Source organism: Hyphomicrobium denitrificans 1NES1 (assembly GCF_000230975.2).
Taxonomy (GTDB): Bacteria; Pseudomonadota; Alphaproteobacteria; order Rhizobiales; family Hyphomicrobiaceae; genus Hyphomicrobium_B; species Hyphomicrobium_B denitrificans_A.
In genome coordinates, this window is sequence record NC_021172.1 from 1,370,914 (window position 1) to 1,486,256 (window position 115,343).

Here is a 115,343-nt window from a genome sequence, read left to right on the forward strand (position 1 = left end):
ACTGGGGGTCGGAGGTTCAAATCCTCTCGCTCCGACCATTTAAATTCGAGCACGCAGAGAGCCGTATGCAATTCATCGGCGGGGCTCGTGTCTCGGTGACGTCTCGGGCGGCGCACGTCGCTTATTTTTCGTGCCCGTGACGCGGCGTAGAATATTTGACCGGCAACTCCCGTATTTCAAAATCGCTGTTAGGTTATCCGCCGCGGATAGAGCGCGAAAGCCGTCTTGGCGCCTTCGGCGAGAAAGGCGAAATAGCGGTTCAATTAACCAATCCATTTTTGTTGGATGAAGGAACCTCGAAATGTCGGCGGAGTTTCGTCCCCGTCTAGCAGAGGATATTTCCGATGAAAAAAGCGATCATGTCACTCATTGCATTGAGCTTCGCATTTGGAATCCCGCTGTCACTGACGACTGCTTCGCCGGCCAGCGCCTGCTGGTGGAAAGACAGGCACGGCGAACCCTAGGATCGTTGAGCCTTAAATCTAAACGATTTTGAACCCTCGGATTGTCCCACCGGGGGTTCTTTACGAGTGTTGCTGAAAGCAAATGAAATTCATCGTTCAATGTGCGTCGAGCAGCGCGTGGCAATACTTCGCGATTGTGAGGCTCGACGTGAGACCAGGACTCTCGATGCCATAAAGCGCAACGAGACGCGGGATGCCGTGTTGGCGGGGGCCGTGGATTGCGAAGTCTTGCGCGGGTTGGCCTTGTCGCGAGATTTTGGGGCGAATGCCTGTGTAGCTCGGACTGAGCGCGTTAGCGGGGAGGTCGGGCCAATATCGCCGGATGGAGCGCTCGAATTCCGCCATTCGTGTGCCACCCGGATCGTCGAAGGCATAATCGATCCGTTCGATCCATTGCACGTCGGGTCCAAAGCGAACATTCCCTTCGAGATCGAGCGTCAAGTGGGTGCCGAGACCACCATCGACCGGGACCGGATAGATCAAGTGCCGGAACGCTGATTTGTGCCGAAGAGCGAAATAGTGACCTTTGGCAAAATGGAGCGTGGGTGATGCGTAAGATTCCGCGTGCGGCAGGTGAGCGCCGAGCTCCGCCATTCCGAGTCCGGCGGCGGCGATCAGATTGCGCGCCATAATTTTCGCAGGCTCGCTGCTGCTGGTCATACCGATTTCAAAAAGACCGTCAGTACGGAGCGTGATGCTCTGAACAGCCGTTTGCAGCACGATGGCGCCGCCGTGGTTCGCGAGATCGGTCGCAAGCGCCTGCATCAGGCCATGACTATCGACGATGCCCGTCGAGGGAGAGAACAGTGCTTTAGTGCCGACAATTTCCGGTTCGAGCGCGTGAATGTCGGCGGCGGATAAGATCTGGATGTCTCCGACGCCATTCGCCTTCGCGCGAACGGCGATCGCCTCGAGGGCGGTCTCCTCCGCGGGCGATGTCGCAACGACGAGCTTTCCGAGGCGCCGAACGTCGACGTCCCTATCTCGAGCATAGGCGTAAAGAAGATCTCTGCCTTCGACGCACAGCCGTGCCTTCAGCGACCCATTTGGATAATAGAGCCCGGCGTGGATGACTTCGCTTGATCGCGAGCTGACCTCCTCTCCGATCGCACTGTGGCGTTCGAGGACGTAGGTCTCCTGTCCGGCCTTGGCGCACTCTGCGGCGATTGCGAGTCCAACAACGCCTCCGCCGATGATGATAGTTTCGATGTCGGGAGTGGAGGAGGGGGGCATGTTATCTATGATAATTATTGATGAAGTCGGGAATGCAGCTAGGCGACTTTGTACTTGTGGCGCAAGATACCGCGATAGTTGAGTGCATGCGTGCCAACTCGTTCACGCGTCGCAAAATGACCTTTGTAGTCTTGCCCCCGTGGGGCGTGCGTATTTTCAGCCCCTGAGTGCGGTGGTTGTCGTTTTAGTCCTCGATCCAGCCTCCGATCAATCCGAGAATGGTCTGGGCATCCGGCAGTGGCGTGAAGCATGGTTTTCAGGCCGAGCTGACGACGACGTTCCGATCTTCGTCGAGCTTTCCGCAATTTCGGCAGAGGCGACTCTTGCGCCAGCGGCCGTATGGCTTCAGAAACGGTAGTTGAGGTCGGCGATAGGTGGAGTTGTGCTGGAGTTTGAATTTTCGGTCGGCTTCGCAATAGGCTGATGTCAGGTGGACGCGTAGAACTCGTCGCGCTGACGGAGGTTTTCGTAATGCGGTGGTGGTTGCGAGCGCTAATTGCCTGCGTTTGGGTTGGAGTCGGCAGCGGATTAGCACGCGCTTCAGACGTCCGGTGGGAATTTGCCGGCTGGTATGGCGGGGGTTGCTATCCGAATATCGAATTCGATCCGGTGCGCAGCGGACGATTGTATTTGACGTCCGATGTCGCAGGGTTGTGGCGAAGTGACGACAATGGGGACACATGGTCCTTCATGACGAAGGGCCTCAACAATCTCCTCGTCTCGCAAGTCAAGGTCTCGCCTGCAAATCCAGATATCGTTTACGCAGCAACGGCCGCCGGAGTTTCCGTGTCGCTTGATGCGGGTGAGCACTGGGCATCTCTCGACAATCTGAACGGACGGATTGAATTTCAGCGGCCAAAGAGCTACCGCGCGATCTGGGCCGACGATGCCGACGATCGCTCCTTGTGTGTCGGGACGTCGCGAGGCGAGGTGTTCTGTTCTAACGACCGCGGCCGGACTTGGCGCGATTTGCACCTCCCGCATCTGGCTCAAAGATCTTCTGCCGTGGTCGCGCTGCATCGTTTGCCCGATAAATCGGGCCTGCTGGCCGCAACTGCGAATGGCATCAGTGTCTATAAATACGCGTCCCAGACTTGGACTTCGGCGCCTCAATTGACTGGAATATCTGACGTCATTCCCTATCGCGGCACATTTCTCGCAGCCAGCAACAGTGGCATTTGGCGATCGGATGCTAATGGCACCAGCTGGTCGCGCATGGAAAGCACGCATCCAGATTTCGTTTTCAGGCTGGAGGAGAGCCAGCGCAGCGGGCAAGTCTATATTGCTCGAAACAAAGGGTGGAACGGCGAAGTCTTCACTTCGAACGATGGTCTCAAATCCTGGCAGGCGATACCCTCTCCGGCTCGCGGCGACGTCCGTTCTGATCCGACGCGGGCTTGGGCTCATCCAGGTGGGCCCACTACGGCTCTGAAGACGTCTCCCTTCGACACGAACGTGATTTTTCGCACCGACTGGTGGGGCGTCTGGCGAAGCCTTGACGGTGGAAAGACGTGGCAGGAAAAAATAGTCGGAACACCGAACACCGTGGGGACCGATATCGTTGCCCTCGATCGGCAAACGGTCATGGCCGCGACCATGGATAATGGCTTGCTGGAGAGCGCCGACGGCGGAGTGTCGTTCACTGCTCTTTTCCCATCCGATGGTTATAAGGACGATGAGAATGGGCACGTTTGGCGTGTCATCAGTCCGTCGCCCGGCCGGATCGTTGCGACGTCATCGCCTTGGAATCAGCAGATAAATCAGGTGCTGCTCAGCGACGATGGCGGCAAGACATTCGAAAAAATTCGTGCCGGATTGCCGGCGAAGCGCCCTGTCGTCAATACGCTGTGGGATCAGGGATATCCGCGTGTGCTGGTAATCGATCCGCACAACGACAAACGTCTCTACCTCGGTATAGACGGAGATGACGGCGGCGGTTTGTTCATCACTGAAGACGGCGGCCGCACATGGTCGCGCTCCGCAGGCCAACCGCCGTCGCGAAAGATCTACAGTGCTTTCGCCGTCGACCGCGAAAAGGCCGGGTACCTTTATTGGGGAACGGTGGGCGATAGAGGCGGCATATACCGCTCGACCGATGACGGACGGACCTGGGCGCCGGTGTTTCAGGCAAGCCGGGCGATTTTCGACATGACAACATCGGCCAACGGCACGATATACGCGACAGGCATCGGGAAGGGCGGCGCCATCTTCTTATCGCGAGATCACGGGGAAACCTGGAACACGCTGGTTCAATTCCCCGATGCAGAAACCACGAAAGCGATTGCCGTCAGCCCAGCCGACCCAAACATCCTGGTCACGAGCACAGTCTCGTGGGCGAGCAAGGCGCCGCAAAAGTTTTACGCCAGTAACGATGGCGGGAGAACTTGGATCGATATTACAGGCAATCTTCCTGACGGCGCGGGGGCAGCCGCTTTCGCATTCAATCCAGACGGAAGCCTGCTGTATATGTCGCGCTATGCGGGCAGCATTTACAAACTCAAGATGGATCAACTCACAGGTTTGAAAAAGGCAACACCGCGATAATCGCCATTATTGCCTTCGCGCGTGTGAGCTTACTTCCTGGCCTATGGCCGCGCTGCGTTCGAGAAGATAAACGTCCTGTCCTTTTTGGGCGCATTCCGCAGCGATGGCCAGGTCGATGACACCGTCATCGATGACGGCGGTTTCCATATCCGGCGAGGATGGAAGAGTTATCGACCGCGCTCCGAGCGCGTCCATTGGGATCGATGTCCCATCACGAAATCCTTGGCGATCGACAGTCGGTGCCTTGCGTATCGCGCGACTTCACGAAGCTCGCTGATCCCGATGAGATCTCGCCCGGCTTTAAACCAGGCCGCGATAAGCGTTGCTCCAGTCAGGAGAAGCCCAATAAGCGCAAGTGCAAGCGGCCCACTGTATCCTGTTGCCAGAAGCCAAACGAAACATGCGAACGCCAGCACGATGAGTCCGGCGAGCAGCAGTCCGAGCGGAGGAACTGCGATGTCAGCGGCAAGGGCCAGAAGTTGGATGTCCCGGCGCTGATACGCGGCGACGATGAGTTTTGGTACGAACTCGGTGATCGCCGAGAGATGGCCGTGCATCCAACGTTTCTTTTGCGTGCTTCGTCCTGCTTCGGTTGGGGCAAAGTCGCTGCTGATCGTGGCCTCCGGACACAGCGCAGGAGGATAACCCATGAATGCGCAATTGACGGTTATCAGCGTGTCTTCGGTGATATGGCCAGACGCGAGGTCAATTTTTCTCAAGACATGCGAAGGAATGGCCATGCCGGCTCCTGTCAGCAGGCATGGCATTCCAAGCGCATGAAACCCGAGTAGACGGACCATGTTTTTGACACGCCATGCGAACGCAGCAAGGCGCTGAGCGCTATCTGCGTCAGCTGGCGTGTTCATCAGATAGATGCCTTGAATCGGCCGGTCTTTCGCCGTGCAATTCCATGCAAGTGCGTCTATGGCGCCGGCCGATAACGTGCAGTCCGCATCGACAAAAATTACGACCGAAGGGGCACTTGGCGCATCGAGATACTTGAAGCCGGCGTCGAGGGCGTAGCCTTTCCCGATACGATCGAGATTGTTGCGCTCGACGACTTCAGCGCCGGCGCGTGTCGCGACGCTAGCGGTATCGTCGGTACAATTGTCGGCGATGACGATCAACCGGTCGAATGAACGAAGCTGCTCACGGATGGATGAAAGCGTCTGCTCGATTCCGGCCGCTTCGTTGTGCGCCGGAATGAGGACGGCAACTGCAGGCCGGTCTCCATTTGGTAACGCGATTTGGCGCTGGCGTGAGCGTCCGCATGCGATCTGCGACGCAAGTGTTGCCACAGGGACGAGCATGGCTGCGGTCAACACGAGCAGTACCACATTTGCGAGCATGAGCACGATAGACATGCAGTTTGCCTGTCAGGCGCCTTTCAGTCGATTGTTGCGCGCGTTCGGCGTGCGGACGATTGAAACAGGTTTGCGAGCTTTTCGCATTCGGTTGCGATGTTGTGGTCTTTAAGTGCGGCTTGGCGAGCGTTTCCGCCCATCATCGCTAACACGTCGTCGGAGGCTTCCAAGCATTCCTTAATGGCCTCTGTCAGCGCATTGACGTCGCCAGCAGGGGTCAGCCAGCCGGATACGCGATCTTTTACCAGCTCGGGAATTCCGGCAACGTACGTCGAAATGACGGGACGTTCGAGGGCCATGGCCTCCATCAAAACGACGGGGATACCTTCCGCGAAGCTCGGCAGCACCAATGCGCGTGCCTGCTTGATCTCGCGGATGATCCGATCGCTGTCGATCCATCCGGTGATCGAGATGCGGTCGGCAAGATTAAGTTTGGCAATCCGTTTCTCTATATCGGCCCGCATTTCGCCATCGCCCGCCAGGACGACCTCGACGTCTGATCCTTCCGAAGCGAGGCGTCCGACGGCGTCAACAAGTAATAGTTGCCCTTTCTGCTCGCAGAGCCGGCCAATGCATACGAGGCGGTTTTTCGAAGTTGCAGGCGTTGGCGCGATTGCGAGGAATTGTGCATCAAGGCCGCAATGCACGAGTTTGATCTTCGACCACTCACGATATGGAAGCCAGCGCCAGAGCTGGCTTCGGCCATAAGAGCTTATGGCGCAAACGAAGCTCGCGGCTTTTACTTTCTCCGGTAGTCCAAGCTCGACCGGCCTGTCGAATTCTTCGGGCCCGTGAACCGTGAAGCTGTACGGCAGGCCCGTTAGTTCATGCGCAAGCATCGCGACCTCGGCAGAATTGGTGCCAAAGTGAGCATGGATATGTTCGACACCGGCCTTCAGGGCCCAGTCGGCGATAACCGCAGCTTCGACGAGATATGCCAAATGCACGAGGCGGCGACCCTTCGATCGTCGCATTGCAGAGAACGCGCGGCCCGTTGCGGCGAGAAATGATCGCGGATTTTGAACGACTGCCGAGAGAAGGGCGACCGCAAGCTTGAGAATAGGTTGCTGAAGAATGTAGATCGTCCGGCTTTGCTCTTCGCGATCGGCAGGGTCGACGAGTGTCTTATCGACCCAGCCCCGGATGGCGTATCGCGATATGGCGATGTCGTGCTCCTCAAGTGCTTGAATCTCACGCCGAATGAACGAGTGGCTGACCTTCGGATATTGGTTGATAACATAGGCAACCTTGGTGCGAGGCGTCGGCGCAAATTTGGGAAGCGGCGTGTGCATGTCGTTCAGTCGACGCTCTTGCATATTGGCGTAAATGACGGCGTATACCCGTGCGGATTATCTTTTTCATCATCACGTGAAGCTTTATGCCTGCTTGCAAAGCTTTTGCCAGCTGAGGCTTGGGGCTCGATCTCCCGTCGGGTTGGTCAACACGCCCTCTTCAGTGCAGTCCACGGCCTGGGAGTGGACAGTCATTCGCACGAGTAACGAAGCCGCTATGAGGTGGCCACCGCGCATCAAAAGGCGAGGGCGCAGGGAGCCCTGCTACGTCTAAATGATACCGATGGTGGGCGCTGACCGTTAACGGCGTCTACTCTAAGTTTGATCTTGTGAAGACTGTCGTCCTGGCGCGTGCGGTCGTGACGCCGACCGCAGACATCGGGTCATGAAATCGGCTGCGGCGCCGTCGTTAATACCGAAACATAGTAAATATCGGGCCGTTTGCGCACTTGGCATGCGGCGTGCACACCGTTTCGCGACGGCATTTTGCATTGCAGTCGAGCATCGTGGTTACGCAGCCGGAGCATCTCTCTATGGAGTTTGAGCGACATATCATTGAGGCTGGGCCGCCGACCGATCAAGGGCTCGAGCCTTACCGTCCTGTATCGACTGGTATCGATCTTAAGATGCTATTGGAGATCATTCGCCGTAGCGTCCGCGAGCTTGCCGGCATCGCGGTTTTTGGCGTCTGTCTGATGGTGCTTTTTCTCCTTGTTGCGCCAAAATCGTACACCGCTACTGGCAGTATCATTCTGGATTCCCGTCAACCCAAGCTCTTCAATATCGATGGGGTTCTCGCGAGCGCCGATGCTAACCAGGACAATATCGATACGCAGATCGAGTTGCTGCGCTCTCCGCGCATTGCGGAACGAGTTCTTGACCTGATGGCGGAGCGTGGGATTGCGTTGCCTAAAATCACGAGTTCGGAGTCCGTGTCGCCAGTGCAACCTGTCGACGTCGGCGTGACGGCGCAATCCACTGGAAAAATGCCTGATCCTCGTTTGATCGATGCGCTTGGGCGCCGTCTCAAAATCGAACGTAAAGGTCGGAGTCTCCTCGTCAATGTGATGTATTCCGATACGGATGCCGTGCGCGCTGCCGGGATCGCAAATGCCTTCATGGATGGCTACATCTCCGATCAATTGCGTAGCCGGTCGGCGGCGACGCAAGTGAACGGCCGAGTTCTAAAAGAACGTGTCGATGAACTGCGAAAGGAGCTGGTCGATGCGGAAAACCAGATCCAGAAATACAAATCGGATAACGATATCGTTGAGCTGGGGGCGCTGACGCTTACTCAGCAGGAAATAGCCAATCACGAGCAGGAACTTGCGAAAGTACGTGCCGAAGCCGCGCAGGCTGATGCGCGCGTTGGTCCGGTTGGCTCAATGGCAAACGAACTAGCGCGAGATACAGCGCAGGGTCAGGTCAAGATTCTCGAAGCTCAACTCAATGAACTCAAAGCGAAGCTTCAAAAAAGCTCGGCAAAGCTTTTGAAACTCGATGAGCTTCGTCGTGATGCGGACGCGTTAAAGGCCACCTATGTTGGACTTCTCAACCGCCTTCGCGAAACCCAGGCTCAGGAAAGCGCCATCTCCTCTGATGCGCAGATCGTCAATTATGCCGTCCCTCCCGCCGATCCGAGCTTCCCGAAGCGCACGCTGATGCTAGCGGCGGCATTGATCGCATCGCTGTTGATTGGAGCGACGAAAATCATCATCCGAGAGCTGGTTAGGGGGCGAATTTATTCTGTTGTCGACGTCGAACGCATTTTCGGCATGCAGCCGCTTGCGAAAATTCCTTTGCTCCCCGGATTGCGCTTCAATCCTCTGCGCGCAGGCGAGCAAGGTTTCTTCAATATGGACAGCAGCGGCAAGTTCGAACAGGCGGCATTCAGTATTCGCCGTTGGGCCGAGGCAGTATCGACGCCGCGCAATGCCATCGTCGCGGTCGTGTCGGACAACACTGGCGACGGTCGCAGCACAATCGCTTCTGCGCTGGCTTTCAGTGCCGCTCGCAGCGGGCGGAAAACGCTTCTCGCCGATGCCGATTTCCGTGATCGTGGTCTGACGCGGGCGCTTGCGGACGGGACAGGCGTCAGCTTGGAACAGGCTGGAGCCGACGATGCCTCTCTTATTGTTGCGCGACTCGGCGAACGGCTGCCGGATTTTTGCGGCGCCATCTTGCGGGATACGGATTCGCCACTCGACGTTCTCGACTCCCCAGAAATTGCTGCGTTTCTAAACAAAGCGCGCGAGACTTACCAACTGACCGTCATCGATACAGCGGCGATGGGGCAATACATCGACGCGGGTGCTATCATCGATCTTGTCGACGGCGTTCTCGTGATCTTAAAGTCGGGGATCACCACACAGGCGGCTGCGGAAGATATTATGAAACAGCTTGCAGTTTCGGACTCGAAGCCAATTGCGGTCGTATTGAATGGCGTCCCGGCTCATGAAAACGGCTTGTTCGACTATTCATTAGAAAATTTGTGGGGTGCACTGCGTAGCCGAATAGAGAAGTTGAAAAAGCGCGCGCGCGCTGCAGTGTCATCGGCTTCGTGAGGGATCGAGACGCCGCATCTTGGCGGCCTCTCTGCCAAACTCTGTGGGTGGATCCGAGTGAATGTTTAGTCGCGGCGGCTCTTTAAAGCGTTGCCGTACTGCCGTCGTTGTAGGACCGATAGACGATCTGTGACGGCCGCCCGACGAGATATCGGCTAACATCGCTCTCCAATGCTTGCGCGTATATGTCGAGCGCGGCGTCGATAGCTTCGAGGGTATGGTCGATGTCCGCGTCTGTGTGTGTAAAGCTGACAACAAGCGAGGGCATAAGAATACCTTGCCTTATCGTCTCTTGCAGAAATAAAGATCGGAACGCCTGCGACGGGTTGAGCTCTCGATCGAGGGTTGAGTAGGCCAAGCAACAGGGCTTGCCGAATATTCGGATGTGCTTTGCGAGGCCATGCGAGGCAATCAAGGCATTACCCTCGGTAAGCAAGCGTTGACCGAGGCGATTGATGTGGGCGATGACGGGTTCGCGCCGGTATATGCCCATTGTCGCGATCGCCGCCGCAAGCGCATGAGTTTCTGCGCCGTGGGTCGTAGACAGTAAGAAAACACGCGGTTTATCAGTATGATTGAGCCCGCCAAGGCGCATGAACTCGCGGCGGCCTGCAAGTGCGGAAACGGAAAATCCGTTGGCCAGAGCTTTTCCGAAACACGAAAGGTCCGGGACGATATCGTAATATTTCTGTGCTCCGCCATTGTGCCAGCGGAATCCAGTGATCATCTCATCAAGAACAAAAAGCGCGCCGTGCTCGTGGCACAAGCTCCTGAGTTCGTGCAGATAGCCCGGCTTAGGGTCTTCTGAGCGCGCGGCCTCAAGGATGAACGCTGCGATTTTACCTGGATGCGCTTCGAATAAGCGGCGGGCACTTTCGATATCATTGTAGCGGAAGGTGAGGGTCAAATCGCGGGTTGCTTGCGGTATCCCTGCATTTACCGCGGTTGTGCCGATGAACCAATCATCGGTCGAGAAGAATGGATGGTCGCCACATAGCGCGATCAGGTCGCGCCCGGTATATGCCCGCGCCAGGCGCATGGCTCCCGAGGTCGCGTCGGATCCGTCCTTGCAGAACTTGACCATCTCTGCGCCTTCGATGAGCGACAGAAACTCTTCGGCGCAAGTAATCTCGATCGTAGAGGGGCGGGTGAAATTACTGCCATTGATCAGCTCCTGCCTCGCGGCTTCGACGACCTCGGGATAGGCGTGGCCGAGACCAACGGCGCGATTGCCCATTCCATATTCGATGTAGGAATTCCCATCGGCATCCCAAACATGACATCCAGAGCCGCGCGCAATGAAGCCCGGTGCGAGAATGGGATATTGATCGTCGCCCTTCGCATAGGTATGGCTGCCGCCAGGTATGATCTCATGTGCGCGGCGCTGCAAAGCGCGCGAGGATTCAAAGCGGCGGGTGATACTGTTCACACTTGGCTCCTGTTAAGGAAGGCAGTGACCCGCGAAATCAGAACTTTGTCCGAGCCGACGTCCTGCTGGACGAGCCGCCTAGGGTCCAAAATCCTCCGCGCTAATGCTGTGCCTAATGCCTGATAATAGATCGAGTTTGGTTTCGCATGTGCAAAATATACGCCAAATGTTTAAAGAGCATATCGGCCGACGCTCGTACAATCAACCAAATGACCTTTCTATTAGAGGTAACGATTGAGCAGCACCATTTCTTGGTTTTGCAATTCTTCGCGGAATCTTTTGTTTTGCACCGTTAGACCGTCCCCGTAGGCCTTTCGGTTCGCGACCAACTTCTCAAACTGTTGCGTCAAGAGATCAAAATCGAGTGTTTCAATAGCTTGACAGAAGCCGATCAACCCCATCGATTGAAGCAAAGCATCGTTCTTGGTGGCGTATCCAATCGAGAGGGTCGGTCGTCCGAGTTTCAATGAGCAGACAATGTTGTGAAAGCGGGTCGCGACGACGATATCGGTATCTACCATCTGGCGCATGACGTCATGCAAAGAGTAGGCAAGCTCGGCGATAATGGGGGCAGTGCTGGTTTCTGGCTGTGCGCCGTAGAGCGCTTCCAGCAGTTGCTCGATTGTCGCTTGGTCGGACGTATCACCCATCAATAATCGGACGCGATAACCCTTGGTAATAAGCCAATTTATGAAGCGCGCCATTTTGGCGAGATAGTCTTCATAAATCGCAGAATTATTGGCTTTGTCGCCCCTCCAACCGTTGTAGGTCATGACACCGATCCCTACCGTCAACACGCTTCCCGATGCGCGGGGTGGGCGGAAGGTGGCGGGAGCCGGTAGCGCAAAGGCGATGTCGGGGAAGATTGTATGCTGACTTACGTCACAGCCAATACTCTGCATGAAATTGTACGAGATTTCGTCCCGGTATGACACATAATCTGCCTGTTTCGCCGCCATTTTCATGAGCCACCGGCTTAGTGGGTGTTTGATTGGGCCGGCACCAATACTTACAAAACCGACTTTTGTGCCGAAAAGCCGTGCAAGGACGGTCCACCGGAAAAGCCAGTAAGGCATCCCGAAAGGGCCGGTTAAGTAGTCATCGAGAATACCTGTCCCGGGAATGAGAAGCACGTCGATTTCGCGCAAATGGCGCAGTGCCTGAGTGAGTGATACGATCTCTCCGGGAATATTGAGACAAAGTGTGTTTAGCCACCGCAACAGCCGGTGTTTGGGCCGGAAGTTCATTGCGATACTCTCAACAGAATATCTCCGCGCAATTTTGTCGGGGTCTCCGCAAATGCAGACGATCTCGGTCGTCGGCGCTTGACTGCGCAGAAAGCGCAGCATCGCCTCCAGCGAGCCGTCGTTGCCGTAATTACCGATGCCGAACAATCCGAAGAGCCCGATCCGACGTGCCGGTTTGCGGCCGTCTGTGGGCGATCGAGGCAAGGTAACGCTGTCTGGCCGCGCAGGCTGCAAACTGGCCCGGGCAGTCATCTTATTCATCTTAAATGGCATCCCTGTTTCGAGAGGTGCGGTACATGTTGGCCAAGTATCAGGCTCGAAGCGCGAAGCAATATCCGTTCCAGATTAAAAGCCTAGTCGCGCAACGAAAATCCCTAGTCTAACGAGGTAGGGATTTCAATTAACCTACTTATTTTGAAGCTCGAGATTGTTTTCTGAAGTCATTTTTGCATGGCCAATTAGGGTTTAGATTTCCCTGAGGACCACCAATTCCGACGATTGGCAGGCGCCTTGCATATTGGTTACGGACCATTTCCTGCATTCAAACAACCATAGCGCCGGCCATTTGAGGAACGGTAATGATAGGAATACGACGAGCTCTTCTCATGGCCAGCGGCGAGCGCTATGCCGGCCTTCTGATCAGCTTTGTCACGTTGCCGGTCGTCTCGCGGCTTTTAACCCCCGCCGAGATTGGTGTGTCGGTGGTTGGTTTAGCAATTACGACGCTCATTCTTTCGGTTCGTGAATTTGCTACGACGAGCTTCATCATACAGCATCGCGACCTCCAGCCGACGCATGTCCATGCGTCGTTCACCTTTCTCCTCTTGGTGTCGGTGCTTATCTCCTCAGTTTTGACCCTGCTTTCCGGCAGTATTGCTGAGTTTTACGGTGAGCCGCGGCTTGCACCATACCTGTGCATTGGTGCCGTCTCGATTTCGGTCGAAGTCGTGGGCGCGATGGTGGCTGCGCTGTTGCGCAGAAACATGGCGTTCGGAACCCTTGCAATCATCAACATATCGGGTGCGGCCGTTGGAGCATCTGTAACACTGGCATTGGCGTCGCTCGGTTTCAGTTACATGAGCTTCGCATGGGCGACGCTCGCATCGACAATAACTATTGCAATTATGTCTCTCTTCTTTTGGCGGGACTGGTCGATCTTCCGCCTTTCGCTACATGCGTGGGGAGGCATGGCGGAGTTTGGAGGGTACAACGGCCTCAACGTGATGCTGTACAGGATCTACGAAGCATTGCCATCGATGGCCCTTGGACGTGTCCTTTCTTTTGAACATCTCGCACTCTATACACGCGCAATAACGCTTTGCCAGTTGCCGGATCGCGCGGTCTTACGTGGTCTCGATTCAATCCTCCTGCCGGCATTTTCGATCGAGGTTCGCAACGGCCGTTCGTTGGTCGGCGCCTATGTCCGCTCAATTGAGATCATTACCGCAATCCAGTGGCCAGCCCTCGTTACACTTGCAATTCTCGCCGATCCGTTGGTCCGTTTGATTCTCGGTGCTCAGTGGGAAGGCAGCGTGCCATTGGTGCGTATCATGGCGATCGCATCGATGTTCTCGTTTTCTGCCGAGCTCAATTATCCTGTGCTGATGGCAATGGGGGCAATGCGGGATATTTTCAAACGCAGTCTTATTGCATGGCCGATTTCGGCATTGGTCATCGTCTGCGCCGCCATGTTTGGAGTTATGGCTGCTGCTTCCGCTTGGCTCGTGACGCTACCTTTCCAGGCGTATGTCTCCATCTGGTTTGTGCAGCGCCATGTTGACATTAGCTGGAAACAGCTTGCTAGGGCAGTCATCATATCGGGAATTGTTACGCTCTTTAGCGCTGTGGGTCCCTTGCTTGCTGTCGTTCTGTCAGGAAGCGGACAGATAAGTTATTTAGCAAGCTTCGTCGCAGCCGCTTTGAGCGCGGTCGGCTGGATCGTCGGTCTCAAGTTGACGGGGCATACTATGTTCTCGGAACTCGAAAAAATTCTGGTCCACATTTTGTTGCTTCCATCAACACGAGGGCGAACGCCCGATGAGGCCGTTGGTCGGAAGGCGTGAGTGAAAGTGTGGTTTGGCGCTAACGCATCGATTTTTGGAAGGTGGCGAAAATAAATGACGAGTATCGATGTTGCAGTACCTTGTTACCAATACGGCCGTTATTTGCGGGACTGTGTCAGCAGCATCCTTAGCCAGGACGTCGAGAACTTGCGCGTTCTGATCATCGACAACGGTTCAACTGATGATTCAGTTGACGTCGCCCGACGTCTTGCCGCCGAAGATGATCGTGTTCACGTTGTCCATTTCGAAACCAATCGTGGGCCGCAAGCAGCATATAACTACGGCATCGACTGGGCATCCGCCGACTATTTTCTACTCATTGATGCCGACGATGTTCTTGCGCCAGGTGCGCTTGCGCGAGCAATTGCGTTACTTGAGCGCGATAAGAATGTAGTTTTTGCTCACGGGGTTGAGCTGCTGCAATCGTTCGAGGCAGGAGTTGAACATCACTTACCGGAAAATGCGGAGGAGGGGTCTTGGCGTGTGACGTCCGGGCACAGCTTCATCAAGCGCGCGTTGCGCAGGGGGTGTTGGACGGTTGGAGCGACCACGGTGATCAGACGGACTTCGGCGCAGAAGCAGGCTGGCCACTACTCAGCGCAACTGCCTGACTCGGATGATCTGGAACTCTGGCTGCGGATGGCGCTGCTTGGTGACGTCGCAGAGACGACGGCGGTACAAGCAGTGCGGCGTGTACATGGCAGTCAAATCACTACCAGGCTACGTAACGATGCGCTGTACGAAGTCGAACAGATTCGTAGGGCTTGCTTTTCGTTTCTTGACGGTCCCGGCGCAGCTCTGCCCGATGCAGATGCGCTGCGCACGTTGGCGCTTCGAGGTGTGGCGAAGAGCAGTTTGTGGGCTGCGGTGCTGCACTTTAGAGGTGGCAAAAGCGAGAGTGGGGAACGACTAATGCGCTACGCGGTGGAGGCATCCTTAATGGCTACGCTGCCGCGAATTATGCGTCGTTTCTGGTTGTTTTCTTGGCCGCCATCGCGCATGCGTTCGCTCGTTCGGGCGGTGTGGGGCGTGCTTCGTCACGGCGGTCCTACTGCGTATCATGGTGAGCCTCATATTTCGCCGCGGGTTGCTTATTTGGGCGAGGGCAAAAAGAGATGATGCTCAGTGTGCTCATCGCCACAATGAACCGCCCAGACGATCTCCGGCGGGCACTCTTGTCGCTGGCAGCGCAGCAGCGGCTGCCGGACGAAGTCATCGTCATCGACCAGAGTGAAGACCGTCTCAGTCAGCTCGCTTGTGCGGCAGTCAATGCCGAGGGACCGCTGGTTTCCCGCGTCCGATATTTCCATCAGGATGTTCCAAGTTTGGTTCGCGCCCGAAATCGCGGAGTTTCAATTGCTGCCGGCGAGATCCTGAGCTTCCTCGATGATGATGTTGTCCTCGAGCCGGATTACTACAGCCATGTCCTCGCGGCATTTTCGGTTGATCCTGGCATCGGTGCTATTGGAGGATCGGTACAGAATGTCAGATTTGGCGGAGTGAAATGGCGTGTGCGGCAAGCACTCGCTTGTCTTTTTCTTCTTAATAAGTGGAACGGCCGAATGACCGCATCGGGTTTCGGATATCCTCTGTACCACAGGCCGATCACCCGCAACACGTCCGTCGACATGCTACATGGATGCAACATGTCAGTCCGTCGATCTGCAGTCGACGGAGATTGGTTCGATGACTGGTTTACCGGCTATTCCTTCCGGGAAGACGCAGAGTTCAGCTATCGCGTCTCGCGCCGGTGGAAGGTCATCATGATCCCCGAAGCACGACTCGATCACAACGAATCGCGAGCCAATCGCCTCTCCAACACGGAGCGAAAAAGCATGGAGGTTCACAATTACGCCTACGTTTGGCGGAAGCACCGCGGTGGCGGCTTGGCCAGCCGCATGCTCTTTATGTATTCGCTTGCTGGCCTTCTCCTGATCGAATGGGTCGAGGCAATCGGGAAGACACAGAAGAAAGCGGCGACCTTTCAGTCGGCGCTCGATGCGGTTCGCACATTGAGAATTCGGGCATGAATCTTATGTCTTCTCAGCCCACAGGCGACTCGCGCAGCGTCGCGTCGGATGACTACGGCAACGGCGCGATTGGCGAGACAATTTTTTCCCTGGCTGCGGAAATCTTTCCTATCTGCCGCAGCATCACCGGCGATGGCGTGCGGCAGACGTTAAATATTCTGCGGCGCCACATCGATTTAGACGTACATGAAGTACCGAGCGGCACGCAGGTTTTTGATTGGACGATACCACTCGAGTGGAATATCCGCGATGCATATATCAAAGCGCCTTCAGGTGAGCGCGTAGTCGATTTCAAAACTTCGAGTCTTCACGTGCTCAACTATAGCCAGCCCGTGCACGTGCAGATGCCGCTCAGCCAACTCAAGGAGCACATTTATACACTGCCTCAGCAACCCCATGCGGTGCCTTACCGGACGGCCTATGGTGGTGATCGCTGGGGCTTTTGCATGGCGCACAATCAATTCGCTCAACTTGAGGATGGTATTTACGAGGCCGTGATCGATTCATCGCTCACGAAAGGCAACCTGACGTACGGCGAGGTGTTTCACCGCGGTGCCACCGACCACGAAGTGTTGCTGTCGACACATATTTGTCATCCCTCCCTTGCCAACGATAATTGCTCCGGACTGGCGCTGCTTACAGCTCTCGTTAAATGCATAACGAGACGGAAAACGCGCTATAGCTACCGCTTCCTATTCGGGCCGGGAACGCTCGGAGCCATCAGCTGGCTGGCGCGCAACTCGTCGTCAGTGCGAAACATCAAGCACGGCCTCGTACTCTCATGTGTCGGCGATGGCGGTGGGCCGACGTACAAGAAATCGCGGATCGGAGATGCGTTTATCGATCGTGCTTTCATCCACGTCCTGAAGCACGCGAGCAGCAATCCCAACATTATTGATTTTTTTCCGTATGGCTATGATGAGCGACAATTCTGCTCGCCGGGATTTAATTTGCCGGTCGGCTTGTTTCAGCGGAGCCAATTTGGGACGTTTCCCCAGTACCATTGTTCGGACGACAATCTCGATTTCATAAAGCCCGAGCATCTCGCTACGTCCTTTCAAATGATCACCTCGGTGCTCGATGTGATTGAAGGCGACCGGTATTACGCGCGTACGAATCCATTCTGCGAGCCCCAGCTTGGGCGGCGGGGGCTTTATAGCTCCGTCGGCGGTACGAAGGACGTTGCCGACCGCAACATGGCTATGCTCTGGGTTTTGAATCTCAGCGACGGCGAGCATTCGCTGCTCGATATTGCGGAACGGGCCGGTGTGCCATTTTCGGTCATTGCGGACCTTGCTAGTGAGCTGGTTGTTAACGACCTGCTGACCGAAAGAGATATCGTGACATCCGCATGACGGACGGTGATCGCATATCCGCGACGCTCTTCAAAAGAGGTAGATTTTCAACCTTCGAGTACCACTGATTCAGAGTCCCATCCCGATAGAGATTGAGCAGTAGAATAGGCTGCGTTCAGCATGCTTAACGCGCCGCTCATTGGCATGGCCGTTGCATGATTATTGAACGTTTTGCGCCGCTCTGTCCGGTGGCGATCGGTCAACATGGATTTCAGTCTACAGATGAATATCCGCTTCGCTCACGATCAAACACACGGTCACATTCACGAGTCTGCGCCTTGCCGGCTCTGTGGTTCGACGGTGAATACCTCATTTGTCGATCTCGGGATGTCGCCATTGTGCGAGAGCTTCCTTGCCTCCGACCAACTAGACCGAATGGAGCCGTATTATCCGTTGCGCGTGATGGTGTGCGGAAAGTGCTTTTTGGTGCAGCTCAAGGAATATGTCAGTCCACACGACATCTTCCATGAGTACGCGTATTTTTCGTCTTACTCGACGAGCTGGGTTTCCCACGCCAAGCGATATGTCGAGATGATCACGCAGCGACTTAAGCTTGGACCGCAAAGTCTTGCGGTCGAACTCGCCAGCAACGACGGTTATCTTCTGCAGCATTTTCTGCCGCTCGGCGTTCCGGTGCTCGGTATTGAACCGGCAGCGAACGTTGCCGAGGTTGCTATTGCCAAGGGGATAGACACGCGTGTTGCGTTCTTCGGAACAGCGCTTGCTAATACTCTCGTGGCGGAAGGAAAGAGGGCTGATCTCATCGCCGGCAATAACGTCCTGGCGCAGGTACCCGATCTCAATGACTTCGTCGCCGGCATGAAGACGCTTCTCGCGCAGGAAGGTGTGATTACGCTTGAATTTCCTCATGTGCTGCGGCTCATGGAGGAAAACCAGTTTGATACGATCTACCACGAACACTTCTCTTACTTCTCGTTGCTGACGATCGCGCACATGGCGGAGCGGCACGGGCTTAAGATCATCGATGTCGAGGAGCTGCCGACCCACGGCGGTTCGCTGCGCGTATATCTCGCACACAAGGCATCCGTCAGAGAGCCGACTGGTGCCGTCGGGGCTCTTCTTGCGCGTGAGGAGCAAGCAGGCTTCAATCGGCTTGAAGGCTATGCAGGTTTCCAGGAGCAAGTGCGGCAGACAAAGCACAAGCTGCTGGCATTCCTTACGCAAGTCAAAGCGGAGGGCAAGCGGATCTGCGGATATGGCGCGCCGGGCAAGGGCAACACGCTGCTCAATTATTGCGGTATCGGGCCTGATTTCCTGGATTTCACAGTCGATCGTAATCCTTACAAGCACGGCCGCTTTACGCCAGGTATGCACATCCCGATCTACCCCGTTGAGGCGATTGATGCGGCTCGCCCCGACTACATTCTTATCCTTCCTTGGAATCTCAAAGCCGAGATCGTGAACCAGATGCGACATGTCGCTGAGTGGGGCGGCAAGTTTATTATTCCTGTTCCGGAAGTCAGCGTTCTTGATCCGAAGGACTTCATATCATGAAGGTCGTTCTGTTCTGCGGTGGACTTGGCACGCGGATCCGCGAATATTCCGAGACCATTCCGAAGCCGATGATTCCGATCGGCAATCATCCGATCATGTGGCACGTCATGCACTACTACAGCCAGTACGGGCATCGCGACTTCGTGCTGTGTCTCGGTTACAAGGCCAATACGGTCAAAGATTTCTTTCTGAATTATCGGCCGCAGACCTACGCGGACTGCGTCGTCTCGGGCTTCGGCTCCAAGGTCGAATTTATTGGCGAACCCGAGGCGGACTGGCGCGTGGCCATGATCGACACGGGCATCTGGCGCAATATAGGTGAGCGTCTGTGGGCCGTGCGTCATCTCGTGAAAGACGAGGAGATTTTCCTCGCCAACTATTCCGATGGGCTTACCGATGTAAATCTTGACGAAATGATCGAGCGTTTCAAGGCGAGCGACAAAGTCGGCTGCTTCTTGGCCATCCGGCCGCCCCTCACTTATCATCTCGCCGACATAGATGCGAACGGCAAGGTGCGGGAGTTTCGTTCTTCCGACCGTTCCGAGATGTGGATCAACGGAGGCTACTTCATCTTCCGCCGCGAGATCTTCGATTATATGCGTGACGGGGAAGAACTCGTTTTGGAGCCGTTCCGACGTCTGATCGAGGCGGACAAGCTCATGGCCTATAAACACGAAGGCTTCTGGCGTTCGATGGACACGCTCCGAGACCGTCAAGTCCTTGAGGACATGATCGAGAAGGGCCGCATGCCGTGGCGCTTCGGCGACGGCGGCGTCAGGCGTCACAACGTGACTCTTGCCGGCGAATGAAACCTCTTCGGCTTGCAATTCCCGGCGAGAGCCTTTCCGTGCTCTGTCTTGGCGCTCATTCCGACGATATCGAGATCGGCGCGGGCGGTACGATCATGGCGTTGATCGACGCCGGCGTGCGTCTCGATGTGACGTGGTGCGTCTTCAGTGCGAACGGCGCGCGCAGAGGCGAGGCGGAGAATTCGGCTCGGGCGTTTTGCACCGGTTCGAATCGCGTGACCCTGGAGTTCGGCGGCTTCCGCGACAGCTACTTTCCGTATCAGGCTGTCGACATTAAGCCCTGGCTGGAGGATATCGGAAAACGAATGTCGACCCCCGATTTGATCTTTACGCATCGTCGCGACGACGCACATCAGGATCATCGTGAGGTATCGATGCTCACGTGGAATCTATTTCGTGACCATTTTATCCTGGAATACGAGATCCCCAAGTGGGACGGCGATCTCGGTCGGCCGAATGCATACGTATCGCTTTCGGCCGACGTCATGGACCGAAAGATCAAGTTGCTTCACGAGCACTTTGGTTCGCAGCGGTCAAAGGATTGGTTCGACGACGAAACCTTTCGAGGTCTCGCCCGGTTGAGGGGCATGGAGTGCCGGGCGCCAGAGCTTTATGCCGAGGGCTATTTCTTGCGGAAGCTTAGACTAGGCTAGTTCGGTCTAGCTCCTGCTCAATAGCGCAATTTTCTAAGAAGTATGCGCTACGCCTCGCGTCGTTTTGCGCATTAGCGCGGTGGTCACGATGGCATTGTGCCTAAACAGCATCAACCGGCGTTGTGCGACATTCGCTTAATTAGTTCCGTTTCAATCTCGTCGAACCTGCGGTAGGCCTGATCTTTATCGGAGATCACGCTTGGTTCGAGCGGCCATACTAAGCCAAGTCGAGGATCGTCATATTTGATGCCGGCTTGGAGCGATGGGCTGTACATAGCGCCCATCTGGTAGGTTGTGTCTGTGTTGTCTTGTAGCGTCTGATAGCCGTGGGCAAAGCGCTCGGGCACGTAAAGAGCGCGCATGTTATCCGCGGTCAGCTCGACCGAGAAATGCTGCAGGTAGGTTTTGCTTTCCGGCCGCAGGTCGACAATGGTGTCTACGATCGCTCCACGAGTGCAGCTGACTAGTTTTGTTTCGGCAGCCGGAGGGTACTGGAAATGCATGCCGCGGATAGTTCCCTTGCGAATGTTGTGTGCAATATTTGATTGGGCGATTATGGGCTTCAGGCCATGTTCTGCGAATTCATCCTGGCAGAATGTTCGGGCGAAGAAACCACGTTCGTCAATGTGCTTTTCAAGCTCTATAAGGAACGCACCTTTCAGCTGTGTTTCAATAAATTTCATAAGCCGGGCCTAGTAATCATAATTTTGCTTAATTATGCAGAATTTCTGCGGGCATTCTACGAATAGCTATTCGCGAGTATTGTTGATCCGACGCAGCGTGCAACCTCCGTGGAGGAGAAGACGCGTAACGCCCCATGGATATTCCGAAAAATTGACAGAGTATTGTCACGCACGAGCTTTGGGAGACGTTACCGAATATTTGCGTGCTGGCATCAAGAGATTCGATGCGGCGGCTCATTTCGTCGATCAGGCATCAATAAACATGCAGACCGCTCCACCTCATAGCTATTGGCTCGGATCAGCGTTGTTGCTGCGCCTGCGCACTTTGTGTGCGCAGGCGCCCTGCATTGTCTACTGCTTGAATATTGATGTGAGTCTATCTGAAATTGTCGTGACCTGCGGATCTTTATCAATTCCAAAATTATCAATATTGGTTTTTTCGATTGTTACCTGGACGACGTCACCGGGGAGCAATGTAGAGGAATCGGTTGCGGTTAGAGGAGTGAGACCCCCAACATCGTTCTTACGTAGAATCTTGTAATTGTATTGAAGCGTGCCATCCTTAGATACCAGGTCTTTTGGCAAGCCACCGACCTGATGAATAATTTTTACTGACTGATTAATGTTAGTTTCAAGGTTTGCAAGTTGATCATCTATGCCCTGTAAATCTTTTTCAATTGTCTGACGACGCTCCAATGTGAGCACGGCTAGCTCTCTCTCCAGGCGACCAAGGTTTTGGCGGCTGCGAGCTATGTTGGCAGACGTTTGTCGTTGGTCGCGTTGCACCAGGGCGACTAAAATTTCGGAGTCGGTCAACCGCTGCTGCGTCGTTAAACCTTTCGTGGCGAGGTTTTTAATTGACGCCAGCATATTTTGCCTTGCGGTCAACTGGTCGTGCAGGGCCGATTGCTCGTTGATGTAGGATTCAGTTTCAAGCTTAGCTTGCTGAATAGAGTCCTGAAGCGAGCTCATTTGGGTTTGCAAGCTATCGCGCTGGCTATTGTAATAGCGTTGCTCGTCCGCGATGAGGCGTGTTGCTTCAACTGGGCCGGCGAGGTCAATAAGGACCTTCGGTACGTCGATTTCCGACTTATTTTCCAGGTCAGCGAGCAGACGCGCCTGGCGTGCAACCAAACGCTTATATTCGACGTCGGACATGCGTAGCTTCGCCGTCTCGCGCAGAGCTTCGGTCGGCAGCTGTGCCGACGCCGAATTTATTACGCCACCGGCGAGGGCCAGCGCCTGAATGACTGTCATATCTCGCATAAATGGATATGACCCTGGCTTGGCAACAAGTCCGCTGACAAAGATCGGTCGGCGATCGCTGACTTCGACAGTTACGTCGGTCTTGCGCTGCATGACCTTCTCGACGGCGGTCCCGATCTGCTCTTCAAGCGACAGCGGGCTATGTCCTGCCGCCTCGAATCCGCCCAACGTTGGTATGCGCACTTGGCCCATTTCGTTGACTGAGTAGATGGCGGAAAGGTCCTCTCGGCCATAGATTGAAACTTTGACCCGGTCGCCGATATCGAGATCGTAGGTCTGATCAACATCCGCTACGGCCTTGCTTTCCTGACTTTCACCCAGGAGAGACGGTTGATGCGCTACTTCGGTAACCGGCGCGGCATTCAGCATATCGGCGGCTGCTGGTTCGAAATATCCCGACGCGATTGGCAGGCCGAGAACCATCAGCACTCCCAGAGTCCTCATAAGACCGGCAACCTTTGGCTGCGCGAGCCGGGTGAATCCAATCTTGTTGTGTCTAGTGGTGTCCATCTCAGTTCTCCGCAAATGCCCAAATTTTCGGTGCTCGCTGCACATCTACGCGGTTTCTGTCCTCGGTTAGTTCGGCGCGCGATTTGCTGACCTATCGGCCTTCGAGGCAGTCGATAGGCGCTCCCCGCCGGGATAGGGTTGCTGCGTCGTCCAATCGATGGTTTTTATTTTAACGGTTGGCGTGTTGCGCCGCAGATAATCATTGCCATTCGGTAAATTCAGGGATCGCAATTCAAAATAGAGCCGCTCAAAAAGGTCGACGGCGCGTTGCGCCGTGTCGGAATCTTTGTCGTCGGCCCAACCAATCACGATAGAAACGCCTACACTATCGGAACGCAATTCCGGTCAACCACACAAGCTGGCTTGTAGGCCAGCGCTTTTGCCCATCATTGAACTTCTGCGATCCCGTCGACAAGCTGTACGGAGTGAGATGGTATGGCATCGAGGGGTAAGGAGGACATTGTGGTTTACCTCTTTCGGCGTAACGAGATAGAGGCTGATGTGAGCAGCATCTTGAGAGTTCGAAGGCTGCTTTGGTCAGCGATCGTCGCGAAGGGCGATCGCGGCAAATCTCGGAGACGATGCGGGGAAACTACAGCAGAACCATTGCCGATGGCGTTGGAGGCCGCTCATAATGATATGATCGATACGTCTTTGCCGGCGTTTATCCGGCGGGGCGTGCGTTCGCCGTATTCTGCCCCGAAGCAGACCAGCCCGATACTCTCGCGACTTGAGAGCGATATTTTTTTGATCTCGGAAACAAAGAGCGGCGAAAACGCAGGTCTTCTGAAGCGGCATAACTGCGACCGGAAGCAATCAGGGCGCCCAAGAACGCGAAAGCGTACCAGTTAGATGCTAGGTAGTACAACATGTTGTCGGAATAGGATACGGCCAGATAGGCGGCGCAGTATGTTATGCCTATCACGCTCGCCGGACGATCAATTTTGAACATCGAGATAAACGTCCATGCTTTTTGAGCGAAGATCACGAAAAATAATGCAGCACCGATGTATCCGACCTCGAATGCAAGCTGAATAAAAACGTTATGTGCATAGACACTCACCGTTTCGAGGGTGAAGAAATTCGGTGATTGCGTGAAGAATGATCCCAGGCCGCCGTGTCCAGCCAGCGGGCTTTGATCGATCCATGTAAACGCATCGTGCCATAGCCGGCGCCGCCAATCATATGAATTCAAAATGACGCCGTTGCCGACATATTCTGCCGGCTCCATGATGTTTAGCAGGCGCTCTTGGATACTTGGTGAAAGTAGGACTACGAAGGGTAAAGCGACGAGGCTCAATAGCGCCTGCGGCCGTATGAATACAGCATAGCTAAAAAGCAGGAGTGTCGCAGCGAACCAGGCGCTCCGTGTCTGCGTGGTGAGTAAAAATACGCAGAGAAGCCCGCTATACGCGATCAACACAACACGCTTTGGTGTCGAGTCATGAAAAGCGGGGCTCGCAAAACGATAAGCGATAGCGGCGCCCACCACAAGTAGATAGAAGGCGAAGATATTCGGATGAGTGAAAGTTGACGCGATGCGACCGTCTATATTCGATGGCAAGGCACCTAAGATTTGAGCGGCAGCTACCAGCGATGGGACGATTGATGAATAGAGGATGATATTTATGAAGGGCTTTACGCCATGCACCGTACGAATAAAAAAGAATGGTAGCATGAAAGCGCACTGATACGAGAAGAGAACGAGCATGAGTCTCGCGACGCCGATCGGGTCCGGCGTCCTGAGTGACATGATAGTGCAGAAGACGAGAAAAACTATCCAGCCAGTTTGAACTCTCCAAGATACCCGGTCAGGATGACACAGGGCCAATACTGTAGTGATTGCGATCAGCAAGGCATTGACGGCTGCTCCGGGCGTAAACGTGTTACCCGCTCCGACATTGATCTGTACAATTTCAAGAACGTTATCGAGCGAAGAACGGGTAAGGAAAATCGCGAGAGCGGCGATGTACAGAATGTTCGTCAAGCTGACGTATCTGCGGTGAGCGAACGCGGGCTGGAGGGAAGACAATCGCATCGTATTTCCCGTTGCGGGTAAACATGGCTTTGACGGCGGGCGGCTAGCGCGCCAGCCTGCTCGCCAGGAATGCAACTTCCGTGCGATTCTTCGCGTTCAGCTTCTTCATGATGTTGCGAACGTGAACCTTCACCGTGCTTTCGCACATGGAAAGTTCGTATGCGATCAGCTTGTTGGACTTGCCGATCCGCAGCTTTTCGATAATTGCTGTCTGACGAGCCGTGAAACCGTTTACAGGCGCTGCCGGAGAACTTCGTGTTTCATCGCTGTTGCGTTGAGCGGCAATAATACTGCTAGCCGGTATGAATGTCCCGCCGGCGATCACCAGGTTGAGAGCCTCAACGACAACATCAAGCGGGGTGCTCGGTGCAATGTAGCCGCGCGCACCTTTTTCGAGGGCACTCACGATATGCTTGATATTCTCGTCATCTGAAAAGACGATGATGGGCGGTATGTCGAGGGATTTCGGCCACACGCTCAAGAGGTTGTTGATCTCTGCTTCGACCAGCCAGCCGGATACGAATAGAAGTACAATTGCAGGCGGTTCAGTCTGGCCCGTTCTTATCCAATCTTGGATCTCGGCGACGGGAATGACATCTAGCCCGTAGCCCGAAACGAGCGCTTTCGTCAGGCAATCTCTATTGAGCGTACGTCGATCGAGCAGGACGATTGGACGCCTGCTGAGTTCCAGACTTTTGAAACGCGAGTTTGCTGCCGGCTTGGAATAGTCGGAATTTTGGTGGTCGGCTGCGATACCCGAATGCTGTATCGTCACGATGATTGCCTATAACTTCCGCACACAGCGAATCTACGTCGATTGATCAAATTGCGATCTCTCGCTGACACCAAGACTTATATTGATCTTATAATAGGCCGATAGTTTGTATTTGAATAAAACTTCTATCATTAGTTAATATCACAAATGACAGATAGACAGTATCCCATTTTTCGGGTGCAAGGCGCGTCTCGAGAGACGCTGCCCTTTTCGCTATCGGCTGATCCTTACGCCGCCGCACTGTTAATGTGGCGAAGATGGAGATCGACGATTTCTTCGATCAGCAATTTCTTTATATGGCCGATGCGCTGGTAGCGAGGGCCTTCAAATTCTTCGAGTGTCAGACCCGATTTCTTGTAGGCAGCGAACATTTGTTCGGCGCCCTTGCGAGCTGTCCATCGCGGTTTGAAGTCTGGAAGGGCGCGCGCGATTTTGCTGAAATCCACTCGGTAGCAGCGGGTATCCGGGCCGGCGCCGTCGGCGTATTCGATCCGGCAGTGAGGCACGACGTCTGCCACGATGTCGGCGATCTCACTGATGCGATAGTTCTCGCTCGTTTGACCGACGTTGAAAGCCTGATTGAATACGTTTTCGCGCGGAGCGGAAAGCGCCGCAATAAAGGCATTGGAAATGTCTTCGATATGGACGATAGGCCGCCAAGGGGTTCCATCAGACTTCATATAAATTAGGCCTTTCGTGACCGCCCAGGCCGTGAGATTGTTGAGGACGATATCGAAGCGCATGCGTGGAGATAGCCCATAAGCCGTAGCCGGGCGCATGTAGGTCGGGCAGAACCCATCGTCGGCGAGGCGCGAGATTTCCTTTTCAGCCAGAACCTTGGATTTGCCGTATGCGGTAACTGGGTTCAGGTCGCCGGTCTCGTCTATCAGGTGGTCATCCGCTTTTCCGTAGTTGCTGCAGGATGACGCGAACACGAAGCGCCGAACCCCAGCATTTTTCGCGAGATTCGCGAACCTCACGCTGGCTCTGTAATTGATATCGTACGTCAGTTCGGGATTGAGGTTGCTCAGCGGGTCATTGGAAAGTCCCGCCAAGTGGATGACGCCTTCAAAATCTTGAAGGTCTTCTTGAGAAAGATCTCGGATATCCTTGCGGATATGAGGGACGTCCGTAATTTTTCCGCCCTCAGCAAACGTGCAGCGCTCGTATAGGTTACTGTCGCATCCGGTGACCTCGTGACCGGCCGCAATCAACATTGGTGTCATGACTGTGCCAATATAACCTAAGTGACCCGTAACGAGCAATTTCATGGTTAATCTTCCTTTTGGGAATGGATGTGCATATTGCACTGCATGTTTCGCGCCAAAATGACAGGCTTCGGCAGCCCCGGCAGGACAAGCGATTTAGGAACTCGCCGGTTCGCTGCGTGTAACAGCACGGGGGGTGCGCTCAGGCGCGCTTCATTTCCACGGTTCGTCTAGGTGCTCGTCGGATATCCCAAAATCCGTTCCGCAACGACGAGACGCACCAGTAGCGTTGCACACTGAAGATATCTGAGCGCGAAGCGCCTGGGACTGCTGCTTAGGCGCCAAAGCCATTCGGTGCCAGTTTTTTGAAATAATTTTGGAGCCCTTATTTGATTGCGTGCAAGAAAATCCAATCCGGCCCCTATGCAGACGAATCCGGCTTCGACGCCCTGCGCAACGGCACGTGCCGCGAAAATCTCCTGTTTGGGAGCTCCTAGCGCGACGAAGCATATTCGCGCGCCCGAATTCTTAATCCGCGCGATTGCCTCGTCGGCAGCCTCTCCCTCAGGATCGAAACCCTGTGGGGGCGACATGCTTCCAACGATATCGAGTTCGCTACCGGCGTGTCTTGCTAGCTGCTCGCTGGCAAGCTCCAGCGTTGACGGTGACGATCCAAAGAGGAAAATCGGCAGTTTCGCCTGTGCACATACTGCCGCGAGCGGCAGAACCAAATCCGCGCCAGTTGTCCGCGTGACTCGCCTATCTCTGCGTCTCAGAAGATGTGCAATGGGTGCGCCGTCAGCGGTAACGAAAGTGGCACTTCGGTATGCATCGCGAAAGGCTGCATTCGTGCGGAGCTTGACCAAGTGATCGAGATTGAGGGTGAACACCGTAAATCCCGCCTTCGACCTGCCAGCGAATTGGATCGCATCCAATGCAGCCTTTTGATCGGGGATATTAATGGTCCACCCATCGACGGATGATCCCCGTTCCGCAATCACACTTTCCATGACCGCCGTACGCCAGATTCAAAAGGATTTGGTCAGGCTTTATATATTTTGAGGCGGTGCTGTATTGCGATTACTGCTTTAGTACGCTGTGAATACCTAAATTGATGCGGGGTGATAGTGGTAATTGGCTAAGGGGCCCGCCGTCAGAGGTGCGTCTCAGAGTTGCCAATTATTCATCGGCGATTTGAAACACCTGAGTTGGATTTCGCTGCGCTGCCCGTCGATTTGCCAATCAGGCCCGCAGGCCTCGATGCTGGATCAACCGGATGAGGGGGTACTACGGGGCGGACTGCTGCGTTTCACTGAGGAGCTGCGGGGGACGCACCCCTGCAAGGCCGAAGACAAACATTGTATTCCCGGCAGTTGCCTCAATGACCTGCTGGCCATTTAACGCAAAAGATATTGGCGTCGACTGGGCCTTACCCCCGAGAGTGGCTCGCCAAAGCTCGCTGCCGGTCTTGGAGTCGAGCGCGAAGATAATTCCATCAGCGACCGAGAAAACGACACCGCCCGCACTTGATAGTACGCCGCTGTAGCTTGAATATTCGGGCAGTCGCGGAGAAGCATATTTCCATATCAAATTGCCTGTCGCTGCATTTAGCCCGAGCACATAGTTATCCAGCGGTTGCGGCGTTGACGATCCGCTGCCTACATAAATTCCATTGGTGCCCCGCACAACATGTTCGGGCGCGCTCGTGGTGTATATCGATTTCCCCTCTGTGGCGTGAACAAAAATTGTTCCTGTATTGGGATCATACGATGGGGGAAGCCAATTTGTGCCGCCGGCGACCGACGGTTTGGCCGTCACCCCTTCGGGTGTGACCTCGTTGGCTTTTGTCGTGAGTGGACGGCCTTTGGCGTCAAGACCGGTCGCCCAGGTAACTTCGACGAAAGCCCTGCCGGCCAGGAACTCCCCATTGGCCCGGTCGAGGACGTAGTAGAACCCATTTCGATTGGCCCAGCAGATTACATTTCGCTTGGTTCCGGCGATGGTCAAGTCGGCCAGGATGGGGGTCTGGTTGGAATCCCAGTCATGAGCATCGTGCGGCGTAAATTGGAAGTGCCAGACAAGTTTACCTGTATCAATGTTGAGAGCGATGACACTATTCGTGAAGAGATTGTCGCCTGGGCGCAAACTCCCATTGTAATTTGGAGATGGATTTCCGACGCCCCAATAGAGAAGATTGAGTTCTGGGTCGAAGCTGCCAGTGACCCAGGTCGGTCCGCCTCCGGTCTTCCACGCATCGTTCTTCCAGGTTTCTGATCCGAACTCTCCGGGGGCCGGAATGGTGTTGAAGCGCCAGCGCAGCTTTCCGTCCTGGGCACCGTATGCTGAGAGGAAGCCACGAGTGCCGAATTCACCACCTGAGATACCAATGATAACGGCATCCTTGGCAACTAGGGGTGCCGCAGTGATGCTGTAACCCTTGTTAGCGTCCGCGACGGTCGTTTGCCACCGCACTTCTCCGGTCTTGGCATTGAGTGCGATTAGCTTGGCGTCTAGGGTTCCAATAAAGAGCGTGTCACCTAGAACCGCCAAGCCACGGTTTGTACGCCCACAGCACAGCGCTAGGTTATTTGGGAGGGTATAGTCAAAGCGCCAAATCTTTCGCCCAGTTTCGGCGTCAAGTGCAACGACGCTGTTAGGCGGCAAGCTCATGAAGATGGTTTTGTTCACTACCAACGGGGTCGCAGCGATAGTTCCACCCTGCGGTACTTCAAACTGATGGGCCCAGATCAGCTTGAGGGCCGAAGCATTGCCAGGATTGATTTGATCCAGCTTCGAGTGGCGCCAGCCATCGAGGCTACCAGAATAACTCAGCCAGTCGGACGTGTGGTCTTTTGCATCCAGCAAATCCCGCCAAGTCACGCTAATTTCCGGCATCGCTTGAGTGTCAACTATCTTGGCAGCGCTCTGAAGCGTCCGCAAATAGCTGATGATGTGCCAGCGCTGCGCAAGAGAAAGGTCACGGGGAGCCATCGCCGTGCCATTAATGCCATCGCGCAGAACTTTATAGATTGCGAAATCACTGTTTCCAATTCGATAGCTGTCGCGACGAAGCGAGGGAGCGTGGCCAGCCCCTCGCCCGTCACGGCCATGACAGGACGCACATTTCTCCTGGAAGAGGGCAGCACCATCGGCAATGCTTTTCGGATCGTTGAAGGGATCAGCAATAGAAGCTTCAAAGCCTCTGCCTTCCAAGTATGCTTCGATTGAAATAAAGCCCCTGCCGGGCCATACACCCTGAATCACTTCAGACCAGGACAATTCTGGTAAGCGCCCAACTAGTTTTTCGCCGAAGATTTCAAGACGGCCGACAATGGCATCTTCAATTTTAACACTGTTTTTGGGACGGTTTTGAATGGTTGTGTAAATCGCCTGCCCGGCTACTAAAGATGCGATGGCGGTGGCTGCAAGCAATCCAAGAACGATCAAACGACGGTTCCTCGTAGCTGACGAAGTCGGCACCCTGATCTCTCCGTTGCTCACTCTCAATATGCACCGCGGAAGAGAACGAGTATCGTCCGGACCATGATCTCCAGATCAAGCCAGATCGACCAGTTCTCGATATAGTAGAGGTCGTATTGCAGGCGGTCCTGGATATCTTTCGGAGTTCTGGTTGCGCCTCGGAATCCATTGACCTGTGCCCAACCCGTAAGACCCGGGAGAACGCGACGGCGTTGTGAAAAGCGGTCCTGTTGCTGCTCGAAGATCATGTCGTGGGCAAGCGCGTGAGGGCGGGGGCCGACAATCGACATTTCTCCTTTTAGAACATTGATGAGCTGGGGCAGTTCATCGATGCTCGTCCGTCGGAGGAACCAACCCACTCGCGTAACTCTTGAATCGTTTCGTTTTGCCTGTTCGACATTTTGCCCGTCTTCGGCGACGGTCATTGTTCGAAACTTGAAAATTCGGAAAACGCGGTTGTTCTGTCCGTAGCGGCGTTGACGGAAAAGAACCGGACCCGGGCTGTCAAGCTTGATGGCCAGCGCGACAAGCGCAAGGAATGGTGCGAGCAGGACCAGGGCGATGCCGGCGACGATGAGGTCGGTAAGAGATTTCAGCAAACGGTTGCGCTCGGACAACGGAACTAGGTTAACGACGCTGGTTCTCAATTGGCCGAAATTCCGCGCTCCCTGAATCGTAACAGGGTACCGATTAAGTTCGGTGCACAGCAAAAGATCGGTCGAATAAGACGCGAGCTCACGAACGCTCGAATGAATACAGGCGGCTTCGGAAGCCGGGAGGCAGATAATGACCGTATCAAACTGGCGGCGCGCGATCGCAGCTTTCAGGTCATAGAGGCTGTCGTCAATCGCCGGATCCGAGAGGCGGATACCCATTGGCTTAGATATAAAGAATCCCTCGATAGCCAGCGAACGGTCAGCGTTTTCCGCCTCACTCCTTACTGCATTCACGAATTCATGGGTCCCGTAGAGCGCAATGCGCTGACGCAGGAAACCTCTTTCAACGAGCTGCCGGACACGTCCCATCGCGGCAATTCGCACGGCGACCAGGACGACGCTGCTTAGAGCGAACCACGACAAAAACCATCCGCGAGAATACCAGTCCGCGAATTTGAGCACGTACAAGATTCCGAGAAGAACTAGGAACGACGTGGCAAGGGCACCCCAGATTTTCCCATAGGGTACGGTGACATCATTGATCGTGTCGATGTCATAGAGTCCAGCCTGCTTCAGGAATAGATGCGCGATGAGCGCCAGGAGGCCGGCGGGCGCTAGATAGGGCCAATCTGGCTGTTCGAGGTGAAGGAAAATGCCGAAATAGACGAGCTTTGCGGCGTACGCCGCGAAAATGACGGAAGCCGTCTCTGCGATTGCAATGAGGGCGATACACGTGTCGAACTTCGAAAAAATATCTCGCCAGATAGTAGGCCTTTGGAGGCCATCGAACTCGACATCCGCACGACTGTCAGCCATAAACGCACACAACTCTAACTACGCCGTCGGCTTAAAATTTTCTGCTTAGGTAATGGTGTCTCGCACACAGGCAATCTGCTGTGTTTTTAAGAAAAATTCATTTCCTATTTTAATCTAGTATTAATGGTGCTCGGTCCCTTTGCAAGTATTAGCCCATCTATAATAAGAGGGATGTGATCCCGAGCGAACGATTGTCCGCAGCAAGCTGGAAAGATTTGCTGCCTAATAATGTTGGTTCCACCCATTCCCGCGGCCGAAGATGCTCATCGGCTCACAAAACCTTCCGCAGGTTAGTTAACCACCCAAGCACATCCGCCGGGCCGGTGAATGAAGCTTCGTTCTTTGAAAAGTTCTCGCCAGCTACTTTCAATCCAAATCCACCCATGGTTTCCGCGGCGCGGAACGCATCGAGATCGGCGATATCGTCGCCAATCATAACGGGTACCCGGTTCGCAAACTCAGGGAGGCTCGCAAGCTTGCGGAGTGCGCGGCCTTTCGAAAAGCCGACGGGAAGGATTTCGACGACCTTCCTACCTTCGCAAATTGTGAATTGGCCGGGATACTTCGGCATTAATGTTTCAAGGGTAATCAGCAGCGAATCCCGCAATTCCGGCGCCAATCGGTAGTGCAGGGCGATCCCTGTGCCTTTGTCCTCTGTTACGGCCCCCGGTATCGAAATCGCCGCTATCCGTATGTCCCTCAATAGAGCTGGACTGAATGACGGGGTCAGCGGCGTGATCTCTCCCGTTGCGGTTGTGCGCATTTCGGCTCCGTGCACGCCGGCGGCGATGAACTTCATCGGCCGAAGCAATTCGTCGGCTTCTGCGATGGGCCGTCCCGTCACAATTGCCAGCGCGCCTGAGAGGCGTGTCGCGACGATACCGAGTAACTCGGCCAGCCCCGGCGGGACGTGGACTGTCGAAGGTGTGAGCGCCATGTCGAGCAGTGTTCCGTCAATGTCGAGGAACAAGCCGATCGGCGTGGGCTTGAGGAGGAGCTGCTCGACACGGCTTCGCGCAGAAGTCGCCTGGTTCAGTTGAGATGCTTTTGTCCCGTGCAAAGGATATTCCTCCTTCCAATCCTGCATATCCTGATCATTCCTAGATCGACCAGCTATGGAGCGACGGCGTTGTTGCGGGCGCGCGCTGCAACTCGGCTTCCAGGGCTTCGAGGGTCAGAAGCCCGGATTGCGTGTCGACGAATTTGACGACGCTTGCGGCGTTGAGCACCGCGGCGCTCAACGCCCGTGCCACGTCGTCCGTTTGCGACGCGTAGCAGGCAAACGTGGCAGAGAACGCATCTCCCGCCCCGGTGGTGGCAGCCGCGACGACGTGCGGCGCCTCGCGAAAGTAGAGATCGTGTCCTTTAGCTATGAAAGCACCGTTGGCGCCGTCCGTCAAAACGACCGCGCCAACTCCGAGTTTTACGAGGGCGCCGAGAAATTTCCCGAGGCTCATCTCGTATCCGCCGTTGCGTAGCCCGCGTTTCGCGAGCGGAGGGGTCGGTTCGCCGCTCCTGATCGCAAGGGGGGCTCCGCCTTCGCCGAACGATTGCAATAGACGGGGCATCAGCGCCTGAGCTTCGGAGCGATTGACCGAGAGAATATCGATGTGGCGGAGGCTCGCCCAAAAATCATCGTAACGCGCCGTCAACTGGCGCACGCCAGGATTTACGGCAAGCCTTGCTCCCGCGGCCTTGGCGCGTCCGACGATCAGCGGATAGCAATCGGCAGACTGATTGCTCAAATTTGCGACGTACACGAGATCTTTTCGTTCGAATGCCGCTGCGGGAATGTCGATGGCCTCCAGCTTCGTATTGGCGCCTCGGTAGGTGAAGACGGCGGCATTCCGGTCATGGGATGAAACGATGACGGACGCTCCGGTCGGCGCCTCATCGTCCGTTGCAATCCAGCGAAGGTCGACGCCTTCCTCGGTCAGCCGGTCGAGGATGGTGCGCGCCTTCGCATCTTGCCCGAGCTTGACGATCGTCGACGTGGCATTCCCAAGGCGCGCGGCAGCAACGGCAGCGTTGACTGCGCCGCCGCCGGTGCTCGTCGAAACCTGATCGGCTTCCGTCTTGATGCCTTCCTCAAGAAGCAGATAGGAGCTTTCGGCATTGAGCATTTTCATCTGCTCAATCCGGTCGCTCGCGATCGTGACGATGGTATCGACCATCGCGCCGCCGACAGTGAGGACGTTCATGGGCGTATCCGTGCTTCCTCGGTTGCCGGTCGCCTCGGTGCGAACCAGCGGTCCATATCGGCGTGCCACAAGCGTGCGCCGCCCGCGACGCCGGACGAAGGTGGGACGATCGTTGCCCATGGCGGCAACGCAAAGGAAATGCGCCGCGAGTTGCCACCGCCGAGATATACGCGATCGCTGTTCGTCAGGGCATGAACGGCCGTGATGACGCGCACGGCGCGTTCGTTCCAGGCTTCAAGTCCGATCTCGAGATAGGCGGCATGGCCGATATACTGGTCATAGCTCTGATCGTCGCAGGCGTAGTGCTGGCCAAGCTCAAGTCCGAAAAATATCGCACCATCGCTGAAAAGCGCGCAGCCCATGCCGGTGCCGAAAGTGAGCACGCATTCGCGGCCTGGCCCTTTTGCAACGCCCAGGCCGTAGACGATGGCATCGTTCAAGATCCTGACCGGCGCGCCGAAGGTATCGTGCAGCGTTCGTTCGAGGTCAAAGTTTTTCCAATGCTGCGTGCCGAGATTCGGTGCCGTGACGATGCAGTCGCGATTGACGACTCCGGGAAAGCCCACGGAAATCAGTCCGAAGTCGGGCAACGGCTCGGCGATGCGCGTTATAAGGGCGATGACGGTTTCGGGTGTTGCCGGGTGGGGCGTCGGTGTCGTCACGAATTCCGAAATGAGCGTTCCGACATGATCGACGACCGCAGCTTTGATCAGGGTGCCGCCGATATCGACCGCCAGAACGTTCGGATTGCCGCCGCGAGCGTCATGGCGAAGGAGATGCTTCCTGTCGCTTGTGGCGGGCATCAGCCACCTACGTGTGCGGCAACGGATTTCTTGGAGCCAGCCTTCTTCTTAGGTTCCACGCCGAGACGTTTCATAGCCTCTGTCACCCGGGCCGAAGGTTGTTCCTTGCCGATGCGCCGGCGTCCAGCTTTGACGAGCGCAGAGATGTACGTCTTGCCCCACGCTTTCGAATCCGATTTGCAAACGACGCTTGCAAGTTTTTCGTGCCGCGCGACACGTTCGTCAACAGGCATCTCCAATGCTTGCCGCAAGCCTTGCACCATGTCGTTCGGATCATATGGGTTGACGAGCACGGCATCGTGTAACTGCTCCGCGGCGCCGGCAAACTTCGACAGAATGAGCACGCCGGGATCCGCTGGATCTTGTGAAGCGACGTATTCCTTCGATACTAAGTTCATCCCGTCCATCAGCGGCGTGACCCAGCAGACGCGTGACGAGCGATAGACGTCGCGCAATTCGTGTCGTGGCATCGGTCGATGGATGTAGTTGATCGGCACCCAGTCGAGTTCGCCATAGCGACCGTTGATGGCGCCCGACAGTGCTTCAAGCTCGGCTCGGATATCCGCATAAGCTTCCACGCTCTCTCGTGTCGGAGGAGCAAACTGGGAGAGTACGATGCGCCGGCGATGCTCGGGAAAAACTTCGAGAAACTTGCCGAAAGCGCGGAATTTCTGCGGAAGGCCTTTCGTGTAATCGAGCCGATCGATGCCGATGATACGGCTCGTCTCCGGGCTTTCGCTGTCACGCACGACGCGCGAATCCGAGAAGTCATTCGGATCTATGCCGACGGGGAAGCACCCGATATCGAGTTCGGCGTCGCACGCGCGGATGCGGCCCGAAGGAAGAAGGCGCCCGAACACGCTTTGCTGAAGAAAGTCGATGAGATTCCGCACGTCGCGATGGGTTTGCACGCCGACGAGATCATAAGCGCTGAGCGCGCGCGCGATCTCGCGGTGCTCCGGAATGGCGATCAGTGCCTGCGCCGGGCCTACTGGAATGTGCAGGAAAAAGCCGATTGGATTCTCGATACCATGTTTGCGCAACTCGAGCGCCAGCGGGAAGAGGTGGTAATCGTGGATCCAGATCGCATCGTTCGGCTCGATCAGCGGGGCGAGATGGGCTGCAAACTTTTTGTTCACCGCGACGTAGCGGGAATAATATCCGGCCTCGAACTGCGCGAGATCAAGACGGTTATGAAAAACCGGCCAAAGAACTGAATTCGAATAACCGAGGTAGAAGTCGTTGTAGTCGGCCGCCGTCAACGGCATCGTCACCGTCGCATGCTCGCCATCGCGCGAAACCATCATCTCCGGCGTTTCAGTATCTTCGACTTGGCCGTTCCAGCCGAACCAGAATCCGTTGTGGCGGGCAAGCGCGTCATAGATCGCGACGCTAACGCCGCCCGCTTGCGACGCCGCACTGAAATCGATGACGCGGTTGGAAACCATTGCGAGCCGTGTCAAACTCTTTTCCTTCCGTCTCTCTGAAATCTTTTGATTATTGGGGCAGACCCGGACAAGCGCTCGGGCCCGGGAGCTAAACGCCCGAGATCGCTAAGGGTTCCCGCTTTTGTGTACTGCAGGATGGTGTGAGATCCCCGAGGGCCATCTTTCGCCGAACGATGAAATTGGGTTATGTCAAACGGCTTTAACCAATGATCCCAAGCGGTAACAGAATCGCGTTGAGGCTCGCAACGGCTGCAAACCATGTTAATCTGATTGGCCGTGTGGACGCGGGGGTGCCACGGCCGTTGGTGGGTCACTTACAAATCTCAAAACGAAGGCTGGGGAGCCGTTCGTGAGGCGGATGGTTCAACTCGTCGACAATCTGGTCGAACGTGTATTGCCGCGAATACGGCGCAAGCCGGTGCTCGCTTATCCGGTTGCCGCGGCTATCTTCGTAGCCGCTGCGCTGTTGCATGCTTTTCTGGCAAACTGGTTGCCGCCGAGCCTACCGTTCCTGACGTTTTTTATTGCGGTTCTGCTCGCAACACTGCTCGCGGGAACGGGACCTGGCTTGCTCGTCGTCGGTGCTTCGCTGCTGTTCGCATGGCGATTCTATTTTCTTGCATCCAATCAGTATACCGAATTCGACGCGACGATTGCGCTTGCGGCTTTTGCTTTAATGGCGGGGCTGATTGTAGCGGTGGTGCATTTGCTCAATCGCAAAGTCGAGAGCCTGCTCAACGAACGGGATCGCAATGAGGGTCTGCTGCAGGACAGCGCACTGGGGGAACTGCAACTCGAGCAATTGAACGTCGAATTGCGCCACCGGCTGAAGAACACGTTCGCCATCATCGCCGGACTGGTCAGCCAATCGGCTCGGTACAGCGCCGACGTCCAGAGCTTTGCGAGCGCATTGTCCGGACGCCTCGCCGCGATGGGGACAGCCATGGATCTCGTCGCGACGCGAAGTTTTCTCGGAGCCTCGTTGAACGAGTTGGTGATCGATACGCTCAAGCCGCTCGTACCGCCCGGGGCATCACGAATGACGATCCAGGGGCCTGATGGGATCGTGCCCGGGGACGTCGCGAACGCGCTGGCGCTGACCCTGCATGAGCTCGGAACCAACGCGATCAAATATGGAGCCTGGTCGCAGGAGCAGGGGGTCGTCCGTGTGTCCTGGAAGTTCGACCGGCTGAACGACGATGACGCCGAATTCGAACTTGTGTGGGACGAGAGCGGCGGGCCGCCCGTAAGCCAGCCGGAGCGGCGAGGGCTCGGTTCACTGCTGATCGACAGCGGTTTTCCAAGCGCCAAGGTCGAACGCACATTTACCGTGGACGGCGTGTTCTGTCGGATGACGGCAGTTATCAAGCAGACCACGACGCGCAGGACGCGCGGGCGGCGAACGGCTCAACCGACATGATGGTGATCAGGCGCTGCGTTGGAGCGTTTGCTCCGTTTGTTCCATCGTAGCCTCGGCGCTCTCGGAGGGAGCAGCATGGGGCAGCGGAGCCCAAGCATCGTCCCAACGGCGCGATAGGCTCATTGCGGAATTGATCAATCCTGCCATCGAATAGGTCTGCGGAATGTTGCCCCATAACTGGCCTGTCGCAGGGTGCAAATCCTCGCTCAGCATCCCGAATGCATTGCGATGGTTGAGCAACTCACTGAAAAGCTCGCGGGCATCTTCGGTCCGCCCGATCAAAGCGAGAGCGTCGATGTACCAGAATTGGCAGGCGAGAAAGGCTGACTCAGGTAAACCGAAATCGTCCTCGGCGGCGTAGCGCAACATCAGCCCATTGCGCATCAATTCGCGCCCGATTGTATCGCAAGTCTTGACGAAGCGCGGGTCATTCGGTGCGACAAGGCCAAGTTCCGCGAGCAGCAGCACGCTCGCGTCGAGTTCGCTGTTGTCGAAAGCGCCGGTGAAGGCGCCGCGCTTTTCGCTCCAGGCGCGAGTCAGGATTTCCGAGCGGATTTTATCGGCCGAGTGCCTCCAATAGACAGCGCGCTCGTGGAGCCCGAGCAGGCTCGCAATTCTTGCCAGGCGATCGCAGGCGACCCAGCACATCGTAGCAGAATGGGTGTGGATGCGTTCGCGTCCGCGATACTCCCAGATGCCTGCGTCGGGCTTGAGGTAAAGCCGGCGCGCCTGTTGACCGAGATGCTCGAGCTCGCGAAAGAGGCTGGCGTCGCCCATGCGCGGCAGACGCTGGTCGATGAACATTTGCGACGCGCCGAGAATGACGCTGCCGTACGCATCGTGTTGCAGTTGTTTTGAGGCAAGATTTCCGACGCGCACAGGCCCCATGCCGAGGAAGCCTTGCAGATCGGGTGCGACGCGCTCTTCCATCGTATCGTTATGAACGATGCCGTAGAGCGGCCTCAGCGGGCTTTCGGTGTCCGCGACGATTGTCGTGATGTAACCAAGGTAGTTTTCCATCGATTGCGTCGCGCCGAGGCGGTTCAGCGCGCGGATGACGAAATAAGCGTCGCGCAGCCAGCAGAAACGGTAGTCCCACGTGCGCGGCGTATTCGGCGCTTCGGGTATGGACGTCGTCAGCGCGGCAATGATGGCGCCGGTTTCCTCGAACGTGCAGAGTTTCAGAGAAATGGCGGCGCGGATGACCTCGGACTGCCATTCGTAGCCGATGGCGAGACCGCGCACCCATGTCACCCAGTAGTCGCGCGTCTGATCCAAAAATTCACGCGACATGGCGTCGATCGAGCTTTCGATCGGCTCGTCGCTGCCGAGGACAAGCGTGACGGGATGCGTCAATACAAATGGCGTCTCGTGAACGATGTAGGACACGGCGAGGTCGGTCGTGACACGAATAGGCGTCGAACCCGCGCTATATCGGATGTGATTGGAACCTTGGGCAGGTGAAGCTGTCGCCTCGCCATATCCGAACGCCGGCCGTACCCGGCAGACAATACGGGGGAGGCCGTTCAGCGGTTCGATGCGGCGTATCAGCTGCGTCGGGTGGAACGACCGGCCAAAGCGAAGGAAGCGGGGGGCGAAGTCCGTTATTTTGACGCGCGCGCCGTTACTCGCAACGAGAATGGTTTCGAGGATGCAGGTGTTGCGCACATAGCCCGACGTCGCCGAAACCTGCCCCTCGAGCTGGACGTCGCAGAATCCTTTGTCTTCGTTTCCCGAGAGCAGCCGGCAGAATACCGGATCGCCATCCAGCCTCGGGAAGCACCACCAGACGATGCGGCCGCCAGGGTCAATCAACGCTGCAACGCGGCCGTTGCCGATAGCCGCGACGTCGAGCGACGAACGATATTGCGTGACGGTCATCAAATCCCCCGAGGGAAAGCACACTTTCTAAGATCGAACTAACGCACGATCGGAGGTGTTGGTTGCGGTCTTCAGTCTCGCGCCTGCAGCCGGCGGCATCGCGTCTCTATGCGCGATGGGCGGACGCGCTAGACGCAGAAAGCCAGTTGTACCCGCGCCATTGTGCCAAACGTGTGGCCGGCCCTTCAGGCGACCTGATTCGATTCATCGCGCGATAGGGCGACACGCTCCGATGCTTGATGCTGAAGCGTCGCAACGAGATCCCTCACGTCGGCCGGATTATACGGTTTTGTCAGATGCGGATATTCCCGCAACAGCGGCGGCAGAAAGATCAAATCATTGTAGCCCGTAGTAAACGCGAAGGGAACGCGTCGCCGATCGAGGATTTCGGCAACCGGAGCACTGTTGTCCGCCCCGAGATTGATGTCGATCAGGGCGATGTCGAACTCGGAATCGGTCGCAGCGCACAATGCTTCCGAGAGCTGCGCGAATGGTCCGACGACCACGTGGCCATCATCCTCGAGATCGAGCTTTAGCTGCAAGGCTATCAGGGCTTCGTCCTCGATGAGAAGAATTTTGCAACCTTTGCAAGCAGGCACGCTTGCAACCGATTGAGCCATTCGAGTCTTCGAAACGATTGCGACATGACGTGTGCCGACCATTTGCGTGCGGGTCGAAAGGTCGCCCTCGAAGCTGAATTCGAAGCCCTCGGCCGCAAGTTCCATCTTCGCTTGTCCGCCGCACTCGGATGCGGCGCTGCGGATGACGGTCAGGCCGAACCCATTGCGGATCGGTTTCGTGCAGGGTGGTCCGCCGCGCTCCTTCCACGCGAATTTAATCTTCTCGCCGTCGGCCGAGACGACACGTGACCAGCCTACGAATACCGTACCGCCGGCTGCCGACAGTGCGCCATGTTTCACAGCGTTGGTTACGAGTTCATGCAGAACGAGCGCCATCGATTGTGCGAACTTTGACGTGAGGCGCACGCGGTCGCCTTCGATCACGATGTCATTGTCGGTGCGAGATCGGAAGGGTTCCAGCGCACCTGCCACCAGCTCGTGCAGGTCAACTCCCGTCCAACTGCTCTGACGCAGCAGATCGTGCGCCGCCGACATCGCGTGAATGCGCCCGTCGAGGGCAGACGCAAAAGCATCGATCGAAGTGGCGTTGGAACTCGAAAGGCGCGCGATTGCGGCGACGTTGGCGAGAATGTTCTTTACGCGGTGATCAAGCTCGGCCATCAGAAGCTGCTGATGGCTATCGGCCGATTTCCGTTCGGTGATATCGAGCAGTGTTCCGATGACGCGCGCGGACCCGCCGCTGCTGGTCTGGAAGGCGCGCGCGCGGGCGAGAACCCAGGCGACGCCGCGCATGCCGTTGACGCGGAATTCAAGCTCAGAAGTCGTGTCCGCAAAATTTGCTGCTCTGAAATAGCTGCGCACGGCGTCGCGATCATCGGCGTGGACGAGGTCGATGAAGGCATCGAAGCGCTGATGCTCGGGCACCGCAACGTGAAGAACTTCGGCGATATTCGGCGACCATTGCAGATGCTGCTCGGACTGGTCGTATTCGAAGGTTCCCAGTCGTGCCGCCTCGCTGGCGAGGCGTAACCGCTCCTCGCTCTGTTGCAGCATGGCGTGGGAATGTTCGAGTTGTTCGGTGCGCTGCCTGACGCGCTCCTCAAGCTCGGCGTTAAGAGCGTCGAGCTGACGGCTTTTTCGGTACAACTCGACGAAGATTTGCACCTTCGCTTTGAGAATTTCGGGAACGACGGGCACCGGCACGTAATCGACGGCGCCGGTACGATAGCCTTTCAAAAGATCGTCGGTATCGAGGCGTACCGCCGAGATGAAGATAACCGCAGTCTTTTCATGGCGCGGATGATTGTGGATCATTTCGGCAAGCTCGAACCCGTCGAGGTCCGGCATGCAAACGTCCATCAGAATGACCGCGATCTCGGTTTTCAGCAGCGCAGCAAAAGCCTCTTCGGCCGTCGTCGCTTTAATAAGGCTTGCGTTCAAGCCATCCAGAATTGCCTCGTAGGCGAGAAGTTTTCCGGGCTGGTCGTCGACAAGCAGGATGTTGACTGTTTCGTCGGAAATCTCTGAAGCCACGCCTGTCCCCCTTCACCGATGTAGCCACATGCGCAACGCCGACAGAAGCTGCTCCGTATCGACGGGCTTTGCGAGATAGTCCGATGCCCCGGCTTCCAGACATTTCTCGCGATCGCCCTTCATCGCCTTGGCGGTGAGTGCGATAATCGGCAACCGCTGATGCTTTTCGCTGCCGCGGATGCGCTGCATCGTCTGATAGCCGTCCATTTCCGGCATCATGATATCCATCAGCACGATAGATACGTCTGTCGAATTCAGCGTTTCTATGGCTTCGCGCCCCGTCGTCGCCGTCAGGACGTTCATTCCGCGGCGTTCGAGCAGGCTGCTCAGTGCAAATATGTTGCGGGCATCGTCGTCGACGAGCAGAACCTTACGGCCGACTAGGTAATCGTCGGTACCGTGCAATCGGGATAAAAGCTCTCGTTTTTCGGGAGGCAGCTCTGCGATGACGCGGTGCAGGAACAGGGCCGTCTCATCAAGCAGCCGTTCGGGAGACTCGACGCCCTTGACGACGACGGTGCGTGCCAATTGACGGATCTTGTGATCTTCCTCGTTGGAGAGTTCGCGGCCCGTGAATACCACGACCGGAATGTCGCGCATGGCGGGCGATCCGCACATCTGCTCGAGGATTTCGAAGCCCGACATGTCAGGCAACTTCAAATCAAGAACGACACAATCAATCGGATTTTCCCGCAGAGCCTTTAGCGCGTCGGCGCCATCGGCGGCGGTCAGGATCTCGACATCGTCGTTTTTCAACAGCTCGGCGACGCTCATGCGCTCGGTATGATCATCGTCGACGATGAGGAGCCGTTTCCGCGGCGACTTCGCGAATTCCGCGATGCGCCTCAAGGCGGATTTGAGTTCCTCGGGCTGCAGCGGCTTCGTCAGATATGAAAATGCACCTCTGGCGAGGCCGTGGTGGCGATCGTCGTCCAACGTCACGACCTGCACCGGAATATGGCGCGTCAGCGGATTGTGCTTGAGCTGACTCAAAACGGACCAGCCGAGAACGTCGGGTAAATGGATGTCGAGCGAAATCGCTGTCGGATTGTAGTCCGTCGCGACCGATAGCGCATCGGCGCCGCGGTGGCAGACGATGCATTTGAAGCCCGTTTCGCGGGCTGCCTCGATGAGAATTTTTGCATACCGCGGATCATCCTCGACGATGAGAAGAACCTGATCGCCGGCGACGATGCTGTCGCGATCATCGTTAAGCGGTTCGGGCAATGCGGGCTGTACCGGGGCACGCGCCACAGAATTCTGATCGGCTCTTGATCGCGTCTCGACGGCGGGCGGCGCATAGCGAAGTGGAATGTAGAGCGTGAACGTGCTGCCCTTGCCCGGCTCGCTGCGCAATTGAATTTCGCCGCCCAGCAGATGCGCCAGCTCGCGGCTGATCGCGAGGCCGAGGCCGGTGCCGCCGTACTTGCGGCTCGTACTCGCGTCCGCCTGCTGGAACGCTTCGAAGATCAGTTTCTGCTTGTCCGACGGGATGCCGATGCCAGAGTCGTCGACTTCGAAAGCGACGACCATCGGCGCGGCGGCTAGGATCGGGTGATCCTCCGGACCCCATTTGGCAGTCGCAGGCTTGACGGAAAAACGCACGTAGCCCTGGCGGGTGAACTTGAAGGCATTCGATAGCAGGTTTTTCAATACCTGCTGCAGGCGTTTCGAGTCGGTATAGAGGGTCCGTCCCAGATCCGCGTCGAAGCTCATCCCGAAATCGAGGTCCCGGCGCTCCGCCTCGTGACGGAAGGGACGTGCTATCGCTTCAAGGAGACCGTTGAACGTGATCTCCTCGGCATCGACCGAGACCGTTCCGGATTCGATCTTCGAGAGATCGAGAATGTCGCTGATCAGGTTCAGAAGATCCGTGCCGGCGCCGTGAATGGTGCGCGCGAACTCGACCTGTCTTTCCGAAAGATTGCCGTCGGGATTGTCGCTGAGCTGCTGGCCGAGAATGAGGATGCTGTTGAGCGGTGTCCGAAGCTCGTGCGACATGTTCGCGAGGAATTCGGATTTGTAGCGCGATGTCAGCGCAAGCTCTGCGGCTTTTTCCTCGACGGCACGGCGAGCCTGATCGATTTCCTCGTTCTTGCGTTCGACTTCGACGTTGCGCTCGGCAAGCTGCTGGGCTTTCTGTGCCAGTTCTTCGTTGGTCTTTTGCAGCGCCTTCTGTTGCTCCTGAAGCTCGGCGGCCAGCTCCTGCGATTGCGTCAGGAGTTCCTCGGTTTGCATCGTCGCCTCGATGCTGTTCAGGACGATGCCGATGCCCATCGTCAACTGTTCGAGGAATGTCAGGTGTGCCGGCTCGAAATCGTGCAGCGAGCTGAGAGAGATGACGGCCTTGATCTGGTCCTCGAACGTGATCGGCAGGACGATGACACTGCGAGGAACAGCCTTGAATACGACGGCATCGATCGGAACTGCGGCTTCCGGGATGTTGTTCAGCAGACGGCGTTGTTTTTCCAGTGCGCATTGTCCGATAAGGCCCGATCCGAGTTCGAGCCGGTCGGGATAGCCAGCCCCCATGTCGTCGGCGTACCTGGCGAGCAGCTTCAACTGATTTTCGGTGCTGGCATCGAACTGATAGATAACGCCCTGGTGCGCGTTGACGAGCGGGACAAGCTCCGACAAGAGTTTCTTGCCGACAGTTACGAGATCGCGCTGCCCTTGCAGCATGCTGGTGAAACGCGCCAAGTTCGTTTTCAGCCAATCCTGCTCGGTGTTGCGCTCCGTCGTCAGGCGGAGGTTGCCGATCATTGTGTTGATGTAATCTTTCAGCTCAGCCACTTCGCCGCGCGCTTCGACCTGAACCGAGCGGGTGAGATCGCCTTTCGTGACGGCCGTGGTGACCTCGGCGATGGCGCGCACTTGGTTGGTGAGATTGTCGGCGAGAAGGTTGACGTTGCCGGTCAGGTCTTTCCACGTACCGGCGGCGCCGGGCACGTTCGCCTGTCCGCCGAGGCGGCCTTCGACGCCAACCTCGCGCGCGACGGTCGTCACCTGATCGGCGAAAATCGCGAGCGTGTCGGTCATGGCATTGATCGTCTCGGCGAGGGCTGCGACTTCGCCTTTCGATTTGACGGTGAGCTTGGGCTTCAAATCGCCCTCGGCGACCGCGGTCACGACTTTGACGATGCCGCGAACCTGCTCCGTCAGGTTGGCCGCCATCACGTTGACGGTGTCTGTCAAGTCCTTCCACGTGCCACCCGCGCCAGGCACGGTCGCCTGTCCGCCGAGGCGGCCCTCGGTTCCGACCTCGCGGGCGACGCGCGTCACTTCGGATGCAAAGCCGTTGAGCTGGTCGACCATCGTGTTGATGGTGTTCTTCAGCTCCAGGATTTCGCCTTTGACGTCGACGGTGATCTTGCGCGAAAGGTCGCCGCGGGCGACGGCGGTCGTCACCTCCGCGATGTTGCGGACCTGTGTCGTAAGATTTGCGGCGAGGAGGTTGACGTTGTCGGTCAGGTCTTTCCAGGTGCCGCCGACGCCGGGCACGACGGCCTGACCGCCGAGGCGACCCTCGGTACCGACCTCGCGGGCGACGCGCGTCACTTCCGCCGCGAACGAGCGAAGTTGCTCGACCATCGTGTTCAACGTTTCTTTCAGCAGCAGAATCTCGCCGCGCACGTCGACGGTGATCTTCTTCGAAAGGTCGCCCGACGCGATGGCGGTCGCGACCTCGGCGATGTTGCGCACCTGAGCCGTCAGGTTGCCGGCCATGAAGTTGACGTTGTCGGTCAGGTCTTTCCAGGTTCCCGCGACACCCGAGACCTGCGCCTGTCCGCCGAGCTTGCCTTCTGTTCCGACCTCGCGCGCAACGCGCGTCACTTCCGACGCGAAGGCGTTCAACTGGTCGACCATCGTGTTGATGGTGTTCTTCAGCTCCAGGATTTCGCCTTTGACGTCGACGGTGATCTTGCGCGAGAGGTCGCCGCGGGCAACGGCCGTCGTCACTTCGGCGATGTTGCGGACTTGGGCCGTCAGGTTCGACGCCATCGAGTTGACGTTGTCGGTCAAGTCCTTCCACGTTCCCGCGACGCCCGGAACCTGGGCTTGGCCGCCAAGCTTGCCGTCGGTGCCGACTTCACGCGCAACGCGCGTCACTTCCCCGGCGAAGGCGTTCAACTGATCGACCATCGTATTGATGGTTTCCTTCAGCTCGAGAACCTCGCCGCGTACATCGACGTCGATTTTCTTCGAAAGGTCGCCCGAAGCGATGGCAGTCGAAACGTCTGCGATGTTGCGCACCTGCGTCGTCAGGTTCGACGCCATCGAGTTGACGCTGTCGGTCAGGTCCTTCCAGGTTCCGGCAACGCCGCGCACGTCGGCCTGACCGCCAAGCTTGCCTTCGGTACCGACCTCGCGCGCAACGCGCGTCACTTCGGATGCAAAGCCGTTGAGCTGGTCGACCATCGTGTTGATGGTTTCCTTGAGCTGCAAGATTTCGCCCGAGACGTTGACCGTGATCTTTTTCGACAGGTCGCCGCGGGCGATGGCAGTCGCAACGTCTGCGATGTTGCGCACCTGCGCCGTCAGGTTGCCGGCCATTGAGTTGACGTTGTCGGTCAAGTCTTTCCAGGTTCCGGCGACGCCGGGGACGGTTGCCTGACCGCCGAGGCGGCCCTCGGTACCGACCTCGCGGGCGACGCGCGTCACTTCGGATGCAAAGCCGTTGAGCTGGTCGACCATCGTGTTGATGGTGTTCTTCAGCTCCAGGATTTCGCCTTTGACGTCGACGGTGATCTTGCGCGAAAGGTCGCCGCGGGCGACGGCGGTCGTCACCTCCGCGATGTTGCGGACCTGTGTCGTAAGATTTGCGGCGAGGAGGTTGACGTTGTCGGTCAGGTCTTTCCAGGTGCCGCCGACGCCGGGCACGACGGCCTGACCGCCGAGGCGACCCTCGGTACCGACCTCGCGGGCGACGCGCGTCACTTCCGCCGCGAACGAGCGAAGTTGCTCGACCATCGTGTTGATGGCTTCTTTCAATTGCAGGATCTCGCCGCGCACGTCGACGGTAATCTTCTTCGAAAGGTCGCCGTTGGCGACGGCGATCGTGACCTCGGCGATGTTGCGCACCTGCGCCGTCAGGTTCGACGCCATCGAGTTCACGCTGTCGGTCAGGTCTTTCCAGACGCCAGTCACTTCGCGGATTTGCGCCTGTCCGCCGAGCTTGCCATCCGTTCCGACCTCGCGCGCGACGCGCGTCACTTCGGACGTAAAGATCGAGAGCTGCTTGATCATTGTGTTAACGATCGTCGCCGAGCGCAGGAACTCTCCTTTGAGAGGGCGGCCATCGACCTCCAGTCGCATAGGCTGCAGCAGGTCGCCTTGTGCGACGGCGGCGATCGTGCGGGTCACCTCGGCAGTCGGCCGTAGCAGGTCGTCGATCAGCGAATTGACGGATTCCTCCATTTCGCCCCACGCCCCGTGCGCGAGCCCGAGCTTGACGCGCTGGTTCGTCAGCCCTTCCTTACCGACGACTTGACCAACCCGGTGAAGCTGGCCGGCCATGCGCTGGTTGGTCGAGACGATATCGTTAAAGACGTCGGCGATCTTGCCCGGTAATCCGTCCCAGTCACCGCGCAATCGTACCGTAAAGTCGCCCTCCCGCACGGCCTGAAGGGCCTGGAGCATCTCGACAAGCACCATGTTGGAACCGCCGACCAAGCGCTCGGCTCCGACCGTGCTGATCTGCTCCGACATTACGCTTTTCCCCTCAGAACCGACCTAAATGCCTCTCAACGCCCACAGGACGGAATAGTTCCGCGCGATATACAGGCGGTGAGCAAAAAAGCGTGCGCAAGGTTGGCCATCGCTGCCCCATGCGAACCTGCTCATCCGCGGGCGCAGCATCAGCAGGCTGCCGGCTATGCTCCGTGAGCCGGCATGAAGCTCAAGGAAGGTGGCGACATAGGGGCTTTTTTCCGAATTGTGATATGTGTGTAATGCGCGAGCGCTCAACGGCTTGAACTCTTGGCAGGCGGCGCATTTTCTGGATGACGTTGCTCCGCGCCTTCCTTTGTGTGCTGTTGTCCCGATGTCTCTTCGACCAGGCGGCTTCTGGCGCGGTTGACCCGGCTTTTCATGGTTCCGACTGCGCAGCCGCAGACGCGCGCCGCGTCTTCGTACGAAAAGCCTTCCGCTGTTATCAGGAGCAGCGCTTCGCGGTGGTCGGGGGATAGGCGCATGAGCGCTCGCCGCATGTCGTCGAATTCAAGCTGCGTCAGCTGCGTCGCCGGCACGCTGGCGTTCATCGCGGCGTGGTCCTGGTCCAGTTCCTCGCGCTGGGATTTGCGGTAATGGGTGAAATAGGTATTGCGCAAGATCGTGAAGAGCCACGCCTTGAGATTTGAGTCCGGGACGAAGGAATCCTTGTGCGCCCATGCCTTTAGCAGCGTTTCCTGAACGAGGTCGTTTGAAAGCTGCCCCTCACCGCAGAGAGAGTGTGCGAAGGCTCGAAGATTTGGGATAGCCGCGATCAAGGCATCCCCGAAGCTTGGAGTTTCGGTCACTCCGACTCCTCCTTGGACTCGAGCTGGCGGACGAGCTTTAGGAGCTCGTCGGGAACCGGCTCGCGGACCATCGAGGCATACATGGTGCGCATGCGTTCTCCGATGAGCTGCGCCGCAATTCCGGGCAAACGGGTGACGCCCTTCTGAGGCGCCTCTGGTTGGGGCTGTGCCTCGGGTTCAGAAATCGCTTCTTCTTTGTTTCGCGTGTGCTCGTCCGGCGCGTCCAAGCGCTGTTGCATAATGAAAACCTGGCCTTGCTGATTTTTTGATTGGCCTCGCTAGAGACAAAGTTGTTCCCCATGTTCCGAGGCGGTCCAGCTTTGCGAACGCCGGGAAAGAGAATTTGTTCCGTCGTGGGAACCAGTGGTGTGGCCGGGCGTTGAAGTGCCGGTGCAGCTTGACTGTTAGAATGGACTGGCTATCCGTCCCGTCCCTCGACGTCGGCCCGGGAGGTGCAGTGTGTCATGTCGATTGCCCAGACGATCCGTCCCCATCTGCCGTATCTGCGGCGTTTCGCCCGGACGCTGACGGGAGCCCAGGAAACGGGAGATGCTTATGTCGCCACGTTGCTCGAAGGTCTGGTTTCGACACCCTCGGATTTTCCGACGGATATGCCGGCGCGCGTAGCGCTCTACCACCTGTTTCTAAGGGTTTGGAACTCCGTGCGGCTGTCGTCGTCCGACGGCGAAGATGTGCAAGGATCGCTGGCGACGGCGCAACGCCGGATCAATTCAATCAGCTCGTTGCCACGACAGGCGTTTCTTCTCATTGCTGTCGAAGGATTTACCGCGGCGGAGGCTGCAACCATTCTTGAAGTCGGCGAAAAGGATATCGAGAGCTTGCTCGACGTTGCCGGCCAAGAAATTGCGCATCAGGTCGCGACCAATGTCCTCATCATCGAGGACGAGCTTCTGATTGCGATGGACTTGGAAACAATCGTTACAAGTCTTGGGCACACGGTTCAGGAGGTGGCGACCACCAAGACCGAAGCCCTCGCCGCCGTTAAGCGTCAGAAACCCGGACTCATTCTTGCCGACGTGAAGCTGGCGGACGGCAGCAGCGGTCTCGACGCGGTGAAAGAGATCGTGGCGGAAGGAGAAGTTCCTATCATCTTCATTACGGCGTATCCGGAAAAAGTGCTGACGGGCGAGCGACCCGAGCCGACGTTCCTGATCTCGAAGCCGTTCCAGCGTGAGACCGTCATGGCGATTATCAGCCAGGCGCTGTTCTTCGATACAAGGGCCCACCTGCGGACGGCGGCTGCCTAACACCCCACCTTCCTTTTACCCTGATGGGAGCAGGCTCGACCAATCCACTCGCTGCGAAGCCCGCCGTCATCAGTTCCGTTGCAGTACCGCTCTGCAGCACAGCCGTGACACCAACTCCTGCCAGAAAGGCGCGAAACCCGGTCTTGAGCGCGGTGCCCAGCAGGGAGGCTCAGCCATGGTGACCAATCCAATCCGTATTGACTAGGATCGGCGGTTGCGCTCGGCGCGGAGCTTTGCCCAATAATCGAGGCGTTTCTTGATTTCACGTTCGAAGCCGCGCTCAGGCGGATCGTAATATTTCGGACGCTTTTTGAATTCGTCCGGAAAGTAGTTCTGGCCTGAGAAAGCTTCCGGCTGATCGTGATCGTAGAGGTAATCCGAACCGTAGCCTTCCTCTTCCATCAGTTTTGTTGGCGCGTTGAGAATTGTCTTCGGCGGCGAGATCGATCCGTGTTCCTTGGCAGCGCGCATCGCCGCTTTGAAGGCGACGTAATTGGCGTTCGATTTCGGCGCCGTCGCCATGTAGATCACGGCTTCGGCAAGAGCCAGCTCGCCTTCCGGCGAGCCAAGAAAATCGAAGGCTTCTTTCGCGGCGTTGGCGATGACGAGCGCCTGTGGATCTGCAAGGCCGATGTCCTCGACCGCCATGCGGACGACGCGGCGGGCGATGAACAATCGATCCTCGCCGCCGTCGAGCATCCGGCAAAAATAATAAAGTGCCGCGTCCGGATCGGAGCCGCGCACGGCCTTATGTAGCGCCGAGATCAGATTGTAATGGCCCTCGCGTGATTTGTCGTAGAGCGGAGCGCGCCGCTGGACGAGCTTGACGAGCGCCTCGCGGGTGAGTGGCTTCCCCTTCGGCGCAACCGCCGCGAAGACGTCTTCTGCAAGATTGAGAATGGCGCGGCCGTCGCCATCGGCCATGCCTTTGAGGGCTTCGCGTGCATCCGCATCGAGCGGCAGGGGCCGGCCGACGTCCGCTTCGGCACGCTTCAAGAGCGTTTCGAGCGTCGCGTCGTCGAGGCGATTGAGGACGAGCACGCTGGCCCGCGACAGAAGCGCGGCGTTGAGCTCGAACGACGGGTTTTCCGTCGTCGCCCCGACGAGAGTGATCGTGCCGTCTTCCATGTAGGGCAGGAAGGAGTCCTGCTGTGAGCGGTTGAAGCGATGAATTTCGTCGATGAAGAGGAGGGTGCCCTTACCCTGTTCGCGCATGACTTTCGCGCGCTCGAAGGCCTTCCTCAGATCGGCAACGCCGGAAAAGATCGCCGAGAGTTGCTCGAAATTGAGATGTGTTTCGCTCGCGAGAAGCCGGGCGATCGTCGTCTTGCCGGAACCCGGAGGCCCCCAGAAAATCAGGCTTGGCACGCGGCCGCTTTTCAGCATGCGCGTCAGCGTTCCGTCCGGCCCGACGATGTGATCCTGCCCGGCGACTTCCTGCAGGGTTTTCGGGCGCAGGCGATCGGCAAGCGGCCGCGGCGCGCTCTTCTCCAGTCCTGCAGCTTCAAAGAGATTTGTCATGACGCGCATATATAGAGGGCCGCGCGCGCCGTTCCAAACCCGAAGCGCTGGCGTTACCGGTCATTCCCCGACTGAACGGGCGAACGTCCAGGCTTTTGTGGGTTTGGCCCTGGATGGCCGCCTCGGAGGGCGGCCATGACGTGGAATAAGTACAGCGCACCCTCTCACGTCATGGCCGGCCAGGGCCGCACGGCAGTCGGCTAGCGGCGAAATGCGTCTGGGCTTCCGTTCGTCTATGCTCGAACGGCGACGTTGACGGTCTTGGCCGGTCCTGAGCTTGCACCGGATGCGTCGGTCACTTCGACATCGAAGTGCGCCTTCGGGCCCTGCGAGCCGTCGTGGGAGAAATAGACTTGGCCGCCTGCAAGATCGGCCTGTGAGAACGAGCTGACAGGTGTCTTTAGCGTGCCGGCGAGGGCCACAAAGCCGCCATTCGCTTTCGAGACCGCAAACGTCAGGTCTTCAGGCTTGTCGTCGGGGTCGACGGCGTTCAGGTCGGCAAGCGTGATGCGCACCGAGCGGCCCTTGTCGACAGTCAAGTCGAGGTCGCCTGCAATTGCCGGCGGAATGTTCCGGACGTGGGCCGAAAGCTCGGCCCCTTCTTCCATCGACAGGCGCCCGTACCTGATCTTGCCCGCGGCGCTGCCGGTGCTTTTCAGCGAGAAAAGCTGCTGCACACGAACGTCGCCCTGAAGGGTGCCATGAACCTCGGCTGTGTCCGATTTGACGTTGCCGAAGACCTTCCCGCCTTCCTGAACCACAAGTTCCGACGCCGTAACGCCGCCTTCGACGTAACCCCAAACCTCAACCCGGCGGCCTTTCTTGACTTCGCCCTTCAGCACGGCACCTTCGCCGATGATCAAAACACCTCGCGTATCGGCCATCGGCTAAACTCCCCCATAACACGCATTACCTCGCCCGAACCTCGACCACGATTTTGTCAGCTTCTCGACCGTGGCATGACGCGGTGCGTTAACCTTGAAGGGGCGTTTCTCTCGGTGCCATTGCCGACTGTTTGTCAGGCCCCTGCAGAAAGGCGTTGATCGTTCCGCCGGTCGAGGATGCCACGCTTGACCTCGGACCGAATTCCGGGCTCTCCCATGTCCATGAGCGTCGAGACAATCACAGTTGCGGATGGCGAGGCCGATATGCGCCTCGATCGCTGGTTCCGTGCGCACTTTCCGGACGTCGGATACACCTATCTCCAGAAGCTCTTGCGCTCGGGACAGGTGCGGGTCGATTCCAAGCGCGCGCAGGCGAACGACCGTTTGAGTGCGGGCTCCGAAATCCGCGTCCCGGCCATCATTCGCCAGCCGAAGAAGGTGAGCCCGAACGGAAGACCGGCGCTTGGCGTTTCGAAGGGCGACCGTGATGCCATCGAAAAAATGATCCTTTACGAGGACGACCATGTGCTCGTCCTGAACAAGCCGTTTGGTCTCGCGGTGCAGGGTGGCACAGGCACCAAGAAGCATATTGACGGCATGCTCGAAGGCATGGCGGATCGCTTCGGCGGCGAGCGTCCGCGTCTGGTGCATCGCCTCGACCGCGACACGACTGGCGTGCTGCTCGTTGCAAAAACACGTGAAGCTGCGGCGAAGCTCGGCCGCATATTCCAGACGCGCTCGGCGGCCAAAACCTACTGGGCGCTGGTCAAAGGCGTGCCGAAGCCGCCGCAGGGCAAGGTCGAGGCTGCGCTCGTCAAGGCGTCAGGCCCCGATGGCGACCGCGTGCGCAAGGCGAAGCCCGGCGAGCAGGACGTCGCGATGCACGCGACGACGCACTATTCCGTCATCGACCGCGCTGCGCATAAAGCGGCGTGGGTGTCGCTGAAGCCGGTCACCGGGCGGCAGCATCAACTCCGCGCGCATATGCATCTCATCGGTCATCCGATCGTCGGCGACAACAAGTACGAAGGCGACGTGCACATGCCGGCGGAGAACATCGAGAAGAAGCTGCACCTGCACGCGCGCCGCCTCGTCATTCCGCATCCAAAGGGGGGCAAGATCATCGATGTGACGGCGCCGCTGCCCGCCCACATGGCGGCATCGTGGGAATTGCTCGGCTTCGACATTGGAAAGTTCGAATGAGGTGCCTCGACTTTTCAAGTCGTAGCGACGAGATGAGGGCGAAGCATGGCTGATCTGATTGCATCCACAATCCGCTCCGTATTATCGAATTCTTTCTTGACCTTTCTTGTCGTCGGTCTTGTATTCTCCATCGTTGCCATCGCCCGCGCGCCGAAGCCGGTGTCTGCCTCGGTCATCGTCGAAAAGCTGTTGTCCTGGCACGTCTTCTGGTCGATCGGCGTCGGCTATTTCTATAATTTTGTCATGCACGCATTTTTTGGAGAGATGGTGGCCTCATTCATTGGCTGGGCGGATAGCCCGTTCCAGTTTGAAGTGGCGACCGCCAGTCTCGGCTTTTCCGCCGTCGGCTTGATTGCGGCCTTTCGAAGTTTCGACCTCCGTCTCGCGGCAGTTGTCGGTCCGGCCTTGTTTATGCTCGGCGCGGCGGTAGGTCATGCCTATCAGATGGCCGTGCACCAGAACTTCGCGCCAGGCAACGCCGGCGTGGTTTTCTATATGGATATTGTCATACCATTGATCGGGTTCGTGCTGCTTTGGCTCCAGTATCGGATCGGTCATCGGGGCGTGCAAACCTAGCTTGGTGAGGAGCTGCGCCGCGGCGTGGCGTCGCCCGTCCCGATCATGCATCTCGCGGAATTTGCGGCGTTATTGTAGCGTGCTAGAACGCATCCATGAAACTCATCGTTTTCGATTGCGACGGAACGATCGTCGACAGCCAGGCCGGTATCGTCCTGTCGATGGAGCATGCCTTCAAATCGCTGCGCATGGTGCCGCCGACGCGCAAGCAGACGCTTGCCGTCGTCGGCCTGTCGCTACTCGAAGCGTGCTCGGCGCTGGCGCCTGAAGCGGAATACGGAACGTGCGTCGAATTGGCCGAGGGCTACAAGGCTGCGTTCCGGGAACTCGACCGAAATCCGTCGGACACCGACATTCTCTTTCCGCTGGCCAGGGAAACAATTGCGCATCTCGCGGCACGCGAAGATCATCTGCTCGCCATTGCGACCGGCAAGTCCCGGCGCGGGGTTGAGCGGATGTGCGAGCGGGAAGGATGGCAGTCCTATTTCGTGACCATCCAGACGTCGGACGATCATCCTTCGAAACCCAATCCTTCGATGCTGCTGAGAGCTATGCTTGAAGCAGGCGTCGAGCCTGCCGATACGGTCATGATCGGCGACACGACGTATGACGTGGATATGGCACGCGCTGCGGGTGTTCCGGCGATCGGCGTCGCATGGGGCTACCATAGCGTTGCGGAATTGACGAATGCCGGTGCGCGTAAGATCGTCGAAAGCTTTACCGATCTTCCGGCAGCGATCGACATCGCGTTTGGCACCAAGAGCTGCGCGGCATGAGCGGCACGACGTCCAATGGTAATGGGAAAGATCGCCATCGCGCCGATCTGGAGCGTGCTTCCGGTGGTCCGCGCGGTGTCATCAGCGACAGCCTAGCCAAGCCGCTGGCCCGCCGATTCTACAAGGGGGCGAGCGTCAGCGATGTGGCGCCGTTCCAAATTCTGCTCGATGGACGCGCCATTAAGACACCGAAGAAGCGTGCCCTTGCCGTCCCGACAAAAGCGTTGGCTGAGGCGATCGCGGAAGAATGGCAGGCGCAGCAGGAGTTCGTCGATCCGTCGCGCATGCCGCTGACGCGTTTTGCTAACACCGCGATCGACGCCGTCAGCGAAACGGAGGATGCGGTTGCGGCCGATATCGTCGCTTATGCGGGCAGCGATCTCGTTTGCTATCGCGCCGAGACGCCGGAGGCGTTGGTCGCGCTTCAGTCTCGCGATTGGAATCCGGTCGTTGCTTGGGCGGACGCGACGCTCGGGGCTAAGTTCAGGGTCGTGCCGGGGATCGTGCACGTTCAGCAGCCGCCGGCGGCTTTGGCGGCCGTGGCTGAGGCTCTCACTCCCCACGATGCATTCCGCCTGACGGGCCTGCATGTGCTGACGACATTGATGGGTTCGGCGCTGCTGGCGCTGGCGCTTGCGCGGGGAGCCTTAACATCCGATGCGGCGTGGGGTGCGGCGCATGTCGATGAAGATTATGAGATCTCGCTCTGGGGCGAAGATGCCGAGGCCGCCGCCCGCCGCCGCGGCCGCCGCGCCGAGTTCGATGCCGCCTGGCGCTGGTTGGAGCTGCTCAGCTAGGGCCTTGGTCCAGGCCTCAAACATTGAGATAAAAAACGATTAGCTGGACATCGTTCTTTTGCTTCCTGGGCTTTGCCGTCTTGCTCTCACAACATAGTTTGCCTCACACTTGAGGCAACTGATTCGCAGAAGCGTAGGCTGATCGATGCTGCACAGGCCGCGCATTCCGGAACTTGCGCAACGCGACCGGTTTATTCGCCGGGCGGTGAGCGAAGGGCGTGTGCTGACATTCGCCGATGAGGAAACCGCTTCCGTTCCGTCACAGAAGGTACGGGGCAGGACGGTTCAGCTTTTCTGGTCTAGCCCGATCGAGGCGACACGGTGGGCTGAAGCGCTTGCGGGCAATAACGAGCTGCAGGACATCGCTCTTGCGACCTTCGCCGCCGAGATCCTGCCCGGTATTGCCAAGGCCAAGGGATTTGCGGGCACCGATTGGGTGTCCGATCCGATCGAAGCCGAGGTCGATCCCCTCGATCTGCAGATCCGCCTAAAGACGGAGGCGATCCCCTACTATGCCGCTGCTGCGCGTATTCGGGGCGAAGTCTTTCTCGTCGGCGACGAATCCGGGCCGATACTGACGCCGGCTGGACCGTGGGCGCCTGCGGGAGACCTTCTGCATATATTCGCAGCGCGAGCCGAGGCCGAACGCCACCTGAAGCAGGCGGGCGGCAAGCGCGTCATTACCGATCCGATCATCGACTTCGTCGGCGTGACCCTGTCCTGGGCGGCGACGCGCGCCCGCGCCGTCGCCATCGAGCCGATCGCGGGGGCGGGTTTTATCGAGGTTAAGATTGGTGAGTTCGGGCGCCAACTTGCCGCGGCACAAACGTCGGCGTAAACGGCACATCCGGCGGCTTTCGGTTATTAATGATCCGTCCCAATGCGGCCTGCCGGCCGCGCATTTCTCAACATTTGCGCTCTCCCGAGGCCGTGCTAGAGAGCCAGCGCATTTATCACGGCAAGGCAGGGTGGCAGGTTCATGAAAGACATCATCGGGGAGCTCGAGACGCGGCGCGCCAATGCTCGCCTGGGGGGCGGCCAGGCTCGCATCAACTCGCAGCACCAGAAGGGCAAGTTGACGGCGCGCGAACGGATCGAGCTGCTGATGGATGAAGGCTCGTTCGAGGAGTTCGACATGTTCGTCGAGCACCGCTGCACCGAGTTCGGCATGGAAAAGACGAAGGTGCCGGGCGATGGCGTCGTGACCGGGTGGGGCACGATCAACGGCCGCACAGTCTATGTCTTTGCCAAGGACTTCACGGTGATGGGCGGTTCCTTGAGCGAAACGCACGCCAAGAAGATCACCAAGATCCAGGACATGGCGCTCAAAAACCGTACGCCGATCATCGGCCTGTTCGACGCGGGCGGCGCGCGTATCCAGGAAGGCGTCGACGCGCTCGGCGGGTATGGCGAGGTTTTTCAGCGCAACGTGCTTGCCTCCGGCGTCATTCCGCAGATCTCGGTCATCATGGGGCCGTGCGCGGGCGGCGACGTCTACTCCCCTGCGATGACCGATTTCATCTTCATGGTCAAAGACACGAGCTATATGTTCGTGACCGGTCCGGACGTCGTGAAGACGGTGACGAACGAAACAGTGACGGCGGAGGAGCTTGGCGGCGCCAAGGTCCACACGACGAAATCGTCGATCGCAGACCGGGCCTACGAGAACGACGTCGAGGCGCTGCTGCAGATGCGGCGCCTGATGGATTTCCTGCCGTCGAGCAACAAGACCGGCGTCCCGGAAATTCCGACGGAGGATAAGCCCGAGCGCATCGATCGTTCGCTCGACACGCTCATTCCGGACAATCCGAACAAGCCTTACGACATCAAGGAGCTGATCCTCAAGGTCGTCGACGAAGCCGACTTTTTCGAGATTCAGGAAGCGTTCGCGAAGAACATCGTGACCGGTTTCGCGCGCATGGAAGGCCGCACCGTCGGTATCGTTGCGAACCAGCCGATGGTGCTCGCGGGCGTGCTCGACAGCGATGCGTCGCGGAAGGCGGCGCGCTTCGTGCGGTTTTGCGACTGCTTCGATATTCCGATCATCACCTTCGTCGATGTGCCGGGCTTCCTGCCGGGCACGGCGCAGGAATACGGCGGCCTCATCAAGCACGGCGCGAAACTCTTATTCGCTTACGCCGAGGCGACGGTACCGAAAGTCACGGTCATCACGCGCAAAGCCTATGGAGGTGCTTACGATGTGATGAGCTCGAAGCACATTCGCGGCGATGTGAACTATGCGTGGCCGACGGCAGAAATCGCGGTCATGGGTGCGAAAGGCGCCGCCGAGATTCTCTATCGCTCCGAGCTTGGCGATCCCAAAAAGATCGAAGCGCGGATCGAAGAATACAAGAACCGGTTTGCGAACCCGTTCGTTGCCGCCGAGCGCGGCTATATCGACGAAGTGATTAAGCCGTCAACGACGCGCAAGCGTCTCTGCCGTGCGCTCAACATGCTGCGCAACAAGACGCTCGAAAACCCCTGGAAGAAGCACGACAATATTCCTCTATGATTGGCGGCCGCTTCCGACTCCGCTTCGCGAAGCCGGCCGGAAGCGGCCGTCGTTCCTCCCACAGACGCGTAAGCGGTTCGCGCGGTGATGGCCTCATCCGCCTGCGAGCGCGCCCACGATCAGGAACGGCTGCGAGCCAGTCGCGATCGCATCAGGAAGCGGCGCGTCGGGTGCGTCGTGAGATAGATCGCGCTGGCAGGCGAAGAACCTCACGAACGGCCGTCGCTTTTGTGTTCCGTGATCGCGAATGGCGCCGCGCAAAACCGGATAGGCGTTCTCCAACGCGTCGAGAAGCGATTGCTGCGTGAGGGGGCCGTCGACGGAGAGCGCCACCTCTCCCTTGACGTTGGCGTGCATCCGAAGGTGAGCAGGTAGCACGACGCGTATCATATCCGACCTACCGCAGAGTTTGAGCTTCGACCGAGAGCACCGGCGGGAGATCGCGGACGATTGCCGTCCAGTTGTCGCCGGCATCGCAGGAGGCATACACCTGCCCGCCCGTCGTCCCGAAATATATACCGCAGGAGTCGAGCGTATCGACAGACATGGCATCGCGCAGCACGTTCACGTAGCAGTTCGATTGCGGCAGACCGTTCGTCAGGGCTTCCCATTCCTGACCGCCTGTGCGGCTACGCCAGACCTGCAACTGGCCATCGGTCGGAAAGTGCTCTGAATCGCTTTTGATCGGCACGACATAGATCGTCTCTGGTTCGTGCGCGTGGACGTCGATTACGAAGCCGAAGTCCGTCGGCAGGTTGCCGCTGACCTCGTGCCAGGAATTGCCGCCGTCGTCGCTGCGCATCACGTCCCAGTGCTTCTGCATGAACAGGACGTTCGGGCGCGTGGCGTGCATGGCGAGCCGATGGACGCAATGGCCGACCTCAGCATGTGGATCGGGAATGTGCTCCGATTTCAGGCCGCGATTGATCGGCTGCCAGGTTTCGCCGCCATCTTCAGTTCGGAACGCACCGGCAGCGGAAATCGCTATGAACATGCGCTTTGGATCGGATGGGTCGATGAGGATCGTGTGAAGGCACATGCCCCCGGCACCCGGTTGCCAATGTGCTCCCGATCCGTGGCCGCGAAGTCCGGGCAACTCATGCCAGGATTTTCCGCCGTCAACCGACCGGAAGAGGGCGGCATCCTCGACACCGGCGAATACAGTCTCGGCGTCCGTCAGTGACGGCTCGAGATGCCAGACGCGTTTGAATTCCCAGGGATGCGGCGTGCCGTCGTACCACTGGTGCGTCCCGGGAACGCCGTCATAGGCGAATGTGTTGTCGACGGGCTGCCACGTCTTACCGCCATCGTCGGATCTTTGGATTTGCTGGCCGAACCAGCTGCTCGATTGCGAGGCGTAAATCCGGTTTGTATCGATGGGCGAAGCTTTCACATGATAGATTTCCCAGCCCGCGAAATGGGGCCCGCTGATGTCCCACCTTCTTCGCGCTTCATCCGATGTCAGAATGAAAGCGCCCTTCCTGGTTCCGACCAATAACCGCACGCCAGCCATTGTCGCCTCCCTGTTGGCTCAATCAAACACTAGTGGCAGGTGAGGTTCCAGTTCCATCACGCCCTGCCGCTTACAAGGACGCTCTCACTAGCGCAGTTCCGACATACTCCGAGGAAAAAGGCCGGTTTAGGGAGATGTTGAGCCTAAGCGCTTTTTCGATAGTCGCGGACGAGAACCCGATTGCGCTGCGGTGTGTCTGAAGTTGGCCCATACCCGCCGGGCGCCGCCCGTAAGACTTTGTGAAGCATACCTGGTTTGGGATGTGTACGGATCAAATGTCTTAAGCCGTGTGTAACCCCGCATGGGCATACACCGGCGCGAGATCAGCAAGTGCCACTCTATGGAATGCGTTCCGCCGGAGCTGCTATGCAGGTTCAGTCGGGCGAAATCTCATAGAGCATGGTCGTTTTCCGCGGATTCCTACGGGATACCCAATGTTGAACGAAACGCCTCTCCATCCCTGACCTTCAGAGTCGGACGGTTTCACCGGCGTTCTAGCGTTGCCGGCATGCCGTATTTCGGCGGCAGCGTGATTTGCGGCTTGATGTCGATCACCGCGTCCGGAGAAAGCGTGAATTTGTATTTCTGTCCGACCGTCGAGAGAATGATCGCAGCTTCCATCAGCGCGAAATGACTGCCGATGCAGATCCGTTGGCCGCCGCCGAATGGATAGTAGACAAACTTCGGAAGGCGTGCGGCAAGGCCATTGAGCCAGCGCTCCGGCGAGAAGCGCTCAGGCTCGGCAAAATATTTTGGGTCGCGGTGGTTGACCCACTGGCTCATCAACACGGTGTAGCCACGCTTGACGCGGTAGCCGCCGAGTTCGAGATCCGTCGTCGCTTCGCGGCCGATGACGTAGACCGGCGGGTAGAGCCGCATCGCCTCGTTGATGACTGCGGCGGTGTAGGGAAGGGCCGTAAGATCGCTTGGGGTCGGGGCACGGCCACTGAGCACGCGTTGCCATTCCTCGACGAGCTTTTTCTCGATCGCCGGATGCTGCGAGAGCAAGTACCAGCTCCAAGTCAACGTCAAAGCGGTCGTCTCGTGCCCCGCGAGGTAAAGGGTCATGGCTTCGTCGCGAAGCTGCTGATCGCTCATGCCCGTGCCGTCGTCGTGCTGCGCAGCGATCATCGTTGAAAGCAAATCGCTGCCGCGAGGCCGAGCGCGCCCGGCTGCGATGAATCCATCGACGACATGACGCACATCCGTCAGCGCGCGGTTCAGCCGGATGTTAGTGGGCGTCGGCAGCCAAAGCGGCCATTGAAACGGCATGTCGAGGCGCGCGGTCAAGAGATCGAAGACCTGACGCAGGCTTTCGTCGATGCGCTCGCGATCGCCTTGGTCGTCGAGGCCGAACAGCGTCTTGAGAGCAATGGCGCTGGTCAGCGAACTGAATTCGAATTCGAGATTGACGGATTTTCCGGTGTGCCATTTCGCAAGCATGGCTTCGGCGAGGTTCGCCATCACCGGTGCGTAGGATTGCACTTGGGCTTTCAGGAATGCCGGCTGCAGCAATCGCCGCTGACGCAGCCAGAAATCGCCCTCGCTGGTCACGAGCCCGTTGCCGAGCACAGGTTTGAACGTGCGCGCCCCGAAATGCTTGATGTAGCATTTTGCATCCGTCACGAGAACCTGATGGATGAGGTCGGGATCGCTTGCCAAAAACAGACGCCAACGTCCGATGCGAAAACTGGCAAGCGGCCCGTAGGTGCGGGCGAGATCGAGGAAGAAATCGACGCGGCGCGGCCCGACCTGCCCGAGGTTGCCGCCGATCAGGCTGCCCTTCGGGCCGGGCGGCAAACCGTGCCGCGAAACGATGACTGCTTTGCTCATGATGCAGCACCGCAAAAAAACTTCAGTGACAGTATGTAAATAATAGCAAAACGGAAATGACAGGAACGATTGAAAATTTGTTCGGTGCCCTGGTCAGAATGATACGCGTAGCGAGAAGGTCCCCGAAAATACTCTGTCCATCGCAGGCGCGTAAGAGGTGAATTGCGGCCGCTATTTGGTGCCCGCATCTTTGGCCGCCAATCCGGCTATGGCCGACCAATCGAGATTTTCCCCACCATTGGCGAGCAGTGTCAGATAGCGATCGCGCAGAAGGCTCGCGAGGGGAAGCGGTACCCGAAGGTCGTCGCCCGCTGCGAGCGCGAGGCGAACGTCCTTCAATCCTAGAGGCGCGGCGAATCCGGCAGGTTCGAATTTCGCATCGGCGATCAGGCTTCCATACGTCTTGTAAACAGGCGCGCCGAACAGCGTCGATGTCAAGATTTCGAGATACTGGTGCTTATCGATTCCCGCCTTCCCGACGAGCGCCATCGCTTCGCCAAGAGACTCGATGACGGATGCGATCAGGAAGTTGCCGCTGAGCTTGATGATGTTGGCAGCGGAGGCGTTTTCCGAAACTGTGAACGTCCTTTGCCCTATGGCATCGAAGACCGGCATGACGGTTTTGACCGCGTCGGGCGCACCAGCGGCAACGACGAACAGCTTGGCAGCGGCTGCAGCTTCAGGTCGTCCGAAAACAGGCGCCGCGACGTAGCGCTGGCCCTTGCGCGCGTGGTCGGCCGCCAGGCGCGTCGAGAGAGCGACGCTGATCGTGCTCGACGAAATATGGATCGCGCTCTTCGATAAGCTCGCGAGCACGCCTCCATCTCCGTAGACTGTGTCTTCGACCGCGGCGTCGTTTGCAAGCATCGTGATGACGGCTTCGCCGCGGCAGGCGTCGGCAGGGCGATTTGCAACTTTGGCACCCTCAGATACGAGTGCTTCAGCCTTTGCGCGCGTTCGATTGTAGACGGTCAGCTCGTGTCCGGCCTTGAGAATGTTCGCCGCGATTCCGGAGCCCATTTGCCCCAAGCCGATAAGTCCGATCTGCATGCTCACCGTTTCTCCGACTAGGGTTGAGAGCCGAACATCTCCTGTTGCCGCGCCTCGAGTTCCTGGCGATAGCGACGCAGCGCGAAGGCTTCGGTAATGAGGCCGAGGACGCGTTTTGTATTTTTGTCGTCTACGACCACGAGCAATTCCGTTTCTCGGCTTTCGAACAGGGGCATCAAGCGATCGAAACGCGTCTGAGCCTCGATCCAGGACTCCTTCTGGATAACCACGTGCTCGAGCGTCAGTTCGTCGGCGGCGCTATTCTGTGCTGCCGTCTCGGCGTGGACACTCGCAACATCGACCAACCCGACGAATGCGCCCTCGCCGTCGATCGCTGCAACATACTTGGTCGCTCCAACAGGAAAGCGCTCGCGGAAGTCAGAAAGCCGCATCGTGGCCGGAGCGACGGCGATATCCCGGCGCATCAGATTGCGGGCTGTCGTCTGGCGGACCCAGCCGATGTCCCCGCCGCTCAAAATGGCTTCGCCCCTGAGATGGAAGCGCCACGTCGCAAAGGAATAGCCAAAGACCTGGCGGACGGTCAGCGTCGCGGCGATAACGCCTAACAGCACCGGGCCGACAACGGAGAAGTCACCCGTCACTTCGATCGCAAGCAGAGCCATCGTCATCGGAGCTCCGATTACGGCCGCGCCGAAGCTCGCCATGCCGACGAGGCTCATCATGTCGGCATCCGTCGCGACGAAATATCCGGTGTTCTCTCCGATCTGTCCGGCAATCGTCCCGGTGACTGTTCCGAGAAAGAGTGAGGTCGAAAAGAGTCCGCCTCTGAAGCCTGAGCCGAGCGAGAGCGCGGAAGCGACAATTTTCGCGATGAGGACGACAACGAGCGTGATCAACGGCCAGCTTCCATGGATCATCAGTGTCATCGCATCGTGGCCTGAGCCCAGAACATGCGGAACCGACATTGCGATAATGCCGACCAGGAAGCCGCCGATGCACGGGCGCAGAGCGGTGCGTACGCCGCTCTGATGAAAGAGATGCTCCGTTGTCGTCACGCCGCGCATCAGGACGACGGAGAGAAGTCCACAAACGACACCGAGCGCAATTGCCGGCAGAGCATGCGCATCGTTGCTCAATTCGAACGTCTCGACCGGCAGGCGATAAGAGTGTCCGAACATCGCGTGCGCGGTGATCGTGCCGACGACGGCCGCGACGACCACGGGTGCCAGGTTCGCAACCGTGTAGGCGCCGACGATAAGCTCGAATCCATAGGCTGCGCCCGCGAACGGCGCTCCGAATGCGCCCGCGATGCCGCCCGCCGCGCCTGCGCCGACAAGCATGCGTACATCATGACGGCGGCGGTGCAGGAGCTGACCGAACTTCGATCCGATGGCCCCGGCTGCCTGCGTAAAGCCGCCTTCGATCCCGAGCGATAGGCCGAAGCCGCTTGAAAGCAGCGACTGGATCGTGACGTAAGCGCTGTCGGTCAGAGACATGCGTCCGCCGAGAAGAGCGTTGGCCTCGATCGGGTCGACGACGGGTTGATGCCGTCCGCGCCGATGGCGATACCAGTACGTTGCGCCGACGCACAGACCGCCGACCGTCAGCACCAGCAGCATGCGCTCAAGCGGCAAATTTGCGATCGAGCTCAACTTCTCTTTTGCATCGAGTACAAACAAAACACGCTGCATGGCATGTGACAGGTAAACCATCAGCGCGGCGACGCAGCCGCTCAATGCGCCAACGCAGGCTCCCGCCAAGACGAGCACAAAAACATCGTCACGCAACGACTTGCGCAGCCTGACGCGAAAGAGATACGCGACGGCGACCGCCCATCTCCAGGCTCTAATTCGGTGCTTGGCTGGCTTGGTCGACATCGGGGGCGAGGGTTTCAGAAAAACGAGCGAGCAGAAGCAGTCGAGGGGGCGGAACGGTTGCGGGCGGGACGAGCCGGCGCACGACCTCTGTGCAAAGTCATACCGCATCCAGCACGCCGTGTGCTGCCGTTCCACCCGCGGGTGATATGCTGTACATGCCCGATCAAGTATGAACCTCGATATAACGCGGCGACGCAATGCGTTTACGCACAGGCAAGAGGTTAATCTTGGTATTTTGGACGCCTGCCTGGAGTCTTCAAAGATGGATATGCCCCTGCACCCGAGCTCGATGGATATCGCCTTCCGGCTTATTTTGACGGTTCTTGCCGGGGCGGCCATCGGAATCAACCGGGAAGCAGGCGGCCATAGCGCGGGGTTCCGGACCACGGTGCTGGTCGGCGTTGCCGCGGCCCTCTCCATGATCCTGGCAAATCTCCTGCTCGGTACCTATGGCAAGACGCCCGAACTGTTTGCCACCATGGATCCAATGCGCCTGCCGCTCGGGATTCTGACCGGTATGGGCTTTATCGGCGGCGGAGCGATCCTGAAACAGGGAACTCTCATTTCTGGCGTTACAACTGCCGCAACGCTTTGGGCGATGACAGTCGTCGGCCTTTGCTTCGGCGGTGGGCAATTGCTGCTCGGGGCAGCCGGCGCTGCTCTCATCCTGTTTACGCTCATCGGATTTAAGTGGATCGACTTACGGATTACTCGACAGCAGCGTGCACGGGTCGTCATTGCCGGGGCCGCCGAAACCCCATCCGTTGCTGAAGTTTATGAAACTTTGCATGCATCGGGATATCGAGTGAACTTCCTGCGGGAAACGAACGCCGCCGACGGCCATCCCAAGCTGACGATCTTCGAGATCCGCTGGGAGCAGCCTGAGATCGCCGGGCCTCCGCTCACGCTCATGAAACTGCTCAAGGGAAAATACGACGTGCAGTCGTTCGAGATCGTCGTCGAGGGAATGCATTGAGCACGCGTCGATCGCTGTTGGGCCGCGTCCTATTTTAATTATGATCATAATATATTGAGCTGTTCCCATGGTACATGCGGGAAGTCACATGACAGGCGTTTCGTCGCCGTTAGCTGCCTCTCTCTTGCGAAGAAATATTCATTACGGTTGGGTCGTCGCGGCTGTCACGTTCCTGACGATGCTGGTGACGGCCGGAACCGTTGGCGCGCCCGGCGTGTTCATCGTTCCGCTCGAGCAGGAATTCGGCTGGAAGGCTTCCGAGATTTCCTCGGCACTTGCCGTACGCTTTTTGCTTTACGGGCTGATCGGCCCGTTCGCCGCCGTTCTGATGAATCGCTTTGGCGTTCGCCGCATCGTGCTAACGGCACTCGCGATCATCGCGACGACGCTCGTTGCATCGTTGGCGATGACCGAAGTCTGGCAGCTCGTATTGTTGTGGGGCATTGGCCTCGGCATCGGAACAGGTCTCACTGCAATGGTTCTCGGCGCCACGGTGGCGACACGGTGGTTTTCCGAGCGGCGCGGGCTTGCAATGGGGCTTCTGTCAGCGAGCACGGCGACGGGCCAACTCGTGTTCCTGCCGCTGCTCGCCAAGCTGACGGAGGCCTACGGCTGGCGCACGGCGCTTTGTTTTGTCTGCGCGATGTTGATCCTTGCGGCGCTGCTCGTACTGCTTCTGATGCGCAATCGGCCGTCCGACATTGGCCTCGCACCTTATGGCACAACGGAAGTCGTTCCTGAGCCTCCACACAGCGGCGGCCTCGGAACGCTTCTTGCGTCGCCGGTTCTCGTGCTGAAGGATGCTATGAAAAGTGCCGCTTTTTGGGTCCTGTTCGGCACGTTTTTCATCTGTGGGCTCAGCACCAGCGGTCTGATCCAGACGCACTTCATCGCACTCTGCGGCGATTTCGGCTTAGCGCCGGTCAAGGCCGCGAGCGTCCTTGCGATGATGGGTGTCTTCGACTTCTTCGGCACGATTGGATCGGGGTGGCTGTCCGACCGCTTCGACAATCGTTGGCTGCTGTTCTGGTATTATGGCTTGCGCGGGCTGTCGCTCATCTATCTGCCGTTCACGGATTTCACGTTCTACGGTTTGTCGTTGTTCGCGATGTTCTATGGCCTCGACTGGATTGCGACCGTGCCGCCGACGGTAAAGCTGACGTCTCGTTACTTTGGGGCCGAGCGGACAAATGTTGTGTTCGGCTGGATCTTCGCAGGCCACCAGTTCGGTGCTGCGGTTGCAGCCTATGGCGCCGGCCTGACCCGCACGGAATGGTCGACGTATCTGCCCGCGTTTTTCGTAGCGGGCGCCGCCTGTGTCGCCGCGGCGCTGCTCGCGCTGTCACTCGGCAGATCGGAAACGGCTCCCGCACGCGCAGCCACATTCGAGCCTGATCCAGTCTGAGGGTCGCAAACGGCCCTCAGCCGATGTCGGTATGGCGAAGCCGCAAGGCGTTGGCGATGACGCTGACGGACGATAGCGACATCGCGGCCGCAGCAATGATCGGCGATAGCAACAGCCCGAAAGCCGGATAGAGAACGCCTGCCGCAATCGGCACACCGGCCGCGTTATAGATGAACGCGAAGAACAGGTTCTGCCGGATGTTGGCCATCGTCGCTTCCGAGAGACGACGTGCTCGCGCGATACCTTCGAGATCGCCCTTCAAGAGCGTGATGCCGGCGCTTTCGATGGCGACATCGGTTCCGGTTCCCATCGCGATGCCGACGTCGGCCGCTGCCAGCGCGGGTGCATCGTTGACGCCGTCGCCGGCCATCGCAACGGCATGTCCATCGCGGCGCAAATCGCGAACGATCTTTGCCTTGTCTTCGGGCAAGACGTCGGCTTTGACGTCCGATATGCCGAGCTTCGCCGCGACGCCCTTGGCTGTCGTTACATTATCGCCGGTCAACATGACGACGTGGACGCGGCTTTCTCCAAGCTTGCGAAGCGCCGATGCCGTTGTCGCCTTGATCGGATCGGCGACAGCCACGACGCCCGCCGCCTTGCCGTCGAGACCGATGTAGACGGCGGTCGCGCCGTCGGTTCGCAGATGCTCGACTTCATCGTCGAAGGCAGCGGTGTCGATGCCGGTATCCGCCATAATCCGGCGGTTGCCGACGACGACACGATGTCCGTCGATCACGCCCGAGACGCCTTTGCCGGACGGCGCGTCGAAATCCGTGACCGATGCGAGCGCGATGTTTCGCTCCTTGGCTGCCGCAACGATGGCGGCTCCGAGAGGGTGCTCGCTTGCGTGTTCGAGGCTTGCTGCAAACTTCAAGAGATCGGTTTCGCTGACAAACGAAGCCGCGCGCACGGCCGTCACCCTCGGCTTGCCTTCGGTCAGCGTACCGGTCTTGTCGATGACGAGCGTATCGATCTTCTCCATGCGTTCGAGCGCTTCGGCGCTTTTGATCAGGACGCCCGATTGCGCGCCGCGTCCGACGCCGACCATGATCGACATCGGCGTCGCAAGACCGAGCGCACATGGGCAGGCGATGATCAGTACGGATACCGCCGCGATCAGGGCATACGAGAAGCGCGGTTCGGGTCCGAACGTGGCCCAGGCAACGAACGCCAGCGCTGAGACCGCGATGACGAGCGGCACGAACCAGCTCGAGACCTGATCGGCGAGGCGCTGGATCGGTGCGCGGCTGCGCTGTGCTTCTGCAACCATTTGAACGATGTGCGCCAGCATCGTGTCACGGCCGACGCCGGTAGCGCGCATGACGAGAGTGCCGCTGCCGTTGATCGTTCCGCCGATAAGCTTCGCGCCGGTTGTCTTGCTGACGGGGAGGGATTCACCCGTCACCATCGACTCATCGACGGAGCTTTTGCCGTCGATCACTTCGCCATCGACCGGGATGCTCTCGCCGGGGCGCACGCGCAAGCGGTCACCGACAGAAACGGCGCCGACCTCGATTTCCTGTTCGCTGTCGTTGTTTGTCAAGCGACGCGCGGTTTTTGGCGCCAAGTTGAGGAGTGCGCGAATGGCGCCGCCGGTCTGCTCGCGAGCCCTCAATTCCAGAACCTGGCCAACCAGGACAAGCACGGTGATGACTGCGGCAGCTTCGAAATAGACGGGAACGGCGCCGTCGTCGCCGCGAAGGGCCGGCGGAAAAACGTCCGGCAGAAGGGTCGCAACAACGCTGTAAACCCACGCGACGCCGGTGCCGAGCGCGATCAGCGTGAACATGTTGAGGTTGCGCGTTTGAATCGATTTCCAGCCGCGCTCGAAGAAGGGCCAGCCGGCCCAGAGCACGACCGGTGTCGCAAGAATGAGTTGCACCCAGTTCGAGACGGTCGCGCTGATCAGGTGGTGCAGTCCGAAGAGATGGCTGCCCATCTCCAGAATGAAAACGGGGACTGTCAATGCCAACCCGATCCAGAGGCGACGCGACATGTCGGCGAGTTCGGGATTGGGTTTGGCGTCGGCTGTGACGACCTCAGGTTCAAGCGCCATGCCGCAGATCGGGCAGGCGCCAGGGCCAACCTGCCGAATTTGAGGGTGCATCGGGCAGGTGTAGATCGTGCCTTCCGGCATCGGTTCGGCCGAAGCCTCCGCCGGGTTCAGGTATTTCGCAGGATCGGCAAGGAACTTCGCGCGGCATCCGGCTGCGCAGAAGTAGTACGTGCGCCCGGCGTGCTCGGCGCGATGCTTTGCAGTGTGCGGATCGACGTCCATTCCGCACACGGGGTCTTTCGCCATGTGCTCATGCTTGGCCGGCACCGCTTCGGGATGGTGGCCGCAGCAGCTTTTGCCATTCTGCGCGTGTCCGGCGTGTCCGCCCGGTCCGGTACGATCCGCTGCCATTACGAGTTCCGTATGCTCGATACCCCACGAGGGTATCTTCCAAGTTTGACACGTATACCCCCGTTGGGTATAAGTCAAGGTATGCACAAACAGATGAAAGCAGCGTGCCTGAAACGCCTGAACCGGATCGAGGGACAGGTGCGCGGCCTCGCCAAGATGGTCGAGGACGATCGCTATTGCATTGATGTCGTAACGCAGATTTCCGCCGTGCGCGCCGCGCTGCGTCGCGTGGAAGAGGAAGTGCTGCGCGATCATGTCGCTCATTGCGTCGAGCATGCAATCGCGAGCGGCAACGCGTCGGATCAACGCCGCAAGGTCGCCGAGCTGATGGACGTGCTGGCGCGGTCATCGCGCTAAATGATTGCGCGCGCCGCGTGTATTCAATTCGGTAATGTCGCAGGCAAGGCTATGCCATCGATTTGCCACGCGAAAGACGCGTTCGCGCGCAACATAGGCGCGACGGAACGATAAGCTCACGGCGTTGTTGTCAGCTCTGTCGGAACGACTGTCGCGGGGTCCCATGAAAACGCTCATCGCTGCTGTTGCTGCACTATGTGTGTCGACGACGTGGTCAACGCTTGCATCGGCGCAACAGTGGGACCCGTGGGGCGGCGGGCGCGCGCAAGTCTATCCTGACGACCGATATGGCGATCAGGGCGACGATCGTGTTTACGACGATAGCCGATACAGCAGTCCGCGCGTCTACGATCGGTTCGATAATAACGACGATCGCCGCTATGACCCGCGTTACAACGGTGGGCCTGACTACAGCGACCGGCGTGAGGACCGTTACGGTGACCGCCGATACGGCGATCGCGATGACTATGGTGCCTGGGACGCCGCACCGCCCCCGGATGAAGAACAGCAGCTGAGCAAGGCTCCCGGCACGAACGGCGGAGACAGACCTTACATTCGCCCGGTCGCGCCGCCCGTCGTGGCATTCAGCGGGCCTTATGCTCCGGGATCGATCGTTATCGATACGAGCAAGCGCAAACTCTATTATGTGTTGAGCACGACCTCGGCCTATGCCTATCCAATCGGCGTGGGCCGGCAGGGCTTTGGCTGGACGGGCAAGGAGAAGATATCGCGCATTGCCGATTGGCCCGACTGGTATCCGCCGGCCGACATGCGCAAACGGAAACCGGAACTTCCGACGCGGATGCTTGGCGGAATCCGCAATCCGCTCGGAGCCAAGGCAATCTATCTCGGCAATACGCTCTATCGCATTCACGGCACCAATGAGCCGAAATCGATCGGCAAAGCGGAGTCCTCGGGCTGTTTCCGCATGTTGAACGAAAATGTCCTGCATCTAGCATCGCTCGTGCGCGTCGGCACCGAGGTCACGGTCGTCCGTTCGCTCGACGGCAAGGTCGCGTCTGCGGCGAGCCCGAAAGCAACGAAGGCGAAGGCGGTCGACAAAGAACGGCCGCAGCGCTTCGAAGCGCGCGGCGACGACTACGACGACCCGTACTTCTATGAGCCTTGGCGATAGTCAAAGCTGACGCCGCAAGTCCTATTTCTGGTCCACAGGCGGGCCGTCTGTGGCTTGCTGGGGGCGGTGTTCGCGCGGATTAGAACTCGTGATCGCAAGTTCGGCTACAGCGATTTCGCCATCTGTAATGTAATGATTGACGCGCTCGAGATTGTCGCCGGGCTTAAAAAACGTCGCGTGGCGGATCGAGCCGCAGCGGGTCAGTTCGTTGATTACGAAGTCTCGCTCGGCGTTGGTATCTGAATCCGTGGCGTGCGTGAGTTGGAACGTCAGCCACGTGAGCGAGAAGCCGGTATCACGCGTGCCGGCGCCAACCCAAAGAACACGTTGGTGATCCTGCTCGCCGGCAGCATTGAGCTGGGCGTCACGGGCGTTCGTATTCGCATGCGCGCTTGCATCGTTTTGTGCCCAGAAGCGAACGTGATGGCGCTTGCGAGGACTATCGCCGATCGCCCTCTGAAAGCCGATATCCTGACCTCGTCCAAATAGGTAAAGGGTGCTGAATGGCGCCGCAGGGTAGGGTCTGTTCAGGACGAAGGCCCGCGCCATGTGCCACGAACTGGCGAGAGTCAACGGTTCAGCTTCAATCCATCCCGCCTTGGCAAAGGCGCCGCGGAGTTGATCAAGTGTGCCGACGAGCGCGAGATTGATGGTATCACCCGGAAGACCATCTCCAGTGACGGTAAAACGCGGCACGTGGTTACGCTGAAGGATTTTAAGTCCAGCGCGGACTGCGCGCGGAAGGATGACATAGGCCGCTATGGCGTAAGTCAGGCTAAGCGCCAATATCGGAGGCGCCCTGTGGTCGACGAACTTGAAAACGTCCACGATCAGCCAAATGCTGAAAACGCCGAGCGCGATAATCATCAAGCGCTGTATCAGGCGAACGATTGTTCTCACGGATTGCCCTATGCGCCGCTAGAAACAAGGCCGACTTGGAAAGTTCAACGCCGATGTTAGCACGCTGGAATATGCCAACAACGGCCGGGCTCGCTCCGAGGGCGGCAAAATCGGCGCTTGGGACGCGATCGATCATTTGAACGCTGGAAATAAAAAGCCGCCCGTCGTTGCGGGCGACTCTCTAGCGCGGCAAGAACCAATTATTATTTGGTCTCGGAATTTTCGGACGGCTGCTTTGGTACGTTCACGTCGACACCAGGAGCCTGGACGCGCGTGCCGCTCTCATCTTTCTCGACGCGCGTGAAAGGCGCCTCAACCTTCGTTTCTCCGGTTGCCTTGTTTGTCTCGATGCGTACCGCCGGGCTGTCGACCAAGACTTCCGATTGCGAGCGCTGGTAGACATATACGCCACCGACGACGAGGGCGGAGAGCACAACGACCAATGCGATGCTGCCAAGTCTGGTGCGATCCATTTTGGGACCTCGTTTGCTGACAATACTGGACAGCAGAACGTCTTTCGGCAGTGGAATGTTCCGATTTGCGAATTTAGCGGGCATTTCCAAGCCATCAGCGCGGTTTGGCATGGGCTCCGATATCGACCGTAATCGTGCCGCTTGCGCCGCTTTTTAAGGTGTAACGCTTGCCGTCTTCTGCCCGGATGCGTGCGATCTCGCTTGCGGAGGAAAAGAAACCGGCAGGTTTTGAGAACGTAATTTCGCCTGCACCGCACGTGCTTTGCGTGATCGTCATCCGTGGCTTCAAATCGTGTGTCTTGCCCGCGAACGCATATGTGACGCTCGCAGCCGATGCGTTGACGACCTCGAATTTGACGCCGTCGCTCGCTGGGCGGCCGAACAGCTCGACGGATATGAATTTCGGAACAGGATCGGAGGATCGCGCGACACCGACACCGATCTCGGTCGCGGACGCCATCAGGATATTGGCGCGATGCGGGGCCGAGTTCATCCAGCCGGCGACCGCCTGCATTGCGAGTTGGCCGGTATCGAAGCCTTGGCTGCTCCGATCCAGCGCGAGATTCTCGGCAATTGCGCAGGGCTTATATCCTGCGCTTTCCGCGCGTTGGCCTGCGTCGCGGCCGTCGGCGGTGTGGGAAAACTGACCGGTGCGCGCCAGGCGTTGGGCGTAGGCACGGGCGGCCTTCTCGAGCATCGCGTTGATTTTCAGCGTGGACAAGTTCTGATCACGACGAACCTGATTGGTCATTTCGACGATATGCAATTCAACCTTGGGTAAATCCGGCGCCAGCGCTGCCATCCGCATCGGTCCTGTTCGTGGCAAATCAGTCTGTTGGCGAATGATGCTCCGGCCGTGACATCGGCGCATCGCCCGCGGGCTTGCGCCCAAATAGCACGGTTTTCATAAAGCGGCAGAGCGTGCCTTTGGCGGGCTTGAGAGCACCGGTGCCGCGCTGTAGGGATGGCCCCATGACGACAAAACCGATTCTTCCGGGCGACGGCCCGATCGAGCCCGTCGAGTTCCGTACCGCCCTTGAAGAGCGGTACCTCGCGTATGCGCTCTCGACGATCATGAACCGTGCGCTGCCCGACGTGCGCGACGGTCTGAAGCCCGTACACAGGCGCATCCTCTATGCGATGCGCGAGCTGAGGCTCAACCCGGAAGGCGGTTACATCAAGTGCGCGAAAATCGTCGGCGAGGTGATGGGCGATTATCACCCGCACGGTAACCAGGCGATCTACGACGCGCTGGCGCGTCTCGCGCAGGATTTCGCCGTGCGATATCCGCTCGTCGACGGGCAGGGCAACTTCGGCAATATCGACGGCGATAATCCGGCCGCCGAACGTTACACCGAAGCGCGCATGACGGAGACGGCGGCGCTCATCCTCGAAGGCATCGACGAGGATACGGTCGAGTTTCGTCCGAACTACGATGGGCGCGTCGAGGAGCCGGTGGTGCTGCCATCGGCGTTTCCTAACCTGCTGGCGAACGGTGCCTCGGGCATCGCGGTCGGCATGGCGACGAACATTCCGCCGCATAACGTCGATGAGCTTTGCGCGGCACTGCTGCACCTCATCAAGCACCCGAATGCGACGATCGAAAAGCTTGTCGAGATGGTGCCGGGGCCCGACTTTCCGACGGGTGGTGTCATCGTCGAGCCGCGCGATGCGATTCTCGATGCCTACAAGACGGGGCGCGGAGGTTTTCGCGTCAGAGCCCGATGGAGCAAGGAAGATACCGGCCGCGGCGGCTATCAGATCGTCGTAACCGAAATTCCCTACGGCGTCCAGAAAGCCAAGCTCGTCGAGAAGATCGCCGAGCTGATGAGCGAGAAGAAGCTGCCGTTTCTCGGCGACGTTCGCGATGAGAGCGCCGAAGAAATCCGTCTCGTGCTGGAGCCCAAAAGCCGCACGGTCGATCCGGTGCTGCTGATGGAGAGTCTGTTCCGCGCCTCGGAGCTCGAAGTTCGCGTCGGCCTCAATATGAACGTGCTGTCGGCGGGGCAGGTGCCGAACGTGCTCGATCTGAGGGACGTGCTCTGGCAATGGCTCGAGCATCGGATCGAGGTGCTCGTTCGCCGTTCGACGCATCGCCTGAAGAAGATCGAGCATCGACTTGAAGTGCTCGACGGCTATCTGATCGCGTACCTCAACATCGATGAGGTCATCCGGATCATTCGCCGTGAAGACGATCCGAAGGCGAAGCTGATCGCGAAATTTAAGCTCAGCGATGTGCAGGCCGAAGCCATTCTCAATCTTCGGCTGCGGTCGCTGTCGAAGCTCGAAGAGGTCGAGATTCGCTCCGAGCACGACAAGCTTTCGAAAGAGCGGCGTGAGCTGAAGCAGCTTTTGAAATCGGAAGAGCTGCAGTGGGAGCACATCGCCGACGAGGTCAAGGCAACACGCGAGACGTACTCGAAAAAGACTGCAATCGGTCGCCGTCGCTCGACGTTTGCCGATGCGCCGGAGGTCGAGGTCGATCTTGCCGCGGCGTTGGTCGAAAAAGAGCCAATAACCGTCATTCTATCGGAGAAGGGCTGGGTTCGCGCGCTCAAGGGGCATCAGGACGATCTGTCGAAGCTCGATTTCAAGCAGGGCGATGCGTTGAAGTGGGCAATCAAAGCTTCCACGACCGACAAGCTTGTGCTGCTTACGACGAACGGCAGGTTCTTTACGCTTGAAGCCAGCGCGCTGCCGGGCGGTCGAGGGCATGGCGAGCCGGTTCGTCTGATGATCGATCTCGAAGAGAACCACGACATCGTCGAAGTGTTTGTGCACGATCCTTCGCGCAAGCTGATTGTGGCTTCGACAGCCGGCTATGGCTTTATTGTGCCGGAAGAGGAAGTCATCGCGTCGACGCGCAAGGGCAAGCAGATACTGAACGTGTCGGAGCCGGATGAAGCGCGCGTCTGCGTGCCGGCCGAAGGCGATTACGTTGCCACCGTCGGCGAAAACCGCAAACTGCTCATATTCAAGGTCGACGAGGTTAACGAGATGACGCGCGGCAAGGGTGTCATCCTGCAGCGCTTCAAGGACGGTGGCCTTTCCGACATCCGTGTTTTCAAGAAATCGGACGGCTTGACCTGGTTCGATAGCGCTGGGCGGGAATTCACGCTCGCGTGGAGTGAATTGTGCGAGTGGGTTGGCGAACGTGCGCAGGCCGGGCGCGTTGTTCCGCGCGGCTTCCCGCGCTCGAACTCCTTCGGGCCACGGTTTTAATCGAACGTGTTGATCGGCGGCGCTTGTCGCGGCAGCTGAGCACGGCTACGACCTTGTCCCATGGGTGGGATGGTTCAAAGAGCGACTCGGTTCGCGGTGGCGGCTGTCGTCGTGGGGATCGGGAGCACTGATCTCTGGGCGCAAGGCGCGGACGCAACGTGCAAGAAAGAGGATTTTGAGGCCGTCGTGGAAGCGACGGCGTCGAGCCTGCGCGATCTCAACAGCAAGAATCGGCCTGAGTTCCAGGAAAAGCTCCGAGAGCTAAAGGCGAAGCGCAACTGGACTCAAAACGAGTTCATGGAGAAGGCGGCGCCGTTCGTGCGCGACGACAAGACGGCCGTTTACGATAAATCGACAGATGAACTTCTGTCGGCAATCTCTTCGATGGGGCAGGAGGGGGCGCGCGCTGCGACGCCTGATTGCGCGATACTGCTCGAACTCAGGGCCCGCATGAAAATCCTCGTCGATACGCAGACGGCGAAGTGGGGGTATATGTTCGAGAAGCTCGATGCCGAGCTTGCAAAGTAGACGGGAACTTATCGTGGCAATGTTTTAGAAATCGGTACCATCATCAGGCGCCCGCTCCCAGCGATCCGGCCCGAGACGCTCCTGCGGCTGGAAGCGTGTCTTGTAGGCCATCTTCCTCGAGCCCTCGATCCAATAGCCGAGATAGACGTGCGGCAAGCCGATGCGCCGCGCGAACTCGATGTGCTCGAGGATCATATACGTGCCGAGCCCGGAATCGGAATTAGCAGGGTCATAAAAACTGTAGACCATCGAGATGCCGTCGCTCAGCCGGTCGCACAAGGCCACCGCCTTGAGCGGCCAGGATTCAAATTCGGCGTCGGGCGCGCCCTCGGGCCTTTGGCGATATTCGGTCAGGAAGGTTTCGATGACCGTATCCTCGACCATCATGCGATAGTCGAGCATGGTCATGTCGGCCATGCCGCCGTCGCTGTGGCGCGCATCGATGTAGGCGCGGAAGAGCTTGAATTGCTCTTGTGTCGGAATCGGCGCCGTACGGCGCGCCACGAACTTGGAATTTCGCGACCAGCTTCTGCGCATCGATCGATCTGACTTGAACTCGTTGACGAGCACGCGCACCGATACGCAGGCTTGGCAGCCCTCGCAGTATGGAACATAGGCAATGTTCTGGCTGCGGCGAAATCCGGTGGTCAGCAAACGGTCGATGAGTTCCGGCGGCTTGTCGTGCGTCAGATGCGTAAAAAGTTTGCGTTCAAGCCGGCCGGGTAAATAGGGGCAGGGTTGCGGAGCGGTAACATAGAACTCAGGAAACTTTTTTTGTTGCTCCGTCATTCCGACGCGTCCCTCAGGGGCACAACCCTTTTACAATGATAGAGGGAAGGCCGGGCCATGATCAAGGGATCGGCAGTTACCAGCCAGCACGAATAGTGAATTGGAGGCAAAAAAACAATTTTGCTCAACAAACAATTTTGCTCAACAGTGTGTCCAGCGATCCGGAAACCGCAAAAAAATAAGCAATATGACATGGCGGGCTCGCCGTGCTTTTTCAAGCATGTGGATTGCGGCACAGAACGGGGGACTTCGCTCAAACGCCGAGCGGAGAGATCGGCGCCGTGGTCGCTGGCGTTGTCTTGCGGCCGGTTGCTTCGGCGTTGGTGACGATCGCATAGAGCGCGCATGCCGAAATGATTCCAGCAACGACAATCGCAGCCCAAAGCGCCGACCGTCGTAGAAACCATCCAATTGTTGGAGCCCCGGACGTATCTTTACTGTCCCACGCCGCACTTTGGGCCGAAGAGGCCCCGTAAGTCGTCATCTGCCGCCCTTATATTTGCCTCGGGACTCGCGCCCCACTTCTCGCTCTTAACCCTACTCCTGCACAAGCTGGCACCCGCTCCAACACGCCAAATGCGAATCGTTTGTTGCATTTCGACGACTTATTCTGACCGAAAGCGTATTGCGCGAGGCTGAATTGTGTCCAATCGGATACTTTTTCAGCGCTTTTGCGAGACCAACGGGCAACACTCAGGCGGGCAAATGCGTCTGAGCGCCGTTTAGGCTTTGGATGCGACAGCCGCGTTCTTGTGCAGAGCAAAATTTCGCACATACTTGGAAAATAATCTCGGTGATAAAAAACAGTCTTCGAGGAACCGCCCAGGGCAAGCCCGATCACTCCCGCGAGTGATCGCCAGACTTGGACTTGGGGGGCCTATGATTGAACTCGTCGTCGCCGTCTGCATGATCGACCAGCCGTCCCGCTGCAAGGATGTGACACTCAATTTTGAAGGTGAGAGCGTCACTGCGCAGCAGTGCCTCATGAACGGCCAAATCGAAATGGCGAAGTGGATCGGAGAGCATCCGAACTGGGTGATCCAGAAGTGGCATTGTGGTATCGCGGGCCAGTTCGCCAAGCTTTGAAAAGCTTTTGCAGTTTGGCCGGTTGACAGACCGGCCGGCGCTGCGCTCCCTGGCGGCAGATATCGCCGTTCAGGAGATCTTCCATGAGTCAGTCGCCGACGCTGAAGTTTGCGACCATAGCCGTGCACGCCGGCGCAAGCCCCGATCCAGTGACCGGGGCGCGCGCGACGCCGATCTATCAGACCACCTCGTTCGTTTTCAACGACCCGGATCATGCGGCGGCGCTTTTCAATCTCCAGGCGTTCGGAAATATCTACACGCGTATCAACAATCCGACGCAGGCGGTTCTAGAAGCGCGCATGGCGGCGCTTGAAGATGGAACGGCAGCGCTTGCTGTAGCATCCGGTCATGCAGCGCAATTTCTGGCATTGCATACGCTCCTCGAACCGGGAGATGAATTCGTCGCGGCGCGCCAGCTCTATGGCGGCTCGATCAACCAATTCAACCATTCCTACAAGAAATTCGATTGGCATGTCGCGTGGGCGGATGCGACCGACGCGTCGACCTTCGCACAAGCGATCACGCCGAGAACGCGAGCCATTTTCTGCGAGAGCATTGCCAATCCGGGTGGCATCATCAGCGATCTGCCTGGGATCGCCGAGGTCGCCAAACGCGCCGGCATTCCTTTCATCGTCGACAATACGCTAGCCACACCCTACCTCTGCCGCCCTAAGGAGTTCGGCGCCGACATCGTCGTGCACAGCCTGACAAAATTCATCGGCGGTCACGGCAACTCGATCGGAGGCGTGATCGTCGACTGCGGCACGTTCGACTGGCAGAAGAGTGCTCACCGATACAAATCTCTGGTCGATCCGAACCCGTCCTACAACGGAATGAAGCTGGCGGAGGCCTTCGGCCCGATGGCTTTTGCGATTGCCGCACGCGTGCTCGGCCTGCGCGACCTTGGACCCGCGATTTCTCCCTTCAACGCGTTTCTTATTTTGACCGGCGTCGAGACACTGCCGCTTCGGATTCAGCGTCAGGTGGACAATACGCTCATCGTCGCAAAATGGCTCGAAAAGCAACCGGCGGTCGGTTGGGTGAACTATGCCGGCCTGCCGGGCAATGCCAGCTATGCGCGGCACCAAAAGATTTGTCCAAAAGGTGCCGGTTCCGTCTTCACGTTCGGCCTCAAGGGCGGTTATGAAGCTGGCGTGAGGCTGGTCTCGGCCTTGAAGCTTTTCAGTTTTCTAGCCAACATTGGGGATACCCGAAGTCTCGTCATTCATCCGGCGTCGACAACGCATCGGCAACTTCGCGACGATCAGCGCGAGGCCGCCGGAGCCGGCCCGGATGTTGTCCGCCTGTCACTCGGGATCGAAGATGTCGACGACATCATCTCCGATCTCGACCAGGCGCTTGCCGCGATTTAGAAGTGCCGCCAGGAAGGGGCCATGAACTACCAGCTTGTTTTGCAATTTCAGGGCGACGACGAAGATACGCTCGATAAGGTGATTGAACTCGAAGATCGTCTGATCGACGCACTCGACGGTTCGACGACGGCCGAGGTCGACGGGCATGAGCCGGGCGACGGCGTGATCAATCTCGTCTTGCTCGCAAAGAACGCGACAAAGGTCTGGGAGAAGATCGAACCGATCGTCGAGGGCGCTTCCGACGAACTCGATATCAATGCCGTCGCATTCCGCGCTCTCGACGGCGAGGACTTCACGGTTCTCTGGCCGGTCGATTACGAGGGTGAATTCGAGTTGGCTTGATTGGATGCGCTTTGCGACTCCCCTGCGGGATGCCGGCCGCAAAGCGCGCAGCTCGCCTCAGCGCGCTTTGACGTAGGAGCCCGGTGCATCCTCAATGGCACCGAGCTTCGCCCCCGGCGTGCGCGACTCTATCCAGCCGCCGGACTGCTGCGAAAGCCATTCAATCCAGTACGGCCACCACGACCCGGGAGACGCAGTTGCGGATGCCTGCCAGTCGGCAAGATTCGTCATCATCGTACCCTTGGTCCAATACTGGTACTTGGCCTTGGTCGGGGGGTTGATGACACCCGCGATATGCCCCGATCCTGCGAGGACGAACTCGACGGGTCCGCCGAGCATCTGCATACCGTGGAAGACCGATGCGGCGGGCGCAATGTGGTCATCGCGCGTCGCCACGGAAAAAATCGGAAGCTTGATCTTTTTGAGGTCGAGCTTGATGCCGCCGACTTCCATCTCGCCGTTCGCAAGACGGTTCTCGTTATAGAATTCGCGTAAGTAGAACTTGTGATTGGCGGCCGCCATGCGCGTCGAATCCTGGTTCCAGTACAGGAGATCGAACGGAAACGGCTTTTTGCCGAGCATGTAATTGTTGATAACATAGGGCCAGATGAGATCGCGCGGCCGCATCATATTGAATACGTTGGCCATACGCGATCCGTCGAGAAAACCCTTCTCGGTCATCAGAGCGTCGAGACTGTCGAGCTGGTTGTCGTCGGTGAAGAGCAGCAGGTCCCCGGCGAGCGTGAAATCGACCTGCGTCGTCAACAGCGTGCAGCACTTGAACGGCTCCTCGCCGCGCTGGGCGAGATAGGCAAGGCCGGTCGCCAGCGCCGTTCCGCCGACGCAGTAGCCGAGAACGTTGATTTTCTCGATGCCGGTTTCCTGCTTGGTGGCGCGCACCGCCTCCAGGATGCCTTCGAGAATGTAGTCCTCGAACGTCTTGGCGGCGAGCCTTTCATCAGGATTGACCCAGGAGACGACGAATACCGTAAAGCCTTGATCGACGACGTATTTGATGAAGCTCTTTCCGCTCGTCAGATCGAGAATGTAATACTTGTTGATCCACGGGGGGATCATCAGTAGCGGGCGCTCACGGACTTTATCCGTTGTCGGCGTATATTGAATGAGCTGTAGCAGCTCGTTCTGGAAGACGATCTTGCCGGGAGTCGTCGCTAGGTTGCGGCCGAGTTCAAACGCATTGGCATCGGTCTGGCTGATTTTCATCAGGTCGCCGGAGCGCTGCAAATCCTCGGCGAGCAAATTAGCTCCGTTCAACAGATTGCGCGCGTTCGTTTCGATGGTCTCGCGCAGAACTTCCGGATTGGTCGCGAGGAAATTCGTCGGGGAGTAGGCGCTCGTCAATTGGCGCAGATAGAATTCGGCGCGATGGCGTTCACGCTCGTCTAGGCCCGGCGTTGCCGCCAGTTGATCCTCCGCCCATTTGCAGGCCAGAAGATAAGCCTGTTTGCAAAAATCGAAGAAGGGGTTCTCGCTCCACTCCGGATCTTTAAAGCGATTGTCGCTGGGCGCCGGCTCGATCAGCGGGGCGACCGGCAGGCCAATGGAGCGACTGAGGACGTTGTTCCAGAGGTTTGCGAACTGGCTGAAGAAAAGCGCCTGCGCTTCCGAAAGCTTGACGGGATCGGAAAGCCATGTCCGTAGCAGCGCGGTCAGCGTCTCGGTTGCGGCCGAGAATTCGCTGGCGGGCGTATAGGGACCGATTTTTGCATCCGGCCGTTCGGCGAGTTGAGCCAGCGCGAGACTGCTTCGTTCGTAGGCTCGAAGAAGGTTCGAAGCAAACTCTCCGGGATTGGCGATGAGGTAACGCGACAGGAACGAAGGTGTCTCGGTCTTGTGGCTGTCTTGGGGCATGGCGGCGTTTAAAAACTTTCCAAAATGCGGTGCCCGGCAGTCCGAATGGCTGTCGACCGCTGCCACTTAACCTTGGGCAGACTGCCCTTCCGATGAGGGCCGATCAAGTCGAATCACAAGTGCCGGGCATTGCCTCTAAGTAGGTGCGGCGCACGAAAAACCAGCAAGGACATGGTGGGGTTTTGCGGTGCGCAAAGCGCTTATCTCATATCTTCCGTGCCGTTTCGCGGTCCGTCGCGCCGCAGCACTGGACGGAGCATGGCTGGCAAGCGTAAACAGAGCGGCGGTCGGTGCACTGTCGATATTAACCGATCCCCCGTGCATCCCAGTGCAAGGTGAAACAACTGTGACGCCGACGGAGTGCGGCGTCGAGGGCAAAGACTGTTGAGCGAAGATTTTCACCGCATCAAGCGCCTGCCGCCATACGTTTTCGCGGAAGTTAACCGCCTGAAGGCGGCTGCGCGTGCGCGCGGTGCCGACATCATCGACCTTGGCATGGGCAACCCCGACATGCCGACGCCGCAGCACATCGTCGACAAGTTGGTCGAGACAGTCAATAAGCCGCGAACCCACCGGTACTCCGCTTCAAAAGGCATACCTGGGTTGCGCAAGGCTCAGGCAGCCTATTACGCGCGCCGGTTCGGCGTGAAGCTCGATCCCGAAACCGAGATCGTGGCGACGCTCGGATCGAAAGAGGGGTTCGCCAATATCGCGCAGGCGATTGCCGCGCCGGGCGATGTCGTGCTCGTTCCGAACCCAACCTATCCGATCCACGCTTTCGGCTTCATCATCGCGGGCGCCTCGATCCGCCATCTTCCCGCGAACAACGGCGAGGATTTTCTGCGTGCCATCGATCATGCGGTAAAGCATTCGATCCCCAAGCCGCTCGCGGTCGTCATTTCGTTTCCCTCCAATCCGACCGCGATGGTTGCCGACCTCGAATTCTACAAAGATGCGGTGGCGCTGGCGAAGAAGCACGACATCATCGTTCTGTCCGATATCGCCTATGCCGAACTCTACTATGACGGCGTTCCGCCACCCTCGATTTTACAGGTCCCGGGGGCCAAGGACGTCTCGGTCGAATTCACCTCGCTTTCCAAGACTTACAATATGCCGGGCTGGCGTATGGGCTTCGCGGTCGGCAACGAGCGGCTGATCGGAGCCCTGGCGCGTGTCAAATCCTATCTCGATTATGGTGCGTTTACGCCGATCCAAGTCGCGGCGGCCGCGGCGCTGAACGGTCCCCAGGATTGCGTCGATGAGATCCGCGCCACGTACAAGAGCCGGCGCGACGCGCTTGTCGAAAGCTTTGGCCGTGCCGGCTTTCACATCCCCTCTCCTCCGGCGACGATGTTCGCCTGGGCTCCGGTTCCTGAGCGCTACAGGGAGCTGGGTTCTGTCGAGTTCGCTAAATTGCTGATCGAGAAGGCCGATGTTGCGGTTTCACCGGGCGTTGGCTTCGGTGAGCATGGCGAAGGCTTCATTCGCATCGCGCTTGTCGAGAACGAGCAGCGCATTCGCCAGGCCGCACGATCGATAAAGAAGCTATTCTCGGAAACGAGCCGATCCGAGCATCGAGAAACCCGCCCTCAGAAATCCGCCACACGATAGTCAGCGAGCAATGGAACCCCTTACACTCGGTATAGCCGGAGTTGGCACGGTCGGTGGTGGCCTGCTGGAGCTTCTGACCACGAACGGCGCGCATTTTGCGAACATCGTCGGGCGCGAAATCCGCGTGACCGGCGTTTCGGCGCGCAGCCGCGACAAGCTCAGGGGAGTCGCGATCGGCGGTTTCCAGTGGTTCGACGATCCGGTGGCGCTGGCGAAGGACCCGTCAAACAACGTGTTCATCGAATTGATCGGTGGCGAGGACGGCGTGGCCAAGGCGGCGGTCGAGGCCGCGCTTCAGGCAAAGAAACATGTCGTGACCGCCAATAAAGCTCTGCTTGCAAAGCACGGGATCGAACTGGCGCGGCTTGCCGAGAAGAACGGCGTTGCGTTGAACTTCGAGGCAGCCGTCGCAGGCGGCATTCCGATCATCAAGACGCTGCGCGAAGCGCTGGGCGCGAACCGCGTCCGGCGCGTCTACGGTATTTTGAATGGCACCTGCAACTTTATCCTGACGCAAATGCAGAGCGAGAACCGTCCATTCGCGGAGGTTCTGAAGGAAGCGCAGGCGCTCGGATACGCGGAGGCCGATCCGACGTTCGACATCGGCGGCTTCGATTCAGCGCACAAGCTCGCACTGCTCACGAGTCTCGCTTTTGGGACGAAGGTCGCCTTCGACCAGATCCACGTCGAGGGCATCCAGACGATCACGGAAGCCGACATCGAAGCCGCCGACAGCCTCGGTTACCGCATCAAGCTGTTGGGCGTTGCGGCCGAAACGGAGACTGGCATCGAGGCACGGGTATCGCCGGCTCTCGTCCTTAAAGATTCGGCCATTGCGGAAGTCTCAGGCGTCACCAATGCCATCGCCATCGAGGGCGATTTCTCGGGCAGCATTCTGCTCGTCGGGGCGGGAGCGGGTGCCAAGCCGACGGCATCTGCAGTCGCCGGTGATATTCTCGATATCGCACGCGGCTTGATCGTGCCGCCGTTCGTTACGCCTGTCGCAAAGCTCAAGCCGCATAAGCGTGCCAAGCTCGACCGGCATTACGGGTCCTACTACGTCCGGCTGGCACTCTACGATAAGCCGGGCGCCATGGCCGCGGTCGCCAAGAGCATGGGCGACCAGGGCATCTCGCTCGAGAGCATCGTGCAGCATCGGCCGCAGACTCTGCATGCGCCGCGCACCGCTCCGCAGCGGTCCAAGGACAAGGCACAGCCGGTGATCATCATTACGCATGAGACGACCGAAGAAGCGATGCGCAAGGCGCTGGCGGCGATCGAGAAGGACGGCAACGTCACCGAGACCCCGCAGATGATCCGCATCGAAGAACTGTAGAATTTGAGATTCTGAGCATTGGCCAACATATGGTCCGGAAGGATGAGGATATGAGCAAGGCGGAGCAATCGAACGGGGTGCACGGTCCGGGACTGGAGCGCATCCTGGTGCTGGAATTGGCGCGCGTAACGGAAGCTGCGGCGATTGCGGCGGCCCATCTTCGCGGACGTGGCAACGAAAAGGCCGCCGACAAGGCTGCCGTCGATGCGATGCGCAAGGAGCTCGGCCGTGTCGAGATCCAGGGCACCGTCGTCATCGGCGAAGGTGAAATGGATGAAGCGCCGATGCTCTACATCGGCGAGAAGGTCGGCACCGGCGAAGGACCGGAGGTCGATATCGCGGTCGATCCGCTCGAAGGGACGACGATCTGCGCCAAGGCGATGCCGAACGCGCTCGCGGTGCTTGCCATAGCCGAGCGTGGCGGCTTCCTGCATGCGCCGGACATGTACATGAACAAGATCGCGGTTGGGCCCGGATATCCGGAAGGTGTCGTCGATCTCGATGCGACGCCTGGTGACAATCTCCAAGCTTTGGCCAAGGCCAAAGGCGTGCCGATCAACGAGATCATGGCCTGCATTCTCGACCGTCCGCGGCATGCGGAACTGATCAGGGCCGTGCGCGAAGTGGGCGCCGGAGTGCAGCTCATTCCCGACGGCGACATCGCGGGCGTCATTTGGACGACAGACCCGAAAGAAACCGGCATCGATATCTATATGGGTTCCGGCGGCGCACCTGAGGGCGTGCTGGCGGCAGCGGCGCTGCGCTGCATCGGCGGACAGATCCAGGGCCGCCTCATGCCGATGAAAGACGAAGAGCGTATTCGCGCCGAGAAGATGGGCATCACCGACATCAACAGAAAGTTCAAGCTGGAGGACATGGCTTCCGCTGACGTCGTGTTCTCTGCAACCGGCGTGACCGACGGCTCGCTGCTCAAGGGCGTGCGCATCAGAGGCGATTTCGCCGAGACCGAAACGGTCGTCATGCGCTCCAAGACAGGGACCGTCCGGAGAATCAAGTCGACCGTTCGCAACGTCGGCGCGCGCTTTATCTAGCCATAATCGACAGCGTCTCGGCTGTGGGCGCGTGGCCTGCGGCGTACGTGCGCTTGCGCGAATCGACATACAACTTGGCAACGGGAAGCAGAGGGGGGGCTCCGGTGCGCTCAACAAGTTTGGCGAAGGTCGCATTCGAGAGCCGTGAAGACGGCGCTGCATTTCTTGGAGTTCGGGCGAGCGCACGCGGCTTCCATTGGCGCGAACGTTTGCGACCCGAATTGAGGTCCCTTGCAACGGCGATCGGCCAGCATCACGGCTTGCCCGAGCTGATGGGGCGCATTCTCGCGGCGCGCGGTATTGGTCTTGAGGCCGTCCCCGGCTTCCTCGATCCGACGCTTAAATCGCTGATGCCCGATCCGAGCGCGCTTCGGGACATGGACAAAGCGGCATCGCGGCTCGCTGATGCCATTGAAGCTAGGCAACGGATCGCGATCTTCGGCGACTACGACGTTGACGGCGCCTGCTCCTCGGCACTTCTCAACCGCTTTCTTTCGCACCACGACGTGCCGTCGCGCATCTACATTCCGGACCGACTGTTTGAAGGCTATGGACCGAACGTCGGCGCCATCGAAGCGCTCGTTAATGAAGGCGCCAGACTGATCGTCACGGTCGATTGCGGCACGACAAGTTTCGAGCCGTTGGCGGCTGCGCGTAAGCTCGGCGCGGACGTTGTCGTCATCGATCACCATCAGGCTGACGAGCGGCTGCCGGAGGTCGAAGCGGTCGTCAATCCGAACCGCCAGGACGATGTGTCGGGGCAGGGGATGCTCTGTGCTGCCGGCGTCGTTTTTCTCGTTCTCGTCGCAGTAACGCGCGAACTCAGGCGGCGCGGATTTTACAGATCGACACGAGAACCGGACCTGCTGGCGCTGCTCGACCTCGTGGCGCTCGCGACGGTTGCCGACGTCGTTCCGTTGACGGGCCTCAACCGTGCCTACGTCAAAAAAGGTCTGGCGGTGATGCGCGCCCGTGAGAACGTCGGGCTGACAGCGTTGGCCGATGCGGCGGGACTTACCACCCCGCCAACGCCCTATCATCTCGGATTCATTTTCGGGCCGCGCATCAATGCCGGCGGACGCATCGGCAATGCAGCGCTGGGCGCGACGTTGCTCTCCACGACCGATCCGGTCGAAGCGCAGAAAATCGCCGAGCTGCTCAATCGCCTCAACAAAGAGCGCAAAGACATCGAGACGACGATGCTCGAAGAGGCGCTCGCCATCGCTGACCGGCAGATGACGGACGACCCCTCGCGTGCAATGATCGTCGTCGCATCCGAGACTTGGCATAAAGGCGTTGTCGGACTGGTTGCCAGCCGCCTCGTGGAGCGCTTCCGCAGGCCCGCGTGCGTCATCGCCTGGGAAGCGGAAGCGTCACGATCACATGAGGGGACGGGATCGCTGCGGTCCGTACCTGGTGTCGATCTCGGTTCTGCGGTGCGCGCGGCGGTCGCGGCAGGATTGCTCATCAAAGGCGGCGGCCACGCCATGGCCGCTGGCTTGACTGTCGGGCGGCAGAATCTTGCGGCGCTCGAAACGCATTTCCTTACTCAGCTTGGCACTGTAATGGTGGCTGTAAACGAGGCTGCGGGACTCGACATCGACGCGGCGCTGGTCGCATCCGGTGCCACAGTCGAATTGATGGATCTCATTGAGCGCGTCAGCCCGTTCGGGCAGGGGAATCCGGAAGCTCGCTTCGTGCTGCCGGCGCACCGCGTGAAATTTGCCAAGGTCGTCGGCGATACGCACGCGCGGGTGCTGCTCGAGGGCGGCGATGGAGCCCGTCTCGACGCCATCGCGTTCCGCGCCGCGGGCCAGCCGCTTGGCGACCTTTTGATGTCTGCCGGGGGTATGCCGCTGCATGTTGCGGGTCACCTCAGGCGCGACACCTGGGGCGGTCGCGATCGGGTCGAACTCCAGATCGAAGATGCGGCGGATCCGCGCCGCCAGCCCTGAAATTCGCGCCTGATTTGGACGACCATCCTGTCGCAGGATCGTGCCGATGAGCCACGCTTGCCAAGGACGCCCGAAGCCGACTATAGGGATGCCTTTCCGGACGGCGGCCATGCTCCCTTCGTCTATCGGTTAGGACGTCAGATTTTCAATCTGAAAAGACGGGTTCGACTCCCGTAGGGAGCGCCAGTCACTTTTTTGGTTTTGATTTCGTTGAGTTTTTTTGCCGATTTGGCCGGAACGGGGCGCGAAGGTGGTGTCGGCCCTCCAGCGTGCGGAAATTCAGGCTTGGTGGCGGCCATCACAGCCGCCGCAGTTTGGCCTGGGTTCAGTCTTGCACCATTCAGATCTTGACTTCGGCGTGCTTGCGCAGGCGCAACGCGAAACCGACAAGCAGGAAGCCATAGATCAGCGCAAACATGCCAATGGTAAAGGCGAGGCCAAGTGCGCCGGCGCCAGGGAACATTAGGATCAGGACTCCGAACAGCACCGAGACTACACCGCTGGCGATCAGAAGCCATTCGTCGTCGATTTCCTTGCGCAGGCGGATCGCACCGACAATTTCGAACACGCCCGCCGCGATCGCCCATCCGGCAATGAAGTACAACAGGACGAGTCCGGTGATGCCGGGCCAAGCCAACGTCACGGCACCTGTCAAGATGCCAAGCACGCCGACCAGTGCGAGCCACCAGCGCGGAGCCGGTGTGTCGCCCATGATCGCGGCGCCGATTGCAAGCCCGCCGTCGAACAGCGCGAAGACACCGTAGAGAATGACCAGAGTGAAAAGCGACAGGCCTGGCCAGATGATCGTCAGCAGGCCAAAGATGATGGCGCAGATTCCGCGCAACAGGATGAGCAACCAGTTGCGCGCCAATCCATCGAGCATGGGCCGCATGAGAACAGTGCCGGGGGGATAGCTTCGTGCTGTCATATCAACCTCTCTGGAGCTAGAGCTTGGAAGCGGCAAAGCACCGGCCGGTAAAGGGCCGAACGGCAAATTTAGTCTCTATACGGACCGCGATATAGTCAATCGAAGAGACGGATGGACTGCGGCAGCAGTGGGCTTTGGTAAATGAGAAATGGAAATTCGAGTTCAAAATTCAATGAGATATAGTATTTCCATGTGACCGGAAGCGGGAGGTCATCGTCGCCGCCTCCCGCAATTCATTCACCGGCAAGACGTTTGCTTCGCTTTGCATTCCGCGATTTTTCTTTTTTTGCCGCGACCTTCGCCTTCGATTTTTTGTGACCGCTCGGAGTTTCGGCTTTGGATTTCTTTGCCGTTTTTTTCTTGTGAGCAGACGTGCGGTGTTGCGCGTGAGGTTCGTCGATTTTCGCAGAAGCGGACTCGGCTGCTGACGACCGGGCACGCTTGTCAGGATCTCGAGGCTTCGGCATTTCTTCAGCCGCAGCTTCTTCGATGAATTTCGGTTGACGCTGTTTCAGGGCTGCGAAGGTCTGCTCGTTGAGCGTCAGCTTTTCAGTTTTTTGAGAAACCTCGGTCTCTCGTACAGGCTTTTTCTCCTTGCGCGAACGAGCGTCTGTGGCTTGCGGCGCGTCATCCGCTTTCGCGACGGCTGTCCGCTTCTGTTTCTGTTCTTCGCCCTTTTGTTTTACCGGAGGCGATTGCTTGGCTGGGTTCTTTGCAGCAAGGATTTCCTGCTTTGTCTTCTCGACCTCGGCCTTGGAAACCTCGCCGTCTGCAATCAATGCATTGAGGCAAGACTTCGAGAGCTTCGGGCCCGCTCGTCTCATGCAGACGCGCAGCTCCTTCGATCCAACCTGGAATTGGCTGCAGTAGGCGTAATAATCGCTGGCGCAGTTCATCTGCGTCAGGAACCCGACGGCTGATGCACCGGAGACAGACAGCAGGAAAGCTGCCGTTGCTAAAAGGAGTGTTCTAGTCATGGCTCAGAGCTATCTGTAATACGCAGCACCTCACATAGTTCCAGATGCGCCCCTTGAGGCCGTGTCATATGCGCGTTGCCCGTTCAGGTCTACTGAATAAGGCCGCGAAGTTTTTATGGTGAAGAAACCAATCGCCTGAATGCCCCGGATTTGGCGGCAGTCAGAGGGCAACAATTTGATGTGTATTGCGTTCAATGCTTCCGGCTCCGATGGGCAGGATGCAACTATCGGACCGCCGAGCGCTGGTAATACCAGATCGCCGCCAGCACGATCAGCGAGCCGATGACTGCGGCAATGATGTCGCGCAGCGAGATCGCGTATTTATCGAGATCGGGAAAGAGGCCGAAGAGACGGAATAAAAAGCCGCCAACCAGCGCGCCAGCCAATCCGAGCCTTAGATTTTTTGCGCGCCCAAATCCTTCTTTGCTCCAGGTGCTGAGCGATCCCGCCAAAGCGCCGCCGATGAGACCGACGACAATCCAGACGATGAACTGGTCGAGTGTCGGCATGCTGCGACCTCCTGCAAGAGAAGAAACTTACACCGGTTTCCGATTCCGGCATAGGCCGCGGCGCACGAACTCGCCCGACCTCGGTTAATGAGACCGTGACTTCGCCTTTTGAGTACTTCCGCTATGGCGTCAGGAACGATCGGGTGTCGCCGCCTCTAGCCGAACGTAAAGGCGTAAGCTTTGACGCCCGGATCGAGAAATTCGATCGCAAATGTCCGATCCCTAATATCGCCGCTCTGCCGGACCAATTGATAGAGTCTCTCTCCTGTAACTGTTCCAAGTCCGTCCGCGGCAACGTCCGAACCGTGATTGTCGCCGGGTTCCTTGCCGTCGATCGTCACGCGAAAGCGTATGGCTTTTTGGTCGGCTCCTGGCCCGAGAACGAGGTGCAGATCGCGTGCATGAAAGCGGTAGACGATACTGCCGCGCTCAGAATTAAGGACCGCGTGTTCGGGGCCAACCGTCCAATTTCCAGCCAGAGCCCACTGGTTGAGCATTTTCGGTTCGCCCCTGTAGTCGTGTGCGACGTCACGCGCAGCACCGCCGGACGATACGAAATTCGCGGCGCGCGCATAGCCGATGTAGGTTTCGGGAGACTCGACATTGGCGAACACGGAGGCCGCCTCTGAGCCCGACGCGGAAACCGTCACCATCTCGTCGGCGACGTTGGTTCTCCCGGCTTCGGCTAGAAGCTTTTGAATGACGCGCTCTGAGCCTGCGTAATCGCCTTCGCCGAAATGGTGATGACGGATGTTGCCATGTGCATCGATAAAGTAATGCGCTGGCCAGTACTGGTTCTTGAAGGCACGCCAGATCGCGAAGTTGTTGTCGATGGCAACGGGGTAATCGATCTTGAGATCGGAAACGGCCTTCCGGACATTCGCGACGTTTTTCTCGAATGCGAATTCGGGAGAATGCACGCCGATGACGACAAGGCCCTGGTCTTTATATTTTTCGGCCCAGGCGCGGACGTAAGGGATGCTTCTCAGGCAGTTGATGCAGGAATAGGTCCAGAAGTCGATGAGCACCACTTTGCCCTTCAGAGCATCGGGCGTAAGCGGCTTGGAGTTGAGCCATTCGACGGCTCCCGAAAGAGCGGGTGCGCGACCTTCAACAGGCAATGCTTCTGCGACAGCGGTGTTTTCGCGTTGATCATTTGCGGTGGGATTCGAATGCGCCAGATCGACGAGCCGCTGTTCCAACGGCGCTGTGCTTGCAAGCGACAGTCGTGTCAGCAGGCCCGTGTCGGCGCCGAGGCCGATTGCGGCAACGGCAACCAGAACCGCAACGCCCAGGCCACGGCGAAGCCACTCGCCTGCCCCGAGCGACTGCTTCATCGCATTGAAGATGCGGCCGCCGGCCAATAACGCCAGCGCCAGCGACGTTGCGGCACCGGCTGCGTACGCCACGAGGAGCAAGGTTGTGCGTGCGCTCGCACCTTCAAGAGCGGCACCTGTCAAGATCAATCCTAGAACCGGTCCCGCGCAAGGTGCCCATAGAAGTCCCGTTGCGACACCCAGCAAGAGCGACGACCAGACGAACGATCGCGTCTCATCCGTCTCGACTCTTTGTACGAGACGATTGCCGAGCGCGACGACGGGGCGTGACAGCTGCTCCGACAACTCGGGAAAGATCAGCGTCAAACCGAAGAGCGCCATCACGAAGAGAGCAATGATGCGCCCGTAATCGTTCGCGGCAACAGCCCAGCCTCCGCCAATTGCTGCAAGCGTTGCAACGAGTGCGAAGGTTGTCGCCATGCCAAGGAGAATGAGTAACCCGCTTTTCAGAAAAGGCTGGTCGGCGCGCGAAAAGACGAACGGCAGAACAGGCAGAATGCAAGGGCTGACGATCGTGAGAATTCCGCCGAGGTAGGCGAGCAGAATAAGGAGCATGCTGGTTACACCATATTTGCAAACGCCGAAGGTCGGTCTTGGCGAGCGCAAACATCTACGCGACGGAGCGTGGCGATGTTACCGTCTTGCGGGCAGAATGCTCAATCTCTTGGAATGCGAAGGGATCTTGAAATCGCAGACCTTACGAATTTGATCGCTGGCGTTGGGGCGCCGATGGGCTGAGGTGCTTTGAAGACAATCCGAGCGAACGCTCTCACGGCAAACCCTCAATGATTTGTCGGGCGTCGCCCCGAAACTGACGGTCTAGGCCAGTCGGCCATTGCCGATGGCCACCTTCGGTGCTTGGCGGGCAAAACGCTGTTTGCTAGGCTCTCTAAATCTGCCTTAGCCCAAAAAGTAGAAACGACATTCCAGGCGTCATGAAACATCTCAAATCGGCGCTTGGCGCAATGCTCGCGATCGGATCCATGTTGCTTTTTGCATCGACGGCTGCGGCAAATGATTTGGCCCCTGTCGATACCGCACTGATCGTGTCGGTCGACGTTTCGAATTCCGTGGATGAGGCGCGCTATAAATTACAGATGGAGGGGATCGCCAAGGCGCTCGAAGATCCTGGCGTGATCGAGGCCATCACCGGCGGCTCCAGCGGCGGCATCCTCTTCTCGATGGTAACGTGGGCGGACAAGCCGGCACTCGTCATTCCGTGGATCCGCATCGCGAACAAGACGGATGCATTGGCAGCAGCACAGCGAGTCCGCAAATTACCGCATCAGGGAGGCGAGTTCACATGCATGACCCGGATGCTGCGATCGACGAACGATAAGATCGTGCCGCAAATCCCCGCTAAAGCTGCGCGCGTGGTAATCGACGTTTCGGGCGACGGCCCCGACAATTGCAACGCCGATGAACCGATCGAGAAGGTCCGTGACGAACTCGTGGCCAACGGCGTGACGATCAACGGTCTGCCAATTTTGCTCGACACGCCGGAGGCCGGTGCGCTGCTGCCGAAGGCCGTGCCGGGGGGCAAGCCGCCGCTCGAGCAATGGTACCGTCAGCACGTCATGGCGGGGCCCGGGAGCTTCGTTCTTCCTGCTCTCGGTTATTCGGATTTCGAGCGAGCCATTCGCCAGAAATTCGTTATCGAAATGAGCGGCATCGTTCCGCCCCCGGACATGACGGCTATCGCAAGCGCCGCCCGATGAGCCTAAGCCCTCGTTAAAAACAGCAGGGCATTCACAGGCTAAATGTCGTTTTCGCTCGAGGGAGCACAGCGCCAGCGTTTGATCTGCCAGCCGGGATGCTCTTCACTCCATTGTGCGAAATATGGAGGCGCGTCTGTCATGCAATGCGTCGTATCGATACCTTCATTGATGGGTATCTTGTAATCCTTGCAGACGGCGGGTTGGTTTGCCAGGCAGGCAGAGAGGACTATTGCGAGCATTATCGGTTTGAGCCCTTCGGACGGAGCGATGGATCACGAAAAAACCGCCGCTCCACTCCTGATCACCCGCTCGCAGGAACGGGCGCTAGAACTCGCGCCGGTATTCGCAAGACTACTACGTCAACGGCCGGGGAGGATATTACGAGCCCGTCGAGCGCGATCCGCCGCACTCACCCTGCAGGCAGTAGAATTTCACCGCGTCCGATGTTGGCCATGTCGCCGCCAATCTTACGGACAAACAACGGCATAGGCTTCGGTGCGAGGTCGCCGAGTGCGCCCTTAAGATATCGCGACATGACTCGCACGATCACGAGATCGTGTTTACCGCAATCGACGAACGTCGGCAGCAAGCTCTCGACGCTCGGCCCAATGAGCGTGCCGCGGCGCATCATGAAGCCGGGGAGAGGTCCGATACCGCCTTCGGCCCAGATCGTACCGCCGATCATGCGCGTGCCTGCGCCTTCGCCGGTTTTGCCTTTCACGATGATCGTGCCGCGGCGCATCTTCTCGCCGGAGCGGGCGCCAATGTTCCCCCCGATCACCGCGGTACCGCCCAGCATTCCGAAGCGGTCGCCCGGAATAAATCCGCCAACATTGTCGCCGGCATTGCCCGAGACGTGGATGAAACCGCCGGTCGACCCGGACGCGAGAAAGTTTCCAGCGTTGCCTCGTATCTCAAGCTTTCCGCCCGACATCTTGCGGCCGACGTAAGAACCTACATCGCCGACCACGTGGATGGAGCCGCTGTCGAGGCCGCCACCGACAAAGTCGACATTGGGACCGGAGCCTTCGATGGTCAACGTTTCACCAGGGCTGCCACTGATCTCGAAGGCATCGCCAAGCGCCAAGCCGCCCTTATCGATGCCGACGTTGATCCGGCCGATTTCGTGGGACGGCAGAGCCGCAAGCTTTGCGGGCGTGATGCCGTCGAGATTGATCCGTTCGGTCGCGGGCGCCCTGAGGCGGAGCGTAAGGCCGCTCATCAGATCAATTCCTTCAGATGATAATGATGCTGTCCAAGCTTGCCGCCGTAGTTGCCGGCGGTGATGCGGGTGACGCCGCGTTTGGCGCCCGTGTCAGTCACCGCCTTCAGGCCGGCGCGCATCGCATCGGCAACGGCTTTCGAGGTCAGTCCGTCGATGACGATTTCGAGGACGGCGAGTGTGTCGGGACCGAGCTCGCTTTTGACGGTACCGCGAAGCGTCGGGCAGAATGCATGGTTGGTCGATGCAAACATGCCGGAGTACTTCGCTCCGACCTTACTGCCCGACCTTACGATGCCGCCGGGAAACGGCGTGATGACATCGTCAACCTTGGCGATTGCGTCGACAGCAGCTTCCGCTGTTTCGAGCAGCCCCGCGCGATCGCATCCAAGAATCAGCATGTTGCCGCCGCCGACGGCTTCGGTCGTGACGCCGGTTTCTTCCTCGATGACGAACTCGCCGTCCATGACGGGTACGCGCCAGTAGCGGCTCTGCCCGAGCTTTTTCGCCGTCTGGTAGCCGTCGCCGAAATACCGCGGCGCCTTGCCGAGGCCGAGCGATTGCGACGCCTGAAGGCCCGCGTAGCAAGCCGACCCGGGGCTCGTCAGCACGCACTGTCCGATGCGGTTGCGGATCTGCGGAACGAGCGCGTCCGGCGAAAACCCGAATATCAGGATGCGGACGCCCGGACGTCCGTCCGGCGTTTCCTCGGGGCTCAGTTCCTTGTCGATGCCGCACTCGGCGCCGCAGCCGATGACCGAAGTGCCGAAGCCGGTTGCGACCGTTGCAGCGATACGCGCCCACTTGAGGGAGTCGGCGGTGATGATGATGCCGGTACCCGACATGCCGAAGGCTTCGGCGAAGGTATCGTCAATCTCGACGCCGTTGACCGTCATGCTCATGCTACGCGCGCCTTTGTCGGTTGAATGATAAGGGAGCCGCGGCCATTGTCTGTGATCTCTTCATCCGACAGGCGGAAGTTTTCCATTCGCACGGTGTTGTAATCATCGAAATACGGCTTCAACTTCTTTTCGATCGTGCGGTCGTAGGACGGTCGTGCGACGTGAGTCGAGCCGTTCACGACCTTGACGATCTTGCCGTTGCGAACGATCAGCTCGCCGTTCTTGAACAGCATCTCGGGCGTCGCGAACATCGCTTCGCGGTCTGGATTGTCGTCGTAGACGGTGATGTCGGCACAGGCGCCCACTCCGAGGTGTCCGCGATCTGCGAGGCCAAGGCTTCGCGCTGGACCTGCGCGGGTCATGATCGCGATCTCGTAGAGCGTGTACTCGCGGTCGAGGGTCGCGAGTGTCGAATATTTCAGGGCGTCCTGATTGATCGTTCGCATGACTTCCTGACGGAAGGTCTTATCCATCAGAAGACGGATCAAATGCGGATAGCAGGTGAACGGACCGCCGTTCGGATGGTCGGTCGTCAGGAAGAGGCGCCAGGGATCGTTGATAAGTAGGAACAACTCGAGGCCGATTGCCCACTGCAGCGCATTGACGAAGCTCTTGTCGCGATACTTGAATGGAACGACGCCGCAGCCTGCGTCGCACTCGATATCCATCACGACCCACTTCTTCGGGAAGGCCGAGCGCGTGTTGACGAACTGGCGCATCGAGTCGCCGGAAGCCGTGCACGTCTGGCCGAACATCACCTGCCCAACATCGCATGAAATGTTCTTGTTCGCATTGATCGCCTCGGCGACGCTTGCGGCAGCGGAAGAAAACTTCATGTCGCCTTCAGTGCCGTAGCTATGGAACTGAATGTGCGTCAGGTGAATAGGCAACCCCTCGGCGCCCTTGATCGTCGCCAGCGTCGTCTCGACGCCGCCCGGTACGCCGAGATTGCAGCCGTGAATGTGGATGGGGTGCACGACGCCCAATTCTTTGAGGCCGCGCGCAAGCGTAACGATGATGTCGCGTGGGGTAACGCCGTAGTAAGTATGCTTCTCGTCGAGATCGAGTTTGCGCTGGTTGAACTTGAAAGCGCTGATGCCACCCGGATTGACGATCTTAACCGCGATCGCCTGCGTCGCGTGCATCGTCCAGGCGATATAGTCCTTAATGGCCGAGAAGTCGGCCTTGGCTGCGAGCTGGCGCAGGAAGAAATCATCCGACCCGAGCATCGCAAAGGCGCCCTTGTCGATGATGGCGGTGTCGGCCAACTCCATATGCGCCTGACGCGCATTCGAAGGAAGCATCGCGGGCTCGAAAGCCGCGGTATAGCCCATCTCCGCGTAGCGGTAGCCGGCCGCCATCGTCGAGGGGATTGCATGGCCGACGCCGGCACGCGTGATGTCGGTTCGCGCAAACTCCTGGCCGATATGATCCTCTGGAAGCATCATGCGCGCGATCGTCATCTTGCCGCCGCCGATGTGGGAGTGCGGATCGATGCCGCCAGCCATAATGACTCGGCCGTGAACCGGGTATTCGTGGTCGACCTTGGCATTCGGAGGCGGCGAGATAATGCGGCCGTTCTCGATAAAGATATCGCGGACTTCGCCATCGACGCCGTTTGCAGGATCGTAGATGCGGCCGCCTGTGAGCTTGATGAGCATTCTTTATCTCGAGTGTTGACCTAAAGGGCGGCTTCGATAGAGGCAAGGACATCGGCGGCCGACGGAAGCTTGGAGTGGCGCAGCTTGCGTAACGGAAGCGAAACGACGTTGTCGACGCGGATGATACGGCCGACGTGATCGATGCCGGGCGTTCCGACGGGGATGAAGACTTTCGGTTTCCGACTGAGCTTCAGCCCCGGCGTTCCGAGGACGACAGTGGGAACATCCGTATCCGGCGGAACGAGATCGTCTCCGAACGAAGCCAGCCACACCAGAAGATCGCCTTCCTTTGCGGCGAGCATGCGCGCCGCATCGTAGCGTTCGATATCATATTCAGGTTTGCCGTTTGCGAACGAAACCCGGAGCGGATAGCCCGATTGCCACGCGCAGACCGAGGCCGCCGAGGGCTGACCCTCATTGCCGCCAAGAGGAAGCCCCGCGGAGCGCGACGTCGCGTTGCTTTCTTTGATGAATTCACAGATCGCTTGAACCGTGAGATCGCCACCCGCAAAATCGAAGCTCGCAGGATTCCACACGACTACGCTGTAGGCTGCAGCCTTGTAGCGCGCGAGGAGGTCTTCGATGGTCGCACGGGGGACCCCACCGATCGTGTCATCGGATATCGACGCGCCCTTTTGCATCGCGCGCATAGCGTCGAGGATTTCTCCAATGCGATCGATCTTGCACGGTATCGTGAGAACGTCCGCGATGCGCGGACCCTTGACCGCCGATTGGTCCAGCCCTTCGCCAAGAAATATCACCGTCCGCTTCGGTGGATTATCCGAAAACATCGACGCTTCATTGCAGACGATGCGTTCGAAGAAACGTGGATTGCTCTGATTGAGGTCGCACCCGGCGATGACGAACAGGTCGGCACGATTACGAGCTTCCGTAAGCGACGTCGTCAACCATCCGCTCGACTGCATGACCCGGACATTGCGATATATGAGTGCGCTCAAGGCGTGATCGACAATGCCACCGCCGCGTTCGGCGAGGGACATGACCGCGCGCATGCCTTCGACGCCTGTTGCCAGTCCGCCAAAGACCGGCAAACGGCTTTCGCGGATCAGCTTGGCGGCTGCTGCGACAGCTTCTTCGAGAGAAACGTTTTTGCCGTCGAATTGAGGGCTCGGCTCGACCAGAGGTCGCTCGAAGCCTGCAATTGATCTGGCGCAGCCATTCTTGAAAACCTTCAAGCCGCCACTGCCGGATGGGCCGACCTCGAGATCGTCACAAACTATGCCGCAGAAGGGGCAGGCCACGTTCTCGTAATGATTTGCGCCGTTCCTCGACTTTTCGGATTCCAATCCAGCACCTCTTAGAGCCAAGGAAGCTACCCGGCGAGATTCGACAATCGTATGAGGCGGGAGGTAAACCAACTCTGGCCCTGGCGGTCAAGCGTGGTAAGGGGCTGAAGTATGGTGCGACACAATTTGCCGTCTCCGGCAAAGTCCGACGCGCCTAATGTCCCGCGCTCGGCCGAAAGGCCCCCACATTGGACTCCCACAACCTGAAGCTTCCGGAGGAAATGCATGTTGAAACGCTTGGCGATTGCCGCCGCCATCCTGGGTTCGTTCCCGATCATGGCATGGGCTCATGGTCCTTCGCGCCAGAAAGTCACCGAATCCGTTGAGATCAACGCACCTGCCGATAAGGTCTGGGCTGTGGTCGGCAACTTCCAGGACCTGAGCTGGGTACCGGCCGTCGCCAAGACGGAAGGAACCGGAGACAACAAGCCGGCCAGCGGCTCGAATAACGATGGCGCCAAGCGCACCATTACGCTGAAGAGCGGCGGCGTCATCGAGGAGATGCTCGACGAGTACGACGCCAAGGAAATGACCTACAGCTACGAGATCACCAAAGTCGACGTGAAGGTCCTGCCGGTCAACGATTATTCGTCCCACATTACCGTGACTGCGAACGGCGCGGATAAATCGACCCTGGAATGGAAGGGTGCCTTTTATCGCGGCTTCATGAACAACGACCCGCCGCCGGAGCTCAACGACGAAGCTTCGAAGAAGGCCGTCACAGACCTCTACAAAAGCACGCTTGAAGCCGTGAAAGCCAAGATCGAAGGCGGCAAATAGTGCGAGCCTTCGTTCGCGTCAGCGCGGTGGTTGCGGTTCTCGCTTTCGGCGGACTGCAATCAGCCGCGATGGCGGGCGAAGCCCTAACGACCAACCAGCCGGCTGACACTCTCTCCTTTGTCGATCTCTCGGCGATGAAGGAAGTCGCGACCGTCAAGATCGGCGGCAAGCCGGCCGGCATTGCACTTTCGCCCGACAAGACGAAGGCCTACATCACGTCGCCCGACAGCAAGGAGCTTGTCGAGGTCGATGCGGTGTCGCGCGCGGTCACGCGCCGAGTGACACTGGGCGGCGGCCCGCTGGGGATTGCCGCGCACCCCAAATTACCCGAGATCTACGTCGCGGACTGGTATTCTCACAAGATCCTCGTCATTAACGCAAAAACGCTTGCTGTCGTCTGTGCAATCTCGGTCGGTCAGTCGCCGTCGGGCCTTGCCGTGACCCCGGACGGGCGGCTCTTGCTCTCGGCAGATCGGGACAGCGATGCCGTTTCGATCGTCGATATCGCACGTCGCGAGCGCATCGCATCGGTCCCGACGGGCAAGCGTCCGTTCGGCATCACGATCGATAACAATGGGGAGAGGGCCTATACCGCGAATGTGAAGAGCAACGATGTGACCGTGATCGACATCGCCTCCCGAAGCGTTCTCGGAAGTGTCCCGACCGGTCGGCGTCCCTATGCCGTCGCATTGGCAAACGGGCTCGGCTTCTCGACTGACCAATACGGCGGCAGCATTACCGTCTTCGATCTCGCAAAGCTCGTGCCTACCGAAACAATCAAGGCCTGCGATCATCCTGAAGGCATAGAGGCCGACCCATCAGGCCATGATGTTTATGTCGCGTGCTGGGGGGACAATGTGCTCCTCCGGCTTGATCCCCGAACCCTCAAGGTTACCGGCAAGGCAGACGTGGGGGACGGGCCTCGTGCCTTCGGAAAGTTCCTTCGCTAGCGCGAGGTTACGGGGTTTTAAGTTCCGCGGCAGGAATTCTTCCGGCATCTTGCTGCCAAAGTTGTCAACCCGGCTCGGCGGCCGCGGTTACCGGATATTCGGATAGTGTCTGGTCAATCCGTAGAGCTGCCGTTAAAGAGCCGGAAAAATAAGCAAATCCGACGACGACCTGGAGGACTCCCTTGAAATTGAAATTTCCCTTCGCTGCCCTGGCCGCGCTCGCGTTGCTCGCCCCTACTGCGGCAGGCGCCTCGGACATGCCGAAACCCACCGATATCCTCTTCAACAGTCCGCATATTGCATCCGTCGCTGCAGGCACGGTGCTCGATTACAAATTCGTTCGCAAACCTTCGAATGAGAAGCTGCTCGGGACCGGCTTTGCGGACGACATGACGGTAACGGTCGAGAGCGATGCAACCCCCGGCAAGAAGAACGTCTTGGTTCAGATTTATACGGGCGAGCGGGCGCGGGAGCCGCAGCGTATTACGGGTATGGACGGCAATCCGATGTTGATCGTCTGTCTTGACAATGCAGTTGCGCACTTCCGGCAACTGGCGGGTGGCGACAGCGCATACCTCAAGAATACGTTCAGCCGCTACCTCGCGAACGATGCATCGATTGCCCCGGTGAAGATCTTGTACAAGGGCCAGGAAGTCGACGGCTTCCAGATCACCGCGACGCCCTACGCGAACGATAAGGATAAATCGAAGATGGGCGGCTTCGAGAACGCCACCTTCAAGATCGCGCTCTCGAGCAAGATTCCAGGCTATTTGGCACAGATGGTTTCTGACTTTACGAACACCGACAAGGCGGCGCCGACGCTCGTCGAAACGACGACGCTCAATGGTGTGGGAGAAGTGAAATGACAAAACGTTTCGGACGCAGGACGCTCTTTGCATTTGCTTTGGCTGCCGGCTCGACGTGTGCCGGCGTTGCAATCGCCCAGGAGCTGCCTGCGAACGACTATCCGACCGTTGCGCGCGCCGATTACGTCTATGCTTGCATGGCCGTGAACGGGCAGACACGCGACGTACTCGAAAAGTGTTCCTGCTCGATCGATGAAATTGCAAACATCTTGCCCTATTCGGAATATGAGGAAGCTGAGACCTTGATCTCGGTCGGCCTCAAAGGCGGCGAGAACGTCGCCTGGACGAAGATTCCGCAGATGCAGGAAAAGGTCAAAAACATGAGGCGCGCGCAGGTCGAGGGCGAGTTGCGCTGCTTCTGATGTTGGCGCCTTTTATGTTTGCGTCCGGCGACTCCGCTTTCGCGGAGCCGGCCGCCGGACGCGAAGGCCTTCGTCATTCCCATTCGAGCTCGGTGAATGCAGCGGTGACGTTCATTCCGTTGTGCTCGTCAAAAAGTTGCCAATTGCCCCGCTCCGATTGCCCCGCGGTTGCGACGGCTTTTTCCAGCGTATCGCCGTTCTTGATCATCGCTCGAACATCGCGCGCGATCGTTTCGAGGTAACGCTGTTCGGGAAGAATCGCGTCGGGCCAAGGCATTGATTTCGGTCCGTGACCGGGAATCGCGCGCGCTGCTTTTTCCTTCATGAGCTCGGGTATGAGCTTCAGCCAACCGACGATCGAGCCATCGAGCGTGGGGATGTGACCCGAAAACAAGAGGTCGCCAAGAAGGAACGTCTCGGTCGGGTAGTCGAAGATCGTCAGGTCGTTGTCGGTGTGGGCTGTCGGGTGCGCCTTCAGCGTCAGGCTGCGTCCTCCGAGATCGAGATCCAGCGTATTGGTGACCAGCTTCGTTGGCATAACGATCTTCGTGCCGGCAAAACCGCTCTCTCCAAGCCTGTCCCGCGCATTCCGAAGATAACTGTCGGCACGTGCCGCCAGCGCTGCCGGAAGTTTGTGGTGGCCGACGAATTCGGCTCCGAGCCTTTCGAATGCTGCGTTTCCGAGCACGTGGTCCGGATGCATATGCGTGTTGATGACATAACGGATCGGCTTGTCGGTGATCTTGGCTATGGCGTCACGAAGCGCCCTGCCGACGGCGTAGGAGCCGCCGGTGTCGACGATAGCAGCGGAGCCGCTCCCAACGATGACGCAGGCGTTGGATATATCGCCGTGGTTCTCCGCGTTAACCAGTGCATACGCGCCGACATGGACGAAGATGCCCGGAGCAACCTCCAGAAGACCGATCTCTTTGGCTTCGGCGAGAGGAATGCGCGGTAACAATGGCAAAAGCGCTGCCAGGGCACCGCCGCGTAGGAATTCTTTGCGCGAAGGCCGCGCGCGAGAGTGGGAATTTTCGCTCATCGCAATATTCTCAAATTAAGCCGAAAACCGGCAGCCTTGCAAAGCCGGCTTTCCGCTCGCGGCAGATCACGAACGCGCGATTTTCCGTGAGCAAGTTGCAAAATATTCACGCCCGCGAAGAACTAGACGTGCACCGCAGCATTTATGGTGCGATGCGAATAACCCCTTTGTTTTGGGAGGTTTTTTTGGTCAGAGGGGTTGTCCTAATTTGCCACATGGGCGAGGTGGTCGCACTTCGTGTTGCGGACCCATGGAAAAAGTGTCTACATGCCCTCCGTTCACGGGGACCTACCGGTTCTACACGGCTCCGTGAAGATACCCTCTGGAGGCGAGATTAAGACGGGAAAAAATCCCGCAAAATCCTCGGCTTCGGCGGTGGAAAAAGTCGGAAGGTCCTCGGGTTCAACTTGCAAGCGTGGCAAGATTTTTCTCAAAATGGAGGAAGCGCAATGCGCAAAAGTGCATTCGCATGCGGTTTGCTGGCGACAGTCGCGTTTTCGGGGGCCGCCTGGGCCAACGAATCCGTGATCAAAGCGTCCAGCGATCCGAATAACTGGGCGATCCAGTCCGGCGACTATGCCGGGACCCGTTACTCGACACTCGACCAGATCACGACCGAAAACGTCGGCCAGCTCAAAGTGGCCTGGACGTTCTCGACCGGCGTTCTTCGCGGTCACGAAGGTGGTCCGCTCGTCGTCGGCGATACGATGTGGCTCCATTCGGCGTTCCCGAACGTCGTGTTCGCCCTGAACCTCGCTGACGAGCAGAAGATCATCTGGAAGTACGAGCCGAAGCAGGACCCGTCGGTTATCCCGGTGATGTGCTGCGATACGGTCAACCGCGGCGTCCAGTACGCTGACGGCAAGATCTTCCTGCACCAGGCCGATACGTCTCTCGTCGCTCTCGACGCGAAGACCGGCAAGGAGCTGTGGAAGGTCGTCGACGGCGACCCGAAGAAGGGCGAAACCGGTACGGGTGCCCCGATCGTCGTTAAGGACAAGGTCATCATCGGCATCTCGGGCGCCGAGTTCGGCGTTCGCTGCCATCTGACCGCTTACGACATCAACAGCGGCAAGAAGGTTTGGCGCGCCTACTCGATGGGCCCGGATTCGGACATTCTCGTCGACCCCGAGAAGACCACGATGCTCGGCAAGCCGGTTGGCAAGAACTCTTCTCTGAAGACCTGGAACGGCGATCAGTGGAAGATCGGTGGCGGTTCGACATGGGGCTACATGGCCTATGATCCGGACCTCAACCTCGTCTATTACGGAACGGGCAACCCGTCGACCTGGAACCCTGCTCAGCGCGCGGGACCGGATGGCAAGCCGATCGATCAGCTCTACTCGATGACGATGTTCGCTCGCGACGCCGACACCGGTGTTGCGAAGTGGGCTTACCAGATGACGCCGTTCGACGAGTGGGACTATGACGGCATCAACGAGCCGATCCTTGCCGAACTCGACTTCAACGGCACGAAGCGCGCGACAGCAACGCACTTCGACCGTAACGGCTTCGGTTACACCTGGGATCGCGCTACGGGCGAGCTTCTCGTCGCTGAGAAGTATGACCCGGCCGTGAACTGGGCAAGCGGCGTCGATATGGACAAGTCCAGCAAGACCTATGGCCGCCCGATCCGTAACCCGAAGATGTCGACATTCGACAACGGTAAGGGTACCGACGTGAACCACAAGGGCATCTGCCCTGCGGCTCTCGGCTCGAAGGACCAGCAGCCGGCTTCGTACTCGAAGCTGACCGGCTTGTTCTATGTCCCGACGAACCACGTGTGCATGGACTACGAACCCTTCAAGGTTTCGTACACGGCTGGTCAGCCTTACGTTGGCGCCACGCTCTCCATGTATCCGGCTCCGGACAGCCATGGCGGTATGGGCAACTTCATCGCCTGGGATGGCGTGAAGGGCAAGATCGTCTGGTCGAAGCCTGAGCAGTTCTCGGTCTGGTCAGGTGCTCTGACGACAGCTGGCGGCGTTGCCTTCTACGGCACGCTCGAAGGCTACTTCAAAGCCGTCGACCAGAAGGATGGCAAGGAGCTCTTCAAGTTCAAGACGCCGTCGGGCATCATCGGCAACGCTATGACTTACTCGCATGGCGGTAAGCAGTACGTTGCGATCTTCTCGGGCGTTGGTGGTTGGGCCGGTATCGGTCTTGCTGCTGGCTTGACGAACCCGACAGATGGTCTGGGTGCTGTTGGCGGCTACGCTGGCCTGAAGCAGTACACCAACCTCGGTGGCTCGCTCACCGTCTTCTCGCTGCCATAGGCGAAGATCACGGATTGGGAGTCGGCGCGGGGAAACCCGCGCCGACTCTTTTGCCGTTTTCGGATGGGTAGAGTTGAAACAGCATCCCCAGAGCTCTGGCCCGATGGCCGAAACTGATCGAGCCGGGGAACTTAGCTAGAAATTTATATGCTCCCTGCGCCGTCATGTACCGGCTTAACAGGTATGTCGGCTCTTGAGCGTAGCGTGTAAGTTGCATACCAAAATACCGAAGGTGGGCCACAACGAACCCGCCCGGCATTTCAGATAGAACACAAAGACAAGAGGAAGCTCGTGGACAAGTTCAGTAAAAAACTTGCGGTCGCAGTCATGTCCTGTGCCGCCGTAGTGACGGCATTCTCCGTGCCCGTGATTGCCGACGATGCAGCGCCTGCCGACATCAAGGATCGCACATCGCCGCCGGATCCGGTATCGGAGCTTGCCAAGCAGCAAGGCTATAAGTTCGAAGACGGTCGCTACCGCAACAAAGACGGCGAGCCGCAGCCGGTCGTCACCAAGGATTACATGGTCGACTGGGGCACGTGGAATGGCTTCCGCCGCTATCACGACGCTTGCCACGTCTGCCATGGTCCGAATGCTTTGGGCAGCACGTTTGCTCCGGCGCTGGCGGACTCGCTGAAGACAATGGACTACAGCACCTTCGTCGCGACCGTATCGGGCGGTAGGAAGACAAACAGGGGCGGCACGATGTTCGTGATGCCGTCGTTCGGCGAAGACCGCAACATTATGTGCTACCTGGACGATATCTATACCTATATCAAGGCGCGCTCTCTCGGCATCATGCCTCCCGGACGCCCTGCGGGGCGCGAAGATATCTCGGATGCGGCGAAAAAGGCCGCGGATGAGTGCACGGGCTGAGGCGGTCTCTTTTCCAACCTCACTAAAGATTGATGCGTCTTGCGCTCTCGGCGTGGCGGAAGGCACCCAATATCTCGTTCGGCAAAGTACTCTGGGGGCAGGTCGTAATCACGGCTTGCCCCCTTACCGTAATGGGATCGAGACAGGCACATCGAAACAAACAAAAAGGTATCGACGTGAGGAAACAAGCTATCGGAAATGTAATCTCGTCTGCGCCGATCCTGGTGCTGACGGTCGCCGGAGTGTTCTCAGGATTGGCGTTCGCGAGCACGGCGAACGCAGCAAGTGTTCCGCGCGCGGATCTCGTCAACCGTCAGGAGCTGCGCGTTTGCGCAGACCCTTCGGACTTGCCGTTCTCAAATCAGAAGGGTGAGGGCTTCGAAAACAAGATTGCGGACATCATCGCCAGCGAGCTGAAGATCCCGGTCAAGTACACGTGGTTCCCGAAATCGATGGGCTTCATCCGCATGACGCTCGGGGCGAAACGATGCGACCTCGTGATCGGCTGGGGTCAGGGCGATGATATCGTCCTCAACACCAATGCCATCTATCGATCGACGTCGGTGCTTCTCTACAAGAAGGGGACAGGCCTCGACGGTGTCGATACGCTTGCCGATCCGCGCCTCAAGGGCAAGAGGATCGGTGTCCAGCAGGGCTCTGCCGGTGGCAATCTCGCTGCCAAGTATGGCTTGATGGGCAATGTCCATGGCTATCCGATGAATGTCGATCGCCGCTTTTCGAATCCGGCCGAAGACATGATCAACGACATCCGGAAAGGCGATGTCGATGCCGGCGTGCTGTGGGGGCCGATCGGAGCCTACTGGGCCTCTCGCGGCGGTGAACCACTCGTCGTTGTCCCGTTGGTGAAAGAGAAGGGAGCCGAAAAGATCGCCTTCCGTATCACGATGGGCGTACGTAACGGCGACGACGCCTGGAAACGGCAGCTGAACGAAATCATTCGCAAGCGCCAAGGCGATATCGACAAGGTGCTGCTCGACTACGGTGTGCCGTTGCTGGTTGACGACGACACGTCGATGGAAATGGTGACGAGGCCGAGGACGACCGCTTCGGCGGAAGGTTCGGCTGACGCTTCCAAGACTGCTGCAACGCCTGCGCAGCCTGCCGCCACGACTCCCTGACGCATAAGGCCGAAGACGGGCGCGCCTTCGAGTGCGCTCGTCGCTGCAGTTTCCGTACTATTTCGACAAATGTCAAAAAGCGCGGGTTAGATGTTCGATGTGGCGGAAGTCGGCGATGGAATCGTCTCTACGGATGAGATTGCGAAGCTTTGCCTCGTTGGTCACAGGCGTAACCTGCACCGTGATCGCTGGCGTCGGCGTGCTCCCATCGGCAAGCGTTGCGGGCGATAACTCCGACGTCGCTATTTCATCGCCCGCGTTTTCCTCGACACAGGTGCCGCCTCCCGAACCCGCCGATTATCGTACAGACAATTATCGAACACCCGTACCGCTCACGCTCAAAGGGGCGACGGTTCTATCGAGTGCAGAGGCGATGAAGCTCTGGGAAACGAAGACCGCCGTTTTTATCGACGTCTATCCGCATCCTCCGAAGCCTCTCAATCTACCGGCGGGGACGCTGTGGCGTGAGACGACGCACCAATCGATCGAAGGCTCCGTCTGGCTTCCGAATGTCGGTTATGGAGTCCTGTCTGTTGCGAACGATACATATTTTCGGCGCAACCTCGATGCGCTGACGGGCGGCGACAAGACAAAAAAGCTCGTCTTCTTTTGCCTCAGAAACTGCTGGATGAGCTGGAACGCAGCGAAGCGGGCCCTGAGCTATGGCTATGCCAATGTCGATTGGTATCGCGATGGAACCGACGGCTGGCAGGAGCAGGGCGGTCTGATCGACGAGGTTCACCCCCTTCGCTGAGCATTCGGCTCCTGCCGGGATTGCGCGTTCCCGAGCAATTCGTTCGCCAGATGGTGACTTGTTTAGCGCCGGAGCTTCCTGACCGAGCGGGTCCTGGCAAAGGCGCAATTCAAGGTTGCTCAAATTTCGAGATTGCCCGAATAAAGTCTGGCTTTTTGCGGCATGGTCCGCGGCCGATTCGTGCGCCGGCCGATCCTGTAGTATTTCGCGTCTGGCGTGTGCATTCCTATATAGCCGACCCATAATGATGAGGAACGTGAGTGACTCTCAACGAACTGGCGATTTTACTTGCCGCTCTGGCGCTCGCTGCGCCCCTGGCGCGCTGGCTCGGAATAGCGGCCGTCCTCGGCTATCTGGTTGCCGGCGTCTTGCTTGGCCCATTCGGCGCCGGCGCGCTCTTTTCGGAGCGGGACGCCGAGCAGGTTCTGCACTTTGCCGAATTCGGCGTTGTGCTGCTGCTGTTCCTTATCGGTTTAGAGTTGAGGCCGAAGCGCTTATGGGCGATGCGGCAAGCGGTGTTCGGCCTCGGTTCGGCACAAGTCGTGCTGACTGCGATCGCGCTCGGCCTCATCGGAATAGTGTTCTTCGATACGCAATGGCAGCCGGCGCTGTTCGCGGGCGCGGCATTGGCTCTGTCGTCGACGGCATTTGCGCTGCAGGTGATGGAGGAGAACGGTGAACTCCAGACGCGACATGGCCGTCTCGGGTTCTCGGTCCTGCTCTTCCAGGATCTCGCCGCGATCCCGTTGATCGCGCTCGCTCCCTATTTTGCCGTGACGGCCACGCATCAGACACCGCACATCGACTATCTGGCTTTCGCGAAAGGACTGGCGACGATCGCGGCCGTCGTCATCGTTGGACGCTACGTGCTTGATTTTTTGCTGCGCATCGTCGCGCTGTCGAAAGTCAAGGAAGCCATGACCGCCGCGGCGTTGCTGACGGTCGTAGGGGTGACGCTGATCATGGAGGCGGTCGGTCTTTCCGCGTCTCTGGGAGCGTTCATTGCCGGCGCGCTGCTGGCAGAAAGCAGCTATCGCCACGAACTCGAGGCGGACATCGCGCCATTTGAAGGATTGCTGCTCGGCATCTTCTTCACCGCGATCGGGATGTCGCTCAACTTGAAGCTGCTGGTATCCGAGCCGGCGCTGATCGCGATACTAACCGCGACTCTGGTCGCGGCGAAGGCTCTTATTCTCTTCGTCCTTGGCCGCTGGCAGGGGCTTGAATCGGGGCCTGCGCGCCGGTTGGCCATTGCGCTTTCTCAAGGCGGAGAATTCGCGTTCGTGCTGCTATCGGTTGGTCGGGCCGCTGGCGTGCTCGGCACGCGGCCTTCCGAAATCCTGGCCGTCGTCGTGACACTGTCGATGGCGATGACGCCGATCCTGCTGATGCTCGAACGGGTGCTTTTCAAGAAGCACGCTCCGCAACGCGCGTTCGAGCCGATCCCCGAGAACGACGGACACGTTGTCATCGCGGGCTTCGGCCGTTTCGGTCAAATCACGGCCCGCGTTTTGCGTGCCAAAGGTATTCCGTTTACCGCGCTCGATATCAGCGCGGAGCAGATCGAGTTCGTCAAGCGCTTCGGTAACAAAGCCTTCTTCGGAGACGTGAGCCGTCCGGAAGTTCTTGAGGCGGCGCAAATCGGAAAGGCGCGCGCATTTGTTTTGGCGATCGACGACGTCGAAGCGTCGATGCGCGCCGCCGAAATCGTCAAGATCCGCTATCCGCATGTGCCGATCTACGCCCGCGCCCGCGACCGTATGCACGCCATGCGGCTGCTCGATCTCGGTGTGACCGCCCTGCGGCGCGAGACGTTCCTGGCATCGCTCGATTTGACGCGCCTTCTTCTGGTGGGGCTCGGTTATTCGCAACGAGTGGCCGAACGTACGGTCAATACCTTCCGGGACCACGACGAGCGGCGCCTGAACGAGGATTACAAACTGACCTCCGACGCCGAAAAGCTTGTCGAACGGGCGCGTTCCTCTCAGGCCATGCTCGAAAAGCTGTTCCGGGAAGACGAGATAGAAGAGGCCAATCTCGCGCAGTCCGAGTCGACGCAGCGCGAGACAAAGTCCAAATCCAGAGCTGGCGCGGCGTGACACTTGGTCATCGATTGGCAAGAGCAGGAAAAGCCGGGGTTTTATCGCCCGCCGAGGGGGTGACTGCGGTAGACGGCCCCCCGTTCGCCCGGTAAATGTCCGTCAAAGTTTCACGACTGTGCACCAGACGCCATTAGACGGGATCGACGGAACAAATGAGCAAAGCCCAAAGCAAGGTGGTGACGTCGCCAGCCCCAAGCGTTCGCGACATGGCCAACGCCATTCGCGCGCTTGCCATGGATGCGGTGCAAGCGGCGAACTCAGGCCACCCAGGAATGCCAATGGGCATGGCCGACGTCGCGACTGTGCTGTTCACAGAGGCACTGAAATTCGATCCTGCGGTTCCTTCGTGGGCTAACCGCGACCGCTTCGTTCTGTCGGCCGGGCACGGCTCGATGCTGCTCTATGCGCTGCTGCATCTTACGGGCTACCCCGGCATGACGATCGATGAGCTGAAAAATTTCCGGCAGTTCGGCTCTAAGACGGCCGGACATCCTGAATATGGTCACGCGCCCGGCATCGAGACGACGACCGGTCCGCTCGGACAGGGGCTGGCGAACGCCGTCGGCATCGCGCTTTCGGAGCGGTTGCTCGCAGCACGTGTCGGCAACGATCTCATCGATTATCATACCTACGTCATCGCCGGTGACGGATGCCTCATGGAAGGCATCAGTCAGGAAGCGATCTCGCTCGCGGGACACCTGAAGCTCGGTAAGCTGATCGTTCTCTGGGACGACAACTCGATTTCGATCGACGGCGCAACGAGCCTGTCCGTTTCCGACAACGAGATCGAACGTTTCACGGCGTCCGGCTGGAATACCGCACGCGTCGACGGCTACGATCCGACGGCGATCGCGGCGGCCATCAAGGCTGCGAAGGCCAATACCTCACGGCCGTGGCTGATCGCGTGCAAGACCGTCATCGGGTACGGTGCGCCCAATAAGGCCGGAAAATCCTCCGCGCACGGAGAACCACTCGGCGCGGAAGAAATCAAGGCAACACGTGAACGGCTCGATTGGCCGTATCAGCCGTTTGACGTCCCGGATCACATTTTATCGGCATGGCGCGCGGTCGGCAGCCGGGGCACGAAAGTTTACGCCGATTGGGCAAAGCGACTTTCGACGGCAAACGCCGAAGCGAAGGCGCTGATCGGCGGCCGCAAGATCGAAACGGCAGTGGCTGCCGCGATCGCGGAGGCCAAGACGGCATTCGCGGCCGACACGGCGAAGCGGGCGACGCGCGTCTGGTCGCAATTGACGCTCGAGCGTCTGGTTCCGGCCCTGCCGGAGCTTATCGGCGGTTCGGCCGATCTAACAGGCTCGAACGGCACGAAGACGAAACATCATGCGTCGGTCACGCCCGAGAATTTTGCAGGCAACTATGTGCACTACGGCGTGCGCGAGCACGGTATGGCGGCTGCCATGAATGGCATCGCGCTGTCGAACTCGTTCATTCCATACGGCGGCACGTTCCTGGTCTTCACCGATTATTGCCGCCCATCGATCCGCTTGTCGGCATTGATGCAGCAGCGTGTCATTTACGTGATGACGCACGATTCGATCGGGCTCGGGGAAGACGGGCCGACGCATCAGCCGGTCGAGCATCTGAGTGCGCTCCGCGCCATTCCGAATGTCTACGTGTTCCGGCCAGCCGACGGCATCGAAACGGCCGAGTGTTGGGAGCTTGCAATCGCTGCCAAAAGAACACCGTCGATCCTGGCGCTCTCGCGGCAGGCGGTTCCGAATCTCCGGAGCGACGGTTCCGAGAACCGAAGTGCGAAGGGCGCCTATCTCATCAAATCCCCCGAGGGCAAGCGTGACGTAACATTGCTCGCAACGGGATCTGAGGTCGGCGTTGCAGTCGAAGCGGCGGCGGAGTTGGCGAAGTCGGGAATCTCAGCTGCTGTGGTCTCGATGCCATCGTTCGAACTTTTCCGCGCGCAGCCTGAAAGCTATCAGAATGACATTCTCGGCGAAGCGCCGCGCATCGCCATCGAAGCAGGCGTCGCCCAATCCTGGTACGAGTGGCTGAGAAAATCCGACAAGTTCGTCGGCATGTCGGGGTTTGGTGCGTCGGCTCCTGCTGGAAAACTCTTCGAGCATTTCGGCATCACGGCGGTACACGTCGCGGATATCGCCCGGCAGGCAGTCGCTTCGTAAGCGGGTTGAGTGAAGCGCGTAACGCCGGCTGATGCTCAAACGTACTGGTGCATGGTATGAATCTGGACAAGCTGAAGACTACGGACGGCATCGACGTCGCAGGTAAGCGCGTGATCGTCCGCGCCGATCTCAACGTGCCGATCAAGAATGGCAAGGTCACGGACGCGACCCGTCTCGAGCGCGTCGTGCCGGGCCTGAAGGCACTGGCCGAGCGCGGTGCGAAAGTTGTCGTTATTTCGCATTTCGGGAGACCGAAAGGGGTTGATCCTGACCTGTCGCTGCGTCCCGTGGCAGCGACGCTGCAGAACCTTCTTGGCCGTCCGGTGAAATTCGGCGAGGACTGCATCGGAGCGCCCGCCGAAGCGGTCGTTCAATCGCTGAAGAACGGCGACGTCGCGGTGCTCGAAAATCTTCGCTTTCACAAGGGCGAAGAAAAGAACGATCCAGAATTTGCGACAGCGCTTGCGAAGCTCGGCGACATCTTCGTTGGAGATGCGTTCTCGTGCGCGCATCGTGCGCATGCTTCGACCGAGGGCATCACACACAACCTGCCATCCTACGCCGGCCCGTTGCTGATGGAAGAGATCAACGCGCTTCGAACGGCGCTCGAAAAGCCGGAACGCCCCACGGCTGCGCTCGTCGGCGGCGCCAAGGTTTCGACGAAGATCCCGGTGCTGACAAACCTTGTCGCCAAGGTCGACAAACTGATCATCGGCGGAGGTATGGCCAACACATTCCTTCAGGCGGCAGGCACGAAGGTCGGCAAATCGCTTGCCGAACCTGAGTTTGCAGGAACGGCGCGCGACATCATGTCGGAAGCCAAAGACAAGGGATGTGACATCATTCTTCCTGTCGATGCAGTCATCGCGCGAGAGTTCAAGGAAGGGGCGGCGAGCGAAGTCGTTCAAATCGACAACGTGCCGTTCGACGCAATGATTTTGGATGTCGGGCCGAAGTCGGTCGCGCATGTCACGGAAGTTCTGGAAAGTGTCAAGACACTGCTCTGGAATGGTCCGATGGGTGCGTTCGAGATTTCGCCATTCGGCGAGGGGACATTCTCGGTTGCGCGCACTGCGGCGGCCCTGACGAAAGCCGGGAAGCTGGTTTCAGTCGCCGGCGGAGGCGACACCGTCGCGGCCTTGAACGCCGCAAACGTTACGGACGACTTCACTTACGTCTCGACAGCCGGCGGCGCTTTCCTCGAATGGCTCGAAGGGCGTGAGCTGCCGGGCGTTGCGGCGCTTGCGCGCTGAGGGGAGTTCATGCGCCGAGGGCGCGCGGAAGTGGATCGATAGAATGCTTGCAGACGCCCATATCTACATCGGGGTCGCCCTCGCCGGGCTCGCGAGCTTCCTGTCTCCCTGCGTGTTGCCTCTCGTGCCGCCGTACCTTGGGTACATTGGCGGCACAACTCTCGACCAACTGACGGGCGAGGATGCCGTCGACCGGCGCGTGTGGGGACGCGTCGTCATATCATCGCTATTTTTCGTTCTGGGTTTTACGACCGTATTCGTGGCGCTCGGTGCGGGAGCAAGCACGATCGGGCAGGTGCTGCTTGCCTATCGCGCCTCGCTCGGGACGATTGCGGGCATCGTCATCGTGCTCTTCGGGCTGCACTTTCTCGGCGTCTTCCGGATTCCGCTGGTTTATAGCGAGGCGCGCTATTCGCACGCGGCGGAAGAAGCAAGCTTCGTCAGTGCCTATATCATGGGCCTCGCGTTTGCGTTCGGATGGACGCCCTGCATCGGCCCTGTGCTTGCGACGGTGTTGACGCTGGCGGCAAGTGAGACCAGCCTCTGGGCTGGGGTGAAACTTCTGTTCGCCTACTCGCTCGGATTGGGCGTGCCCTTCGTCCTCGCGGCAATCGCAATACGGCCGTTCCTCGGGTTCATGAAGCGCTTCAAAAAGCACTTCACGACGCTGGAAAAGCTGATGGGCCTTCTGTTGATCGCAATGGGGCTGCTCTTCATTTTCGGCGCGCAGAACTGGTTCAGCCAATGGATGATCGAAAACTTTCCGGGCTTAACGAAGATTGAATCGCTCGTGACGCCGGCCGATCTTGGAAACCAGATCCTGCAGAAGGGAACGCCCTGACCGCGGAGGAGATAGAGCCGATGGCCGCCGCAGCGCCGCCGATTGCGCTTACGATTGCGGGTTCCGATCCGTCGGGCGGCGCGGGCATTCAGGCCGATTTAAAGACGTTTTCGGCGTTCGGCGTCTATGGTGCTTCCGTCATCACGGCATTGACCGCACAGAACACGATGGGCGTTTCGGGCGTTCTCGGCATCGCGCCGGATTTCATTGCCGCTCAGTTTCGCTCCGTTGCGTCGGATCTGGCCGTGTCCGCGGTCAAGACGGGCATGCTGGGCGACGCGGCGACGGTCGAGATCGTTACGCGGCTTCTCGCGGAAATTCCGTCCGTTCCCGTGGTCGTCGATCCGGTCATGGTTGCGACGAGCGGGGATGTCCTGCTTGCGCCCGACGCGATTGATGCCGTGCGGCAGCATCTCATTCCGCGAGCTTTTCTGATCACCCCGAACATTCCCGAAGCTGCCAAGCTGCTCGGCGGATTGCCGGCCCAGTCGGAGTCCGACATGCGCAGAGATGCCGAGAAGCTGATGCAATTCGGCTGCGGCGCCGTTCTCTTGAAGGGCGGGCACGCGTGCGGTGCCGAGGCAGTCGACATTCTTTTCGATGGCGCCACGCATCATGTTTTGCGGCGGCCGTGGGTCGAAACACGGAACACGCACGGCACGGGCTGCACACTTTCAGCGGCCATCGCGGCCAATCTCGCGCTTGGCCGCTGGCTCGAAGAAGCGGTTGCGCGTAGCAAATCCTTTGTTTGGGAGGCGCTCGATGCCGGCCGGCATCGGGTCGTCGGCAAAGGCAACGGGCCGGTCGATCATCATTTTGCATTGAGAAAGCCGCCGCACGAGCACTGAATTGCTCGCAATCAGCGGTGAGCTTCGTTGTTGCATTGCAGCGATAGCTGTGGCGTCCGCGCACCTTTGATGTGGACTCATTTTCCTTCGTTGCCGTCAGGGCTTGCGATGCTGTCTTCACTTTGGCAGCTTGCGCCCGGCTCCGGCACTTGTGGCCGGTCAACATCTCCGGGGGGAGCGCTAAGCTCGTTTCATAGGGTGGAACGGAGCTTGGCAAAACCGGTCCGCTTCTCGCGGGCCGGTTTTTTTTGTTGCGCTACTGGCACACACGGCGGGTTTCTTGCCGAATCGAATCGATGTTGTTGGAAAGATGCGTTGGTCTACTGCACGGTTCGCGTATTGTGGCAAAATGGAGAGAAGGCGCTTCCTGCGGCGCCTTGGGGGCCCAATCACAATGCCGACTTCACCGTGCGTTCGGACTTTGTTGCAAACAGGAAGTCTTAGTCTCTTAGCCCTGGTGGCAGCGACGTCGATGGCGTCGGCGGGTGGCTTCGATATTCACGAGCAGTCAACGGTTTTCATGGGGTCTGCGTCGGCAGGCTCAGCCGCCGGGGGCAGCCTCGGCTCGATGTTCTGGAACCCGGCTTCGACCGCGCAATTTTCCGGTCTCAACACGGAATCGTCCTACACGCTTATTCTGCCGTATGGGAATATCGATATCGATAGTCCGGTGCCAGGCAGCAGTGGCAACATCGGCATCGACGCAACGAGCAGTTCAAGCTACGGCGCCTATCAGTTCGCGCCGGACTTGTGGCTGGGCATCGCGATCACGTCGCCCTTCGGTTTGGCCACGAAGCCCGAAAACACGTTTTATCCTGGTTCGTATCTGGGCGTGACGTCAAAACTCCTGACTGTGAATGCCAACCCGACGATCGCCTATCGGATTGCACCGGGTATCACGATCGGTGCCGGCATCCAGATCGAATGGGCGCAAGGCAAGCTGCAATTCCGCGACCCGACAACGTCGATAGCGCAGTTTGGCGGTACTGACTGGGCGTTCGGTGCGACAGCGGGCATTACGATCGAGCCGACAGCAGGCACGACGATCGGCCTGGGGTATCGATCGCAGATGACTCACGATCTGGAAGGTTCATTCTCTTCGGAGGCCATTACGGGCGGGACAGGAGTGCCCGCTGTCGGGACGATCGATCTGCCCGATATTGTGACGCTGAGCTTGCGGCAGGTCATGACGCCGACAACCCGTTTACTCGGGACGGTCCAGTGGTCGAACTGGAGCCGCTTCAAGGATCTTACGCTCTCGGCAGGCGGGAGCGAGTTGGGGATTCAGGCGAATTGGGATGACGGCTGGTTCTTCTCGGTTGGTGGCGAGTACGATTATTCACCGACGCTGACATTGCGCGGTGGCGTCGCTTACGAAATTTCACCGATCGATGATGCGACGAAACGGCTCGTGCAAATCCCAGACAACAACAGGGTCTGGCTGAGCGTCGGCGCGAGCTACAAGTGGAGCGATGCGATCACACTGGACGTGGCCTATTCGCACATCTTCATCCAGGACGGCGGCATCGATCTGTACAGTCCGTTGGGTCCACAGTTTGGTGAAT

At 58.6% G+C, this 115,343-nt stretch carries 91 protein-coding genes and 2 tRNA genes (2 of these 93 only partly in view); 47 read left to right on the top strand and 46 right to left on the bottom strand.

Going from position 1 to position 115,343, the window contains the following annotated elements:
• Positions 1-38, top strand: a tRNA-Pro gene (locus tag HYPDE_RS06520); it begins 40 nt to the left of the window's first position.
• A gap of 522 nt (positions 39-560) precedes the next feature.
• Here HYPDE_RS06520 and HYPDE_RS06525 read toward each other — a convergent pair.
• A complete protein-coding gene (locus tag HYPDE_RS06525; RefSeq protein WP_015597615.1) occupies positions 561-1,697 on the bottom strand; it encodes an NAD(P)/FAD-dependent oxidoreductase in 1,137 nt (378 codons plus the stop codon).
• 423 nt (positions 1,698-2,120) lie between these two features.
• On the opposite strand from HYPDE_RS06525, the gene HYPDE_RS06535 reads away from it, so the two are divergent.
• Entirely contained in the window at positions 2,121-4,241 is a 2,121-nt protein-coding gene (locus HYPDE_RS06535; RefSeq protein ID WP_015597617.1) for a WD40/YVTN/BNR-like repeat-containing protein, read from the top strand.
• Positions 4,242-4,408: 167 nt separating this feature from the next.
• On the opposite strand, the gene HYPDE_RS06545 is transcribed toward HYPDE_RS06535, so the two are convergent.
• Both HYPDE_RS06545 and HYPDE_RS06550 read right to left on the bottom strand, forming a co-directional pair.
• Entirely contained in the window at positions 4,409-5,605 is a 1,197-nt protein-coding gene (locus tag HYPDE_RS06545) for a glycosyltransferase family 2 protein (RefSeq protein WP_015597619.1), read from the bottom strand.
• Between the two features lie 23 nt (positions 5,606-5,628).
• Positions 5,629-6,897: a glycosyltransferase family 4 protein gene (locus HYPDE_RS06550; RefSeq protein ID WP_051112056.1), complete on the bottom strand. Its 1,269-nt coding sequence runs from the start codon at positions 6,895-6,897 to the stop codon at positions 5,629-5,631.
• 533 nt (positions 6,898-7,430) lie between these two features.
• Here HYPDE_RS06550 and HYPDE_RS06555 point away from each other — a divergent pair.
• Positions 7,431-9,461 (top strand): GumC family protein, encoded by a 2,031-nt coding sequence (locus HYPDE_RS06555; RefSeq protein ID WP_144061216.1) that lies wholly within the window; start codon positions 7,431-7,433, stop codon positions 9,459-9,461.
• A gap of 82 nt (positions 9,462-9,543) precedes the next feature.
• On the opposite strand, the gene HYPDE_RS06560 is transcribed toward HYPDE_RS06555, so the two are convergent.
• Together HYPDE_RS06560 and HYPDE_RS06565 are read right to left on the bottom strand one after the other, a co-directional pair.
• Complete coding sequence (locus HYPDE_RS06560; RefSeq protein WP_015597622.1) at positions 9,544-10,890, bottom strand: glutamate-1-semialdehyde 2,1-aminomutase; 1,347 nt, start codon at positions 10,888-10,890, stop codon at positions 9,544-9,546.
• A 221-nt stretch (positions 10,891-11,111) separates the two neighbouring features.
• On the bottom strand, positions 11,112-12,398 hold the full coding sequence (locus HYPDE_RS06565; protein ID WP_015597623.1) for a polysaccharide pyruvyl transferase family protein: 1,287 nt from the start codon (positions 12,396-12,398) through the stop codon (positions 11,112-11,114).
• A 344-nt stretch (positions 12,399-12,742) separates the two neighbouring features.
• Here HYPDE_RS06565 and HYPDE_RS06570 point away from each other — a divergent pair, with 344 nt between their 5' ends.
• The 7 genes from HYPDE_RS06570 to HYPDE_RS06600 all read left to right on the top strand — a co-directional run bounded on the left by HYPDE_RS06570 (position 12,743) and on the right by HYPDE_RS06600 (position 20,562).
• Positions 12,743-14,200: an oligosaccharide flippase family protein gene (locus HYPDE_RS06570; RefSeq protein WP_015597624.1), complete on the top strand. Its 1,458-nt coding sequence runs from the start codon at positions 12,743-12,745 to the stop codon at positions 14,198-14,200.
• Between the two features lie 54 nt (positions 14,201-14,254).
• Positions 14,255-15,319 (top strand): glycosyltransferase family 2 protein, encoded by a 1,065-nt coding sequence (locus HYPDE_RS06575; RefSeq protein ID WP_051111977.1) that lies wholly within the window; start codon positions 14,255-14,257, stop codon positions 15,317-15,319.
• Positions 15,316-16,230 carry a glycosyltransferase family 2 protein gene (locus HYPDE_RS06580; RefSeq protein ID WP_015597626.1) on the top strand — a complete coding sequence of 305 codons (915 nt, stop codon included), beginning with the start codon at positions 15,316-15,318 and terminating at the stop codon, positions 16,228-16,230. The genes HYPDE_RS06575 and HYPDE_RS06580 overlap by 4 nt, the downstream gene beginning before the upstream one ends.
• Positions 16,227-17,585 (top strand): DUF4910 domain-containing protein, encoded by a 1,359-nt coding sequence (locus HYPDE_RS06585; RefSeq protein WP_015597627.1) that lies wholly within the window; start codon positions 16,227-16,229, stop codon positions 17,583-17,585. Before HYPDE_RS06580 ends, HYPDE_RS06585 begins: the two co-directional genes overlap by 4 nt.
• Before the next feature lie 222 nt (positions 17,586-17,807).
• Positions 17,808-19,100, top strand: a complete 1,293-nt coding sequence (locus HYPDE_RS06590; protein ID WP_041320098.1) for a class I SAM-dependent methyltransferase — start codon at positions 17,808-17,810, stop codon at positions 19,098-19,100.
• A complete protein-coding gene (locus HYPDE_RS06595) occupies positions 19,097-19,909 on the top strand; it encodes a glucose-1-phosphate cytidylyltransferase (protein ID WP_015597629.1) in 813 nt (270 codons plus the stop codon). Before HYPDE_RS06590 ends, HYPDE_RS06595 begins: the two co-directional genes overlap by 4 nt.
• On the top strand, positions 19,906-20,562 hold the full coding sequence (locus tag HYPDE_RS06600; RefSeq protein WP_015597630.1) for a PIG-L deacetylase family protein: 657 nt from the start codon (positions 19,906-19,908) through the stop codon (positions 20,560-20,562). Before HYPDE_RS06595 ends, HYPDE_RS06600 begins: the two co-directional genes overlap by 4 nt.
• Positions 20,563-20,672: 110 nt before the next feature.
• On the opposite strand, the gene HYPDE_RS06605 is transcribed toward HYPDE_RS06600, so the two are convergent.
• The 12 genes from HYPDE_RS06605 to HYPDE_RS06665 form a co-directional block, all read right to left on the bottom strand.
• Positions 20,673-21,245 (bottom strand): dTDP-4-dehydrorhamnose 3,5-epimerase family protein, encoded by a 573-nt coding sequence (locus HYPDE_RS06605; protein ID WP_015597631.1) that lies wholly within the window; start codon positions 21,243-21,245, stop codon positions 20,673-20,675.
• Between the two features lie 351 nt (positions 21,246-21,596).
• Entirely contained in the window at positions 21,597-23,021 is a 1,425-nt protein-coding gene (locus tag HYPDE_RS06610) for a polysaccharide biosynthesis/export family protein (RefSeq protein WP_015597632.1), read from the bottom strand.
• A 664-nt stretch (positions 23,022-23,685) separates the two neighbouring features.
• Entirely contained in the window at positions 23,686-25,008 is a 1,323-nt protein-coding gene (locus HYPDE_RS06620) for an O-antigen ligase family protein (RefSeq protein WP_015597634.1), read from the bottom strand.
• A gap of 94 nt (positions 25,009-25,102) precedes the next feature.
• Positions 25,103-25,834, bottom strand: coding sequence for a response regulator transcription factor (locus HYPDE_RS06625; RefSeq protein ID WP_015597635.1), 732 nt, complete (start codon positions 25,832-25,834; stop codon positions 25,103-25,105).
• 227 nt (positions 25,835-26,061) lie between these two features.
• Positions 26,062-27,105, bottom strand: coding sequence for an NAD-dependent epimerase/dehydratase family protein (locus HYPDE_RS06630; protein WP_041320105.1), 1,044 nt, complete (start codon positions 27,103-27,105; stop codon positions 26,062-26,064).
• Between the two features lie 167 nt (positions 27,106-27,272).
• Positions 27,273-28,052 (bottom strand): WecB/TagA/CpsF family glycosyltransferase, encoded by a 780-nt coding sequence (locus HYPDE_RS06635; RefSeq protein ID WP_015597637.1) that lies wholly within the window; start codon positions 28,050-28,052, stop codon positions 27,273-27,275.
• A gap of 277 nt (positions 28,053-28,329) precedes the next feature.
• On the bottom strand, positions 28,330-30,489 hold the full coding sequence (locus tag HYPDE_RS06640) for a PQQ-dependent dehydrogenase, methanol/ethanol family (protein ID WP_015597638.1): 2,160 nt from the start codon (positions 30,487-30,489) through the stop codon (positions 28,330-28,332).
• A gap of 56 nt (positions 30,490-30,545) precedes the next feature.
• Positions 30,546-31,994, bottom strand: coding sequence for an undecaprenyl-phosphate glucose phosphotransferase (locus HYPDE_RS06645; protein ID WP_015597639.1), 1,449 nt, complete (start codon positions 31,992-31,994; stop codon positions 30,546-30,548).
• Positions 31,995-32,265: 271 nt separating this feature from the next.
• Positions 32,266-33,081 (bottom strand): trehalose-phosphatase, encoded by an 816-nt coding sequence (gene otsB / locus HYPDE_RS06650; protein ID WP_015597640.1) that lies wholly within the window; start codon positions 33,079-33,081, stop codon positions 32,266-32,268.
• 13 nt (positions 33,082-33,094) lie between these two features.
• Positions 33,095-34,195 carry a carbohydrate kinase family protein gene (locus HYPDE_RS06655; protein ID WP_015597641.1) on the bottom strand — a complete coding sequence of 367 codons (1,101 nt, stop codon included), beginning with the start codon at positions 34,193-34,195 and terminating at the stop codon, positions 33,095-33,097.
• The gene (locus tag HYPDE_RS06660) at positions 34,192-34,998 is read right to left on the bottom strand and encodes an ROK family protein (RefSeq protein ID WP_015597642.1); all 807 of its coding nucleotides are present in this window, start codon (positions 34,996-34,998) and stop codon (positions 34,192-34,194) included. The genes HYPDE_RS06655 and HYPDE_RS06660 overlap by 4 nt, the downstream gene beginning before the upstream one ends.
• On the bottom strand, positions 34,998-36,461 hold the full coding sequence (locus HYPDE_RS06665; protein ID WP_041320108.1) for an alpha,alpha-trehalose-phosphate synthase (UDP-forming): 1,464 nt from the start codon (positions 36,459-36,461) through the stop codon (positions 34,998-35,000). Before HYPDE_RS06665 ends, HYPDE_RS06660 begins: the two co-directional genes overlap by 1 nt.
• 343 nt (positions 36,462-36,804) lie before the next feature.
• On the opposite strand from HYPDE_RS06665, the gene HYPDE_RS06670 reads away from it, so the two are divergent.
• Positions 36,805-37,866: an HWE histidine kinase domain-containing protein gene (locus tag HYPDE_RS06670; RefSeq protein WP_015597644.1), complete on the top strand. Its 1,062-nt coding sequence runs from the start codon at positions 36,805-36,807 to the stop codon at positions 37,864-37,866.
• A 6-nt stretch (positions 37,867-37,872) separates the two neighbouring features.
• Here the strand turns inward: HYPDE_RS06670 and HYPDE_RS06675 are convergent, their stop codons facing one another.
• The 5 genes from HYPDE_RS06675 to HYPDE_RS06695 all read right to left on the bottom strand — a co-directional run bounded on the left by HYPDE_RS06675 (position 37,873) and on the right by HYPDE_RS06695 (position 48,618).
• Positions 37,873-39,747, bottom strand: a complete 1,875-nt coding sequence (locus tag HYPDE_RS06675) for a glycoside hydrolase family 15 protein (protein WP_015597645.1) — start codon at positions 39,745-39,747, stop codon at positions 37,873-37,875.
• Positions 39,748-39,932: 185 nt separating this feature from the next.
• Positions 39,933-41,861 (bottom strand): HWE histidine kinase domain-containing protein, encoded by a 1,929-nt coding sequence (locus HYPDE_RS06680; RefSeq protein WP_015597646.1) that lies wholly within the window; start codon positions 41,859-41,861, stop codon positions 39,933-39,935.
• Between the two features lie 12 nt (positions 41,862-41,873).
• The gene (locus tag HYPDE_RS06685) at positions 41,874-47,570 is read right to left on the bottom strand and encodes a HAMP domain-containing protein (protein ID WP_015597647.1); all 5,697 of its coding nucleotides are present in this window, start codon (positions 47,568-47,570) and stop codon (positions 41,874-41,876) included.
• A gap of 254 nt (positions 47,571-47,824) precedes the next feature.
• Entirely contained in the window at positions 47,825-48,379 is a 555-nt protein-coding gene (locus HYPDE_RS06690) for a sigma-70 family RNA polymerase sigma factor (protein WP_015597649.1), read from the bottom strand.
• Positions 48,376-48,618, bottom strand: coding sequence for a NepR family anti-sigma factor (locus HYPDE_RS06695; protein WP_015597650.1), 243 nt, complete (start codon positions 48,616-48,618; stop codon positions 48,376-48,378). Before HYPDE_RS06695 ends, HYPDE_RS06690 begins: the two co-directional genes overlap by 4 nt.
• Before the next feature lie 225 nt (positions 48,619-48,843).
• On the opposite strand from HYPDE_RS06695, the gene HYPDE_RS06700 reads away from it, so the two are divergent.
• Complete coding sequence (locus HYPDE_RS06700; RefSeq protein ID WP_015597651.1) at positions 48,844-49,647, top strand: response regulator; 804 nt, start codon at positions 48,844-48,846, stop codon at positions 49,645-49,647.
• Here the strand turns inward: HYPDE_RS06700 and HYPDE_RS19820 are convergent.
• From HYPDE_RS19820 to HYPDE_RS06710, 3 genes are all read right to left on the bottom strand, one after another.
• Entirely contained in the window at positions 49,592-49,810 is a 219-nt protein-coding gene (locus HYPDE_RS19820) for a hypothetical protein (protein ID WP_081625100.1), read from the bottom strand. The two genes, HYPDE_RS06700 and HYPDE_RS19820, sit on opposite strands and share 56 nt — an antisense overlap.
• Positions 49,811-49,848: 38 nt before the next feature.
• Positions 49,849-51,168: a replication-associated recombination protein A gene (locus tag HYPDE_RS06705; RefSeq protein ID WP_015597652.1), complete on the bottom strand. Its 1,320-nt coding sequence runs from the start codon at positions 51,166-51,168 to the stop codon at positions 49,849-49,851.
• 233 nt (positions 51,169-51,401) lie between these two features.
• Positions 51,402-52,052 carry a polymer-forming cytoskeletal protein gene (locus HYPDE_RS06710; protein WP_015597653.1) on the bottom strand — a complete coding sequence of 217 codons (651 nt, stop codon included), beginning with the start codon at positions 52,050-52,052 and terminating at the stop codon, positions 51,402-51,404.
• Between the two features lie 222 nt (positions 52,053-52,274).
• Between HYPDE_RS06710 and HYPDE_RS06715 the strand changes: the two genes are divergently transcribed.
• From HYPDE_RS06715 to HYPDE_RS06740, 6 genes are all read left to right on the top strand, one after another.
• The gene (locus HYPDE_RS06715; RefSeq protein ID WP_015597654.1) at positions 52,275-53,255 is read left to right on the top strand and encodes an RluA family pseudouridine synthase; all 981 of its coding nucleotides are present in this window, start codon (positions 52,275-52,277) and stop codon (positions 53,253-53,255) included.
• Positions 53,256-53,300: 45 nt separating this feature from the next.
• The gene (locus HYPDE_RS06720; RefSeq protein WP_015597655.1) at positions 53,301-53,831 is read left to right on the top strand and encodes a DUF6790 family protein; all 531 of its coding nucleotides are present in this window, start codon (positions 53,301-53,303) and stop codon (positions 53,829-53,831) included.
• 95 nt (positions 53,832-53,926) lie between these two features.
• Positions 53,927-54,607 (top strand): HAD-IA family hydrolase, encoded by a 681-nt coding sequence (locus HYPDE_RS06725; RefSeq protein ID WP_015597656.1) that lies wholly within the window; start codon positions 53,927-53,929, stop codon positions 54,605-54,607.
• Positions 54,604-55,404: an ATP12 family chaperone protein gene (locus HYPDE_RS06730; RefSeq protein ID WP_015597657.1), complete on the top strand. Its 801-nt coding sequence runs from the start codon at positions 54,604-54,606 to the stop codon at positions 55,402-55,404. Before HYPDE_RS06725 ends, HYPDE_RS06730 begins: the two co-directional genes overlap by 4 nt.
• Positions 55,405-55,549: 145 nt before the next feature.
• Entirely contained in the window at positions 55,550-56,242 is a 693-nt protein-coding gene (locus HYPDE_RS06735; protein ID WP_015597658.1) for a DUF2750 domain-containing protein, read from the top strand.
• 141 nt (positions 56,243-56,383) lie between these two features.
• Positions 56,384-57,916: an acyl-CoA carboxylase subunit beta gene (locus tag HYPDE_RS06740; protein WP_015597659.1), complete on the top strand. Its 1,533-nt coding sequence runs from the start codon at positions 56,384-56,386 to the stop codon at positions 57,914-57,916.
• 93 nt (positions 57,917-58,009) lie between these two features.
• Here HYPDE_RS06740 and HYPDE_RS06745 read toward each other — a convergent pair whose 3' ends face one another.
• The 5 genes from HYPDE_RS06745 to HYPDE_RS06765 all read right to left on the bottom strand — a co-directional run bounded on the left by HYPDE_RS06745 (position 58,010) and on the right by HYPDE_RS06765 (position 64,150).
• Entirely contained in the window at positions 58,010-58,306 is a 297-nt protein-coding gene (locus HYPDE_RS06745) for a MoaD/ThiS family protein (RefSeq protein WP_015597660.1), read from the bottom strand.
• Between the two features lie 7 nt (positions 58,307-58,313).
• Positions 58,314-59,429 carry a WD40/YVTN/BNR-like repeat-containing protein gene (locus HYPDE_RS06750; RefSeq protein ID WP_015597661.1) on the bottom strand — a complete coding sequence of 372 codons (1,116 nt, stop codon included), beginning with the start codon at positions 59,427-59,429 and terminating at the stop codon, positions 58,314-58,316.
• 483 nt (positions 59,430-59,912) lie between these two features.
• On the bottom strand, positions 59,913-61,262 hold the full coding sequence (locus HYPDE_RS06755; RefSeq protein WP_015597662.1) for a cytochrome P450: 1,350 nt from the start codon (positions 61,260-61,262) through the stop codon (positions 59,913-59,915).
• Between the two features lie 171 nt (positions 61,263-61,433).
• On the bottom strand, positions 61,434-62,312 hold the full coding sequence (locus tag HYPDE_RS06760; protein ID WP_015597663.1) for an NAD(P)-dependent oxidoreductase: 879 nt from the start codon (positions 62,310-62,312) through the stop codon (positions 61,434-61,436).
• 17 nt (positions 62,313-62,329) lie between these two features.
• Positions 62,330-64,150: a chloride channel protein gene (locus HYPDE_RS06765; protein ID WP_041320111.1), complete on the bottom strand. Its 1,821-nt coding sequence runs from the start codon at positions 64,148-64,150 to the stop codon at positions 62,330-62,332.
• A gap of 262 nt (positions 64,151-64,412) precedes the next feature.
• On the opposite strand from HYPDE_RS06765, the gene HYPDE_RS06770 reads away from it, so the two are divergent.
• Complete coding sequence (locus HYPDE_RS06770; RefSeq protein ID WP_015597665.1) at positions 64,413-65,126, top strand: MgtC/SapB family protein; 714 nt, start codon at positions 64,413-64,415, stop codon at positions 65,124-65,126.
• An 88-nt stretch (positions 65,127-65,214) separates the two neighbouring features.
• Positions 65,215-66,531, top strand: a complete 1,317-nt coding sequence (locus tag HYPDE_RS06775) for an MFS transporter (RefSeq protein ID WP_015597666.1) — start codon at positions 65,215-65,217, stop codon at positions 66,529-66,531.
• A 16-nt stretch (positions 66,532-66,547) separates the two neighbouring features.
• Here HYPDE_RS06775 and HYPDE_RS06780 read toward each other — a convergent pair whose 3' ends face one another.
• A complete protein-coding gene (locus tag HYPDE_RS06780; protein WP_015597667.1) occupies positions 66,548-68,941 on the bottom strand; it encodes a heavy metal translocating P-type ATPase in 2,394 nt (797 codons plus the stop codon).
• Between the two features lie 81 nt (positions 68,942-69,022).
• On the opposite strand from HYPDE_RS06780, the gene HYPDE_RS06785 reads away from it, so the two are divergent.
• Together HYPDE_RS06785 and HYPDE_RS06790 are read left to right on the top strand one after the other, a co-directional pair.
• Positions 69,023-69,298 (top strand): metal-sensitive transcriptional regulator, encoded by a 276-nt coding sequence (locus tag HYPDE_RS06785; RefSeq protein ID WP_015597668.1) that lies wholly within the window; start codon positions 69,023-69,025, stop codon positions 69,296-69,298.
• A gap of 163 nt (positions 69,299-69,461) precedes the next feature.
• Positions 69,462-70,433 (top strand): L,D-transpeptidase, encoded by a 972-nt coding sequence (locus HYPDE_RS06790; RefSeq protein WP_015597669.1) that lies wholly within the window; start codon positions 69,462-69,464, stop codon positions 70,431-70,433.
• A gap of 21 nt (positions 70,434-70,454) precedes the next feature.
• Here HYPDE_RS06790 and HYPDE_RS06795 read toward each other — a convergent pair whose 3' ends face one another.
• From HYPDE_RS06795 to HYPDE_RS06805, 3 genes are all read right to left on the bottom strand, one after another.
• A complete protein-coding gene (locus HYPDE_RS06795) occupies positions 70,455-71,333 on the bottom strand; it encodes an LssY C-terminal domain-containing protein (protein ID WP_015597670.1) in 879 nt (292 codons plus the stop codon).
• A 203-nt stretch (positions 71,334-71,536) separates the two neighbouring features.
• On the bottom strand, positions 71,537-71,806 hold the full coding sequence (locus tag HYPDE_RS06800) for a hypothetical protein (RefSeq protein ID WP_041320965.1): 270 nt from the start codon (positions 71,804-71,806) through the stop codon (positions 71,537-71,539).
• Positions 71,807-71,900: 94 nt separating this feature from the next.
• A complete protein-coding gene (locus tag HYPDE_RS06805) occupies positions 71,901-72,614 on the bottom strand; it encodes a CAP domain-containing protein (RefSeq protein ID WP_244437793.1) in 714 nt (237 codons plus the stop codon).
• Positions 72,615-72,778: 164 nt separating this feature from the next.
• Here HYPDE_RS06805 and parC point away from each other — a divergent pair, with 164 nt between their 5' ends.
• Together parC and HYPDE_RS06815 are read left to right on the top strand one after the other, a co-directional pair.
• Positions 72,779-75,028, top strand: a complete 2,250-nt coding sequence (parC, locus tag HYPDE_RS06810; protein ID WP_015597673.1) for a DNA topoisomerase IV subunit A — start codon at positions 72,779-72,781, stop codon at positions 75,026-75,028.
• A gap of 111 nt (positions 75,029-75,139) precedes the next feature.
• A complete protein-coding gene (locus tag HYPDE_RS06815) occupies positions 75,140-75,556 on the top strand; it encodes a hypothetical protein (RefSeq protein ID WP_244437794.1) in 417 nt (138 codons plus the stop codon).
• Positions 75,557-75,580: 24 nt separating this feature from the next.
• Here HYPDE_RS06815 and HYPDE_RS06820 read toward each other — a convergent pair whose 3' ends face one another.
• On the bottom strand, positions 75,581-76,345 hold the full coding sequence (locus HYPDE_RS06820) for an arginyltransferase (RefSeq protein WP_015597675.1): 765 nt from the start codon (positions 76,343-76,345) through the stop codon (positions 75,581-75,583).
• 253 nt (positions 76,346-76,598) lie between these two features.
• A complete protein-coding gene (locus tag HYPDE_RS06825; RefSeq protein WP_015597676.1) occupies positions 76,599-76,829 on the bottom strand; it encodes a hypothetical protein in 231 nt (76 codons plus the stop codon).
• Positions 76,830-77,224: 395 nt separating this feature from the next.
• Here HYPDE_RS06825 and HYPDE_RS06830 point away from each other — a divergent pair, with 395 nt between their 5' ends.
• The 3 genes from HYPDE_RS06830 to HYPDE_RS06840 all read left to right on the top strand — a co-directional run bounded on the left by HYPDE_RS06830 (position 77,225) and on the right by HYPDE_RS06840 (position 79,146).
• The gene (locus tag HYPDE_RS06830; RefSeq protein ID WP_015597677.1) at positions 77,225-77,431 is read left to right on the top strand and encodes a hypothetical protein; all 207 of its coding nucleotides are present in this window, start codon (positions 77,225-77,227) and stop codon (positions 77,429-77,431) included.
• An 83-nt stretch (positions 77,432-77,514) separates the two neighbouring features.
• Complete coding sequence (locus tag HYPDE_RS06835) at positions 77,515-78,804, top strand: O-acetylhomoserine aminocarboxypropyltransferase (protein ID WP_015597678.1); 1,290 nt, start codon at positions 77,515-77,517, stop codon at positions 78,802-78,804.
• A 21-nt stretch (positions 78,805-78,825) separates the two neighbouring features.
• Positions 78,826-79,146 (top strand): hypothetical protein, encoded by a 321-nt coding sequence (locus HYPDE_RS06840; protein WP_015597679.1) that lies wholly within the window; start codon positions 78,826-78,828, stop codon positions 79,144-79,146.
• Positions 79,147-79,203: 57 nt separating this feature from the next.
• Here the strand turns inward: HYPDE_RS06840 and HYPDE_RS06845 are convergent, their stop codons facing one another.
• Positions 79,204-81,018, bottom strand: a complete 1,815-nt coding sequence (locus HYPDE_RS06845; RefSeq protein WP_041320966.1) for a PHA/PHB synthase family protein — start codon at positions 81,016-81,018, stop codon at positions 79,204-79,206.
• Between the two features lie 384 nt (positions 81,019-81,402).
• On the opposite strand from HYPDE_RS06845, the gene HYPDE_RS06850 reads away from it, so the two are divergent.
• The 5 genes from HYPDE_RS06850 (at position 81,403) to HYPDE_RS06870 (ending at position 87,158) form a co-directional block, all read left to right on the top strand.
• Entirely contained in the window at positions 81,403-82,629 is a 1,227-nt protein-coding gene (locus HYPDE_RS06850; protein ID WP_015597682.1) for an LL-diaminopimelate aminotransferase, read from the top strand.
• Between the two features lie 10 nt (positions 82,630-82,639).
• On the top strand, positions 82,640-83,965 hold the full coding sequence (locus HYPDE_RS06855) for a homoserine dehydrogenase (protein WP_015597683.1): 1,326 nt from the start codon (positions 82,640-82,642) through the stop codon (positions 83,963-83,965).
• Between the two features lie 50 nt (positions 83,966-84,015).
• Complete coding sequence (gene glpX / locus HYPDE_RS06860) at positions 84,016-85,017, top strand: class II fructose-bisphosphatase (RefSeq protein ID WP_041320967.1); 1,002 nt, start codon at positions 84,016-84,018, stop codon at positions 85,015-85,017.
• Positions 85,018-85,121: 104 nt separating this feature from the next.
• A complete protein-coding gene (recJ, locus tag HYPDE_RS06865) occupies positions 85,122-86,972 on the top strand; it encodes a single-stranded-DNA-specific exonuclease RecJ (RefSeq protein ID WP_041320968.1) in 1,851 nt (616 codons plus the stop codon).
• A gap of 111 nt (positions 86,973-87,083) precedes the next feature.
• Positions 87,084-87,158, top strand: a tRNA-Glu gene (locus tag HYPDE_RS06870).
• 154 nt (positions 87,159-87,312) lie between these two features.
• Here the strand turns inward: HYPDE_RS06870 and HYPDE_RS06875 are convergent.
• The 4 genes from HYPDE_RS06875 to HYPDE_RS06890 all read right to left on the bottom strand — a co-directional run bounded on the left by HYPDE_RS06875 (position 87,313) and on the right by HYPDE_RS06890 (position 91,278).
• Positions 87,313-87,900, bottom strand: a complete 588-nt coding sequence (locus HYPDE_RS06875) for an HdeD family acid-resistance protein (protein ID WP_015597686.1) — start codon at positions 87,898-87,900, stop codon at positions 87,313-87,315.
• A 233-nt stretch (positions 87,901-88,133) separates the two neighbouring features.
• Positions 88,134-88,877, bottom strand: a complete 744-nt coding sequence (locus HYPDE_RS06880; RefSeq protein ID WP_015597687.1) for a hypothetical protein — start codon at positions 88,875-88,877, stop codon at positions 88,134-88,136.
• Positions 88,878-89,101: 224 nt separating this feature from the next.
• Positions 89,102-89,386 carry a GlsB/YeaQ/YmgE family stress response membrane protein gene (locus tag HYPDE_RS06885; protein ID WP_015597688.1) on the bottom strand — a complete coding sequence of 95 codons (285 nt, stop codon included), beginning with the start codon at positions 89,384-89,386 and terminating at the stop codon, positions 89,102-89,104.
• 155 nt (positions 89,387-89,541) lie between these two features.
• Positions 89,542-91,278, bottom strand: coding sequence for a cytochrome c biogenesis protein DipZ (locus HYPDE_RS06890; protein ID WP_015597689.1), 1,737 nt, complete (start codon positions 91,276-91,278; stop codon positions 89,542-89,544).
• 380 nt (positions 91,279-91,658) lie between these two features.
• Here HYPDE_RS06890 and HYPDE_RS06895 point away from each other — a divergent pair, with 380 nt between their 5' ends.
• Positions 91,659-92,441 carry a DUF1194 domain-containing protein gene (locus HYPDE_RS06895; protein WP_015597690.1) on the top strand — a complete coding sequence of 261 codons (783 nt, stop codon included), beginning with the start codon at positions 91,659-91,661 and terminating at the stop codon, positions 92,439-92,441.
• Between the two features lie 409 nt (positions 92,442-92,850).
• Here HYPDE_RS06895 and HYPDE_RS06905 read toward each other — a convergent pair whose 3' ends face one another.
• From HYPDE_RS06905 to HYPDE_RS06920, 4 genes are read right to left on the bottom strand one after another with little or no spacing between them, the layout of a single operon-like run.
• Positions 92,851-93,663 (bottom strand): formylmethanofuran dehydrogenase subunit C, encoded by an 813-nt coding sequence (locus tag HYPDE_RS06905; protein ID WP_015597692.1) that lies wholly within the window; start codon positions 93,661-93,663, stop codon positions 92,851-92,853.
• The gene (gene fhcD, locus HYPDE_RS06910) at positions 93,663-94,565 is read right to left on the bottom strand and encodes a formylmethanofuran--tetrahydromethanopterin N-formyltransferase (protein WP_015597693.1); all 903 of its coding nucleotides are present in this window, start codon (positions 94,563-94,565) and stop codon (positions 93,663-93,665) included. The genes HYPDE_RS06905 and fhcD overlap by 1 nt, the downstream gene beginning before the upstream one ends.
• On the bottom strand, positions 94,562-96,226 hold the full coding sequence (locus HYPDE_RS06915) for a formylmethanofuran dehydrogenase subunit A (protein WP_015597694.1): 1,665 nt from the start codon (positions 96,224-96,226) through the stop codon (positions 94,562-94,564). Before HYPDE_RS06915 ends, fhcD begins: the two co-directional genes overlap by 4 nt.
• A gap of 20 nt (positions 96,227-96,246) precedes the next feature.
• Positions 96,247-97,533 carry a formylmethanofuran dehydrogenase subunit B gene (locus HYPDE_RS06920; protein ID WP_015597695.1) on the bottom strand — a complete coding sequence of 429 codons (1,287 nt, stop codon included), beginning with the start codon at positions 97,531-97,533 and terminating at the stop codon, positions 96,247-96,249.
• A 225-nt stretch (positions 97,534-97,758) separates the two neighbouring features.
• On the opposite strand from HYPDE_RS06920, the gene HYPDE_RS06930 reads away from it, so the two are divergent.
• From HYPDE_RS06930 to HYPDE_RS06945, 4 genes are all read left to right on the top strand, one after another.
• The gene (locus HYPDE_RS06930) at positions 97,759-98,313 is read left to right on the top strand and encodes an SRPBCC family protein (RefSeq protein ID WP_015597697.1); all 555 of its coding nucleotides are present in this window, start codon (positions 97,759-97,761) and stop codon (positions 98,311-98,313) included.
• Positions 98,313-99,263 (top strand): beta-propeller fold lactonase family protein, encoded by a 951-nt coding sequence (locus HYPDE_RS06935; RefSeq protein ID WP_015597698.1) that lies wholly within the window; start codon positions 98,313-98,315, stop codon positions 99,261-99,263. Before HYPDE_RS06930 ends, HYPDE_RS06935 begins: the two co-directional genes overlap by 1 nt.
• A 182-nt stretch (positions 99,264-99,445) precedes the next feature.
• A complete protein-coding gene (locus HYPDE_RS06940; RefSeq protein ID WP_015597699.1) occupies positions 99,446-100,129 on the top strand; it encodes a hypothetical protein in 684 nt (227 codons plus the stop codon).
• The gene (locus tag HYPDE_RS06945; protein ID WP_015597700.1) at positions 100,126-100,491 is read left to right on the top strand and encodes a hypothetical protein; all 366 of its coding nucleotides are present in this window, start codon (positions 100,126-100,128) and stop codon (positions 100,489-100,491) included. Before HYPDE_RS06940 ends, HYPDE_RS06945 begins: the two co-directional genes overlap by 4 nt.
• 73 nt (positions 100,492-100,564) lie before the next feature.
• Here HYPDE_RS06945 and HYPDE_RS06950 read toward each other — a convergent pair whose 3' ends face one another.
• Positions 100,565-101,533, bottom strand: a complete 969-nt coding sequence (locus HYPDE_RS06950; protein ID WP_015597701.1) for a quinoprotein relay system zinc metallohydrolase 2 — start codon at positions 101,531-101,533, stop codon at positions 100,565-100,567.
• 449 nt (positions 101,534-101,982) lie between these two features.
• Here HYPDE_RS06950 and HYPDE_RS06955 point away from each other — a divergent pair, with 449 nt between their 5' ends.
• From HYPDE_RS06955 to HYPDE_RS07005, 10 genes are all read left to right on the top strand, one after another.
• A complete protein-coding gene (locus tag HYPDE_RS06955; protein WP_015597702.1) occupies positions 101,983-103,809 on the top strand; it encodes a methanol/ethanol family PQQ-dependent dehydrogenase in 1,827 nt (608 codons plus the stop codon).
• 291 nt (positions 103,810-104,100) lie between these two features.
• Positions 104,101-104,685, top strand: coding sequence for a c-type cytochrome, methanol metabolism-related (locus tag HYPDE_RS06965; RefSeq protein WP_015597704.1), 585 nt, complete (start codon positions 104,101-104,103; stop codon positions 104,683-104,685).
• A gap of 176 nt (positions 104,686-104,861) precedes the next feature.
• Complete coding sequence (locus HYPDE_RS06970) at positions 104,862-105,824, top strand: substrate-binding domain-containing protein (RefSeq protein ID WP_041320972.1); 963 nt, start codon at positions 104,862-104,864, stop codon at positions 105,822-105,824.
• A gap of 115 nt (positions 105,825-105,939) precedes the next feature.
• Complete coding sequence (locus HYPDE_RS06975) at positions 105,940-106,578, top strand: PQQ-dependent catabolism-associated CXXCW motif protein (protein ID WP_244437795.1); 639 nt, start codon at positions 105,940-105,942, stop codon at positions 106,576-106,578.
• Between the two features lie 260 nt (positions 106,579-106,838).
• Positions 106,839-108,677: a monovalent cation:proton antiporter-2 (CPA2) family protein gene (locus tag HYPDE_RS06980; protein WP_015597707.1), complete on the top strand. Its 1,839-nt coding sequence runs from the start codon at positions 106,839-106,841 to the stop codon at positions 108,675-108,677.
• A gap of 155 nt (positions 108,678-108,832) precedes the next feature.
• On the top strand, positions 108,833-110,836 hold the full coding sequence (gene tkt / locus HYPDE_RS06985; protein WP_015597708.1) for a transketolase: 2,004 nt from the start codon (positions 108,833-108,835) through the stop codon (positions 110,834-110,836).
• 56 nt (positions 110,837-110,892) lie between these two features.
• Positions 110,893-112,089 carry a phosphoglycerate kinase gene (locus HYPDE_RS06990; protein ID WP_015597709.1) on the top strand — a complete coding sequence of 399 codons (1,197 nt, stop codon included), beginning with the start codon at positions 110,893-110,895 and terminating at the stop codon, positions 112,087-112,089.
• A gap of 43 nt (positions 112,090-112,132) precedes the next feature.
• Positions 112,133-112,930 (top strand): cytochrome c biogenesis CcdA family protein, encoded by a 798-nt coding sequence (locus tag HYPDE_RS06995; protein WP_041320120.1) that lies wholly within the window; start codon positions 112,133-112,135, stop codon positions 112,928-112,930.
• Between the two features lie 20 nt (positions 112,931-112,950).
• Positions 112,951-113,778: a bifunctional hydroxymethylpyrimidine kinase/phosphomethylpyrimidine kinase gene (gene thiD / locus HYPDE_RS07000; RefSeq protein ID WP_015597711.1), complete on the top strand. Its 828-nt coding sequence runs from the start codon at positions 112,951-112,953 to the stop codon at positions 113,776-113,778.
• A 394-nt stretch (positions 113,779-114,172) separates the two neighbouring features.
• Positions 114,173-115,343 carry the 5' portion of an OmpP1/FadL family transporter gene (locus HYPDE_RS07005; RefSeq protein ID WP_051111978.1) on the top strand. It continues 62 nt past the right edge of the window, so only the first 1,171 of its 1,233 coding nucleotides appear in the window; it begins with the start codon at positions 114,173-114,175; its stop codon lies beyond the right edge, outside the window.

Bases quoted from the DNA above. Each gene is read 5' to 3' on its own strand.
- HYPDE_RS06525 (WP_015597615.1), bottom strand. From the start codon at position 1,697: ATGCCCCCCTCCTCCACTCCCGACATCGAAACTATCATCATCGGCGGA.
- HYPDE_RS06535 (WP_015597617.1), top strand. From the start codon at position 2,121: ATGTCAGGTGGACGCGTAGAACTCGTCGCGCTGACGGAGGTTTTCGTA.
- HYPDE_RS06545 (WP_015597619.1), bottom strand. From the start codon at position 5,605: ATGTCTATCGTGCTCATGCTCGCAAATGTGGTACTGCTCGTGTTGACC.
- HYPDE_RS06550 (WP_051112056.1), bottom strand. From the start codon at position 6,897: ATGCACACGCCGCTTCCCAAATTTGCGCCGACGCCTCGCACCAAGGTT.
- HYPDE_RS06555 (WP_144061216.1), top strand. From the start codon at position 7,431: ATGGAGTTTGAGCGACATATCATTGAGGCTGGGCCGCCGACCGATCAA.
- HYPDE_RS06565 (WP_015597623.1), bottom strand. From the start codon at position 12,398: ATGAATAAGATGACTGCCCGGGCCAGTTTGCAGCCTGCGCGGCCAGAC.
- HYPDE_RS06570 (WP_015597624.1), top strand. From the start codon at position 12,743: ATGGCCAGCGGCGAGCGCTATGCCGGCCTTCTGATCAGCTTTGTCACG.
- HYPDE_RS06575 (WP_051111977.1), top strand. From the start codon at position 14,255: ATGACGAGTATCGATGTTGCAGTACCTTGTTACCAATACGGCCGTTAT.
- HYPDE_RS06580 (WP_015597626.1), top strand. From the start codon at position 15,316: ATGATGCTCAGTGTGCTCATCGCCACAATGAACCGCCCAGACGATCTC.
- HYPDE_RS06585 (WP_015597627.1), top strand. From the start codon at position 16,227: ATGAATCTTATGTCTTCTCAGCCCACAGGCGACTCGCGCAGCGTCGCG.
- HYPDE_RS06590 (WP_041320098.1), top strand. From the start codon at position 17,808: ATGAATATCCGCTTCGCTCACGATCAAACACACGGTCACATTCACGAG.
- HYPDE_RS06595 (WP_015597629.1), top strand. From the start codon at position 19,097: ATGAAGGTCGTTCTGTTCTGCGGTGGACTTGGCACGCGGATCCGCGAA.
- HYPDE_RS06600 (WP_015597630.1), top strand. From the start codon at position 19,906: ATGAAACCTCTTCGGCTTGCAATTCCCGGCGAGAGCCTTTCCGTGCTC.
- HYPDE_RS06605 (WP_015597631.1), bottom strand. From the start codon at position 21,245: ATGAAATTTATTGAAACACAGCTGAAAGGTGCGTTCCTTATAGAGCTT.
- HYPDE_RS06610 (WP_015597632.1), bottom strand. From the start codon at position 23,021: ATGGACACCACTAGACACAACAAGATTGGATTCACCCGGCTCGCGCAG.
- HYPDE_RS06630 (WP_041320105.1), bottom strand. From the start codon at position 27,105: ATGAAATTGCTCGTTACGGGTCACTTAGGTTATATTGGCACAGTCATG.
- HYPDE_RS06635 (WP_015597637.1), bottom strand. From the start codon at position 28,052: ATGGAAAGTGTGATTGCGGAACGGGGATCATCCGTCGATGGGTGGACC.
- HYPDE_RS06645 (WP_015597639.1), bottom strand. From the start codon at position 31,994: ATGGCTGACAGTCGTGCGGATGTCGAGTTCGATGGCCTCCAAAGGCCT.
- otsB (WP_015597640.1), bottom strand. From the start codon at position 33,081: ATGCAGGATTGGAAGGAGGAATATCCTTTGCACGGGACAAAAGCATCT.
- HYPDE_RS06655 (WP_015597641.1), bottom strand. From the start codon at position 34,195: ATGAACGTCCTCACTGTCGGCGGCGCGATGGTCGATACCATCGTCACG.
- HYPDE_RS06660 (WP_015597642.1), bottom strand. From the start codon at position 34,998: ATGCCCGCCACAAGCGACAGGAAGCATCTCCTTCGCCATGACGCTCGC.
- HYPDE_RS06670 (WP_015597644.1), top strand. From the start codon at position 36,805: ATGGTTCAACTCGTCGACAATCTGGTCGAACGTGTATTGCCGCGAATA.
- HYPDE_RS06675 (WP_015597645.1), bottom strand. From the start codon at position 39,747: ATGACCGTCACGCAATATCGTTCGTCGCTCGACGTCGCGGCTATCGGC.
- HYPDE_RS06685 (WP_015597647.1), bottom strand. From the start codon at position 47,570: ATGTCGGAGCAGATCAGCACGGTCGGAGCCGAGCGCTTGGTCGGCGGT.
- HYPDE_RS06695 (WP_015597650.1), bottom strand. From the start codon at position 48,618: ATGCAACAGCGCTTGGACGCGCCGGACGAGCACACGCGAAACAAAGAA.
- HYPDE_RS06700 (WP_015597651.1), top strand. From the start codon at position 48,844: ATGTCGATTGCCCAGACGATCCGTCCCCATCTGCCGTATCTGCGGCGT.
- HYPDE_RS06705 (WP_015597652.1), bottom strand. From the start codon at position 51,168: ATGACAAATCTCTTTGAAGCTGCAGGACTGGAGAAGAGCGCGCCGCGG.
- HYPDE_RS06710 (WP_015597653.1), bottom strand. From the start codon at position 52,052: ATGGCCGATACGCGAGGTGTTTTGATCATCGGCGAAGGTGCCGTGCTG.
- HYPDE_RS06715 (WP_015597654.1), top strand. From the start codon at position 52,275: ATGAGCGTCGAGACAATCACAGTTGCGGATGGCGAGGCCGATATGCGC.
- HYPDE_RS06720 (WP_015597655.1), top strand. From the start codon at position 53,301: ATGGCTGATCTGATTGCATCCACAATCCGCTCCGTATTATCGAATTCT.
- HYPDE_RS06725 (WP_015597656.1), top strand. From the start codon at position 53,927: ATGAAACTCATCGTTTTCGATTGCGACGGAACGATCGTCGACAGCCAG.
- HYPDE_RS06730 (WP_015597657.1), top strand. From the start codon at position 54,604: ATGAGCGGCACGACGTCCAATGGTAATGGGAAAGATCGCCATCGCGCC.
- HYPDE_RS06735 (WP_015597658.1), top strand. From the start codon at position 55,550: ATGCTGCACAGGCCGCGCATTCCGGAACTTGCGCAACGCGACCGGTTT.
- HYPDE_RS06740 (WP_015597659.1), top strand. From the start codon at position 56,384: ATGAAAGACATCATCGGGGAGCTCGAGACGCGGCGCGCCAATGCTCGC.
- HYPDE_RS06745 (WP_015597660.1), bottom strand. From the start codon at position 58,306: ATGATACGCGTCGTGCTACCTGCTCACCTTCGGATGCACGCCAACGTC.
- HYPDE_RS06750 (WP_015597661.1), bottom strand. From the start codon at position 59,429: ATGGCTGGCGTGCGGTTATTGGTCGGAACCAGGAAGGGCGCTTTCATT.
- HYPDE_RS06755 (WP_015597662.1), bottom strand. From the start codon at position 61,262: ATGAGCAAAGCAGTCATCGTTTCGCGGCACGGTTTGCCGCCCGGCCCG.
- HYPDE_RS06760 (WP_015597663.1), bottom strand. From the start codon at position 62,312: ATGCAGATCGGACTTATCGGCTTGGGGCAAATGGGCTCCGGAATCGCG.
- HYPDE_RS06765 (WP_041320111.1), bottom strand. From the start codon at position 64,150: ATGTCGACCAAGCCAGCCAAGCACCGAATTAGAGCCTGGAGATGGGCG.
- HYPDE_RS06770 (WP_015597665.1), top strand. From the start codon at position 64,413: ATGGATATGCCCCTGCACCCGAGCTCGATGGATATCGCCTTCCGGCTT.
- HYPDE_RS06775 (WP_015597666.1), top strand. From the start codon at position 65,215: ATGACAGGCGTTTCGTCGCCGTTAGCTGCCTCTCTCTTGCGAAGAAAT.
- HYPDE_RS06780 (WP_015597667.1), bottom strand. From the start codon at position 68,941: ATGGCAGCGGATCGTACCGGACCGGGCGGACACGCCGGACACGCGCAG.
- HYPDE_RS06785 (WP_015597668.1), top strand. From the start codon at position 69,023: ATGCACAAACAGATGAAAGCAGCGTGCCTGAAACGCCTGAACCGGATC.
- HYPDE_RS06790 (WP_015597669.1), top strand. From the start codon at position 69,462: ATGAAAACGCTCATCGCTGCTGTTGCTGCACTATGTGTGTCGACGACG.
- HYPDE_RS06800 (WP_041320965.1), bottom strand. From the start codon at position 71,806: ATGGATCGCACCAGACTTGGCAGCATCGCATTGGTCGTTGTGCTCTCC.
- HYPDE_RS06805 (WP_244437793.1), bottom strand. From the start codon at position 72,614: ATGCGGATGGCAGCGCTGGCGCCGGATTTACCCAAGGTTGAATTGCAT.
- parC (WP_015597673.1), top strand. From the start codon at position 72,779: ATGACGACAAAACCGATTCTTCCGGGCGACGGCCCGATCGAGCCCGTC.
- HYPDE_RS06820 (WP_015597675.1), bottom strand. From the start codon at position 76,345: ATGACGGAGCAACAAAAAAAGTTTCCTGAGTTCTATGTTACCGCTCCG.
- HYPDE_RS06825 (WP_015597676.1), bottom strand. From the start codon at position 76,829: ATGACGACTTACGGGGCCTCTTCGGCCCAAAGTGCGGCGTGGGACAGT.
- HYPDE_RS06830 (WP_015597677.1), top strand. From the start codon at position 77,225: ATGATTGAACTCGTCGTCGCCGTCTGCATGATCGACCAGCCGTCCCGC.
- HYPDE_RS06835 (WP_015597678.1), top strand. From the start codon at position 77,515: ATGAGTCAGTCGCCGACGCTGAAGTTTGCGACCATAGCCGTGCACGCC.
- HYPDE_RS06840 (WP_015597679.1), top strand. From the start codon at position 78,826: ATGAACTACCAGCTTGTTTTGCAATTTCAGGGCGACGACGAAGATACG.
- HYPDE_RS06845 (WP_041320966.1), bottom strand. From the start codon at position 81,018: ATGCCCCAAGACAGCCACAAGACCGAGACACCTTCGTTCCTGTCGCGT.
- HYPDE_RS06855 (WP_015597683.1), top strand. From the start codon at position 82,640: ATGGAACCCCTTACACTCGGTATAGCCGGAGTTGGCACGGTCGGTGGT.
- glpX (WP_041320967.1), top strand. From the start codon at position 84,016: ATGAGCAAGGCGGAGCAATCGAACGGGGTGCACGGTCCGGGACTGGAG.
- HYPDE_RS06875 (WP_015597686.1), bottom strand. From the start codon at position 87,900: ATGACAGCACGAAGCTATCCCCCCGGCACTGTTCTCATGCGGCCCATG.
- HYPDE_RS06880 (WP_015597687.1), bottom strand. From the start codon at position 88,877: ATGACTAGAACACTCCTTTTAGCAACGGCAGCTTTCCTGCTGTCTGTC.
- HYPDE_RS06885 (WP_015597688.1), bottom strand. From the start codon at position 89,386: ATGCCGACACTCGACCAGTTCATCGTCTGGATTGTCGTCGGTCTCATC.
- HYPDE_RS06890 (WP_015597689.1), bottom strand. From the start codon at position 91,278: ATGCTCCTTATTCTGCTCGCCTACCTCGGCGGAATTCTCACGATCGTC.
- HYPDE_RS06895 (WP_015597690.1), top strand. From the start codon at position 91,659: ATGAAACATCTCAAATCGGCGCTTGGCGCAATGCTCGCGATCGGATCC.
- HYPDE_RS06905 (WP_015597692.1), bottom strand. From the start codon at position 93,663: ATGAGCGGCCTTACGCTCCGCCTCAGGGCGCCCGCGACCGAACGGATC.
- fhcD (WP_015597693.1), bottom strand. From the start codon at position 94,565: ATGAGCATGACGGTCAACGGCGTCGAGATTGACGATACCTTCGCCGAA.
- HYPDE_RS06915 (WP_015597694.1), bottom strand. From the start codon at position 96,226: ATGCTCATCAAGCTCACAGGCGGCCGCATCTACGATCCTGCAAACGGC.
- HYPDE_RS06930 (WP_015597697.1), top strand. From the start codon at position 97,759: ATGTTGAAACGCTTGGCGATTGCCGCCGCCATCCTGGGTTCGTTCCCG.
- HYPDE_RS06945 (WP_015597700.1), top strand. From the start codon at position 100,126: ATGACAAAACGTTTCGGACGCAGGACGCTCTTTGCATTTGCTTTGGCT.
- HYPDE_RS06950 (WP_015597701.1), bottom strand. From the start codon at position 101,533: ATGAGCGAAAATTCCCACTCTCGCGCGCGGCCTTCGCGCAAAGAATTC.
- HYPDE_RS06955 (WP_015597702.1), top strand. From the start codon at position 101,983: ATGCGCAAAAGTGCATTCGCATGCGGTTTGCTGGCGACAGTCGCGTTT.
- HYPDE_RS06975 (WP_244437795.1), top strand. From the start codon at position 105,940: ATGGAATCGTCTCTACGGATGAGATTGCGAAGCTTTGCCTCGTTGGTC.
- tkt (WP_015597708.1), top strand. From the start codon at position 108,833: ATGAGCAAAGCCCAAAGCAAGGTGGTGACGTCGCCAGCCCCAAGCGTT.
- HYPDE_RS06990 (WP_015597709.1), top strand. From the start codon at position 110,893: ATGAATCTGGACAAGCTGAAGACTACGGACGGCATCGACGTCGCAGGT.
- HYPDE_RS06995 (WP_041320120.1), top strand. From the start codon at position 112,133: ATGCTTGCAGACGCCCATATCTACATCGGGGTCGCCCTCGCCGGGCTC.
- thiD (WP_015597711.1), top strand. From the start codon at position 112,951: ATGGCCGCCGCAGCGCCGCCGATTGCGCTTACGATTGCGGGTTCCGAT.